The organism is Bacillus cereus group sp. BceL062 (genome assembly GCF_051780025.1).
Taxonomy (GTDB): domain Bacteria; phylum Bacillota; class Bacilli; order Bacillales; family Bacillaceae_G; genus Bacillus_A; species Bacillus_A toyonensis.
Genome location: NZ_JBPWGY010000002.1, coordinates 230685 through 346027, shown reverse-complemented (window position 1 = coordinate 346027; position 115343 = coordinate 230685). Strand labels below are relative to the sequence as shown.

The window sequence follows — 115343 nt, the reverse complement described above, 5'->3', positions numbered from 1 at the left end:
TACTAATTGTTACACTTGCTTCATCATAATACTTTTCATTCGGACGCGCTTCATAATGCGTTCCTAAATGAGCTAATGCCGGAGAATGAAAACGCGGTTGTTCCATAAGTGGAATTGTTTTTTCAATTTCTATTTTCTCTTCACGCGCTACTTGTTTTATTTTTTCATATGTTAACGTCGTTTCATAAAATAAATCCAGTTCATTCACTGGCTGCGCTAATGTTTTTTCATCTATCGTTAACGTAATTGTGACTCTCGCTCCACAAATCATGAGCTGTCTTACAATTTCAAGTTCTTGCGGAGAAAATGAATGAAACCCATCTATATAAATTTCAGCACCATTTATATACTCAGACTGCGGAAGCTTTTCCACTAGCAATTGTAAATAGTCTTCTGAATCTAAATATTTCCCGATTAAAGCACGTTCAAAATCATCATATAATAGCTGTAAATCATATACTTTATTCGCTAATAACTTTTGCTCAGCACTGCTACTATGCGCATCTAATTGTTGCCACATTTCATATACGTTAGATGGCGTCACATTGTAACGTTTAAACTCCGCAATCATACTGCCAAGATGCTCAAAGAAACCGTTTTGCTCCGCTGCTTTTTGGAACACCGATAATCCATCTTTACGAGATTCTACAATTTTACGAAGTAACATATGCACACCCGCTTCATCAATATGAAGACGACTCACTCCGCCAACTTCTTGCAACACCTTCCAAGCTAATCGTGAAAAACTAAAAACTTGTGCCCGAATAGAACCTCTTACATCCTCACTTTCAATTAACGCCTGCTGCGTCTGGAATGTCATCTGTTCTGGCACAAGATATAATATTGTTTTGCCTCTCGGGCGCTGTTTTAACTCTTCTTGCACTTCTCGTAAACAAAGTGTACTCTTTCCACTTCCCGCTCTACCAATCACCAATCGAAGTGACATGTAACCCCACCTTTCACTTACACAACGAACGTTAGTTTGCTACTATAATTGTATTATAGTACACGAAAAAAGACAAACGGAGTTGTTTGTCTTTTCTATACTTCTACTTCATTATATCAACCTTTTGAAAAATTCGTTTGCACCTCTTGAATTGGCCAATATCGTAAATCGACTTTACCGACAACTGTATCAGCCTTCACAAAGCCGAAGTGTCTACTATCCCAGCTCCCAAGGCGGTTATCGCCTATTACAAAAATATGACCAGCTGGCACCACCTTTTCTTTCGTTAACTCTTCTAATGTAAAATCACCTGTTAGTTGCCTTCCATTTATCTCTTTCTTGTACTTCTCTAAATAAGGCTCATCAATAAATTGACCGTTTATATACAACTTATCATGCTTATATTCAATATGGTCTCCAGGTAAACCGATAATTCGCTTTACATAGTCTTCTTTTTTATTCGCATGAAAAACGACGACATCGAACCTGTTCAAGTCCCCCACTTGATAACTCACCTTATTTACAACGAGCATATTGCCATCTTGCAATGTCGGCATCATTGACTTCCCCTCTACAACGTACGTTGAAAAGAAAAACGTTCGAAAAAATACAGCTAATAGTACACCAATTAAAATTGTTCGTATCCACTCTAGGCCTTCTTTTTTCAAAGTTTTCTTCATCCGCTTCTCCCCTTACCCTTTAATAATGAATCTTGCATTTATAAAGTGAAACTTAATCGGTGGGGGTTTTGTTCATCCCGCACCGATCGGGCAGTTTGATCCCCACCTAACTTCTCTGCTTCAGTCGAATTTTTTGGAGGGAGTTTCACTGCCCTCGAATAGTGGGACAAAGAAGACTATTCTTAATGTAGTTCTAACTTTACTTCAATTCTTTTACCGACATACCATAAAATAAAAATAACAATCGCTACAATAACTGATTTCACCGGCTTATGAATAAACGACATTAAATCATGACCGATGTACGTTAAAATAAAAATCATCACAAGCTTTCCGAATGCGAGCGCAAGTCCGAACTGTTTTACGCTAATGCGAGATAAACCAGCTACAACGTTTATAAGCGCAGACGGTGTAAACGGAAAACAAAATATAACAAACACTGGCGCGAATCCTTTCCTTTCAATCCACCCCATTGCCTTGCGCACTTTCTCATGCTTATTTACAAAAGAAAAGAAACGGCTTCGTCCAAAATGGCGGATAATGAAAAAAACAAGCATAGCACCGATTACTGATCCAAGCCATGAATAAAGGAAACCCAGCCAAAATCCAAATGCAACAGCATTCGCTAGCACAAACACAATAAGTGGTAATGCTGGAATAAGCGCCTCTATCATCGGCAAACCGATGCCAAGAAGCGGTCCGAACGCCTTATAACTTTCAACAATATGATCCATATTTTCTGGTGAAAAATACTCTTTGATTGACTGAAAATCCATTCTACACTTTACCCCTTTACTCTAATTACTACCTCTACTGTATCATTGCTTTTCTGAAAGAGGAAATGGTAGATACGACATATGGAGATGTAATTATTAAGTTTCCATGTCCTTCATTAGAATTCCTTCATTATTTAGCTATGATAATCTTTCAATATTCGACAGGATATGAAGATAATTTAGACACTATACACAAATTGTAACTTAACGGTTACGTTTGATGAAAAAGCAGAAACTACAGAAAGGAATAATTCGTCTTTTTCAAAAAAATACCCTTACTGCACGTAAGGGTATTTCTACCTATATAGAAAGAAGTATCATGTATGCCACAAATATAAAATGATATATATTCACACTACATTAAATATATATAAGGAAATTACCATTATATTGTTCCATTAAAGAACAATATATTTGTACATCTCACTCGGTTTATTTATGAATCTTACAGCGTAAACTGTATATATAATGAAATAAAAAAAGGATGAGTCTCCTCATCCTTTTCCTCTCACACATCTTCTTCCCTAACAAAATACACTTTCTCATAAGCTGGTCTTAATGTTGATTCATCTCTTTTATCAATTTCTTTAAAACAAGGATTTCCTTGTTTCTTCTTTCGATCTTCATATTCTGTACGCAGTTTCGCTGTACGATTTTGTTGATTTTCAAAACTACTTTTTGATATTTCTAATTTCACAGCAAGGCCATTTATAAATCGAATCATAAGATTTCCATCTTTTAATTCTCGATTACTTTCGATATAAAAATGCGACAGCCACGCGCACTCTTTTCTAGAATAAGAATAAGTAGGGAAAAAATAAAGTTGATCTGTCGGACTGATTGCAATCGGTGCTTTATGTGTAATGTGTGTTAACTCTTTCGTTCCTTCTTTTCTGCCCAAAAAACTAGATCCATGCTTACGACAACTTCTCTCTATAATATCTAGAGGCTTTTGAAATACGAAAAAAGAATCTTCCATTTCAACAACTCGCGTAACAATTTTCTTTTCACTTAGAATAACAGGAAGTAAGGCCATTGTATTTTTAGTTACAACATAATTTTCGACATAGCGTTCTACTTTACTTTCCATATCCTATTATCTCCTTTTTTCATTTTCTATTTATATTAGCAGCTGCATATATAATTTTAGCACCTATGAAAAGGAAATAGGTAACAGGTTCCGCTTTTTTACAATTTTTTATCATTTATCAAACATTTGTCAAACAATAAAATCACAATATATAAATTAAATAGTTTTATAACCATAAAAACAGCATTTATACTACCTATAAATATTTATTATCCCTTCCTCTTTTTACATCATTACAACAATTAACTTTGCTATAATTAAAATATAAATCCAATATATGGAGGGCCCTTATGGAAGAAAAAGAGATCCAACCATCGATTCAAATGAAAAATAGTAGCGTCATTATCGTGAAAAACTCAGCTAGTATTATATTCGGTTTATTTTTCATTCTGCTATTCTTCGCTAAACCATTTCGTAAATCGAAATGTCCTGAATGTAAAAAACGCGAGAAGAAAAAAGCAGGGAAAGAAGAGTAAAAGGCCTTCCTTTTTGGAAAGCCTTTTACTCTTCTTCATTGCCTCTATAAACGTCGAGTACAACTTCATTTACATATATCTCAACAACAAAAAAAGGATGGCATGAGCCATCCTTTTTTCCATCATCAACTATAAAATTATAGTTTGATTACGTTTTTAGCTTGAGGTCCACGGTTGCCTTCTTCGATTTCGAAGCTAACTTTTTGACCTTCTTCTAAAGATTTGAAACCTTCAGTTTCGATTGCAGAGAAATGTACGAATACATCGTTTTCGCCTGGAACTTCGATGAAACCGAAGCCTTTTTCGTTGTTAAACCATTTTACTTGTCCTGTTACTGCCATGATTATTTCCTCCTAAGAAAATACAAATTATTTTAGTCTTCCTGTATAAAAAAAGAATCCACACATTATCAAACACGAAACATAAACTAGTTCTCACATACTTTTTCTCGTTCGTTTTCGGCACTTGATAATATATGGATTGCTTAATTTAACTATTCAACTGACATCATCATAGCATACTTAAAATAAAATGTACAATCTTTTTTGAAAATAGAATTTCTAATTTTTAGTATTTCTTATAAAATAAAATTATCTCTATTCTATATAAGGAGGAATTCATGACAACCAAAATTCCTAAAAAAACATTAAAAAGAATTGAAGAGGATATTGAAAATAATAATCTCGGAAAGGCAAGAGAAAGATTACACGGTCTCATCTTTACATACCCAAATGAATTACATCTTCGAAAACAACTCGGAGACATTTATTATAAATTACAATATCCAGAAATGGCTGGACGTTATTGGTATCTAGAGGAGCATAAAACAGATATTATGCATGAATCATGTTTATTATTTGAAAAATCAATGGGAAATGATCCTTATCATATTGCGCGTGCTTTAAAATTCAAGGGCGATTCTAGCAAGATAAAGAAATTGTATAAAGAGCAGCCTTTATCTCCAGTACAAAAAAAAGTAGCAGAGGAATTAGTATATGAATATAAAGAAACATGGGAAGATAAGTTACTCTCTCTTGGGTGTCTAGTATTCCTTGCTTTCCTTCTTTTCTCTGCTATTGTCGGTATATTCACTATTTGGAATTGGATTTTTTAATTATAGGGGGAATTTTCACATGTCAAACTACGAACAAGAAGAAAAGCTAACAGGGGGAAACGTCTCAAACGTATATCGTTCTGAAAATACTGTTCGGCGGGAATTAAAGCCAGACAGTACAAAAATTCATAAGCTATTACGTCATCTAGAAAACAAAGGATTTCATTATGCCCCAAAGTTTTTGGGCATAGATGAAAAAGATAGAGAGATTTTATCATTTATAGAAGGCGACGCAGGCAATTATCCTTTAAAAGAATTCATGTGGTCTAATGATGTGCTGAAAGAAATCGCAAAGATGCTCCGTCTGTACCATGATGCTGTAAGTGACTTTCCGTTATTAGCTGATTGGAAACCGATGGATCATACCCCACATAACATTGAGGTTTTATGCCACAATGATTTTGCTATATATAACATTATTTTCAATAATGAAAAGCCAGTCGGTATTATTGATTTTGACGTCGCTGCTCCTGGTCCAAGAATGTGGGATATCGCTTATACGCTTTATACTTGTGTACCTTTAAGTCGAGTGTTTTATACGGAATCAGGTGAGGCAATTCATTACGACTCATCGCAACATGCAGGTCGTATTAAAGAAAGAGTAAAGTTGTTTGCTCAGTCCTACGATAAAGATATGGACGAAAATTACTTCGAAATGGTGTTACTACGTTTAGAAGGGTTATGTACATATGTGAAAAGAAAAGCACAAGAAGGAGACGGAAATTTCCAAAGAATGATTGATGAAGGACATCTAGATCATTATGAAAAAGATATGACGTTTATTCGTAAGCATGGGAAAGAGTGGATCTAATATTATTTCTATTTTTGTTAGTAAATATATTTTAAGTTATGTTACATATATCCGAATAATCGTTCATATCGTTTCTTTTCCTACCGGAACTATCAAGCTAAAATCTCGAGATACCCCCTAACGAAATTTTAGCTTTCTATAGTTATGTAAGAGAATTCAGCCCATTTTTTCGTTTCACAAAAATTTTATAATAATTAAAATCACATTATAAAAATATTATATTATAATGCAACTAGTTAAAGGGAAACTTTAATCAGTGGGATTTTGTGCATCTCCCACGTAACTTCTTTGCTCCAGCCAACTTTTGAGGCGGGAGTCTTACTGCCGCAAATAGCGGGATAAAATTACAAGGCCGTTTGCCATGGGGGATTTACATACATGAAAAAGATTTTATTTTTGTTATTGGCTACTATTATTACGTTAACATACCTTCTAGTTTTTAATAAGACTATTGATTCTGAAATTAAAGGATTCCCTATACCTTATGAAGCTAAATTAATTCATACTACTGAGGAGATAGGTGAGTATGTATATAAAGGCGATTGTTTTGAATCAGGTTTATCTATATGGTATCAAATACATATAAAATTAAAGGGATGGGATAAAACTTTTGCAGAGGGTGGAATGAAAGTTTATGAGAAGGATAATAAAAAAGTAACCGTAATATATTTAACGGGAGAAGATGTTATCCGTTTATATAAAGAGTAATAAAAAAGGTGATCACTTAATTGTGATCACCTTCCTTTTATTTCGTAAACTGAGCTTCTTCTGTAGAACCTTTTAACGCTGTCGTTGATGAAGTACCGCCTGTAATGACTTGTGCTACTTCATCAAAATAACCTGTTCCTACTTCGCGTTGATGACGAGTTGCAGAGTAACCGTGTTTCTCTGCTGCGAATTCCGCTTGTTGTAATTCAGAATATGCTGCCATACCACGGTCTTTATAGCCACGCGCTAATTCAAACATGCCGTAGTTTAATGAGTGGAATCCAGCAAGTGTTACGAACTGGAACTTGTAACCGTAAGATGCGATTTCTTTTTGGAAGCTCGCAATCGTTTTTTCATCTAATTTTTGTTTCCAGTTAAATGACGGTGAACAGTTATAAGCGAGTAATTTCCCTGGATATTTTTTATGGATTGCGTCTGCAAATCGTTTTGCATCTTCTAAATTTGGTTCAGACGTTTCACACCAAACGAGGTCTGCATACGGTGCATACGCTAAACCACGTGCAATTGCTTGATCCAGTCCTGCTTTCGTACGATAAAATCCTTCTGGTGTTCTTTCTCCTGTAATAAACGCTTTATCAACCGGATCGATATCACTCGTAATTAAATCGGCTGCATCTGCATCTGTTCTTGCAACGATAATTGTCGGTACTCCCATTACGTCCGCAGCAAGGCGTGCGGAAATTAAATTACGTACCGCTGTTTGTGTCGGCAGTAATACTTTTCCACCTAAATGTCCGCATTTTTTCTCTGAAGATAATTGATCTTCAAAGTGTACACCTGATGCACCCGCTTCAATCATACCTTTCATAAGCTCGAATACGTTTAATTGTCCGCCAAATCCAGCCTCTGCATCTGCTACAATCGGTACGAGATAATCTGTATCATCGCTTCCTTCCATATGCTGAATTTGATCCGCACGTTGAAGTGTTTGGTTAATTCGTTTTACTACAGCTGGTACGCTGTTCGCTGGATATAAGCTTTGGTCTGGATACATATGTCCAGAAAGGTTTGCATCAGCCGCTACTTGCCAACCACTTAAGTAAATTGCTTTCAATCCCGCTTTCACTTGTTGCATCGCTTGGTTTCCTGTTAATGCACCAAGTGCGTTAATATAATCTTCCGTATGAAGCGATGTCCAAAGCTTCTCAGCACCGCGGCGTGCTATTGTATGTTCAATATCAATCGAACCACGCAAACGAATTACATCTTCAGCTGAATACGGACGTGTTATTCCTTTCCATCTCGTATCTAATTCCCAGTTCTCTTGTAATTTATCGATTCTTTCGTTTTTCATTTATTCCATCCCCTTTTCACTTTATAAAATTTCATAACCCGGTAATGTTAAAAATGGTACGAACTCATCATTCCGAACGAGGTTTGTAAACAATGTTGTCGCCTCTTGGAATCTCCCTTTCTTAAAGGCTTCTTTACCAATCTCTCTTTCTATCTTTACTAATTCTTCTTCTTTCCATTCTTCCATTAATTCGAGCGTAATATTGCGGCCATCATTTAGCTTTCCGCCTTCATGACGAATCCATTGCCATATTTGTGCTCTGGAGATTTCCGCAGTTGCTGCATCTTCCATTAAGTTATAAATTGGCGCTGCTCCCCGTCCACTTAACCAAGATGCAATATATTGAATACCTACACTAATATTCGTGCGAAGACCTTCTTCTGTAATCGTTCCCACTGGTACTTCTAATAAATCTTTTTCTGTAACACGTATTTCTTCACGTTTCCTAAAAATTTGATTCGGCGTTTTCATAATGTGATTAAATACTTCCATTGCAACCGGTACAAGTCCCGGGTGGGCAACCCAAGTCCCATCATGACCGTCTAAAGCTTCACGCTCCTTATCAGCACGCACCTTTTCGAAAGCCGCTTCATTCGCTTCTGGATTATTTTTAATCGGAATTTGTGCTGCCATTCCTCCGATTGCCGGTGCATTACGGCGATGACATGTTTGAATTACTTTTAAAGAATACGCGCGCATAAACGGCGCCGTCATCGTGACTTGCGCTCTATCTGGCAGTAAAAATTCATTATGATTACGGAAACCCTTTAAGAAGCTGAAAATGTAATCCCATCTTCCGCAGTTTAAGCCAGCAGAATGATCTTTTAGCTCATACAAAATTTCATCCATTTCAAACGAAGCATGAATCGTTTCCAATAGCACAGTCGCTTTAATTGTTCCGTTTGGAATACCGATGTATTTTTGAGCAAATACGAATACATCGTTCCATAATCTCGCTTCTAAATAACTTTCCATTTTCGGTAAGTAAAAGTACGGGCCACTTCCTTTTTCTAAAAGCGCCTTCGCATTATGGAAAAAATACAGACCAAAATCCACTAAGCTGCCGGACATATTTTTCCCATCAACTTGCATATGCTTTTCCTCTAAATGCCATCCTCTTGGACGCACAATGAGTACAGCTGTTTTATCATTTAATCTATATTCTTTTCCTTTATCATTTTTGTGTGAGATCGTTCCCTTTACTGCATCTCGTAAGTTAATTTGGCCTTCAATCGCATTTTCCCAAGTTGGTGAATTCGAATCTTCAAAATCCGCCATAAAAAGATGAGCTCCTGAATTTAAAGCGTTAATGACCATCTTTCTATCTACCGGTCCAGTAATCTCTACGCGGCGATCCTCTAAATCTTTCGGAAGATTGGCGATTGTCCAATCCGCTTCACGTATGTGCTTTGTTTCTTCTAAAAACTTCGGAAACTCCCCTGCATCAATTCTTTTTTGTTTCTCTACACGTTTTTGTAATAGTTCTGTGCGGCGCTCATTGAAATTTTCATGTAGTTCCTTTAAAAAACTAAGCACCTCAGGTGTCAATATTTCGTTGTACGCTGGTAACATTTCTCCGGGCAATGTAACCCGTGAAGTTCGCGTCGACATATTAGCATCCCCTTCTTAAACTGTTTTATAACAGATTTGATTTTATGTTTTATATTATATAACAAATCTTCAGAAAAGGAAGTTTTTTTTGAAAATTCATTTCATTTTTTTTTGAAAACGCCGTTCTTTCGTGCTCTATTCCATACAAAAAAGGCCACTGTTATACAACAACGGCCTTTTCGTAACATCTTCCAAAATTAAAAATGAAATTATATCAAATACAACTTTACATTTCAGAGGTAGCACTTCCCTTCACCGATAGCTCCTTTTCTCTTCCTTTACGAAAAGTGAGTGCCATTCCTACAAAAATAAGGACAATCCCTGCAACTTGCATACTAGTCGGTCTAAATCCGGTAAAGACCGTATCTAACAAAATTGCAACAGCAGGATCTAAAAACACTAATACAGAAATAAGTCTCGTCGATAAATCTCTTAAACTGTCAAAAAACAAGTAATATACAAACCCAGTATGTATAAGTCCTGTTGCCGTTATCATCATCCAGTTCGTCTCTGTTAAACCTTGAAACTGTCCGAAATCCACAAATGGTAACAATAAAAATATACCTAAAAACGTTTGTACAAATGTCATCGCATATGCACTCGTATGCTTGATTCCTTTTCCTAATAAAGTCGTAAAAGCATAAAATAACGCTGCAAGTAGTGCCCATACCATTCCAGATGACATGAGTTTCTCGAGCGACACACTTCCATCTACTCCAGCTACTAAAACCGTGCCGAGGAAACAAATGACAATGGACATAACGGCAAACGCTGTTAGCCTCTCTTTAAATACGATACTCCCAATCATTAATACGATAATTGGAGCGAGATGATAGACAGAAATTGCAATTGTAATTGACATAACTTCAAACGCTTTAAATAGAAATACCCAGTTAAAAACGAGAAATACGCCGCACGCTAATATTTGCACAATCTCTTTTTTATTCCACTTTTCATTTTTATATTGTCCTGTCACTAACCAACATAACGCTAAAAATATAGTTGCACAAATACAACGAACAAATACTAATTCAAAAGACGGTAAACCTGTTTGGACAGAAAAAAATCCAATTGATCCGAAAATAGACATCGAAAGGATCATTTTTATAGCCGGCATTGATTTTTTATTGTACACCCTTTCTCTCCTCCTACAATCACTCTCTTATAAAACTAAAAATTCTAAAAACATTACTTATTATTATATATTACAATCAAAAAATTGTAAAAAACTAGAATATAACGAGTGACATCCACATAAAATTTTCATAATAAAAAATCATCCTTTTGTATTCCACAGGATGATTTTTTATATGTATTGAGAGGTCTATATATTTATAAAGACTTACATATACTCTGCTATTTTTGAAGAGTAAATTGGGAAACTATCTGTTTTAGTCCTCCTGCTACGTTGTGCAGATGTTCAATTGAAGTCGAAATCTCTTGAACAGATTTTTCTTGCTGTTGAATAGACTCTTTTACCCTATCAGTTCGATCAGATGATCTTTGAGAAATTTGCGCCATATCTTCTGTAGAAGCAGAAATCTCCTCACTACTCGCTGCAATTTCATCTGTAGACATAGATACCGTTTGAATTTGCTCAGATACTTGCTGCACTTTTTCTGTAATAGTTCCAAATACTTTTTCTGTATGCATTACTACTTGTGTACCTGCCTGTACCTCATTATCTACTTTCCCCATCATATGTACCGTATGATTCGTTGTTCCCATAACTTGAGTAATAAGCTTCTCAATTTGTTTAGCAGAGTCACTAGATTGTTCTGCTAATTTTCGTACTTCATCTGCCACAATTGCAAATCCTCTACCACTTTCTCCAGCACGTGCAGCCTCAATTGCGGCGTTTAATGCTAATAAGTTAATCTGAGAGGTAATACCTTGCATAACATCAATGATTTTAACAATTTCTTCTGATTGTTCTTTCATAGTCTCTACTTGTTTCACACCGCTATGTACTGAATTTTGGATTGTATCCATCTGTTGAATCATTTGTTTCATTAATTTGTTACCACTCTCTGCATCTAGTGCTGATTGAGCAGACAATTCATTTACAGAGGATGATGTATTCACTATACTCTGCATTCCTTGTGTCAACTCTTCCATCGCACCCGCAGTTTGTTCCATTGCTTGCATTTGGCTCTCTGCGCCATTGGCAACTTCTTCAATATCCATAGTAATTTTCTTTGCTGCACCGCTAGATACTTCTGATGCAGATACTACTCCGTCTGCATATTGGAATAAAAGCTGAATATTATTCTCTACTTCTTGCATATTTGTTCTTAGCCCTGCAATCATCTCGTTAAAATCACTTACTAATATACCTAATTCATCTTTAGCATTATAATCACCATGTACAGTTAAATCTCCCTCTTTCGCTCTTTCCATCATACGACTAACCGTTTGTAAAGGAGCAACTATAAGCTTGCTAATAATATAACTTACTATACATATAATGATTGTAGTGACTACTGCAAGAATGATAAAGGTAATAACAGAGCGATCTATCATTTTTTGAGAATCTTTAAATACTTGGTCAGCTAAATTTGAAACATACGCTTCTAAATCTACAGCGTAACCAGCTAACTCTACTCCCTTCGGTTTTAAATCCTTTTGAAATTCGTTTACCATTTGAGATTCATTTGTTCCCTTCGCTTTGTCAAACAACTTCTTATATGTCTCCATATAACTTGGCAAAGATTTCTTCATCTTCTGAAACAGCTCATCCTCTTGCTTACTTAAATTAACGCCATCATCATATTCTTTTAATAAAGAATCATATTTTTTAAGATCCTTTTCAACACTACTAATAATCCCCTCTTTATTTATCCCCTCATTTTGTGACGTTGTAATTAATTCTAGTAAGTTATATTCTAGTGAATTTTGTGTACGAAGCATTCCTTCTAATATAACTGCAGAATTTTGATAATCATCTACTACAATCTCTGTATCGTGCTTAATCTTGTTAATAGAATTAATTGCTACACAGCTCATAATTGCCATGCCCAAAACTGCTAATGAGATAAGTAAGAATAATTTATGTTTCACTTTTAAATTTTGTAAAAAATACATATTTCCACCTTTATTCCTTTATATATAGATTTTTAGAATTTTATAGCTTATTATTTACAAAATCACAATAAAAAGCAATGATAAATATTCCCAATACCAAACTTATATTTCTATAAAAAAGAAGTAGCATAATCGCTACTTCTTGTTTTTTTGTTTCTCATATTGTTCAAACGTATGAATTCTTTCAAAAATCGGTGGATGTGTGTATAAGAAAAATTTTACTAACGCTGGTGGATTCACTTGACTTAAACTTGTTTTTGATAAATATTGAAAAGTTTTCACACCTGATTTCCCATCTTTCGTCATATTTAAAGCGTATTGATCTGCTGCGCGTTCTTCTATTCGTGAAACGTAGTTTGTTGCTGGTTGTGATGCAAAAGATAATAAAGAGGAAATTAAGAAAAACAAAGGTAAAATTGAAAAACATGCCATTTTGGAAATTTGCAGCGTATCTCCCCATTTTCGAATACACATATTTAAAATACGACTAATTACATACATACCTATAAACGATATGAAAATATAACTCGCAACGCCCCAATATATATGTTTCATTACGTAATGTCCCATTTCATGGGCCATAATAAATAAAATCTCTTTATCTTTTAATTGCTGAAGTGTTGTATCCCACATTACAATACGAAGGTTTTTTCCAATTCCTGTTACATATGCATTTAACGAATTCGTTTTTTCCGACATATTTACTTCATATACATGTTCAGATGGAATATCAGCTTTATCTGCCATCGCTAAAATTTTCGTTTCTAATTCCTTATTTTTCAGCGTTGAAAAATCATTATAAAGTGGATCAATTACAACAGGTTGCACGAACGTTAAGAAAATTGTAAACGGTACAGAGAGTGCCCATCCTGCTAGCCACCATCTCTTCGGAAATTTACGGATGAGCCATAAAAGAACTGTAACAATGAGTAACATCGTCGCATAATTAACCCAAAAATCGATAACGTGATCTTTTATCCAACTTTGTGTACTTTGCGTGGAAATACCGTAATCAACCGACACTTTACGCCCAAACCATTGCATCGGTAATGCCAGTACCGTTGTGAGTAATGATAAATAAAAGAAATAAATCGCAACTTGTAAGACACTTATTTTAGTCGTTTCCTTTGACCATTTCTCAAACTTTTTTGAAATACCGAGCACGAGTACAAATAATAAAATAATCCATTCAAGAGGCGTCGCTAAAAAGAACAGTAAATTTTTCACGCGCGAATAATCTTGGCTTAGCGTAAGCTCCCTTGCATTCATAAACGTTTCTGGATCCGCACTCGTACCTTTATACATGTCCGGAATGAGTTCATGATTCCATCCAAATAAATACCAATATATAAGCAACGCAAATCCAACGTACAAAAAAAGCGACCACCCAATAACTTTCCTCACGCTATTCCCTCCTCTATGCTGCCTGTCTATTATTATTGTAAGTTCGTACATGCTAAATTAGAACAAGCTAATTACGAGAATTGCTCGAGAGCCTTCTATTTACATAAAGTGAAACTTTAATCAGTGGGGGTTTTCTTCATCCCCCATTGATTATTAGCCTTCACCAATCGGGCTTTTACGGGCAGTTGATCCCCCGCCTAATTTCTTTGCTGTCACTGAATTTTGAGGTGGGGGTCTTACTGCCCGTTAATGCGGGATAAAAAAAACTCTTCTACATAAGAAGAGTTTCACCTATTTTTAGACACTTTCCCCGGTTCATAATTCGGAATAAGAAAAGCACTTACAAACCAGCACATTAAACCAGCGTCTTTTACATATTTTACATATTCATAGTCTTGAAAAAATAGCGTCGTTATAATAATCGTAAAAAAACCTACTAAAACAAATATATACCCTATTTGTTTCTTCGATAACATAAGTACTTATCCCCCTTAAGGCAGTACATCTATTAACAAACTGAAATCTTGTACAGAAAAAGAACTATATTTCATAATACCTTGTACAGCTAAAAGTAAAACAAGACCGATCACACACATATAGTTAACACTTTCGCCACCCTTTTTTTCAGTAACCATGCCACCACTTATACATAAGACCCCTAATAAATGGAGCGCTAAATATATGAAAAAGTAGGCTTCCTCCCAGCGGAGAATAACATTTACTGTCGTTATTAGCACTATGCTAAGTAAAATCAAATAAAAAAACTTATTTGATGATATTGTTTCATTCATATAATTTTATACATTCCTTTCAAATTTAGAATTAATGATGTCTCAAAGCTATAAAGTAAATGATTGTTTTCATACCATAAAACAAAAGGAAAGCTCCCATTACTTTCGCGAATACTTTATGAACCCGCACATACTTCTCTTCATTTTTTCTGAAGATACGCTTCATCATTGCTTCTAACATTAGACCGAATATTATTAAAATCCCTAATACAATAAGAAGAGAAATAATATTTTCTTTTAAATGAGTACTAGAAAATAAGTAATACTCCGGAAACACAATTGTATCTACTACAAGTTAAAAAGCCAATGACAAAAGCCTTTATCACACATATCTGTAATACACGTAGCATCTATAGTGTCTTTCAATATTTTTTCAATCGTTTTCTTCGTCTCATTTATCACCCACTACATCTGCAAAACTCTTTACCTGCTCTGCGTATATAACTGGCACTTCTTTACTCCAGTATTTGCGGTTAACAAATAAAAAGATGAGTACTAAATTTAATCCTGTTATAAAAATAATCAGTCCTGGAAAGAACGTCGTATAGTTTGAGAAATCTGCAAAACTCATGATCTTTTCTCTACTTACTAGGAACGATGCACAAAGTACAAATGTATTATTTAACATATGTATCGCAATTGGCATGAGTAAGCTTTTCGTACGAATATATACGATTGATAATACGATACTAAATACGGCAGCACCGAGAAAATCGACATGTAATATCGCAAATAAAAGTGCCACTGCAATCATCGCTATACTCGTTCCCCATTTCGCAGCAAAGCGCTGAAGTAAAAATCCACGAAAAACAAATTCCCCAATAATAGGTGCGATAAATACAACCATAATAAATTGATATATATATCCCCCGGCACTATCTATAATCGGTTCGTGTAAAGCATTCATAATAAAATCTGGTGTAATCCATGCAAAGCTGTACATGTACAAAATCAAATACCCGTAACTGAACATGCACAACATAATCGTAATGTATATAACTTGCACCAAGTTAAATGTTTCATTTTTATTAAGAAATAATGAAAATGAAACACGGTGCTTTCTATACTCATAAAAAATCCATGCAATCGGAAGGATATAAAATATAAGTATATTTATAAAAGATGAATTTTGTATATAAAATGTACTTTCTAGCAATTTTTCACTACTTCTCGCTACTAAAATTAATAGTGCAAATACAATTAAAAAATATCTAGCTCGCATCATTTGAAACGGATTCACACTCATCTCCTCCCCTATGTTACTTTTATCATATCATTTGATTCTTAATTTTTTATAAAAGAAAACCTTAAATTTTCCTTAAAAATTCCATATGTTACAAAAAGATGATATGATATTCGAGGAAATTAAGGGGGATTCTTATGTATCAAGCAAATATATTACTCGTCGATGATGAAACAGCAATTTTACAACTACTAACTACCATTCTTGAAAAAGAAGGTTTTTCTCATATTACAACTGCAACATCAGCTGAAATAGCTTTATCTCTCATCGAACAAAACAATTACGATTTAATTATTTTAGATGTCATGCTTCCTGGACAATCTGGTTTTGATATTTGTCCAATTATTCGCCAACAAACAGATTGTCCGATTTTCTTCCTATCAGCGAAGGCATCTGATCTAGATAAAATATCTGGATTTTCATACGGTGCAGATGATTATATTACGAAGCCATTTAATCCATTAGAAGTCGTAGCTCGTATGAAAGCACAACTTCGAAGACATATGAAACAAACCGTACCACACGAACAAAAAGCACACTCCATTTCATTTGGGAGATTTGAAATTGATCAACATTCCGCAGAACTTACAGTAAATGGACACGTTGTCGAATGTTCCGCTCAACTGTTTCAACTACTACTCTTCTTTTGTGAGAATCCGAACTACGTATTTTCGAAAGAAGAAATATACGAAAAAGTTTGGGGAGCACCCGCCTATAATGGCGATGACAATACTGTTATGGTCCACATTCGAAAGCTACGCGAAAAAATTGAACAAGACCCAAGTAAACCAGAATACATAAAAACTGTTCGCGGACTTGGCTATAAGTTCGTTACAAAGTAGGGTGACGATATGAATCTTAATAAACGGCTTATCATCCAATTTATACTGCAACACGTTTTTGTTTTAGTTACATTACTTATTGCTGTAGTCGCTGCTTTCACTTATTTAATTTTTCTTGTTACTAGTATTTCATACGAACCTAACATTCCGGATTCTGATAGTTTTACAATTTCAAGATATATCTCTTCAGAAGATGGCGATATTACGTTAAAAACGGAAGTAAAAGATTTAATTAAAGAGAAAAATGATTGGATTCAGATTGTAGAGGAAAACGGGAAAGTCCTCTATCAATTTAATACACCAAGTGATGTCCCAACTTCTTATACAAAAACATCTTTACTCGCACATATACAGAATCATATAGAAAGCCCTTATACATTTACATATTGGGAAATTGAAGTAGAAGAAAAAAACGTACTTGTTATTTATGGCGGTATGTTAAAAAGTAATGCATTACTAAAAACAATTCAGAAAGAACACCCTTCTGTATCTACAGATTCGTTCACATTAACGGAACAAGAAAAACAGTTACTCTCTAAAGAAAAAGCAACAATGCAAATATTTAATCATAATGGCGAAGAGGTTTTTTCCTATCCGACTGGAAAGAAAAAAACACTTTCAACAATACAGACTGCTCTTAACGAAAAAGAACCGTGGAATCATAAAGAAAACACGTCTAGCTTTTACGATGCAAATAGCGGTCAGCTTCTCGTCGTTACAGCAAAAAATGAACGATACTACCCAGATGACGAAATTGAGGATGTATTTACTAAGAAGTTTCTAATCGGATGCGGATTAATCCTTCTTATCGTCTTTGTTTATTTAGTCATTCTATCTATTTGGTACGGAAATAAGTTTGGGAAACCGTTACTACACGCAATGCGTTGGCTTAAAAATATCGCTGGTGGAAAATATGAAGAGCCTGTTAGTAAAAAAGGAAAACCAGTTCGATTCAGGCGATCTGGTAAAGAAAAATGGTCATTTCGCTTATTTAGAGATGTTACTAGCTCACTAGAGCACCTTTCAATTACACTCAAAAAAAATGATGCGATGAGGCAAGTACTGCAGCAAACACGTGAAGAATGGATTACCGGTCTAACGCACGATTTAAAAACACCACTTAGCTCTATATATGGCTACGCATTATTACTAGAATCAAAGCAGTATAACTGGACTGATCGTGACATTCAGCAATTCGGCAGCGTTATGAAAGAGAAATCTCAATATATGACTACACTAATTGACGATTTAAGCTTAACGTATCAATTAAAAAATAACAGCCTTCCTGCCCAGCACGTAAACATTGAAATGAATCAATTCGTCCAAAAAGTATTATTACAATTTATTAATAATCCGACACTGCAAAATCAAAATATTGAATTCGTACCGAGCTCAAATAAAATTCAATATTTCATTGAAGAAAAATGGTTCCAGCGTATTATCGAAAACTTACTAGCAAACGCTGTGAAACATAATAATGAAACGACAAATGTAATCGTAAAGCTTTCGCAGGATGTAAATTCATTTACACTATCTATTTCAGATAACGGAAAAGGAATGGACGATAAAACGAAAGAACTTTTATTCGAGCGATATTACAGAGGGACTAATACAGAAGAAAGCAACATCGGAACTGGACTTGGTCTCGCCATTACGAAACAGCTCGTTCATGCCCATAACGGGACAATTTCTATTGATAGTGAACTCGGGAAAGGAACGACGATTGTTCTTGTATTTCCGTTTCGTTCATAAAAAAGGTGCTTTACAAAAGCACCTTTTCTTTAATACTCTTCTATGATAACAATTAATAACTTCCGGATTTGTTCATATATGCTTAGTTGGCGATTCAATTCCACATATTGTTCCATATACCTATAAATATTCTGGATACGCTTGTAAAAAGCTTTTATACAACAACTCTCTTTGTAATTCCAGAATTTTTTAGAAAAAAGAACATAACTCAAATTCCCATCTATTAATGACGTATAACTGTAAAAATCATCCACAAAAGAACCTGTCTTATATTCCTCTTCAATTCTTTCTATATCTTCCGATGGGTATGGTATTTCTAACTCTTCTTTTAAATATTCAAGCTTTTGACGAAGTCCATGTTAATTTTTACTATGTCTTCTCTCCTATTTCCCTACTAACACAAACACATTCTCATCAGGCGCTTCCATTACCGCAACATGTCCTGATTCTGTTGGAAATGGTTCACGAATCCATTTTACATCTTTATTATCTTTTAAACTTTCATACGTTTGTTGTACATCTTCTACTAATACTTCGACTTCCATAAAATTAATATCCGGATGATTACTTATTACTAACTCCGAACTTTTTTCATCTAGAAACTTCAATCCTATTAACGTCCAAATAACCCCTTCTTCTAGTTCTCTTTCTATAATCCAGTTTTGCTTCATTCCCATTTCTTTATAAAAAGAAACCGACTTCTCTATATCCTTCGTATGTATAGATACACATTCTAGTTTTTTGAACATCTTCCCATTTCCCCCTTTATTAAAAAGCGAACCATCTCCCAATGATTCGCTTTTACCCTATTATTATTTTTTCTTCACCGGTATCCAAAGCTCTACTTGAGCGAACTCACTCTTATCTTCGTGGCAACGCTCATCATATAGTTCAAACTCTGTAACGCCGCAATGTTCATATCCTGAATGCGGGAACCATTCTGAAAATACTGCATTCCACGTTTGATGAATAGACGACACCATTTCTGCATGAGGAACTTTCGGTGTTGTAAATACGGCATATGTTGCTGCCGGGAAAGTACGCTTTGCAACCTCATTTGGTACATTTTCAAAGTCTGTAACTTCCATTCCGATAATATAAGTGAAGTCCCCTGTTTCTAAATTAAAATCTGTACATAATCCAAGTTCTACCCATTGGCTCGTATCTTTACGATTCGGAATCGTTGTTCCAAGATCTTTTTGTAAATATTCTTGCCAAAATGCTGGAATGTCTTGGTGGTTTTTCCCTTCTTTACTTGTCGTCTTCAGTTCATAACCTGCCATTAAAAATTCTGGTTTATTTACAATACGATATTCCATTTGTATGCCCCCTAAATACGGATTTAATTTTCTTTGTTTTACATTCACACTGTAATACATCGGTGTTTCAATTTCTTGTTTTCGATATTCACTCGGTGTCATTTGAAATAATTTTTTAAAGGCTCTCGTGAACGTTTCATGAGATTGAAAGCCATGCTCAAACGCGATATCAATAACTTTTTCATCCGTATGAGAAAGTTGATAAGCTGCCCGGGCTAACCTCCTCTTTCGAACATACTCCATTACTGTATCACCTACTAACGCCTGAAATACACGATGAAAATGCGACTCAGAAAAACCTGCAATGCGAGCTAAATTACGCAGCGTCTGTTTTTCCATTACATCTTCCTCAATATAATCAATGGACCTTTGAATTTGTGTTTCATAGCTTTCCATCTCTGTTCACCCGCCTTATATGTATTATGATAAAAGAGAATCCTATCCAATTCTTGACGTTTTTTACTATAATTTTAAAAACAAATGTAACTTTTTTATATGTATTTCGTTGTTATGTATGAAGGGAGGGAAATTAGTGAAACGCAAACAATCATTAGAAGACATTTATTCAGATCATATGCATGATTTATTTCGCTATCTTCTCTCCCTAACCGGAGATTCCCACTACGCGGAAGATCTTATGCAAGAAACATTTTACCGAATGCTCGTCCATATTGACTATTACAAAAGAGAAGAAATTAGACCTTGGTTATTTACAATTGCCTACAACGCCTTTATCGATTGGTATCGAAAAGAAAAGAAATATAAAACAACTGAAATTGCAGAATTCCATTTACCAAACGTGCCAAGTACAGAACAGGCATATTTCGTAAAACATGAGGTTACTAGTTGGTTAGACCGTTTATCCTCACTTCCGCTCGAAAGACGAAACGTGCTACTACTACGAGATTACTACGGATTCTCTTATAAGGAAATAGCAGAAATGACCGGTCTCTCATTAGCGAAAGTGAAAATTGAATTACACCGCGGACGAAAAGAAGCAAAAAGCATAAAGGAGTGATACAGATGGGTTGTGCAGAGTTTAAAAAACTATGGGAAAAGTACGAAAACGGAACGCTCACGCATGATGAACAAGAGCAGTTAGAAAGTCATATTGAGACATGTGAAGAGTGTGAAGCTTACTTAGATGAGCTGTTAGTAAAAACAGAGCCACTTAAGAAAAAGTTACCGCCAAAGGATATGAAAATTCCTTTTTGGAGAATTAAATGGAAAAATCGATTACAAATGTTTGGTTTCATCCTATCTATTTGTATCGTCATATATGTGATTGGTGGGATATTATCAGCCTTTTATTTTCAAACTAATAATGATAAAAGACTAGAAGAAATAAGAAGTGTTCCTTCTCTTGCAATTGAAGCAACTCTTCCCAATAGTCATGTTACGGGCGGTGGAACAAGTGTAGAAGCTTTCTTTCGTACAAATAGCCACTTTAATTTAGTGAAAACAGTCGGCAAAAAAGAAATTTCACTGGGTACATTAGAAACAAGTAGCTTCTTATCATCTGTAAATGTCTTAAATAAATCTTGGATGAATACATTCTATCAGCCAAAACTCTTCTTCGTTCACCCAAAAACAGAACCGGGTGATTATTTAAAAGAATCTTCAAAAAAAGTGTGGGATACACTTACAAAAGTACATGAAGGAACCGTTGCAGAAGTAGCAATTTCTTTTGACAAACTTTACACTTTAAAAGAATTAGAACCGCTTCTATATAGCGTATTTGGTGCACAAGAAATGCCGCCAACTCCTTTATGGTACGCTTTAGACACAGGACAAGAAAGAATAAATGAAGAAAATTTCATCCTATCTGGGAGCGACTTTATTGGATTTCCAGAACACATAAGATTCCTTGATGATGAAACAGAAAATCAGAAAACGCAAGAGGGTAAAGTAATTGAAATGATGCGTATTCTTTCGACACATAAAAAAACTGTAAGTAAAGTTGCTATGCTTCCTGAAAGCGAACTAAACTTAGATAAACGTTATAAATATGTAAAAGATAACGGCGTAAAAGTATATGGCATTGTCATTACCGGCCCGTCGAAAGAATTATTAAAATTACAAAACTCCCCGCACGTACGTTATGCGACTCTTGGAGATATTGAAATGTGGAATTGGTTTGATAATTAACAGGAAAGAAGTAGAGCATCCAAAAGTGATGCTCTACTTCTTTTTAATTAGAAATCACTTTCACATACATCCCTCTCACCGATTTTTCATAAGCGATATCGCTCATCTCTCTTATTTTTTCTGATACGACAGATGACTGAACGATTTTCCCTTCACGAAGTAATGGCGGATCAATAAGACGGACTTTATTTTTCTGATGTAAATCATACTCACTTCTATCTTCTCTTACTTTTACATTTGGATGGACTTTTCTTAATAAAGCATGTACTTCTGAATCGTTACATAGCTGCAATTTTACTATAAGCTCATGATCTTCAAGAAGAAAATCATCTGCATGAATAACTTGTTTATGAAGAGCTAACTTTAACGTCTTAGCTAACATATCATTTCCGTAAATATTAGTTGGTTGCATAAAGAAATCGATTACTTCTTTGTAATACGTTTCTGTAAACCATTCTGCCATTTTGATATTTTGAAGAACCATTTTCCCATCTACTTCGATGACATCCGATAAAAAATTGTGAACTTCTTCTAAAGAAACATATCCGTATGTATACATATCTCGTAATGTGTAATCCACCCGGTCTGCACATAATTCCGGCGCGGATCTTTCCAGTAACGTCCACTTCGAATCATCTAACAAAATATCTTCATAGTTATAACCATACTTTGAAAGAATTGCTGGAATTTCTGAGTTTTTCACAACAGAACTAAATATCTCTTCATGATAACTTTCATTCATATTATCAAAAACGTAATCTATTACATGAGAAAAAGTAGTATGTGATACGTCATGCAGTAAACCAGCAATCTGTTCTTCTACCGAACCACCTAGTTTTTTTATTAACAACATAACACCAACTGAATGATTAAATCGCGTTACATTCCATTTCTCATTCATTAAGTAACTTGCTCCGGTTTGATGAATCCCCTTCAACCTTTGCACTGGTTTACTTAAAATTAATTCTTCTAACACTTGATCTACTTCAAATTCTCCGTATAGTACATCTGATATGATCACTTACAGTCCCCCTTTTCAAGCAGATTCTTTTTATAGTATCTCTTTTTTAAAGAAGAGTAAATATACTATTCTATCATTCCAATATGAACGTTCTGTTTTCAAAAAAGCGGTCCTCTATTCTCATCAAGTTAAATCATAGAAATTAAAATATTTCCACAGTTCTTCTTTTTTGTTTTAATAGATTTATAAATGCATATTCATTTCAAAACAGAAATAATTGAAAATCGATTCACCATTATAGTATGAAAGGTCGGATAACTATGGGTAGTTATTTTCCAAAAGCGGGGAAGCTCATTGGTGGAATCATTATACTTCTTATTTTGCTTTCATCTCTTTGGCTTATATGGATCGGAGAAACAAACATTCGTTACAGTGGGGATCATACGGGCACACTGCCTTTTTGGAACAAGTGGATCCCTGTTATTGTCGGTATACTCCTTGTTCGTTTCTTACCATCTCATCATAAAAACTATAATCCCCTTCAACAATTTGAACTAAGGCGCATCATAATTCAAACTGTTATTTTATTCTCGAGTGGTTTCCTCTTCACGATTTGTCTCCTCACCACGAACTTTGAAGGAATGACATTACAATTGTGGTTTATGATATTTAAAATTATTTTATTATTATTCACTCCATTAATGCTTCTTTTATTTTATAAAAGTAACCCCGAAAAAGAACGACAAAAGCCTGTAAAATCAACGGGAGGTAATAGATGGTATCGGTCTACACCACTTATTGTCATTATAGTCTGGGGTTACTTCAACTTCTTTTCTACATTCTCTACACCATTTGTTTCAGCGAGAATGGAACCCACGATTTTAATCTTAATTTTACTTGTAGGATTTCTTATAAATGGTGTACTGGAAGAGCTTTTTTATAGAGTTTGGTTGCAAACACGTTTGGAACTATTACTAGGTACTTGGCCGGCTATACTTCTTACATCATTGTTATGGGCGAGCTGGCATATTGCATTACACGGCTCTGGTCATTGGGATATTGATACAGCTACGGTTATTGTGAACCATGGTATCGTAGGTCTATTCCTTGGATATTTGTGGGCGCGTTATCGTAAGGTATGGGTAATTATTATTGTTCATGGATTAATTAATGCACATCCACAACAACTAATTGAGATTATATTCAAGTAAAGGTCGCGATTACGAAATAAAAAATAAAAGGGATTATACATATTAATCATGTATAATCCCTTTTATTTAACCTTATTCAAACGTAACTTCTACCTGCACAATCTCCGACCTACTACCAAGTCTAAGCGGCGGTCCCCAAAATCCGAATCCAGAAGAAACAATTGCGTGGAATGCGCCTTTTTGTGCGTATCCCCAGTCTAGCTCGTACATTCTTCTCGTTACAATATGATTTGGTGCCATTTGTCCGCGGTGCGTGTGACCGGATAATAATAAGTCTACACCTGCCGCTGCTGCTTGTTTTAACTCAAATGGCTGGTGATCCATTGCTATAACAGGCATCGATTTATCCACTGTACTCATAAGTTGTTCAAAGCTTTGGCGATCTCGCTCTGTTTTATCTCTTCTTCCAACGAGATAAAAGTCATCTTCAATTGTGATCCCTTCATCTAAAAGAATACGAATATCAATCTTATCCATCTCTTGTAAAAACTCCGGAACCGCTCTGCCGTAGTATTCATGGTTTCCTAAAACGCCATATACGCCTAATGGAGCTTTCATTTGTTGCATAATATAACCCATGTTTTTTTGAATAAATACCCCAGGATGATCATCGATAATATCCCCTGGCAGTAAAATAATATCAGGCTCCATTTCATTTACGTGACGGACAAGTCTTTTTAAATGCGAAACACCAGACAGTTTACCGAAATGCATATCAGAAGCCATCGCAATACGTAAACTTTTGCGGCCCTTCACCTTTTTCGGTATGTGCACTTCATATTTTCTTACTACCGGACTATACGCATTAAATACTCCATATGCAAAGATAAAGATAAACGCAGCTAACACAGCCGCCCCTGTCCAAATAATTGCTGTTTCTTTCTCAACCGAAAACTGTAAAACAAAGACTGTTATATCAGCTAACGGCAATAACATAAGGGCGTATTGTATGACTGCAAACCAAATTGAGCCAATCGTTCGAAGGAATGGGAGAAACTTAAACACTTGCACGAGAATATACGCATAAGAAATAAATCCGACTACGAAAGCATAATACCCCCAGGACTCCCAGCCAAATACTGCATGAAGCCAAACCCATCCGTTCCAGCCGATGTAAAACATAAGTAGCGTGTATATAATTAACATAGTAAATATATTGAAATAACGAAGATTCTTCACAGCTAGCCTCCTTATTGATTTCTTCTATTATAACTTGTTATGCACGTTTAACGTAAATATTAAGCACAGCAATCTTCACAATAAAAACATTGATAAGCACATCGTTTTAAAATTTTTAGGAACTGCTGTAATGGGCATTTTAGAATCTTACGTGTTAGGCGAAATTGATAATGATATTGAATATGTTGCGATGCAGGTTGGGTTGGAAACAACGTAAAAGATGTTGATCAAAAAACATTTAATAAATCATTTACACTAGATTGGAAGAATAAAAAATTGGTAGAGAAAAAATAAAGAAAACCGAACCGCCACTTAGATGACGGTTCGGTTTTTATAGTTCGTTACCTTACTTTCAACAATTGAGCTAGCTCTTTAAGACTCCCTCTCAAAGAAAGTTCGTTATTTATGTTAAAATATTGCGAGTAAGTTTCTGTCCTTAACGATTTTATCACGTATTAAACAAAATCATTTAAAAACGAAGAAAGGATGGTACTAACATGGAAAACGTATCAGATTTACATAAAGAGGAATCAATAAAATCCTTACAGTCAACAATCCGTAAACTCGAAAGTGCCTTGTCACAAATGACTCAGAAAGGCTCAAATACTACGTTAGTAAAGAAACGCCTCCAGGCAGCTTGTATCGGCTTAGCAATGCTAGATAGTGTTTGGAATCAAAAACCTCATCATTACAACCAGGAAGATTTAGCAGAAGCTCGCAATGTTCTTATCGGTTTGCTCCCATCAATTGAAAAAATTTACGTTAAGTCAAAGGTTGGTAGTCCTCAAAGAACTCTTTTAGAAAGAAGGATTAAATCTTTGGAACTTGCTATTCAAGCGATTAATAACACTTCTAATGAGTAACTTTTCCAACTAAAAAGTGGCAGGTGCTTTCATTCATTAAGAACAAAACAACTGTAAAGAGCCTTACTACAAACGTGTAGCAAGGCTTTTATTTCGAGCTTTATTATTTATAAGTACAATTATAAGCAGATTAATTTATCGTCTTAAACCCATTGTACTCATCCTTTTATTGATAATAATTATCAATAAATATCAAAAATAATAAACACCCCATCAAATGATGAATGTTTATTTATTACACAAATATGCTTTACGATCATTTTTAAATAATAAATAGTGCGCTGTATGAACTTTCCTCTCCAAATAATCAATTGAATACGTACCAGATGGATCTACTAAATCACCAATTGCTCCTGAAAGCTGGTCAATTACTTTCTGCAGTGTTTCTAAGTTTTTCTTCTCATTTTCAGCGTTCATTTCATCCATAATATCACAAATAAGATATTGCACTCGCCGCAAACGTAATTCCTTCTGCTCCATGTATATCTCCTCCCTACTAGTCATATTACGGTTTAAATATATGGCGTCATAGCTTAACCAATGCAAAAAAATAGAGGCAACCAACTTCATAAAGCTGGTTGCCCCATTCTTACACTTGCATCGCTTTTTCTCTCAAAGCTCTTCTTAACAACTTACCCGTCGTATTCTTCGGCAATTCTGTTAAAAACTCTATGCTCATTGGCACTTTATATTTTGCTAAATGTAACGTGCAATAATGCATCAGCTCTTCTTCTGTTATGTTCGTTTGTTTCAGAACGACGAAAGCACGCACTGCTTCTCCTAAGTTTTCGTCTGGTACACCAATTACGACAACTTCAGCTACTGATTCATGCGTATATAGTACCTCCTCTACTTCACGAGGGTAGACGTTATAACCACCAACTAGGACGATATCTTTTTTACGATCAACGATATAGAAGTAACCTTCTTCATCCATTTTCGCTAAGTCTCCTGTATATAGCCAGCCATCTTTTAATGTCGCAGCTGTATCTTCTGGTGCATTATAGTAACCCTTCATAACGTTAGGTCCACGAACAATTAATTCACCGACTGCGCCGACTGGTACGTCTTCCCCAAGTTCATTCACAATTTTATTTTCTACATGCCAAATATTTGTGCCGATTGACCCTGGTTTACGCGGGCGATCTAACGGATTGAAACAAGTAACTGGTGATGCTTCTGATAAACCGTATCCTTCTGAAACAATTACGTCAAAACGTTTTTCAAAGTTTTGCAGAAGAGCAACAGGCATTGACGCACCACCTGAAATACAAAGACGAAGTGTCTTCACGTCTTCTGCGCTTGCTTCTTCAAATAAATATAAGTAATTGTACATCGTCGGTACACCAGCAAAAATCGTTGGTTCATACGTACGACAAATACGGAACACTTCTTTCGGACTAAACTTCGGTAACATTAAAATCGTTGCCCCGTTCACAATCGGTGCATTTACCGCAACTGTTAAACAGAATACATGGAACATCGGCAGTGCCGCAACGACGCGATCATCGGCCGTATATTGTAAATACGACGCCACATCGCTTGCGTTACTATATAAATTTTTATGTGTTAACATAGCACCTTTTGGTTTTCCAGTTGTGCCTGAAGTGTAGAGGATAACCGCTACATCTTCTTCATCTAGTTCCGGACCTTCGTAAGTCGCATCTCCAGTTCCTATAAAACTAGTAAACGTTTTCATTTTTTCGGTTTCTATATGATTAAAATCTGATGAGGTTTCGCATATGATGATGTTCTCTAGTGAAGGAAGTCTTGTTGTAAGAGATTGTATAACAGGTAGAAGGACGTCGAGTACGATGATTGTTTTTACATCTCCATTTTGTAAAATATAATGCATTTCATCTGCTGTATAAATTGGATTAACTGGTATAACAGTTGCCCCGGCTTTCATTGTTCCGTATAAACCGACTAAAAAATGTGGTGAATTCCCAACAACTAATGCGACATTGTCCCCTTTTCCAATGCCCATTTCTGCTAAATTGCTAGAAAACCTTGTGACCATTTTGTTTAATTGGTCATATGAGACCGACTGATCCATAAAAACATAAGCCGGTTTATCCCCCTTCTTTTTTGCCGTTTCAGCCAAAGATTGAACGAGATTCACACAAACCCCACCTTTATAAAATTTAGAATATTTAAAAATTCTAAATTAATTATATTAAAAGAAAATTAAAGTGGCAAGTAATATCCTATTAACTGCATATACACGGCGTACTTCCTATTGAATAACTTTGGAAAAATATAGTGATTTCACTTACCAGCAAATTATTAAACGAGGACAGAAATCATTTTAGGATAATATGCACCTATCTTTTCTCTAAGCTTTTCAAGTTCTTCTTTATTTAAACTTGTATGCTCTCCATACAAGTTTATCGCGTCCGCTCCATTTTCATGAAAGTACACTGTAACATATACTGTCGGTAACCCTGTATCGTTTTCATCTATAGACAAGACAACATCTGGTATTTTACCAACAGTACTAAACATTTCATTTCTTTTCCATTTCTTACTTTGAAACATAGTTTGTATATCATCTATCTTTCGTTTGTTATCCGTATGCGTATAATATATAACATTATCCTTCGCTGGTTTTCCAATAGATAAAGTTGTACGACTTGAGGAGGTTTCATCGTTACACGCTGTCATCCCGATGAGGAAGCTGAGCAATAATACAACGCACATTATTCTTTTCATTTTGATCCACCTCCTTTTATTATGTATATTCCTTTATAAGGGGCAGATGACTTGTGAGTGGTGTTTTGAGGAAGATATTTGTGATAAGTGAAATTATATTAGCCGTAACTCAAAACCAAAAGTGACAATCCACACAAAAAGAAAGAGGCTGCCTTTTATGACAGCCTCCCCCATTTTTAGAAGAATAAATGTAAGAAATCTTCTGTTGTAATATTACCGAAGTAGCGTGCGATATCTACGCCTTCTAAAGCTGCAGTGAATGCATCTTTATCAAACTGTACGCCTGTTAAGCGTTCTTCAATGTCATTAACATCTAGTGATCCGAAGAAGTCACCGTAAATTTTACATTCTGTTACTGTTCCTTTTTTCACTTCAAGACGAACGTCAACTTGTCCAACTGGGAAGCGGTGTGAATGTTGTAAGTTGAACTTCGGAGATTTTCCGTAGTTCCAATCCCAATTTTGGTAGCGCTCTTCAGAAAGTTTATGTATTTCATTCCAATCCGCTTCTGTTAATTCGTACGTTGGAATTTCTGTTTCACCTTCGAAAATGGTTTCTAGAAGAAGTTGTCTAAACTCTTCTGTCGTCATTTTTTCGTTTAAGAACTCTGTAATATTCGCAACGCGGCTACGGATTGATTTAATTCCTTTTGATTGAATCTTATCCATTTTTACTTTTAATGCCGATACGACGTGATCGATTTCAGAGTCAAATAGTAACGTACCGTGACTGAACATACGACCTTTCGTAGAGAACTGCGCGTTACCTGAAATTTTTCTACCTTCAGCTAAAATGTCGTTACGACCACTTAGTTCTGCATTTACGCCTAATTTACCAAGCGCTTTCGTTACAGGCTCTGTGAATTTTTTGAAGTTGCTGAAACTGTCTCCACCATCCTTCGTAATAAAGCTGAAGTTTAAGTTTCCTAAATCATGATATACTGCACCTCCGCCTGATAGACGACGAACGACATGAATACCTTTTTCTTTTACGTAATCTGCATTAATTTCTTCTACTGTGTTTTGGTTTTTACCAATGATAATGGAAGGTTCGTTAATGTAGAACAGTAAATATGTTTCGTTAATATCTAAATTCTTCACACAATATTCTTCAATCGCTAAGTTTATTCTAGGATCTGTAATCCCTTTATTATCAATAAATAACATCGTATCACCTCATGAATTCCATACGTAGCCACTATGAGCTAACGTAATATGGCCACTGAAAATTTGTTTTGCTTCTGTTACTAAATCAGATGGGTTTCCTATATGCGGTAAGTGCGTTAATAAAAGTTCTTTTACATTCGCATCTTTCGCAATACTTGCCACTTCTGTACTATTCATATGCCCTGCTTTTGCAGCCTCTTGATGTGCATACATATTACACTCACAAATGAAAAGATCCGCATCTTTTGTGAATGGAATAAATTCAGGAATATAACTGGAATCTGCGCTATATACTACAGCGTTACTACCAGCTGTAATACGCATCGCAAAGCATGTAACAGGATGAACAGTTTTTAAGAATGAAATAGAAAACGGTCCAACTTGAAGTGTTTCTTCTGGGTTGTACGCGATTCCTTTCGTATGCGGTGCATGCGTTAAAGAATGGAATCCATTCTCGTCAAACGTATGACCGTATATTGGCAATTCCGGTAGTTGTCCCTTTGTCGCACTTGTAATTAATCTCGCATATTGCAATACCCCAATGTCTGCAACATGATCGTGGTGGTAATGCGAAAGCACAACTGCATCTATATCAGATGGTGTTATATATTTTTGAAGCTGTGCTAGTACACCACTACCACAGTCTACAAGTAAACGAAAACCATCGTGTTCAAACAAATACCCCGACGTTGCTTCTCCCGCTTCTGGAAAGCCGCCCCAAAAGCCGACAACAGTCATTTTCATATGTATCCATCCTTTCTAAAACCGAGTAGGAATGCAGTTTTTCTCCGTACTTGAGAAAGTTTTTTACTTACATCCTACATTGTTAACTATAATCCATTTCCTAAACTTTTTCATTAATTTTCAATTTGTTATAAAACAGTTGTTGACTTTTATTTTTTGTACTAATACAATGATAGTAAGAAATGGAAATGGAGGGATTGACATGATCGATCAACCAATGGAGTTTTTCAGAAATTTACCGACGAAAACTTGTGCGCACTGCGGGAAAGAAATTGATGAGCAGCACGAAGCATACCATAACAAATGTGATGACTGCGTTCACGAAGAGTAGTAGTTTGTGAACAGAAAAAAAACCTAGCAGACATAGTCTACTAGGCTAATAACATCGTATCCTTCATCGTTGAACCTTTCACCAAGAGCTCCAGTTCAAACTCATACAATTCTTTTTTACGATAATTTTTCGTATGGATTTTATCCATCATCAGGTCGACAACTTTTCGAGCCATTTCATCAATTGGCTGTTCAATTGTCGTAATACCTGGCTCAGTAATCTGCGATAAAATTTGATTATCAAAACCGATAACAGCGAGATCCTCTGGAATACTCCAGTTATGGCGCTTCGCCTCTGAGATAATTCCAGCTGCAACCTCGTCGCCTCCTGCCAAAATCGCGGTAGGATTTTTTTTGTCCTTTAATACTTCATGGAATATTCGCTTCCCATCATCCCAAGAGAAAGCGTTTTCAAGAAAATCAATCGCTTCTACTTGGCGGCTCTTCTCAGTTATTGCACGTAAAAAGCCCATTTTCCGCTGTTGGCTAACAACTTTGGTTTCGTTACCACGGCAAAAAATAAGATTACGATATCCTTGTTCTAATACATGATTGGCAGCTATGTATGCTCCTTGTGCATGATCAAATTTCACTGTTGGAACATTTGCTTCCTCAATATATTCATTACATAACACGATTGGACCGTGCTGTAAGTACGGCTCTACATCTTCCCACGGATTTTCTAGTGAACATAGAATAATCCCATCTACTTGTTTCGTAGATAATAATTGTAAATACTCCATCTCTTTTTCTGGTAAATATCTTGTTTGACAAATAATCAGTTTATATTTATGCTCAGAAGCAGCAATCTCGATTGCTTCAATAAATCTACTAAAAAAAGGATTTGTAATCCTTGGAACAAGCACCGCAATTGTTTCTGTTTTTTGTTTACGAAGCCTTCTCGCCGCAGAATTAGGAACGAAGCCTAAATGCTTCATTGCTAATTGAACCCTTTTTTTCTTCTCATCTGAAACATATGGATGATTATTGATCACCCTAGAAACCGTTGTCCTTGATAACCCCGCTAATTTCGCCACGTCCTCGATAGTCGACACGAAATTCTCCCCCTTTGCATGAAAACGTTTTCTTATAATGATTATATAGTATATTATTGGAAACTGCAATATAGGTTGTTATGATTTTACTATATTAATATTATACATAGGGAAAAGTCTGTTAATAGTAGGGGAAAATGTATTACTTTTAGAAATTTACAGTGATCATATTTATAAAAATAAAGGATGATATTTCATGAATCGAACGGATCGTTTATTAGCGATATTAATTGAATTACAAAGAAAACAAACTGTTACAGCACAGAGTTTAGCTGGAAAATTTGAGACAAGTATAAGAACTATTTATCGAGATATGGATGCACTTAGTGAATCTGGTGTCCCAATTTTTGCAATGCCCGGCCACGGCTACTCATTAATGGATGGATATTTCTTACCACCCATTCAGCTTACCCCTGAAGAGGCTGTTACCCTTTTATTAGGCGGTGATTATATCGAGAAAACTTTCACTTCTTCTTTTTCTGCACATGCACAATCGGCAAAAGAGAAACTTGAGGTTATCCTCCCTACTGATCAAAAAAAGAAAGTTGAGGGGTTACGAGGTACTTTCCGTTTCCTTTCTCCTATATTTTCAAACCAGCCAGCCGAGCAAGAAAAACTAGAGAACCAACTTTTCTTGCTACAAGAAGCAATTCAAAACGAGCAAGCTATCTCTTTTTCTTATCGTAAGCCAAGAGAAACCACAAAAATAGAGCGGACTGTTCATCCTTACGGTTTAGTCAATATTTCAGGAATTTGGTACATCGTTGCTCATTGCTTACTTCGGAAACAAATACGTAATTTTCGTTTAGACCGTATGGATACATTACAGCAAAAACAAGAATTTTTTACAAAACCGAAAGACTTTTCTTTACAAGACTATCAACCTGAAAACAATCGTATTGTTACGATTCATTTATTGTTTCCATCTCATATTGCACATAAAATTATTGAATCCCGATACTTTTTTATAGATTCATACGAGCATAAAGATAATGGTTTCCATGTCTTTTTGAAATCAAGAAACATAGACGAAGTATTTCAGTGGGTATTAAGCTTTGGGAGCCAAGTGCAAGTACTTGAGCCAAAAATTCTTTCTGAGAAAATCCGTGATGAAGCAAAAAAAATGTTAAAACTTTAATTTTTATATTTCACTACTGACATAATGTTGTCAGCATTACTTCTTTATAGTAGGTAGTAACAAATACATTTTCATAAAAAGGAGTTAGTGATATGAAGAATTTTGAAGAGTTAGCAACGTACTACATAGGGGAATTAGAAAAGTACTCTATAGAACAATTTAGGATGAAGCCTTCTAGTGAGGAATGGTCTCTCGGTCAAATGTATAATCATCTAATTGCTTCCACATACATGCAATTAGATGCAATCACAAAATGTAAAGGCGAAACACCATCAGTAACTAACAAAAAAACGGATATGGGTGAAAAAGTATATAAACTTGGTGCTTTCCCAGACATACAAATCAAAGTACCAAATCATCCTGGATATACGCCAGAAAATCCAATTAACAAAGAAGAAGTACAAGAGCGTTTTCTGAAATTAATTACTGTTGTTAAAGACATTGAACCAACAATTACTTCTATTCGAAGTGCTTGTAAAGTCGAACACCCTGGGCTTGGTTACTTAAATGCGGCAGAATGGTTTCAGCTCATTTCTATGCATTTTGCACATCATCTTCGTCAGAAAGAAAGATTGGAAACAAAAGTTTTATAATTCTACTTCCCACATATCCTTACAGTTTAGATATTTCCTGCATAAATCCAGCCATGCTCGCTAATAAACTAGTGAAAACGAAAAGTGCAAGAATAAGAGGAATAAGTAATAACTAACTGTAAAGATGAAAAAAACACCTTCACAGGTGTTTTTTTCATCATAGAAATATCTTAAAATAGATATCTATTGTCATTTATTCAATTAAAAATCTTTGTTACATCATAACGCCATCATTTTTGAATGAATACCATTTTCCATTAATGAAATGTTTGCCCACTGCCATTGCACCATTGGATTGTAAATAGTACCATTTTCCATCTTTTTGTAACCAATTTGTTTTCATCGTTCCATCTTCATTCAAGTAGTACCATGTGCCATTCACTTGTACCCAACCAGTTGTCATTGGGCCATCATAAAAGTAATACCACTTGCCATTGTAGTTTAACCAACCTTCATGATTCGCTCCACTTTTCTCATCAAAGTAATACCAGTCACCATCCACTATTTTCCATCCAGTCACCATAGATCCATCTGGATTAAAATACCATGAAGTGCCGCCTTCAGCTAGTTTCCCTGTACGCATAGCACCACTGTCATCGAAAAAGTAGCGCTTTCCTCCTTCATCTAACCAACAGTCTTTCCATCCATTTTCTGAACTTTTCATCGTGCCATTTGAGTTCAGATAATACCATTTTCCATTATCTTTTACCCAGCCTATTTTCATTGTGCCGTCTGTATTCATGTAGTACCATTTTCCATTATCTTGTACCCAACCTGTTTGCATCTTAGCACCCGCTAAATAATACCAACTTCCTTGGTAGTTTAGCCAACCATTATAAGCAGCTCCATCACCAAAGTAATGCCACTGATTATTAATTAAATTCCACCCTGTTGCCATCGACCCATCTGCAAGGAAATAGTTTCCATTAGGATATCCACCTATCCAATTGTTTTTCCACATTTTCCCGTCATCTGGGATCAAATGATAGGTTTTACCGTTATCTTTAAGAGTACCATAATGTAGACTTCCACCTTGTTGAACGTAATACCAATCTCCTTCGTACTGAACCCAACCTTTATTTGAATACATGGCACCATCTGTTCCTAATAAATAGCCTGTACCTTCATCTCGAATATATCCTTTTTTCATTTTTCCATTACCATCAAAATAATACCATTTTCCACCATCTTGTAACCAGCCTGTTTTCTTCATACCTTTTTGGTCATAGAAATACCATGTATCCCCTACTTTTACCCAACCACTTTGCTGAATTGTCTGCTCTGCTTTTGCAGTAGTCTGTTTCACATTATCTTGTTTTTCAGCATGTGATACTGCCGGAACTATAACCATAGCAGACATTAAAACTGGTAAAATAACTTTCTTCATTTTCCATATCCCCCAAATAATGAATAATTTTTGTTTTTATTTCCACAAACAGTATTATATTACGCTATTTAGATATAATCAATAGTTTTTGTAATATAATCGTAATATTTTTAAATGAAACGAAACAAAAGTATAGTTAAAGTCATTAAATTCACTTATACGTTACAATATAGGTAATATTACACATCTATCAACTTAAAATATTACTTTTTCTAAAACGAAAAGGATGAGCCGAATTTTCAGTACTAACTGTAAAAACGTGAATTTTTCATTATGGAGTGATCTATTTTCTTAGGTTGATGAGTATTTGGCAAGCCCCCATAAATAAATGTTTTTGTGGGATTACGTCTTCATAAAGAAAAGACACTCTTATAAGAGTGTCTTTTCCATAGTTTTTTAGCAAAAGCAAGCAGCTCCAACGATGATTAATAAAATAAACAATATAACTAATAAAGCAAATTCACCGCAACTACTACCAAAGCCCATAATAGTTCCTTCTTTAGATAAGAGAGGCAAACTAGGAATTACTCATTACATTTATAACTCCTCCCACTTCGTCCAAACTTCTCTCCCATTTATATGGTACATATTATCCTCTCGATCCATAAACCCATGCACGATAAATTCTCTTCTAATCGTACAAAAATCATCATGATATTGTTTTATGAACACATTTATTTCTTTCTCTGTATATTGATTTTCAACGTTTAACTTGCTAATCAAATGTTCTAATAACACTAACTTTTTCGATAAAGAGAATCGATTTTAAACGATTCTCTTTATCGAAAAAGTTACGAATGTTCGTATCCCTAAATTTCATTTCGCTTTCGTTCATTTTGTTATCCTCCATCAGCTTTTAAATAGTGAAACTTTACTGTTTTTCTTTACCGTTTTTCTTTATTCTTTCACTTAAAAAATCAATAAAGTAATATCCACTAATTAAAATGTAATACGTTACAATCATTCCCAATATATCCTTCATGCTCGTATGTTCTTTTTTGTGAAATAAAATCGGATATAGTGTATAAACCAAGAAGGTGATTAGTGGATATATTATAAAATAGAAGCGAGATTTTTGTTTCATCATATCAACTCCCCTATTCTAGTTTTCTCTGTAAATTGCTGTAAGTCCTTTTCTTTCGTTTAGACTGCAATTAGAAGTTAAAGATTATCCTTGTTCCAAAGAAAATACGGATGAACTGCAACTACAGCAAGATGTACAAGCCATTGAAGAATTGAAAAACCTTCTTAAAAAACCTGAATTAACGGAAGAAAAAAGAGCTCAATATTTATTTTCAATTATCACTTTAACTCCTTATGCACAATTGCATGAAATACTTCCCCTCTTGGACGAATCGGATATGTGGATACAAGAGAGAGCGGCTGAAATTATAGGTTTCCATAGATACGTGCCAGCTAGCGAAAAACTAAATTGGGTTAAAGAGCACGGACAACATAACGGGAAAATGGCAGCTGAATTAGCATTAAAAAGAAAAAGAATAAAAATGGAATGAAAGAACGAAAAGAAAAATGCTCTAGTAACAACAATCTTTATGAACAGATCCAATAAAAAGAGCCTGTATCGATAATCACTGAGTAATTATTGATACAGGCTTTTCATTCCAATGTTTCGTTATTATAAATATTTACCTACAAGGTGCTTTTTTTAAACTTCAATCGATTGATTTTCAACAACATTTCTAAATTGTCGTTTGTGCATCCAAGTTAAGGAAGCGATTGTTCCAAGTGATAATACGACGATAAAGATCATGAGTATTCCTATGTTTTGCCACATGAAGTTAAAGTCTCCGCTTGATACGACTGCTTTCAATCCTGATACAGAGTATGTCATCGGTAACCACGTATTAAATGGTTGTAAAAACTTCGGAATCAATTCTAGTGGGAATGTTCCAGCACTTGTTGTAAGCTGAATAATTAATGTGATGATGGCAATAAATCGCCCTGCATCACCGAATGCTGTTACTAAACATTGAATTAATGCGATAAATGCTAAACTTGTAACGATGCTAAAGAGTATGAAGTATGGAATGCTTTGCACTTCTACACCTAATCCGAACAGTAATATAACATCTGCTACTATCGCTTGAATAATACCGACTGATAGTAGTACGCCGAACTTACTAATAAACCAGCTAAATCCTGATTTTGGAACTCCTACTGTATCGCGTAATGGGTATACGATAGATAATAGTAATGCCCCAACGAATAAACCGAGTGATAAGAAATACGGTGTAAATCCAGTTCCGTAGTTTGGAACTTCCGCTAGTTTCTCTGTCTTTACTTTTACAGGGTTTGCAAACATATCAAATGTTTTATTCGTCCCTTTCACTTCACCAGTTTTCTCTGCCCCTTCGCCAAGCTTTTCAGCAAGTTCACCTGAACCGTCGTTTACTTTTACGAGGCCATCTGTTACTTTTCCTGAGCCATCTGCTAGTTTATTTACGCCGTCGATTAGTTGGGTTGAGCCGGTTGACAATGTACTTAATCCTGTTGTCACTTGGTCAGAGCCATTTGCTAATTGATTTACTCCACCTGCCATTTGGTTTGCTCCTGCAGATAATGTATCTAAACCGCCTGTTACTTGGCTTGAGCCGTCTGCTAATTTCGTTACGCCTACAGATAATGTACCTAAACCGCCTGTTACTTGGCTTGAGCCATCTGCTAATTGATTTACTCCACCTGCCATTTGATTTGCTCCTGCAGATAATTGACCTAATCCAGCTGTCACTTTTCCTGATCCGCTTTGTAATTGCGTTACTCCATCAATTAATTGAACCGATCCATCTTTTAATTTATCAGCACCTATTTTTGCTTTATCTAATCCCTCACCAAATCCATGAAACTTACTAACAAATTCATTTTGTGCGTTCGTTAGTTTCTCAACACCACCTGCCAGAGTTTTCACCCCTGCTGGATTTGGTAATTTGTTTTGCAATCCATTTGTTGTTTGATGTATTTCGCCTGTTAATTGTTTTACTTCTTCATTTAATTTATTTGTTCCACCTGCTACTCCGGCAGCTTTTTGCTGAACTGTCACTGTACTTTTTACAGCAGTTGTTATGAATGGTTGTAACTGCTCTTGATACTCTTTCGGTAAACTTTCAATTTGCTTTTGTAAATTCGCTACCTCTTGCGCTGCATTTTTGGCATCTCCTGCTGTCGATTGTGTAAGTTCATTTAACTGATTTACATTCGCCCCAGCTCCATCTATTTTCTCATTTACTGTATTCAATATAGAAGGAACTTTCGACTGCATTTCCTCTAAGCCTGCAGCAGACTTTTGTACGTTACTATTTAAATCTTGCAATCCCTTTTGAATTTCTTGAGACCCTTTTTCTAATTGACTTTGCCCTTCAGCAAGTTTTCCCATACCATTTGATAGATCTGTTGTTCCTGTTTTTAATTCACCGGATTTACTTACTAATTTGTTCAAGCCACCGGTCACTTTCTCAGATCCATCATGCAATTCATCAATTCCTTTTTGCATTTCACCTGTTTTGCTATTTAACGTAATTAAACCGTCTGTTACTTTTCCAGATCCATCTACTAATTTTCCGATACCTGCATTGCTATTTAATACATGTAAACCATCTGTTACTTTTCCGGATCCATCTACTAATTTCCCGATACCTATTTGCATCTCACCTGTTTTGCCGTTTAACGTATTTAAACCTGCTGTTACTTTCCCAGATCCATCAAATAGTTTCCCTACTCCATCCTTCATCTCCCCAGACTTCCCTTGAAGTGTATGAAGGCCATCCGTCACTTTACTTGAACCATCATGCAGCTCACTTGATCCGTCGTGTAGTTTACTTGCACCTTCCGCTCCATCTGCTAATCCTTTTGAGACGTCCTGAATAGAATCAAACATTTTCTCTGCATATGTTTTCGTTAACGTACTTGCTACTTCACCTTTAATTTTTTCAATGGCTGTTCCACCAATTTGTGAAGATAAGAAGTTTAAGCTTTCGTTTGGAATGTATTCTAAGTTTAATGGTTTCGGATCATCTTTTAATAACGTTGTAGCGTTACTTGAGAAGTCATCAGGAATGCGTACTAACATGTAATATTTTCTGCCTTCCATTCCTTTTTCCGCTTCTTTTTCACTTACAAATTCCCATTTAAAACTTGTATTATCTTTTAAGTTATCTACGAGCCCTTTTCCGACCTCAATTGGTTTTCCATCAAATACTGCACCTTTATCTAAATTGACTACCGCAACTGGTAAATCATCTAACTGTTCATACGGATCCCAAAAGGCCCATAAAAACATACCCGCATATAATATCGGCACAAATAGAACCGCGATAATTGGAATTAATATTTTTTTGCTTTTCATAATTTCAGTAAACTCTTTACGAAGTAACTGATTCCATTTCATCATTTCTCCCCCTTTATCAAAATGACTAAAATGTTCATTTAGTCATTTTCACCCAAACAAAAAGGCTATACTTATTCATACATATGCCTTATCCCCGAATTTATACTATGCAACTGTTCCTTACTATGAAGTGAATATTTATATTATCCCTCCTAAAATAAATATATGACTATTTTGTTCAATTGGTCATTTTTTATAATAATAAAAGGATTATCTTAGTTTGACAATCCTTTTAATAAATAAAGTTCAAATAATTCTGCAATTTTTTCTTTTTCTAGCGGTTCATGATTTTTTTCCCAATCAAAAATGAGCGATACGTATAGGCGAAGCATAATAAATGCTGTAATTTCTGGGTCACATTTGCTAATTTCACCTTTTTCAATCGCAATCTTTAAATACGATTGAATGACAGAAACGATTTCCACATCTACTTGTTGCATCACTTCTTGTACTTCTTTCGTTCCCATATCGCGCTCTTCTTGAATTAACTTAATCATGAGCTGATGTTCTTTTCTAAATTCTAAGATGCTATATAATGCTTTATGTACATTTTCAAAAAATGAAACATCTGAACGAATTGCGTTTTCTGCAACTTGCTTCATTTCTGTAATTAAATTAGAAATAATTTCGCCAAATAGCTCTTCTTTATTTTTGAAAAAAGTATAAATCGTTCCTTTTCCTACATTCGCTAATTTCGCTACTTGATCCATCGTTGTTGCTTTATAACCGAACGCTGAAAAAGACTTTGTTGCAGCTTCAATAATAGAACGTTTTCGATCTATCGCCACATCGTCACCTCCAAAAATGACCAATTGGATAATATAGTCAATCAGTACATATTTGATATTACCACACGCTCACATTCTATACAAGTTCTCTTTTTTAATTATTCCCATCACAAAAAATTCCAGTCAAGTTATATCATACTGTCCATAGTGTATCAAAAAGTATACTTGTATGGAAAGCTAGAATATATTCATAATAATTGCTGGCTAAATCACACTAGAAATCTAATTAAATAGACAGTGTTCTTAAAACCAAAAGTTTAAGAACACTGTCTATTATTTTGACATAGAAAGTAATATTTTCTCCATTTCTTTCTTAGTTAACTCATCGTCGATTATCTCTTCGTATATTTTTTTATCTCTTGTAAAAATATCATTCACTATGACAATTTGATACTCACTATTCTTTCCTTGTGCTGGTACAAACATTTTAAGGCCTCTTAACTTCCCCTCTCCATGAGAAGATTTATTATATACCATTCCTTTCCCATCTAAACTATAACTTTCTAGATTCTCTTCTCCGGGCATCATGTAGTGTAGTGGATCCTTATTACCACCTGCATACATTCTTGACTGATAAATTGTAAAACCATATTTTCCTTTTGTATATTCTGATTTAATAACTAATTCTACATCTCTTCCAAAATATGAGTCAGCCCATTCTCTCTTTAATTCATAACCTTCAGGTATATAAGTCGGCTGCTTAATTTGAAATGGTACATGATCTTTCGCTTCTTCTATAGTATATGTTAAAGATTTCTCCAGCTTATCTCCAAGCGGTTTTAATGTCTTCTCAATAGTAGCTAGTCTGTCTTGATCAGCTTTCTTCAAGCGTTCAGGTTTATATTCCTTTGTATCTCCATCATAATTCTCAGGCACATTTTTCTTAACCATTGCTTTTTTATGAATTTCTTGCGCTTCCTTAAATAATTGAACATACTGCTCAAATTCTTCTTTTGTAAAATTCTTTTCTGCCAAATACAAAAAATCTGTATTCTTTTTATATGACGTTATTGACATCCCCCATTCTCTACTTGCATTCTCCGGTGTACCTAATACTGTTTCTATCGCTTTTTCAAAAGCCGCTTTAGATTGCTTTTTTTCTACAACTTTTTCTTTCTGTCTTTCATCCCCCTCAGTTATCCTTGCATTTAATAAGAATCCGCCTGCTATAGCTGCTATAGCAATAACTCCAAGTAAAGAAAGACGATACGATTTCTTTTGGAACTTTTTAATCATAACGATTCTCCTTTTTAGTGTTCGTTTATTTCTACTTAAATTTGCTAGGCTTGGTGCTTGATAGGAATAGTGTTCTAGAAGGGTAATAATTGTATGACCGTATGCAATTTGCTCCTCTTTATCTATAAAAGTAAGCGCATATGCATCACAGGCTAATTCTTGATCTTCTCGCATACAGAAATAGGCGTACCAAAGAATTGGATTGAACCAATTTAATAGGAGTAGGCTATACATAATCCAATTTACAGCTACATCGTTTCTCTTAATATGAGCTAACTCATGATAAAAGACATATTGTAATTGTTGCTCATTTAATACTTTCATATGTTTTTTTGATAGTAATACTTTCGGACGAAAGAAACTAAAAACAGTTGGACTCGCAATCTTTCCTGCTAAACGTAATGAAACTGCCTTCTTCATTTTCATAGACTGCTTACAGCGATTAAACACTGTAACGACCTGTTCCTCCGTAATATCCGGTTGTTTCTTTATGTACGAATATAACCGCCTATTTGTAATAAACGTTATGACTGCTAATATGATTACCCCAGCTAACCAAACATACAAAACAATTTTGTATAAAGAAAATGTAGTCTGTTGCTCCGTACTCGTACTTACTTTCTGTTCGCTATTTTTTATCACCGTTTCAGCATTTGATTCTAATTCCACTGCATGATCACTTTCTATGTTCATCATACTCTCATTAGACGACGGCATATTTTTTGGAATAACTTCCGATACGCTAGAACTATAAGAAAGTAATGAATAAATGCTATAAGAGCTATCTGGCGACCATGGTAAAAGGAGTCTTATCATTAATACGATCCACAGCATATATTGCCACCGGGGCGTTAATTTATTTCTAAATAGAACTTTTATACATAAAATAAATCCAACTAATATGCTGGCCATAAGTGACGTTTCTATAAGCCAATCAAAAAAATGAGGAAGGTATACATTTATAAGCGTGTCTATCATTTTTATCAATCCTTCCTCTTATTCTCCTCTGTCTTCTCGTCTAAAATGCGTTTTAGTTCATTAATATCTTCTGAAGACAATTTTTCCTCTTTTAAGAAATTAACAAGTAATGGCTTAAACGCAGAGCCGCAAAAACGCTTTAGCAAAGATTTCGTTTCAACTTGCAAATAATTATCTTGTGATACTAACGGATAATAAGCATACATACGCCCTTTATCTTGATGGTACGAAACGGCTTCCTTTTGTACTAACCGATTAATTAATGTACGGATTGTTTTCGGTTTCCATTCCATTGCATCTTCTAATTCTTCTATAATTTCATTCGCTGTTTGTGGAGAATTAGACCAAAGTACTTTCATAATTTCTAATTCAGCTTCAGATATTTTAGGTAATTGATTTGTCATAGATATTTCACTCCTTCGTATTACATTTGTAATCTACAATTAAGATTACAAATGTAATACTTAATTGTCAACCATATTTTAGAAAATATACTTTCAGATAAACCTTACTTAACAACAACAAAATTCCTCTTTTTCAAATAATCAAATAAAAAAACAAGAAAATCTTTACAATTAATAGTAATATAGAAAATAGACAAGTTTATCAAAATAGTGGAGGCTTTTTCAGTCATGATGCGTGCGCTTCGTTTAAGTATAAAGCAAGCTTTTTGTAATCGTGTTTCTTTAATTATTATGTTTAGTGGATTAGCTCTTATCTCTATCTATCATTATTATTATGTAATTCGTTATATTGGAGACGGAACGGATGCGTTTGTAACAACGGCTTTTAAATGGATTGGATTTCGCGACAATGAAATGGATGTTTATTTATTATTAATGCCAGTTATTGCAAGTCTCCCCTTTAGTACAAGTTACAACTCAGATAAATCAGATGGTTTTAAGACATTTATAAGTAAAGAAATTTCGTTACTTCCTTATTCAGTAACGAAATATATTATTACATTTTTTTGCGGAGGACTTCTTTATACGTTTCCATTTATCTTATCATTATTATTTTGCAAATTAACCATTCCAAACGGAGCACCCGCAGCGGGTTCAGGTATTATAAATGACAACGGGATGTTCGCAAACTTATATTACGGCTCCCCCATCACTTATATTATTGTATATATCGGAATTAATTTTTTATTTGCAGGGTTAATGGCTCTTTTAGGACTTGCTGCATCTGCATGGTCACAAAAGGACTATATGGCGATTCTGTTTCCATTTGCAGTTACCTCCATTCCTTACGTCCTGCTCAATACGATATTCCCTACAATAGGCGGAGCACCTATTCATTTATATGATCCAAAGCAACCGTTACAGGGCATGTCATCGTATATATTAACGATACAATGTGCCTTCTTCTTCTTCTTCAGCCTATGCATGTATATAAAAGGCGTACAGCGTGATAGAAAAAGGTACAAAAGAAGATTGCAAAGAAGGGATCGGTGTAGAAAAGCCTTTCAAGCATAAAAACCTAATTTCCTCATGTCTTCTTGGAAATTAGGTTTTTTATTTACTATTCATTTAGGGCGTACCAGCCAATCCCCATAAAATAACAATAGCTACAAAATAAATCGCTTTAATAGCTACTACTAAACATAATAAAACAATTGCATATTTACTCAATTCTCTTCTTGCACCTATTAAAGTAAAAATCACTGCCAAGCTAAATGTTATATATGACGTTGTTGTATTTATTAAGTTATACGTAATATCTAAATTTTGCGTAAATCCTGTTACCTCAGCTATAAACTGAAGCATGGCGATACTACTAAAAAAGATTGCGATTTGATTCATTAATTTTCCATTTAGTTGTACCTGCATCGTTGCCCCCTCTTTTATAAACCTGAATATTCAATTAATTTTACCATGAATTTTACAAAAAAGAGTTTCTATATATAATCTTTTGCAATTAGTTACACTCTATTTTCCAAATAAAATGACCACCGCTACGGTTTGCTTAAGAAACCCTAAAATTCCCCACAGAAATCAAGCTCTAAATAGCTAGATGCCCACCTCAAAATTCAGTGAATACGAGGAGTCAGGTGGGAAATCAACTGCTCGTAAAAGCCCGATTGGTGAAGACTAATAATCGGAATAAAAGTGCACCTCCAATTGTTAGACCGTGTCTAACAATTGGAGGTGCACTTCATAATAATAGGTTTTTCTATAAAAAAACGAACAATACTTTACGGTATCCCTGCCAACATCCATAAAACTACAATAACAACTATATAAATTATTTGTATTCCTATCGCCGAACATAAAGAAATAATTGCATATTTACTTAATTCCTTTTTCATACCCAATATAGTAAAAATCACAGCTAAACCAAATGCTGTATAAGTAATGCTCTGTCTTATTGTACCTAAATAATGAATACCTAGTGATTGCGTAAGACCTGTTACATCAGCTACAAACTGAATCAATATAAAAACACTCAAAAAAATCGCTAGTTGATTCATTAATTTCCCATTTAGTTGGGCTACCATATATCTACACCTCCCTTTCTACAAAACAGAATATTCTATTAATTATATCGTCAGATTACAAAAAAAGGAATCTCCTCTTTGTAATTAAATGACGATGCAAAAACAAAAAAAGAACGCTTAGTTACCTAAGCGTTCTCTCACTTTAAGAAGCTTTCTTCAAATCAATTTGAGCAAGTACTGGGTCGTGGTCGCTTACACGTCCATGCTCTTTCATAATGTTTGAGTTTAAGTGTACTGGGTCTACAACTGTGTGCGGTGCGATGTTGTTCGTTACTAAAATATGATCTAACACTTGTGCATTCCCTTCATGAATGTACGTGTAACGATTCTCTTTCGGCACAGTGTTTAGCATATCTTTTAAGATTGTTCCCTCTAATGCTTTTAGTGGTTTCGAGAACTCAAAATCGTTCATATCACCTAATACAACAACAGGTGCATTTGCATTCTTTTTCTGAATACCTTGTACGAAATAATTTACTTCTTGCGCTAATTGAATTCGTTTTTCTTCACTCTTTAATACGAGCGGCTGCACTTTTCCAAATGGCGTTGCATCTCCTAGTTTTGAGTTTAAGTGATTTGCAACGACAACAACGTTTTGTCCTTGGAATGTAAATTCTGCTGCTAACGGTTTTCGTGTACTATCAAATAATGCATTTTCGTCTCCAATACGAACTACATTTTTATCAAGTAACTTCGGTACTGTTGCTAATTTCACACGTGATGGGTTATAGAAGAAACCGACGCGAATGTTAGCTCCAGGCGCTCCCCCGTCTTGATTGTTGCTTGGCGCAATTTCTACATACTCATACTTCGGTCCGCGAATTTCTAGAACTGCATCAATGATACGTTTTGCGCTTAATGAAGCATCTGTTGTCCCATCATTAATTGATCCATTATTATCTTGCATTTCCTCTACACCGATAATATCTGGCATTTTTAAATTGTATTTAATAGAATACGCTAACTCTTTTACTTTTTCGTCCGTCGTTTCTTTTTTATTTGCTGAGAAGTTTTCAATGTTATATGTAGCAACTGTTAATTTATCAAGACGTGGCTGAATATTTGCCCCTACTCGCTTAAACCCACCGTCCACTACAGATGGTAATTCCGTCACTGGCGAAATACGGAACGAACCGTAATCATATCCTACTACCCCTGTTATATCTCCTGTGAAAGTATCTCCTACTTTTGCTACATAATCACGAGGTACTTTTACAGAAAGACGCTCTGGGTTTAATTGATTTTCATCTAAAAGAGGTGTACCATATTTCGTTACTACTTTATCCCCGCTATTTTTTACTGTTACATATAAATTTCCGTTTTTCTGAGGTGCAATAATTTTTGGTGTTGGCATCGTAACGCGCATACCTTCTATACTTTCATAAAAGTCGATTGCATCTTCATTTGGATCAAATAAACCGAATGCATCATTATCGATAATTTGATCAGGAATTTTCACACCGTTTTCTCCGAGTACAATGGGTGCTGGTAAAGGTTGATCTTTTGCGATTACAGCAACGCGACTCGCCTTAATTTCCGTCGTTGTTAAGTCTGTTTCAAACCTTTCTGCATATCCAGGCCCAACATATTCTTCTACTTCTCCATCAACTTGAATAAGGTCTCCAACTGCTACATTTGCATCTTTTTTGTATACGTACATACCTTCTGAAGTAGCTGGATCATTATCCGGCTGATTGTCTTCTATATAAAAACCATTTTTATCAAGCGCTGTTACAACGCCTTCCACATTGTATACGTTCTTCCCTTTGTAAGGAGAAATATGTGATTTCCCTTGAATATCATGAATACGAACTGGTTCATTATTTACGATAATAAATGAAAATGTAGAAATCGCCGAAGAAGTAAGTCCTTCTTTCTCTGCGATTGCTTTCACTACACTATTTTCATTCACTACAATTCGTCCGTTATAGCGAACACTTTTATTTGTAGGATTAGAACCATCTAACGTATAGTAAATTGTTGCTCCTTCTGTATTCGTTGTTAATGTTACCGCTGTTCCTTTCGCAACTTCCCCGCCCCCAGGTGAAGCCACTACATCGCTAACACGGTTTTGTTCTTCCCCTTGAAACTTATGAGCTGTTACTGATTTTAAACCCGGACTACTAAAATATAATTCAAGCGTCCCTGTTAAGCTAACTTTCTTCCCAATATTTTCAGGATGATCTTTCACATTCACTGCCGATCTCACATCGCCTTTTGGCAACTGAACAGGCATGATTTTATCTGGATTTGTTTCGTTTGGTGAATCGGCAATTGCCACATTTGTGTCGTCAAACTTAGCCGGATCCTTCGTGTACTTAGAAGGACTTTGCGTATATCCGACAATATATCCTTCCACTATCCCCTTCGTTTTCCCTTGCTGCTTGAATACTTGAATTGCTTTTTCTACCGACATAGAAGTAGTTTCTTCTGCTTGTGCTAAAGTTCCAGTAAATGATAGTAATAGTAATAATGATAAAAAGACACTTAACAATTTCTTCACAGCTATTTTCCTCTCCCTATTTCATATTTTCTCAGCATATCTATCATAACAAATGATTCGTTATATAGAACTATATTTCGACAAGTTTTACAAAAAATTAATCTCAGCTATACGTTTAAAACAAAAATTACTTATGCTAAAAACAGATGGAATATGTAAGGTACAAACTTCTATTTTCCAATAAAAAACTACCACTTCATTAGGAAGTGGTAGTTTTTTATACATTCAAAGCATCTCGTTCACATTCTACTATTTTTTCAATATGTGATAACACACGTTGCGCTACCAACTCACCTTGCCCAATACAGTCCGGCAGACCAGAACCAGCGTAAGAACTTCCAGCTAAGTACACACCTGGCAATTCTTTCTCCATAAATGTTGTAAGCTTTTTCATTCGCTCGTTATGACCTACTGTATATTGAGGCATCGCTTCTTTCCAGCGGCTTACGATTGCAAACTCCGGGTCCTCTATAATATCCATCGTCTTTCGTAAGTCTTCTAGTACGAGCTGAACGAGTTCCTCTTCGGTTTGTTCTACAATCGCTTCATCACCAGGGCGTCCAACGTAACAGCGAAGAAGTACCTTACCTTCTGGCGTTGTATGCGGCCATTTTTTATGTGTCCACGTACATGCTGTAATGGAGAAGTCACTATTTCGTGATACGACAAATCCCGTTCCATCAATATCGCGCTGAATGGCTGATTTCGGAAAAGCAAGTGCTACATTCGCAACTGATGTGGACGGAATGTTGCGAAAGAAACGAAATTGTTTATACTGCGCAAACATAGAAGGCAATACTTTATGTGAGCTTGCCACTACGATGGCGTCCGCTTCTATTTCTTTTCCGTTACTAAGAGTAATCGTGTAACCATCCCCCAGTTTTGCAACTTTTTCAATGCGAGTTCCCTTTATTATCGTACCTTCATGCATCTTCACTTCGAGAGATTCTACTATAGATTCTAAACCTGTTTTCACCGTTTGGAAGATTCCCTTTTTCGGTTCAGCTTTCTCTTCTTTCGGAGCGAGCGTACGCATACCGAGTGAAATACTACGATGTTTCTGCTCAATTTGATACATTTGCGGGAAGGTCGACATTAAGCTCATTTCATCAATATCCCCTGCATAAATACCCGATAGTAATGGTTCTATTAAGTTTTCAACCACTTCGTTTCCGAGGCGATGTCTGAAAAACTGCCCGAGTGATTGGTCAGATACTGGTTTTGATCTAGGCATTAACAGATCAAAACCAGCTCTTAATTTACCAATTGGGGAGAACAACCCGGAAAATAGAAACGGCGTAATTTGCGTTGGAATTCCCATCATTGATCCACTCGGCATTTTATGTAACCGATTGTTTACGAGAATAAATGATTGACCGGCCTTATTATTTACAAGTTCATCGCCAAGACCTAATTCTCTCACCAATCTAGACGCACTTTCTTTTCGTGCTAAAAAAGAATCCGGTCCGCGTTCAATTGTAAATCCATCTTTTCGAACGGTTTGAATTTTCCCGCCAAGTTTACCCGACGCTTCTACAAGTAATGTATCTATCGGCAAGTCCTTCTCACGAATGTCTTTTTGTAAGTGATACATAGCTGTTAATCCTGTGATACCACCGCCGATGATCACAACTTTTTTCCTCAAGCAGGCTCCCCCTTTCTTCTTACAATACAGATTCTTTTTTCTTTAATACAACATCCGTTAAGCAATCAATGAATGCATCCGATGCGTTTGGCATTTCTGGACGATAATATTTCGCGCCAATTTCATCAGTCACCACTTTACACTCAAAGTCATTATCATATAAAACTTCTAAATGTTCCGCAACAAATCCAACTGGTGCATAAACAAATGAAGTATAACCGTACTTTTCATTTAATTCTCTCGTTAAATCTTGTACATCCGGACCGATCCAAGGATCTGGCGTGTTTCCTGCACTTTGCCATCCTACTGCATAGTTTGCTACTTCAGCGCCCCTTGCAATATAATCAGCTGTTTCATTTAATTGATCTGGATATGGATCGCCGAGTGCGATAATTTTCTCTGGTAAGCTGTGAGCAGATACGATTAATACTGCTTTTTCACGTTCTGCTTCTGACATACCGTTATATATACCTTTCACTGCATCGACCCAATACTGGATAAACTTCGGTTCTTTATACCAGCTATCAATGCCATGAATTGTTAAGTTTCCAAGTTTCTCAGCTTCTTCCTGCGCTCGTCCAACATATGATTTCACGCTAAATGTAGAATAGTGAGGCGCAAGAACAAGTGCGATTGCATCCTCTATTCCATCGGTATGCATAGCTTGTACCGCATCTTCAATAAACGGTTCAATATGTTTTAAACCAAGATACATGTGGTACTCTACTTCATCTTGTATTTCATTTAAACGCATTTCTAAATTTTTAGCTTGCTCTAATGTAATAGTAGCTAAAGGAGAAATACCACCAATTGCACGGTAACGCTCTGTTAAATCTTCTAGCATTTCAGGACTTGGCTTTCTTCCTCTGCGAATATGTGTATAGTAACGTTCAATATCTTCTTCTTTATATGGCGTTCCGTATGCCATTACAAGCAAACCAATTTTCTTTTTCATACAGCCAATCTCCTTTACTTCGCTAACTGTTCTTTAGAGTACTCATGAATAAATGTAGTTAAACGTTTTAATGTATCTGGATTTACTTCTGGGAATACACCGTGACCTAAGTTAAAGATATAACCCGGCTGCTTCATCCCTTGATCTAAAATACCTTTTACATGTTCTTCAATAACAGACCATGGTGCAAGTAAGAACGAAGGATCCATATTACCTTGTACCGCCTTATGAACGCCGCGTGCACGCGCTTCTTCAATCGGTAAACGCCAGTCTAAACCGACTACATCAAGAGGCAGATCATGCCATTCGTTCACTAAATGTGCAGCTCCTACGCCGTGCATAATCATCGGTACACCCATCGTACGAACTTCTGCAAAAATACGTTCCATTGCTGGTTTAATAAATACGCGATAATCTGCTACATTTACTGTTCCAACCCATGAATCGAAAATTTGAACTGCTTTTGCTCCTGCGTTAATTTGCGCTTTTAAATATGTAATAACCATATCAGCAAGCTTATCCATTAAAGTGAACCAAGCTTTCGGCTCTGCATACATAAACGCTTTCGTATTATGGTAGTTACGAGATGGACCGCCTTCAATCATATAGCTCGCTAATGTAAATGGAGCTCCTGAAAAACCGATTAACGGTACGTCTAACATTTCTATCGTTAATAAACGAATTGTATCTAATATGTACGGTACGTCATCTTCTGGATTGATTTCCCCTAGTTTTTCTACGTCTTGTAAAGAACGGATTGGATTATCAATTACTGGTCCAATACCAGATTTAATTTCTACATCCACACCAATTGCAGGTAGTGGTGACATAATATCTTTATAAAGAATTGCTGCGTCTACGTTATATTGATCAACTGGTAACTTTGTAACGTAAGCACATAACTCTGGATTGTGTGTAATTTCAAATAAAGAATATTTTTCTTTTATCTTTCTATATTCCGGCTGCGAACGACCTGCTTGACGCATATACCATACTGGTACATACTCTGTACGTTCCCCCCTACATGCTTTTAAAAATGTCTCATTTATAGTTCTTACCAAGACCCTTGCTCCCTTCCCTACCAATGCTTTTGCTTTAAATACGTTCTATTCCGATATTTATCTTTTTTTACTATACAGCTTGTAAAAACAAAATGCATAACATTATGTACGTTGTTCATGAAATTGACACAAACATTCGTAAAACCGCTTACTATTTTCACAACATTCTTATTATAACACAGAGAAAATCTACGGTTTAGCTACTTTTGACTTTTCTCCTTCTCGGTTCGTTTGTGTATTAAATGGCACAACGTAAAAACTCGGTTTTGAGAATATGTTTATAAACTTTTCCTCATATTCTCCGACACCTGTTACAGTACTCACATGCGTATGAATTCCGTTTTCCACTCTATAAATTCGATACATAATTCTTTCATCTGGAAGTGGTGTCCAGCTTAATTTTGCTTTAAATAAACCGAAAGGACTAAATGATAGTTTCATCTTTACATCTTCAATCTTGCGTAAACGAATTGGGGCACCAATCGTTTCTACACCTTCTGGCTGCATAAACTTTTCTTTCTGTTCTACATTTGCCTTCGTTAAAATTTTCTTAAATAACTTCGTTGCAGCTGCACTTTCGCCTTGCAATTTGTGCTCTTTATTCGTGTGATCATAGCCGACCCAAACTGCTCCCACTAAATTCGGCGTATATCCAACAAACCACATATCCCTTGCTCCATTATCATCATTAGGAATTGAAGTGGTACCCGTTTTTCCAGCCAACGCACCGTTATAGACACCTACTTTGGCTGTCCCTTCCTTTACAACTCCTTCTAACATTTTCGTCATATACCATGCTGTTTGTTTCGAGAAGACTTTCGTCTCTACTTTTGGCGATTCTCCAATGACTGCGCCGTGTCTATTTAACACTTTATCAATAACATGTGGCTCAATAATATTGCCGTTTGCTAAAAATGCACGATACATTTTTACAAGATCAAATGGTGAAACACCGTTTTTCAGCCCACCAAGCGCTGTACTTAACCCAGTATCTGCAATATGAACATTTCCTTTCTCTAAATATTGCTTTCCTTCTTCGACCCCTAACTCATTTAATAAAGAAACTGCCGGTACGTTTGCTGAATCTAAAATCGCATCATACATCGTCATTTCTTTCGTATATTGACGATTGTAATTTCGAGGTTCATAACCTTCAAAAGAAGCTTTGTCATTTGTTAATAACGAATACGGATTATACTTTTTCGTTTCTAATGCTGGTGCATAGACGATAAGTGGTTTCAGAACAGAGCCCGGTTGCCTTTTTGCAAAAATACGATTAAATCCTCTCGGGACATACTTTCTTCCGCCAATCGCAGCTTTAATCCCGCCCGTACGATTATCCATTAATAAAAATGCACCTTGCGCCCCATTTTCTTTACCAGGGAAATTTCGCGCATCTTGAAACTGGTTATACGCCACCTTTTGAATCTTTTCATCCATCGATACGACAAACGTATATCCTCCGCGAAGTACTTCTTGATGAGACAATCCGTATAAACGAGCCGCTTCATCTATGACCATATCAATATACGGCATATATGCGAGTTCATTCTCATCTAAGTTTTTATATAGAGCAATTGTCTTTCCTTGATAGCGAACGCTTTCTTCAGCAGTCAAATAACCTTGTCTATGCATAAGTGACAATACGAGATCACGGCGCTCCTTACTCTTCTCTGGAGAGAAATACGGTGAATATCCGTTTGGTGACTTCGGAAGACCTGCAAGCATTGCCCCTTCTTCTACTGTTAAATCCTCGACATTTTTATTAAAATACAACTTTGCTGCCGCTTGAATACCGTAAGCCCCGTGGCCAAAATAAATATGATTCATATACATTTCAAGAATTTGCTGTTTCGTATATTTTTGCTCTAATTGAAGAGAAATTGCGACTTCTTTCAATTTGCGTGTAAATGTTTTTTCACGAGTTAAAAAGACATTTTTAGCAAGTTGCTGCGTAATCGTACTACCGCCCTCTACCTTTTCTCCAGCTAACGTATCTTTATAGAGAGCCCGAAATATAGATGGATAATCAATTCCTTGATGCTCATAAAAGCGAGAATCTTCCACCGCCACAAACGCCTGCTGCACATACTTTGGGATCTGCTCAATCGGTACAAGCTCTCTATTTTCTACGTATAATTTTGTAATTTCTTTCCCTTTCTGGTCAACGATACGTGATGAAGAGTGGAAAACGAGCTGCTTTTCATCCATCATATAGCTACCAGCTAACACAATAAGTTTATAAAGTACAATTGCTACTAAAAACGTTGCAACGCCGCCTAATAAAGTCCACTTTACTTTCTTCATACATCGGCCTTCTTTCCAAATGATGGTACATTTATTATTTGAAAAAGAAGTATCTTTATGTATATAATCTTCGAAGTTTTTTACGAGAGTTGATATAATAGAAACAAACGATTAAGGGGGCATTAAAATGAAGGCTATTATTTCATACGAAACACCTCTAGAACAAGCAAATTTCACTGCAAAAAATAATGAAAAAGATATGTTTTATAAAGAAAATACAGAAGAATCTGTAGAATCCGCACTTCAGTATGACGTGTTAGACGCTGTTGGCGAATTTAAAGGACAACCTGGCTATATCGTTTGTAACAACATTTCTGTAACAGACGAAGGTCGCCCAGTATTTGAAAACCGTTTTAAAAACCGTGCAGGCCTTATTGAAAACGAACCAGGATTTCAAGCGATCCGCGTTCTACGCCCATTAAGTAACGATACATACGTCATCTTAACGATGTGGGAAACAGAGCAAAACTTTAAAGACTGGACAGAATCACGTTCATTCGAAAACGCTCATAAAAAACGTCCTGCACAAGCAGAAGGACAATCACAGGCTCAGGCGCATCCACATGCAGAACAGCAAAAGAGTATTTTCTCTCGTCCTTCTTTTGTGACTACTTTTGATGTGTTAGTTTAATTAAAAAGTAATACAACACTAGCAGTACGTGAAATTATATTAACGATTTTCCGAATATATCTATCACATCTTTGAATATATCAACGATTCGACTAAAGATATCCATTTAATAACAAAAAGGAAACACCACTACACATCGGTGTTTCCTTTTTCTTTGTACCAATTATATATACGAAGTGTGTCCTCTTTTCGCATGTGCTTCACTTTATAACGATGCCCTGCTACCGATACGGCAGCTGTACATAACTCGTCTTTCTTTTGAAAATATGATTGATTGTACCCCACCGCTTGAATATGCCTTCTACGCATGATTCCTGTATATTTCGCAAGACCTCTGTACACCATCGTTAATTGATTTTCTCTCATCATATAACCGCCGCTAGTATAACGAGCGTATGCGAGTATTGTAAATCCGATACATAGCGGGATAAGAGTGAATAACGCGATATATTGTTTGAAATATATACTCGCACTAACGATCGGCACAGCGAGCACAGCAGTTGTAATCCAGCCCATGATGATGTAACCGCGCAATGCCGCTTTCGGTAAATGAACGATTTCCTCTTCCATTTCATACGGCAACTGTAAATATGCGAGTAACTGCTGCACATCTTTTTTCTTCATAAAAGGATGTAGCATCACTTCATTCCCAGCGGATTCTATACTTTGAATGACTTCTACTTCCACAGAACAATAACCGAAAGGCTGACGGAGAATGCCTTCTTTCACAGTAATTGCTTGAATACGGTGCAATTTTAACACAAACTCTTTCTTATCAAATAACCCTTGTACGATGCGAATTTCATTTCCGTTTCGCTCAATTTTAAAGTTTGCATATTTTAACGCATAGCCTGCTGTTGAAATAACCCAAGAAATTGCCATTAAAATTGCTGCCATAACGATTAATTCATATACACCGTTATCCATCACATACGCTTCCACTTTATTGATGAGCCATTCTGGTAGAAATTGATTAAACTCTGTGTAAAGGATTACTAACATAGAAAACACTAATCCAAATCTACCAGATGTAATAGATGCGAATAAAATTTCTTTCGCTTTTAACTGATAAACTGTCTTACTACCTTCTTCCGCAGGCACCTCTTCAGCCACAACGCTTCTTTCTTTATGCAATAAAGCAATTAGTTCCTTCGCTTCATCTTCTTTAATACCAGCTAACATCACTTCTGGCTCACTACCGCCGCCTGCAACTTCTATATTTAATTTTGTAAGTCCAAGTATTTGATAAATGATGTTAGAAGATGTACTAACATTTTGCACACGTTCTTTATTTAAGTAGCTTTCTTTCTTTACAAACACACCATGCTTTATATGTAAAATATTATTCTCAATCCAGTACACTTTGAAATACCATTTCACAGCGGAGAAAATAGCCATCACGAATAAAAGAAACAACAAAACAAAATAAAATAAATACCAAGGCTCATTTTCATCAGAGCGAAATATTACAAGAAGGATAAAAGGAAATAAACCCGAAATTCGAATACTCAATAATATCGTGATCGGATGCTGCCTCTTATACATCCTTATCACTCACTTTCGCAAGTTCTCCAATTTGTCTTTTCAGCTGTTCTGCTTCTTCTTTCGTTAAACCTGGAATACTATGAGAAGTTGCTGCTGTTGAAATGTGTAATTCTGCTAAATTATACTTTCTCATAATCGGCCCTTGCTCAATCGTTACGTGCTGCACACGGATCATCGGAATAAGTACACGTTTTACAACGAACATTCCCTTTTGAATCTCAATCTCTTCTTCATTTAATCTGTAACTATAATAGCGTTGACGTAAATTTGGAAATACAAAATAATCAAGCGGGATAAATGTAATAGCGCCTGTTACTAACAATCCGAACAGCCAACCCCACCAGTTAAAGTTAATCATAAAAAAGAAATACGCAATTACGACTGCTAGTATAACTGCCGCCCCAATTAAAGCGTGAATTCGCCACACTTTCAGCATATTAGAATGAATCTCCCTTTCTAACGGCTGCATCTCATCACTCCAATTATATGAATGTATTACTTATATATTAGTTGGTATATACATTTTTGTAAAATTATAGTTTTTTACATCGTATCAAGCATTTCTTTAAAATTCCCTTCATTAATCGAATACACTTGAAACTGGATGTAATCTATCTCATTCGTATCTGGTTTAGCAAATGGCAAAATGTTAAATCTCGCCGCCGATCTTCCTAGCATATCTACAATCATAAGAGAAACGTCAATATATTTGAAGTCTATACGGAATACTACTGCTTCTTTTGTAAACTCATAATCTTTAATCGCATCATAAGACTTATTCGCACTTATGAGCGTCACTTTTAATAATTGATTTAAATTTTCTGGTTTAAAATTAATCATATATACAGCTCCTTTTTTTAACAAAAAACTACGAAAATAGTGTAATCTTTTCCTTTCACGGCTTCACACATCAATTATATAAAAAATAAAGCTAGTTTTTTATAAATTTTTTGATATAATTACATACGGGAAAAGGGAAGAATTTTGTCTTCCCTTGTGTTTTTTATTTGCATCTAGTACTTTTGCTAGATGCCTTTTTTTATACTAAAAAAGCATCCTCAAAGTATGTGAGGATACCTTTTCAACAATTGTACTTACATAATCCAGCTTCATTTTCTAGTTTATATTATTTCTGAGTATACTCTAAAGTTCGTTTTCATTCATTCTCTATAAGCAATTGCATTTGGCAACTGTAAGAATCCGTACTAAAAAACTCATCTAATAATTCCACTTCAATGCAATTTTTAATTGTTACATTATTTTTCTCTATATAATCTTTTAATTTCTCCATACTTTCTTCTTTATTATTCTTTTTATAGGCCAGCGTTAAATAGTTACCTTCTGGTAAGATATCTATATTTTGCTCTTTCTGTGTGTAATCATATTTACATAACACAGAAAAAGCATACTTTGGTTCAAATCTATATTTTGAATGAACCGTATATGCTATACCAATCTCCATCGTTGTTTCTAAATTTCTCTCCTGAATAATTTTATCTACCTCTGAATAATAAAGGAATTCTTTAAAATTACCCACTTCTTTGCATGGAGCAGTGACGATATAACGTTTCTCAAAATACTGTATTGTTATTTGATTATGTACTAGTACCTTTTTAGCGACTTGTACACTATTATCTAGTTTATCAATCGTATGAATGACTGCTTGCATCTCTTTTATCTTTTGCTCAGTTTCTTCTCTTTTTAATGCTAAAAATTTTAATAATTCATCCATATTCTTTTCCGTGAAAATTTTTTGCAGTTCTTTCGTACTCGTTCCTAAAGCTCTACAAACTTTAATTATATCAATATAAACAAATTGATCTACCGAATAGTATCTATAACCCGTTTTTGCATCAATATATACTGGGATAAGAATGCCTGTTTGATGATAATATCTTAAAGCTTTTATTGTAATGCCTTTCATATTAGCAACTTCACCAATAGAAAATAAATTTTCCAATTTATATTGCCCCCTTATTCTTGACTCTCCTCTAAAGGGAGACGTTATTATTTTATCGTTAAAGTTAGTGGAAGGATAATAAAAAATGGGTCGTGTAAAATATGGAAACCTTAAAAGAAAAGATTATAAATAAGTGAGTTTAAAAATCAACTTAGCAGTCTTAGAAAAGTTACTAGGTGCCATTACAATCATCGAATTTATTTAAAAAAGAGGTTAAAATAGATGATACATTTTTTCTAGCTAACTAATTCAATGAAAGAAGGATATAATATGAAAATTGATAGACCAAAAATTTCGCCAGAGTTATCTTTAAAGAATTTTCACGATATTTTTTATGAAGAAGATTCAACATTAGAAATGTGTGAAATCATCGATTCCACTTTTGAAAATGAATCTGTAGATAGAGTGCGTTTATATAATGCAGTGATAAAAAATTGTAAGTTTACCAATACAGACTTTAGCAATATTGATATTACAGATGTTTGTTTTGAGAACTGCGATTTATCAAATGTTAATTTAAGCAACTCTTCTGTTCACAGAGTCGAATTTAAAAACAGTAAATTAATTGGCGTTAATTTTACGGAATCTAGCTTAGGAAATGTTACATTTGAAAATTCAATTTTGAATTTAGCTTCACTTGGAAATTCTAAACTAGAAAAGATCATATTTAATGAAACTTCATTAAATAATGCAGATTTTTTTGACTGTAAACTAAAAAAAGTTGAATTCAATTCATGTAGCCTTGACGAAGCAAATTTTGATCAAACATCACTGAAGGGAATAGATATTAGTTCTTCTAATTTTGATACACTTACCGTTTCAGTGAACAATCTAAGAGGATGTAAAGTATCATCATATCAAGCTATTCAGTTTGCAACATTACTCGGATTAATAATTAAAGATTAGTCATAAAGAACGATTTAAAATGTAAAAAGGTATCCTCGTACTTGAAGGATACCTTTTTATTATCTCTATTTTTGACAGATTACTGTTTTGTATCATATTCTTTTCATCAATCTAGTGCACTTCAACAATTGTACCATCTTCGAATACTTTGAATACACCAGTAAATCCTGATCCAGCTGCACCTTCTATTTTATATGTCGTACGCACTCTTATTTGATAATATTTCTTTCCATTTTCTACTTGCGTATTCTCTAGCGTGTAATCATATTCTTCTTTATATTCATTTTTAATATATTCTTTAGCTTTCTCAAAAGTAAATGCATCTTGATTCTTTCCTGTCTCTACCTTTTGATTCTTCTCTGTCTCTGTTTTTTGGTTCTTTTCTGTTGCTACCTTTTGATTCTTTTCAGGCTCCACTTTTTGACTCGTTCCTGCATCTGTTTTTTGTGCCTTCGCTGCTGCTGTTTCACTCTTTGCAGTTTTTTCCTCTTCACCAATTTTAGTAACTAATCCTACAGCTTTTTTATTATATTCTTCAAAGTTCTTGTTACCTTTCGTTTCGGAAACTAGCTTATCTAATATCTCTTTCGCTTCTGCATAATTTTTCTTACTTATGAAATCTTCACTTTTCGTCAGTTGCTCGCTATATTTCTTTTTTTGTTCTAAAATGGCTAGTAATGCTGTCCGTTCTTCCTTCGCTTGTTTTATCAGCGTATTACTTCCATTCTTCACGCTCTCTACTTTTTCAAATGACTTGACTGACTCTTCTACCTTTGTTTCCTCTTTTAACTTCACTGCTTCAATCATTGCCTTCGTTTGTTCTACAAGTACTTTTACATCTGAATCATCTTTTTTCTCATCTAGCGCTCGTTCAAATGACGATAAGGCTGTTTTATATTCTTTATTCGTTAGTGCAGTCTTTCCCTCATCCATTGCTTTTTCAAAGTTCCCATTACTACATCCAGCCAACATTAAAAATGTAAGTCCAATTACCGTTAATAACTTTCTCATTTTCTCTCCCCCTATATACTCCTAAAACAATAACATCATATGTATAAAAGTCTGTGTAGTACTTAGACTAACAGTAAAATATGTACTACATTGTGTGCGGGAAAGGAAGTACATTTCATTTACTATCATTACTTAAAACTCCTAAATAGTTGGTAGTCTTCTTCTTTTAAGACCGAAAGGAATTTTAATAATGCGGATAAAGCTCCCACTCAAAATCTTTACTACACACTCTCATACACATAGAAAAACCATTTTTAGTTTATAGTTTGTTATTTCTTCAACTTTAAATATTCTCAGTTGATTGGAAATACGAACTACAACTCGTAATCTATCGAAAACATAAGAAAACAAAACGTAACAAAAGTTACGTTTTGTAACTTATCTGTAACACAAATGTAACATAACGTTTTTAAACATACAATAGTTTTTTTTACATTATTTTCCCCACCTACCGTTGGACTATCCCCCTTCAAACATGTAAGGAAAGAAACTTCTTTCCTTACGCGTTAAAATTAATTACATAGATAGCCCTTTTTTCAACAAAACACTATGAAAACGTGAGGACATTTATCTTCCCTTGTATTTTTATTTGCATCTAGTACTTTTGCTAGATGCTTTTTTTATGCCAAATAAAATAAAAAAGGTATCCTCAAATACTTGAAGGATACCTTTTCACTTTTATTATCTCTGCTGTTTTCTACCTAATACGAGTAATCCAAAACTCATCATTACAAGAAATGCTCCCATATATGGTTCCACAGGCATTTTCTGTCCTGTCTTCGGTAATTCTTTTTCAGGTTTTTCTGGATTTGGTGTTCCAGGCTTCTCTGGATCTGTTGTTTCCGGTTTTTCTGGGTCTGTTGTTTCCGGTTTTTCTGGATCCGTTGTTTCCGGTTTTTCTGGATCTGTTGTTTCCGGTTTTTCTGGATCTGTTGTTTCAGGCTTTTCTGGACCTGGTGGTGCTAAATGACTCAATTTGTTTAACACTTCTAATTGAACCGAACTTATCATTCCTTTTGTAATTTCAAATGGAATTGGATTAGTTAATTTTTCATATCCTTTTGGTGCTTCTACTTCTACAAGTGTGTAGTTACCTACAGATAGATCTGAGATTTTTGCTTTTCCAGCTTTATCTGTCGTTACTTTCGCTACTACTTTGCCCTTTTCATCATGAACTTCAAACACAGCTCCTGCTAATACTTCCTTGCTTTCAGCAGCCATTTTTGTAATGTCCACTGAACCTTTGTCTAACTGCTCATTCTCTACTTTCAATGATAAGACTTTCGTCATACCTTTTTGGATTTCAAACGATACTGGTTCTGTTAATTGTTTGTAACCTGGTAAGCTTGCTTTTTCTACTAATTTATACTTTCCTACTGATAAATCTGAAATTATTGCTTTTCCAGCTTTATCTGTCGTTACTTCGGTTACTACTTTGCCTTGCTCATCTTGTACTTCGAAGACTACGCCTTCTAATACTTTTTGGCTATCTTTATCTACTTTTGTAATTTCTACGTTACCCTTGTCTAACATTTCATTTTCTACTGTTAAAGCAAGAGATTTCGTCATACCTTTTTCAATTTGGAAAGTAATCGGATCTACCAATTGCTTATATCCTTTTGGTGCTTTTACTTCTACTAGCTTGTATGTGCCAACTGATAAATTAGTAACTTGTGCTTGTCCTTTTTTATCTGTCGTTATTTTAGCGACTACTTGTCCTGCTGCATCTTGAATCTCAAATACTGCATCAGCTAAAGCATCTTTCGTTTCTTTGTCTACTTTTGTAATTTCTACATTCCCTACATCCACTAATTCATTTTCGACAGTCAATTGTAATGCTGTAACTCTACCTTTTTCAATTTCGAATGAAATTGGTTTTTCAAGTGGCTTGTATCCTACTGGTGTTTCTACTTCTACTAACTCATACTTTCCAATAGATAAATCTGAAATGTTTGCTTTTCCTTCTTTATCCGTTTTTACTTTCGCAACTACTTTTCCTTTTGAATCACGTACTTCAAATACAACATTTTCTAATGGTACTTTACTGTCTTTATCTATTTTTGTGATTTCTACATTCCCCGTATCTACCATTTCATTTTCTACAGTGAACGCTAAAGATTTTGTCATACCTTTTTTAATTTCAAATGGTACAGGCTTTTCTAATTTTTTGTAGCCTGGTAAACTTTCTACTTCTACTAGCTTGTACTTTCCTACTGATAAATCTGCAACTGTTGCTTTTCCAGCTTTATCTGTCGTTACTTTCGTTACTACTTTTCCTTTTTCGTCTTGAACTTCAAAGACTACACCTGCTAACGGCGCCTTATTATCTTTATCTATTTTTGTGATTTCTACATTTCCCGTATCTACCATTTCATTTTCTATTTTTAATGATAGAACTTCTGTCATACCTTTTTTGATTTCAAACGATACTGGTTCTGTTAATTGTTTGTAACCTGGTAAGCCTGCTTTTTCTACTAATTTGTACTTTCCTACAGATAAGTCTGAGATTTTTGCTTTTCCTTCTTTATCTGTCGTTATTTCGGTTACTACTTTACCTTGCTCATCTTGTACTTCGAAGACTACGCCTGCTAGTGCTTTTTGACTGTCTTTATCTACTTTTGTAATTTCTACTGAGCCTTTGTCTAACTGCTCATTCTCTACTTTTAATGATAAGGCTGTCGTCATACCTTTTGTAATTTCGAATGATACTGGCTCTGTTAGTTTTTTGTAGCCTGGTAAATTCTCTACTTCTACTAGTTTGTAACTTCCTACAGATAGATCTGAAATTTTCGCTTTTCCTTCTTTATCTGTTTTTACTTTCGTTACTACTTTTCCTGCTTCATCTTGGATTTCAAAGACTACGCCTGCTAATGCATTCTGGCTATCTTTGTCCACTTTTATAATTTCTACTGAACCTTTATCTACTAATTCGTTCTCTACTTTTAGTGATAAAACTTCTGTCATACCTTTTTTAATTTCAAACGATACTGGTTTTGCTAGTTTTTTATATCCTGGTAAGCTTTCTACCTCTACTAGCTTATATTTCCCTACTGATAAATCTGAAACGTTTGCTTTTCCTTCTTTATCTGTCGTTACTTTTGTTACTACTTTATCTTTTTCGTCTTGCACTTCGAATGTTACGCCCGCTAATACTGCGCCACTTTCTTTGTCCACTTTTGTAATCTCTACTGAACCTTTATCTAACAGTTCGTTCTCTACTTTCAATGATAAAACTTTCGTCATACCTTTTTTGATTTCAAACGATACTGGTTCTGTTAATTGTTTGTAACCTGGTAAGCTTTCTTTCTCTACTAATTTGTATTTTCCTACAGATAAGTCTGAGATTTTTGCTTTACCATTTTTATCTGTTTTTACTCCTGTTACTACTTTGCCTTGCTCATCTTGTACTTCGAAGACTACACCTGCTAGTACTTTTTGACTGTCTTTATCTACTTTTGTAATTTCTACGTTACCCTTGTCTAACATTTCATTTTCTACTGTTAAAACAAGAGATTTCGTCATACCTTTTTCAATTTGGAAAGTAATCGGATCTATTAATTGTTTATATCCCTTTGGTGCTTTTACTTCTACTAATTTGTATGTGCCAACTGATAAATTAGTAACTTGTGCTTGTCCTTTTTTATCTGTCGTTATTTTAGCGACTACTTGTCCTGCTTCATCTTGAATCTCAAATACTGCATCAGCTAAAACATCTTTATTTTCTTTGTCTACTTTTGTAATTTCTACATTTCCTGTATCCACTAATTCATTTTCGACAGTTAATTGTAGTGCTGTTATTCTACCCTTTTCAATTTCGAATGAAATTGGTTTTTCAAGTGGTTTGTATCCCGCTGGTGTCTCTACTTCCACCAACTCATACTTCCCAATGGATAAATCTGAAACATTTGCTTTTCCTTCTTTATCCGTTTTTACTTTTGCAACTACTTTTCCTTTTGAATCACGTACTTCAAATACAACATTTTCTAATGGTGCTTTACTATCTTTATCTATTTTTGTTATCTCGACATTCCCTGTATCCACCATTTCATTTTCTACTTTTAATGATAGGACTTCGGTCATGCCTTTTTTAATTTCAAATGATATTGGTTTTTCTAGCTTTTTATAACCAGGTAAACTTTCTACCTCTACTAAGTCATACTTTCCTACAGGTAAATCTGAAACATTTGCTTTTCCAGCTTTATCTGTTGTTACTTTTTTAACTTCATTACCCTTTTCATCTTGGACGATGAATATTACTCCCGCTAATGGTGCTTTATTATCTTTATCAACCTTTGTTATCTCGACATTTCCCGTATCTACCATTTCATTTTCTATTTTTAATGATAGAACTTCTGTCATACCTTTTTTGATTTCAAACGATACTGGTTCTGTTAATTGTTTGTAACCTGGTAAGCTTTCTTTCTCTACTAATTTGTACTTTCCTACTGATAAATCAGAGATTTTTGCTTTACCATTTTTATCTGTTTTTACTTCCTTTACTACTGTTCCAGCTTCATCTTGCACTTCAAAGATTACGCCTTTTAATGCTTTTTGACTGTCTTTATCTACTTTTGTAATTTCTACTGAGCCTTTGTCTAACTGCTCATTCTCTACTTTTAATGATAAGGCTGTCGTCATACCTTTTGTAATTTCGAATGATACTGGCTCTGTTAGTTTTTTGTAACCTGGTAAGCTTTTCGTCTCTACTAATTTGTATTTTCCTATTGATAAATCAGAGATTTTTGCTTTACCATCTTTGTCTGTTTTTACTTCTGTTACTACTTTACCGTTTTCATCTTGCACTTCGAAGACTACGCCTTCTAATACTTTTTGACTATCTTTATCTACTTTTGTAATTTCTACTGAACCTTTATCTAACAGTTCGTTCTCTACTTTCAATGATAAAACTTTTGTCATACCTTTTTTGATTTCGAACGATACTGGTTCTGTTAGCTTTTTGTAACCTGGTAAGCTTTTCGTCTCTACTAATTTGTACTTTCCTACTGATAGATCTGAAACGTTTGCTTTTCCATCTTTATCTGTTGTTACTTTTCTTACTACTTCACTTTTCTCATTTTGGACTTCAAATTCGACTCCCGCTAATACTGCGCCGCTTTCTTTGTCCACTTTTGTAATTTCTACATTACCTTTGTCTACCATTGCATTTTCTACTGTTATTGGGAATATGCCGTCCCCTGTTACATTTACTTCGAACTCTTTTTCTTTTAATTGGTATCCTTCTGGTGCTTTCGTTTCTTTTAAAATATATTTCCCTGGTACTAACGGTTTAGAAATTGCCTTACCATCTTTATCTGTAACAATATGTTCGACTACTACACCGTCTTTTACTATGTCAAACTCTGCATTTGCTAATGGCTTTTCACCATTTTCCGAATCAATTTTCTTTAATTCAATTTGACCCTTTTGTATAGTATTTTTAATTTCAATTGTTTTTGTTTCTCCAGCTTGAAGTGTAACCTCTACTGGATCTTTTAATTTTTGATATCCTTCTGGTGCTACTATTTCATAAACTTTATACGTCCCAGGAGCTAAAGTTTGAGGTACTGAAAAACCTTTTTCGTCCGTTTTCAGTTTTGCAACAACTTCATTTGCACTATTTCGAACTTCAAATTCGGCACCTTTTAACCCTTTATTCGAATCCTCAGCATCTATTTTATGAATTGATACTGTACCGTCTTTTGGAGTTTCAGGCGGCGTAACAGTTACTTCTTTCGATGTTAATTTCTTATCATCAAAATGTAATTCTGCCTTATTAGGAATCTTCTTATCTACGTAAGAAGATAAGTCTGCATTAGCTTTAATTTTCGCCTTAATATTCAAGTTAATTATCTGGTCTTCATATGATTTATAGTCAAAGTTCTCACCGAACGTAAATGTCACTTCACTTTTTTGTTTATCTATCTTTAATGTTCCTTTAGAAGTAATATCTTGACCATTTTGATCATACACTTTCGCCTCTAATACTTCTAATACATCTTCTAAATCATCACTAATTACCATAGATGTGTACTTAGGCGGATCTTTCGGTATATGTGTACCAACTTGATATTGAATAGGTTGATCCATTTGCGTTAACTGCTGATGTTCTACAGGCTTACCAATCTCATCAACTATATTTTTTTCAATGCTAGGTGGATTATCGTCACCTGAACCGGATCCTCCCCCACCACTTACGAATACTTGTCCTACTTTTTCTTCAGTTTTAATATTTTTGCCTTCTAATTTCACTGTATTTTTATGAGGCTTTGCAGCAGGATTTGTAACCTTTGTTTTATATCTTAAAATATAGCCTTTGGAACTGTCTGGAAATTCAATTGTAAATCCAGCCTTCGTTGCATTTATTTTAATGTTAGATAAATCTGCTGGCTTAATATTTGTTGGTGCATAACCATCTTCAAATACAGCCTCTTCTAATACTACGCTGTCTGTAATTAACTCATGCCCAGGTCCTAATGTATCTGTTAATTTAAGATCTTGCATTTCTGTTCCAGTTGCATTTACATATACAAGCCAATCAGCAATGGACGGATCTTCTTGATTATAAGAACCCCATTTCAATAGATTATCTGTATTGGGCTGTGGCTTCGGTCTCTCTGTCGTATTACTTACATTTACTTCTTTATTTACGATTTGACCATCAACGTTAAATTCTAATGGAATTTCTTGAACACCATCATATGCTTCTAGACCAAAGTAGAATTCTACGAATAAAGAACCTTTAATGTTATTCTTTCCTTCTACGTAATCACCCATAGTACATGTTAATAGGCCCTTTTTCATCTCACATGTACCAACTGTTTTTCCTTCAGCATCTTTTAAAGGAAAACTCATATTCATAAGGTCTTTTCGAAACTCTTTTGGCATATCAATTGTGAATTGATCTCCACTTTTTATTTTTTCTTTAGCTGACCACTTCACTTCTACTTTCATACCATCTGAGGCTTGATACGGTTCAGATGTCGTGCCATCAGTACGGGAAATATTAATTTCGTCCACTGGACTTTTCATCACAGCAGCTTGAATAACTGGAGCCCACACATTCAGCACTGAAAATAATACTAGAAAAACTAATGAAACCATTGAAATATGCCTTTTAGTACTTTTCATTTGCATAGTTCCCTCCTATTTTTTATATTTATATAACAAAAAAAGACCGTCCGGTTGCATCAAAAATGTGCAACCAGACGATCTTAGTAACCAATATGTGTTACCGTAGACTCTAAGCTTTGCGGCCTATCCTTTCGAATAGTGTGCTAAAAATATCTTTTATTCTTTTTTTGTTTCATTTTCCTCTTAAACCAAATATTACTATACCGTCTGGACGGTTATAATTCAACACCCTACAAAATTGTTCTATTATTCTAACAAAAAAAATAATTCACCGCTGGATTAAATAACCAACGGTGAATTATCATATATTATATAGTTAGTATATTCTACTTATATGAATTATTAATAAGAGCTTGAATCACTTTTTCTCTTAACTCGGGGCTTAGTCTTCCAATCCCTAAACATTCCGAATACCATAATCCATCTGCTGCTAATCTAATAATTGTGGCACAAACTGAATCTATTTCATCATTTTCTATATTATTCTGAAACTGGTGAAATGCTTGTTGTAACGGCTCAAGTAATTCAGGTTTTAGCATTAATGCTGCCATCATACTACTAGACAGCGCTTCTGATCTTCTCTCATTACTTAATCTTTCCTCTACAAAAGAGCGAACCCATCTTCCTTTCCTTTCTGAGTCTTCCTCTACTTTATTATAAATAGCGTCTTGATACTCCTCCGTTCCTTTGAGTATCATACCTTCTATTAAAGCTTCTTTATTTGAAAAGTGATACAACAATCCACCTTTACTTACACCCGCCTCTTTTGCCACTGCTTCTAAGGTTAATTTAGCAACCCCTTTATATTGCACAATGTGAGAAGCAGCCGATAAAATTTTTTGCCGTGTTATGCTTGTACTCATTCCTTTTTAAAACCCCATTTCTACTAAAATTATATAAATACGTATCTTATTTTTAATATTGTTGAGTACTACTAAGTATTTTCTTTATACAGCAAAGGCTCCATTACCTTTGAAATGTTAGTTGCTTCTACTATTAAAAATTTCCATATCATTCAATATGATAACATCAAATACACAACGCTGACTATACATCTATACTTTCATGTTCATTTCTACTATATCTATAAATAAGATTTACTAGTTTAGCTTTTCCTATTATTTTATCATCTTTATTAGTTTACCTTATTAGACAACTGTAATTCTTTCAGTACTAAATAAAAAATGTTATTCCTCCCGTTGAATGGAGGAATAACATTTTTTATTTATTAACTACTTAACAAATTTGCTTCCAACTAGCATCCTTCACATCTTCACTAGTCGGTTTTCTAACTGATTTCACAAAACATTCCTCGCAAGCACCGAACGTAATGAAATTTTTCTGTGCTTGTCTTAACGAAGGTTCATTTGCCCCGCCTTCAAAGTCAGGATCGTTAAACTGAACCTCATCATCTTCCCAATAACATATACTGCAAATTTCATATGTACCTGGTGGTTCTTCTTCTATTGTTTTATACCCACAACACGGACAAGTGTATTTCATGTTCCCACTCCATTACTAACTTGTTTTTTCTCCCATATATCCCGACCCACAAAGAATGTAACAGCACAAATCATAGTTATCCCCATGAAAAAAATATTGGAATCTTCATATGTATTTGGAATCCCTACCGTTATGAAAACAATACTAAAAGCTAAGAGTAAATATAATAATACAGATATAATATAGCTCAATTTAAATCGTAAAATGATACCTCTAAACAATATCTCACCAAGAAGACATCCACCTAAAATAATAGGTACTCCGAAATACAATGTAAGGACTCCCATTTGCGAAATAGATTGAATTATCTTTCCAAGTATGTTCGGCGAAATCATCTCATTATTTTTTCCCATCCTATCATATAAATCAAGTGCCGTTGCTGAAATAAAGAAACTTAATATAGAAAATGAATACGGAATTAAAAATTTGCTCACTCTCATTCACCTCACTTTTTTCCTTTCATATATATTATTCACTATTTTCTATCATTTTCACATAAAAAAATAACCCTCTATGATAAATCATAGAGGGAAGAATTTCTATATAAAAACCTATACCTTATCCTGAAGTGAATCCCAAAACAGAACACATATCAAAACATCTAAACCATCTGCTCCCTATATTCAGTTTAGATGTTTTATCCCGCTATTTGCGGGCAGTAAGACCCCCACCTCAAAATTTAGCGAAAGCAAAGAAGTTAGGTGAGGAATCAACTGCCCGTAAACGCCCGATTAGTTCAACTAATAATCAGTGGGGATGAAGACCCCCCCCACTGATTAAAGTTTCACTTTATTAGAAAGTAGTACCTTCTTTTTTGTAATATTCTTTTGAAATCTCTTTATAAAACGCTGCCGATGTCGAATAGAAGTAAGGTGCTAACCATAAGAAACCGATTCCGATAGTAAGAATACTTAAAATGAACCAGCCAAGGAAACTTAAGCATAGTAAAAAGTAATCCATTTTATGTCCGTTCATCATACGGCGACTTTCAGTAATTGCTTGATTCGCTGTATATTCTGGATGATCATTCAAAATAAAATACGTCATAGAATAAGAAAATGATTTAATAATACCCGGAATAATAAGAAGTAATGTCCATAGAATTACGTATACATACATTAGTAAATATGTTAAAAATGCTTTCATAAACTTACTTCCATCGCTAAACCATCTAAATACATGACCAATACTAGCATTAGTTCCACGAATTACATTTAAAACTAGGTAATAAGCACCCGTTGTTAACGGACCGATAATAAGCATTGCAATAATAGTTACTGTAAGCGAATCACTTGCTTCTTCCCAACCCCAAAACATTGAGAAAATACCTGTGGTTAGAAATTCCACAGCTCCAATAAGAATTCCAATTAATAAGGTTGCTCCTACTGCTAATCCCCATTTTCCTTTTAATGCATCAAGTGCTTCTCTTTTCAACTGACTTATCATACATAGCCTCCTAATATTATTTCTACATTAGTATACCATTTATATCAAATATTTCACGAATTTCCCTGAAATAGAAGTATACTTCCTTTTTCCTGATACATATTCATTTATGTGCGCTGTAGTCCTCATATATGGATTGGACTAAAGAAAACTTAGTTCAATTGCAAACTACTCATTTCTCTATAAAAAAAGCCTGCCTATCATACTAGGCAAGCCTTTTTAAACTAATCCTCACTTATTCTCTTCTTATACCAATCCTGCATTCTCTCTGCATCTTCTACTCTCGTATGCTCTAATTTATAATTCGATGATGCACTAGAAAACTTATACGTACATAAGTCTACGCGGCGCTGGAAATATGATTGTGTCTTCTCCATTGATTGGACGTGTCTTCTTCTGACAAGTCCTGTATATTTTCCAATACTACGATACACAATTGTAATTTGTTCTCCGTTTACACCGTAACCATTTGTTTTAAATGTTGCGTATCCAAGTGTAAAGATGAGGATCGCGAGCGGTAATAATGCCCACATGATGTAATACTTTTCAAAGTATATGCTGATTCCCGTCAGCGGGATTGCTAGCATGGCGAAGAAGATGAAACTATCAATGAGATAGCGACGCAATGCTGCTTTTGGTAATGAAATAATGTTTGTATTCAGTTCGTATGGTAATTGTAAATGGGTGAGTAACTGTTGCACGCGATCTTTTCGAATGATAGGATGTAGCGTAACTTTTTCTTCTTTTCCTTCACTTTGAATGACTTCTACTTGCACAGCACAATAACCGAATGGTTGGCGTAATATACCTTCTTTTATCGTAATACCTTGAATGCGGTGTAACTTTAATACGAGTTCTTTTTTCTCAAGTAATCCTTGCGAAATACGGACTTCATCATTTTTTCGATTGACTGTGAAATCCCCATGTTTTAACGCATATCCAATTGTAGATATAATCCAAGAAACGACAAGTAAAATAGCTACCATGTAAATCCAGCCATATATATCATGATCCATAACATAAGACTCTACGCTATTTTTGATCCATCTCGGAATGTACTCGTCCACTTGGTTATAAACGAAAAATATTAAAGAGAATAATAATCCAAATTGACCAGATGTAATAGACGCTATTAAAATCTCTTTCCACGTTAACTTGTACTCTGTCGTTTGTTTTTCCTCTGTAATAATTTCTTTTCGTACTACTTCTTCTGATGTTTCTTCTACTTTTACTACCGAGGTTGGCTCATTTAACATTGTAATAAGCTTTGTTGCCTCTTCTACCGTAATACCAGCTAAACTAACTTCCGGCTCATTTCCTCCGCCAGCTGTTTCAATTTTAATTTTCTTTAGTCCTAACACTTGGTACAGCATGCCTGAACTTGTATTAATTGTTTGAACACGTTCTTTATTTAAGTAGCTCTCCTTCTTCACAAAGAGCCCTTCTTTAATATGTAATACGTTATTTTCGACCCAATATACTTTGTAGTACCAGCCTACGATAGCTGAAACAATCGTGATTACCGCAAAACCGATAGGAACTAAATACCAAAATGGAAACTTTCCTTTTAAACTAAAAAGAAAAATAATAAATGGTATAAAATCTGTTATTTTTAATTCTAATAACATCGTGATTGGATGCTGCCTCTTATACATCCTCATCACTCACTTTCGCTAATTCTGCGATTTTCGTTTTCAACATTTCTGCCTCATACATCGTTAAGCCTGGGATACTATGAGAAGTCGCCGCTGTTGAAATGTGTAATTCTGCTAATCCGTATTTCCTCATAATTGGCCCTTGTTCAATCGTAACGTGCTGCACACGAATCATCGGTACTAATACACGTTTTACGACGAAAAGACCGTGCTGAATTTCAAGTTCTTCTTCATTTAGTTGGTAGCTATAGTAACGTTGACGCAATTTCGGGAATGTAAAGTAATCAAACGGCGTATATACAATTGTTAATCCGATGAGCACATAAAAAATCCAAGCCCACCAATTAAACTTAATCATAAAGAAAAGATATGCCAAAATGACGATAATACTAATTCCTAACTCAATTAAGGAACGCGTTTTCCACACCTTGACCATGTCAGGGTGAATTTCATTTTTCAATGGATCCATGTAACCACTCCAAATCTAGTAATCTAATATATGAATACTCTCAATCTATATTTTACATAACTTTACAGAAAATTGAAATTTAATTATCTTTCTTCTCTGGAATAAAATATCCGAACCAAAGTAACCAAATGAAACCGATTAACTTCAGCCAACTTCCATCCGCCTGAAAAGCCTCTATCATACCTGGAATTTTATACACTCCAATGAATCCAAGAAAACCGAGCCACCAGTTTTTTTGCATTTTCACTTTTATTCCTCCTTTATGACGTTTTTCACATTTCGAATCCAAATTTCTTTATACTTTAACTGGAATCCCATGAGCATGTAGTTGCTCATATTATCGATAACGAGCGCTAACGTATGAGCATTCTCTTCTGTTGCATGTTGTGACACCATACCAAGTTCTACACCTTGCTTTAATAAATCATGAAATCCATTTAAAAACTCTTTTTGTATTTCAAATAAACGTTTCTGATACTTCTCATTTCGCGCCGCAGTTACGATAAATTCATTTATGACGCGTAATATACCTTCTTGTCCTTCATACTCAGACAACATATGTAAACCATCTGCAATTAACTTTTTTGCAAAATTTTCTTTCGTATATTGATCTTTATCGAAGTAAGAAGAGAAATGATACCCAGAAAAAATTTCTTCAAATAAAAAATCTACTAACGCTTCTTTAGAAGAAAAATGATAGTAAATGGCCGGTTTTGAAATACCTACCTCTTTCGCAATCATGGAAAGGCTCATTTTCTCAATACCGTGCTCTGCCATAAGTTTAAATGACGCCTCTACAATGTTCTGCGATGTTTGTAAATTCTTTGTCATACTGTACCTCACTTGTTTTTACTTACCGGTCGGTAAGTAAATTATAAAATGAAACGAAATGATTTTCAAGTTAGTTAGCGCTTTAGAAGGGGGTTATTGGTAAATGTAGAAAAACATAAAGTAAAAGCAATATATAACAATAAGGAGGATGTTCATATGGGACTTGGTGGTAGAGGCGGTAGCGGCGGAACTGGCGGCGGTGAAGCTGGACAAGCTGGTAAAAGCGGATTTTCATTCATCATTGTACTCTTTATCGTATTAATTATAGTTGGAGCTAGCTATAGTGGACTTGGCTTCTAAGAAAAGGCGTCCTACATTACACATGTAGGACGCCTTCTTTTTAATCCCTATTCAACAATCGCATACGATAACAATTCATCGTCACTTCTCCAAGTCTTTGCAGTAATTGATAGTTCGCATATGCGCCGACCGGGGCACCGATTATCGGTACGAGCTGAAGCATTTTTGCTAAATCGATATAGTCTCGGTACTCTGTTTGGAACTTTTCCCAGTCCATATGATTTTCTTCTTCTGTATCCCACGTTTCGATGGCTTTCCATATTTCTTTTCTATGATCATCACTTGAAAAGGCGAGTTGGAAAACGTGAAGGATAAAAAGGCGCTCTTCTTTGTTACTCGTATCAAATCCGTACAACGTTGCTGCATCGAATAAAAATTTAATTTTAATGCCGAGTAAAAGCGGAAAGTCAGCAAGGCCAAGGAGAATACCACCAGCTCCAGTCCCTGCTCCTTCCGCCGCCGCTATTTTTTTGTACTCATCCATTTTTTTGCGTACTTCATCGTCACGTCTTTGCAGTGACCATGTCGTCTCTTTTAATTTCGGCTTTATAAAGTTTGATCCGGCGCTGATCGTTTGCACCATCATACGAATCGTCTCTGTTAACACCTTTTGTACTTTCGCCGGAATGAGCTGTTGTACTTTCGTCTGCACTTTTTTGGAGAACCGTGTCATCATAGAAGAATCTTTCATGAATGTAGCTTTCCACTGCTCCAATTCTTTTATAACCTTCTCTTCATATGTAATCATAGGTTCATTCCTTTCAATTTAAACGCTCAATGCGCTTCGCCCCGTATTGGTAAACGAAACCGATACTAAATAATATGCTTACGATAAGTAAAATTCCTGTCATCATGAAATCTTTCGTTGCTAGTGCAAATATAACTGTAAAGATTACGCTCCCGATGATTAGAATCGCGTTTAATAAAGTAAGAAAATCTTTCTTCTTTTCATCTACCTTTACTGGATACAAATCAAGCCAAATTTTCATGCGGTGATGTTTCCATAAAGTTAATAGCTGATAGCCGATTAAGTATAGGAAGATAAAACTCACGATGAATCGTCCATATAAAAATGGAATGAAGTAAAGAATAACTCCTCCAAGAGCGAGCAAACGCACATATAATCCAAAATAGTTACCTGATCTTAAAAATGTTCTCGTATATAAGTATAAATATGTACGCTTTTCGCCGATTATCGAAAGAATGAAATCAAGCCATTTCTTGCGGGATACTCTCTCTTTTAATGCTGGTACATCAACGAACATATTCGCAATGCGGTACAGTAACATCATCTTTTTACCTTCTTCAGAAATTAAATACTCCCAGTTCAGCGGCTTCCCTTTCACCATTTGATGCATGATAGCAAGGTATAACACCATGAATAGAACAATTCCGCCAATAAAAAGAACTGAAGTACGTTCTACAAGGAAATATACAAATAAACCGTTTAAGATAAAACGTATGAACCAATCCGCCTTTTGTACATTTTGATCTGTTAAAAAGGACTTTTCCCACGCTATAAATAAATTCCAAGCTTTCACAATGACAAACGCGATTACAATCCATATGTAAGCCGCTCCTGTTTGCTTCATTTGCTGGAAGTATAACGGGGCAAGCGCAGCTGCTACGATTGCGATTATGTATAACTGAATCATAAACGTAAAGAGAAAGGCCTTTGTGAAGTAAGGCTTTAGCTTCTCTTCAACTGGCAGTAAGTAAACAAGGTCTGCTTCTTTTAATAACGTTTGCATTGATCCAGCTGTTAAAACTAGTCCAATTAACACTGCCATCACGAGCGCAGTTGGAAACGAAGGTGTTAACGTTTGTAACCATTGTTGGTAATAATACGCTCCCGCACCGATGATAAACACGAAAATAAATTTCAAATGATCGTTAAATACGTATTTACTATATGTACGAACTTCTTTTAGAAAGTGACGAAATCGTTCTTTCCATAATGCTGTACTATTCATAATCTTCTTCCTTTGTTAAGGCAATATAAATATCATCTAACGTTGCACCTGGCATATTAAACTGTGATTGCAGTTCAGATAATGTTCCCATCGCTCTTACTTCGCCTTGATGTAAAATAATGAACGAATCACAATAACGCTCTGCCGTCGCTAAAATATGTGTACTCATTAAAATACCTGCGCCGCTCTTTTTCATTTGATCCATCATTTGAAGTAGAGATTGAATTGCTAACGGATCCAGTCCAACGAAAGGTTCGTCTACTATGTAAAGAGATGGCTCCACTAAAAATGCACTCATAATCATTACCTTTTGTTTCATCCCTTTTGAGAAATGAGATGGAAACCATTTTAAACGATTTTTCATACGAAATTCTTGTAATAGTTGTCCTACACGTTCTTCGTACTGTTTTTCATCGACACCGTACGCCATCGCTGTTAATTTCAAATGCTCTTCTAGCGTTAGCTCATCATATAATACCGGTGTTTCTGGAATGAATGAAAAGCTAGAACGGTACGCTGTCATATCATCACGAATTGTTTTCCCATTAATTGTGACAGTTCCTTTTTTCGGTTCCATTAAACCGATAATATGTTTAATCGTCGTACTTTTACCAGCCCCATTTAAACCGATTAAGCCGACAAGTTCGCCTTTATTAACAGAGAACGAAACGTCTTTTAATACAGGTCGTTTCGTATATCCTCCTGTAACATTTTCTACACGCAATAACTCGCTCATATGACACCACTTTCTTCATTAGTATTCATTCTATATTCATCTTACCAAAAATTGCTCTGTACTACATAGTATCGATGTGTTCAAAAAAAATTTAAATTTGTTAGCATATATTTTTCCGAAAGCGGACATCATAATTAGTGAAGAAGGAACACATTGAAAAAGCAACCACCAATTGATGAGTATAACAACATAGTGAAGTCATCATGAAATGGGGTGTCCATGTTGGACAATGAAATTTACACATAACCAGATCATTTGTTTCATTTTCGAAACGGGGTGTCTCCGAAAGAGCATATACTGTTTTAAAAAATAAACAATTTCATTTTAAAAAGATTGCAATTCATTTCACTTGAAAATGGGGTGTCTACGGCAGAAACTTTAGCCGATTTACCATGCATTTCTTAAATAAATGGGGTGTCTGCGAAACGTAAATTACGATAATGCTTTTTCAATCCCTCTTCAGAAAACAGGAAGCTGACTCAGCTTCCTGTTTTTCGTGTTTGTTCTCTTATGTAATTATGGTAAAATACGGCTAAGGATATTTGAAAGGATGAGATCAATGAATCATACAGCAGACAATTGTATTTTTTGTAAAATCATTGACGGGCAAATCCCTTGCTCAAAAGTATACGAAGATGAACATGTGCTTGCATTTTTAGATATTAGTCAAGTAACAAAAGGACATACTCTTGTTATTCCGAAAGTTCACAAACAAGACATTTTTGCGTTAACGCCAGAAATCGCATCACACATTTTTTCTGTCGTTCCAAAAATCGCAAATGCGATTAAAGCAGAGTTTAATCCAGTTGGCTTTAACCTACTTAACAATAACGGTGAAAAAGCTGGACAAACTGTGTTCCACTTCCACCTTCATTTAATTCCACGCTACGGTGAAAACGATGGTTTTGGTGCCGTTTGGAAATCACACCAAAATGAATATACAATGGAAAATTTACAAAACATCGCAAGCACAATTGCAAATAGTGTGAAATAGTGACACTATAAGAAGACGTAATACATAACAAGCCGATTCCCCGAAGTGATTACATATTGCAAGGCTTGTTTCTTCACTCCATATACCGGGGTATACTTTTCTGTGCATAGCGCACTTACAAGAAGGAAAAGTTCTCTTTTCTTTCTCTTGTTTTAAAGATATGCATACTATTTCACATCATGAATACGAACGAAAAATAAGGAGGTCTCTTTTTATGTCAAAAGCTAAATCCTTTATTACAGGTGTCCTTTGCGGCGGAGCAGTTGCTGGATTAGCAGTTCTTTTCTCTACTCCTTCTTCTGGCAAAGCCATGCGCGGCAAGTTAAAAGAAAAAGGAAATGATATTAAAAAGACTTTAGCTGATATTACAGCTGATACAAAGTTATTAAAGCGTCAAATCGTTGAAACTGCTTCAGAAGGTAAAGAAGTGTTTCAAGAATTAAAAGACGACATGCAAGACACGCTTTCTAACTGGAAACAAGATATTTCTCAAAACAAGCGCCATATTGAAAAAGAAATTTTGGACATTCAAAAGTCAATTGAGAAACTACAAGAAGCTGTTCCAGAAAAAGCGTAAACAAATTCCTGCTTAGTTTTTGCATATAACAAATATTTTTTATATAAATTGACCTTAACACGGCATATCACATAGATATGCCGTGTTTTTATGCATTTACAATATATGTTAGCCATTAACATGTAAGGACAACACATGTACTCACGACTCATAAACCGCTTCCATAGTTATGCATGATTTGTATAGAATGTCATTTTTTTAAAAAATTTTCACAATTCTCACAAAAAGACTTTATTAATTTTTATTTTACTGGCATAATAGATAGTAATGAAAAAGAATGTTAAAGTGGGTGAGTAAATGAAAAGTGGAGAAAAAGATTACTCGGTAAAAGAAGCGATGATTTTCAGCCAACGCATTGCTCAATTATCGAAAGCGTTATGGAAATGTGTAGAGAAAGATTGGCAAATGTGGATTAAGCCTTACGATTTAAATATTAATGAGCATCATATTTTAACAATCGCTTATCATTTAAAAGGGGCTTCTATTTCTGAGATTGCTAAGTTTGGAGTTATGCACGTATCAACGGCGTTTAACTTCTCGAAAAAGCTTGAGGAACGCGGCTATCTTGTATTCTCGAAAAAAGAAGATGATAAACGAAATACGTACATTGAAATTACAGATAAAGGGGAAGAATTACTACTTCGCTTAATGGAGGAGTATGACCCTGAAAGTAATTCAGTGTTTAATGGGGCTCTTGCACTTCGTAATTTTTATGGGAAGTTCCCAGAAAATATCGAGCTGATTGCTATCTTACGCAATATTTACGGACAAGACTTCATCGATATTTTTGAGAAATCATTAGAAGATATTGAGGAGAATTTTACGGAATCCGATCAGAAGTTAGTTAAGAAATAATCTATTTATTTTTTCGCACTCATGCGTAAGAATTCATTCATAAGTGGGTTAAATAAACCTTGTTTTGCTAGCGCTTCCGCAGTTTCGTTTACTTCGAGCTGATGTGGAAGCGCTTTTTCAAATTGATCTAACAGCGCATCGAACAATAAAAGGCCTTCTGCTTTCTCCGCTACATATTGTTCGTTCAATGTTTCACAAAGTTTCAGTATACGTTCAATATCTTTTTTACGAGCTTTTTTCTTTATGATTAAAGAATAAAATGGACACTTTTCTTCATCAATCATTTTAAATAATAGGTCTACGTAGTATTCAGCTTGTTCTAATCTTCTAACAACGTCCATTTTCTCCCTCACTTTCTAACACAAAGTCTTCTATTTCTGAATTTTATAACACGAACAAAATATCGTATGATACAATATATAAAGTATATGTATTTTAGCCAAAAGGAGGTCTCGCCTCATGACACTTATAACAGTTGTTTTTGTCGCATTCGCACTTCTTGTTATATTTTACACGAATTTCATGACACATACACTGTGTGAACGAAAACAAATAGCTGCGAGCCGCCAGCCCGGTGTCTTTCGGGTTATTAATGTATGTATAACAATTTTATTAATTTCTAGTTATATAGAAATTATATTTCATGGAAAGTGAGGAAGGAAAGCCCCTTCCTCACTTTTTTCCTCTATAAGCAAATTATACCTACTATAACCAATAAAATAAACAGTACAAGTAATAAAATAAGTTGAGAATTCATCCCCATCCCCTCCTCTATTCTGTATATGCGGCATCCGCCCAATATGGTACACTTTCAAAATCTGACACGATATGGTTAATTTTTCTTTATCAATATGAAAACGAGTCGAAATATGATATATTAAATTTTGTACATATTGCTTATACTATAGAACAAATAACATTCATCAAAACTTTATCCTCAGCCTCGGTAAGCCCTGTTAAGCGCGCTTTACCAATATAAAAAGCAAAAGTATCAGTGAGACTTAATCGGGCTCTTATGAACTTAAGTTCATTGGTGTAGGATAAATTAAAAATACATAATAGTAGGAGTGTTTATTGAATGAAGAAAGCTATGCTTGCCTTAGCCGCAACAAGTGTAATCGCATTATCAGCATGTGGAACATCATCATCAGACAAAGTTGTTACTTCTAAAGCTGGTGATATTACGAAAGAAGATTTCTACAATGAAATGAAGCAAAAAGCTGGTAGCCAAGTCTTACAAGGTATGGTTATGGAAAAAGTACTTATCAAAAACTACAAGGTAGACGACAAAGAAGTAGATAAAAAGCTCGATGAAACGAAAAAACAAGTTGGTGATCAATTCGATACACTGTTAAAACAACAAGGTATGAAAGAAGAAACATTTAAAAATATGTTACGTGCTCAATTAGCTCAAGAAAAAGCAATTGAAAAAACAATCACTGATAAAGAACTAAAAGAAAACTACAAACCTGAAATTAAAGCAAGCCACATTCTTGTAAAAGATGAAGCTACTGCGAAGAAAGTTAAAGAAGAACTTGGACAAGGTAAATCTTTCGAAGAGTTAGCGAAACAATACTCTGAAGATACTGGTTCAAAAGAAAAAGGCGGAGACTTAGGATTCTTCGAACATGGTAAAATGGTTAAAGAATTCGAAGATGCTGCTTATAAACTGAAAAAAGATGAAGTAAGCGAACCTGTAAAAACACAATTCGGTTACCACATCATTAAAGTTACAGACATTAAAGAGCCAGAAAAATCATTCGAACAATCTAAAGCTGACATCAAAAAAGAACTAATTGCGAAGAAAATGCAAGATGGCGCATTCATGAATGATCTTATGATGAAAGAAATCAAAAAAGCTGACGTAAAAGTTGACGATAAAGATTTGAAAGATCTTTTCGAAGAGAAAAAAGCTGACGAGAAAAAAGAAGAAAAGAAATAATAAAAAGCTTGGGCTTAGCCCGAGCTTTTTTGTATGTTCTCTCTTCGCGGTACATTACGTCCAGATTCGGTAAACAAAATTATATGATTGCTTCTCCGATTCTACAGATAGGACAACGTTTTTTTCGTTTTATCGATAGTGCAAAATCTTAGTTACTTTTACATAATCTTCATTAACGAAAGTTTATTTTGTCATTCGTTTAACTAAAACCATCTTTTATGCATTTCACTTAAAAATATTTCTGTAATTTTAAATCCAGAACTTTCTCCTATAATAGAGTCAATCCCGCAATGCGGACAAACTGCTGTGTTATCATCATCCCACCACTCTGTAATTTTTTCTGGATTAAAAATTTCTAAACAATAAAAACAACCACATATAACATCCTTTTCTAAGCTCTTTCTATTAAGAGAACAAAAACGATGTGCTTCCTCGAAATATTTTTCCATCAGTCTCCCCCTATTCCTGATTTTCTTTACTTAGATCCACCTCGGCAAAATTGCAATTCTTTCTTAAAGAAAAGCAAAAAACCCTCGATTCACGAAGCATGGAACCGAGGGTTTATCTCATCATTATTGATTAAATTCAAAAACTATGTTAAATTAGTACAGAAACGCATTCTTCAAAAACAAAAGAATGTATTTATCCGTATCTTAATTGTACAACAAAATCTATTTTCAGTCAACCTCTATTTTTCACTTTTAAAGGAGTGCTACCGTATGAACAAAAAACTTGATCTAGAGCAAAAACGATTGGATACCGTAATCGAAACGATTACGCAGCAAATTGATAAACTGGAAAACGAAACTGGCAGACGCCGGGCAGAAGTAATCCATATTCGTAAACATTTCTGGGATGACGTGAAAGTGAATACTGATACTTTTGATGATTATCTTGAAACAGTTATCAACTTAAGACAACAAGCTCAGTCACTAGCTGTCACACAAATTACCCATAAGCACACCTTTAATCGACTTGCCGCATTAAGACGTATGCATAAAGCACCTTATTTCGGACGAATTGATTTCAAAGAAGAAGGAGAATCTGCTGCAGAGGAAATTTATATCGGCGTCGCCACGCTTACTGATGCTAGCGGAGAAAACTTCCTCATATACGACTGGCGTGCACCTATTTCGAGCGTTTATTACGACTATCCACCAGGACCAGCTGAATACAAAACACCAGAAGGCGTAGTTCGCGGTAATGTGGAGAAAAAATTACAGTACATTATTCAAAATGGCGAGATTGATTCTATGTTCGATACGAGCCTTACAATTGGCGATGAAATTCTGCAACAGGCGCTTGGAAAAGGTACGAATAAACATATGCAAAGTATCGTCGCTACGATTCAGCGCGAGCAAAATGAAATTATCCGTCACGATGAAGGGCGACTACTTATCGTGCAAGGAGCTGCTGGTAGTGGTAAAACGTCAGCTGCCCTGCAACGTATTGCCTATTTACTATATAAATATCGCGAATGGCTAAAAGCGGACCAAATTATTCTCTTCTCCCCTAACTCTATGTTCAACAGTTACGTATCTAACGTACTGCCAGAACTCGGCGAAGAAAATATGCAGCAAGTCACATTCCAAGAATATTTAAACCATAGACTAAGTAAATCGTTTGATGTTGAAGATCCTTATGAACAACTAGAATATATGCTAACTGAAACGAATAGCCCTGCTTATAAAACGAGAAATGCGAGCATTCGATTTAAAGCATCTACTCAATTTTTCGAGATGATTAGAGCGTACAGACAATCTCTTGAATCTTCAGGCATGCTATTTAGAGGAATGAAATTTAGAGGGAAATTGATTGCCTCTGCTAAAGAAATTACAGAGCAATTTTATAATACGGATTCCTCCCTCCGCTTCCATAATAGAATCGAGAAGTTAACGGATTGGCTAAACAAACAAATAGACGCAATCGAAAAAACAGAACTGAAAAAGCCATGGGTAGAAGAAGAAATTGAATTACTTAGTAAAGATGAATATCAAAAAGCTTATAAATACTTACAGAAAAAAGGCGAGTTTGAAGATAACTCCTTTAATGATTATGAGAAAGAAACGAAAGTACTTGGACGTATGATTGTCCGTAAAAAATTGAAGCCGTTACGTAAAGGTGTTCAAACATTACGTTTCATCAATTTTACAGGCATATATAAACAACTCTTCACAGATGCATCATGGGTTACTGGAGAAAAGCCGAAAGAATGGGACGACATTTGCTCATTAACTGTGAACATGCTTGATGAAGGAAAATTATATTACGAGGATGCGACTCCATTTTTACTTTTAAAAGAACTAATTGAAGGCTTCCAAACGAATAGATCGATTAAACACGTACTCGTAGACGAAGCGCAAGACTATTCTCCGTTTCAGTTCGAGTTTTTAAAACGTCTCTTCCCTGCCGCAAAAATGACAGTGCTCGGAGACTTTAACCAAGCGATATTTGCCCATGCGAGTGAAACAGTGAACTTCAATACACTTACTAGCTTATACGGACCCGATGAAACGAACGGCATCAACTTAACTCGTAGCTATCGTTCCACAAAACCGATTATTGAATTTACACGCGCTCTCGTACCGGAAGGAAAAAACATTAACGCATTTGAACGTGACGGTGAGAAGCCTACAGTAACGAAAGTAGCGAATGATAGCGAACTGCACGACTGTATTTCTTCCAAAGTTGCTGAACTTCAAAAACAACAGCATAATACAATCGCAATTATATGCAACTCCGCAGCTGAAAGTGCCGCTGCCTACGAAGCACTTAATCATATCGAGAATATTAAACTCGTGAAAAGTAACTCCGCCGAGTATGAGCAAGGTATTGTCGTGATCCCGGCTTACTTAGCGAAGGGTATAGAATTTGACGCTGTTATTATTTATAATGCTTCTAAAGATGTGTACAGTGATGAGAGCGTTCGTAGATTGTTTTACACTGCTTGTACGCGAGCTATGCATGAATTACAACTTTATAGCGTTGGCGAGGTTAGTCCTTTTATACTCGGGGCTGCTTCAGAGAGCTTTGAACTTATTACAACACCTTGATACGAATCAAGGTGTTTCTTTTTATGCAGGATTTACAACTTTAAAATAGAATATATCATTTTAGAAAAAAATAAGGAGTGGGAAAATGAATCATTATTTCATTGCTATTTATGACGGTGAGTTTCCTACCGAAAAATTACATACCATTTTACAGTCTAATCCCATTTTTAACGACCTGAACATCCGTACCATTTCAATCTCATCACCAAGCCCCTTCACATTAGTAACTGGAGAAGAAAACCATGCACTCACAACTGGACTTACAGATAAATACCACTTATTAACGAAGGAATTACAAGCACTTGAGCAGCAAGAAAAGTACTACTACGTATACGATTATAAAATTAGAAAGACCATCGAGAATCCTACCGAAAAATGCTTTCCATTAGCAAAAATCAATATAAGCGTTACGAATTTCCATCCGATGATTCAAAAAGTAAAAGATTTAAAACGCCCTGTATTTGCAGGGTATAAAATCATTTCTCATGATTCGGATATACTGACAATTGATGTACTTCTTTCTTCTCATTTATTAGATCCTAACACTTCTGAAAAAGATGCGGAAGAGTACGCCTATTTACAACAACTAGTTGAATCAATCTCTCGTTTTGAATTATGTACTTTTATTGAAGCAAGTTCACTTATTTAAACAAAACAAGAGGGATATTTATCATAACCCTCTTTTGCTATCTATTTACGTTTGTACTTAATCAAAATAGTGAATTCTTTTTACATATAACAAACACACCTTGATTATCATCAAGGTGTTCTCTTCATTCTAAATGACATACCCTTACGGCGATATACACTTAGTACGATTCCCATTAAAAGCGCATAAAATACAGTTGGTGTTAATCCATAACTAATAAAAGGTAAGGATATAGCAGTAATCGGTAATAAACCTAAAATCATACCAACGTTATAAAGGAATTGCACTACGAAAAGAGTCATGCCTCCAATGAGAAGCAATTTACCATACCGGTCATTTATTTTATAAGATATGACCACTAACCTTATTACAAAAAGAGAAAGAATCAAGAAAAGAATCAGTGCTAGCACATATCCATAATAATAAGTCAAACTTGCAAATACAAAATCAGTATGGGCAGCAGGGATTGGCTTTATATTTTCAGATGCGCCAAACCAACCTGTTGAAGACATTACCTCTTTTAAACGTATATACATAAATCCTTCGCCACCTGCATCATGCCCAGGATTTAAATACCCTAAAATTCTATCTACTTGATATTCTTTTACTGAGAATAAACCAACGAGAGTAAATAAACAAATTGTTACAACAGTAATAACCAATGCCTTTTTCTTCCCTAATTTACTCCACCAAAGCATAACGAATACCATCGTGATATAGATAAAAATTGGCGAAAGCATCGATATGGTTAAAAATAAATATAAAGAAAATAAATATAAAATTAGAAGATGCCTAATCTTTAACCTACCGTTATTGAAAAAAGAAGCCCCGGCTAATAGAAAGAATGGTACTGCCATTAAGCATCCAGTGGCAACGGGATCAATTTTTATTAACGCTTCTCCATTCATTAAATCATTTGAAAAATACCTTGGCAGTACCAAAGTGAGTACCCCAATTGTATAAAACAACCATCCAAATCTCTCTAACTTCCGATAATCAATCAGCATCATCCCTACAGCTGTTGCAACACCGAGAATAACAAAAATCACCTTATTCATTAGTAAATCATTTGTATGTCCAAAAGCTAAAACAGGCAAGAACCCTAATCCCATCGCAATTACTAATAAATTTATAAGGAACCAATCAACCTTTGGCTTATGTAGTTTGTTAAGCTCCTGCCCTAATTTAATCGGACTTCCCATTTGCTCAACAGCCTTATCTTCAGCAACTTCCTCACTTAATCCTTTCTCTACCCACATATTCTTCGCCTGTTTTAAGTGAAAATCTAGTTCCGCTGCTACTAAGTCCTTCGCTTCTTTTGATTTAATATGGTTCGTAACTTCCCTTAAAAAATGCTCCCCTTTTTTATTCAATTTTTTCTCACTCCTGTACTAATCCTTTTAATATAAATCGTGCCTTCGTAGCATTCTTCTCAGCCTTTCGCAGCATCTTGTTTCCTTTATCATTTAATTGATAATATTTAGCTCCTTCGTAATCCCAGCTAGATTGGATAAAGCAATTCTGTTCTAGACGATGTAATAAAGTGTATAGAGATCCTTCATCACCTTCGAATTTTTGAATTCCTCTCCCACGTAGTAACTGCATCAATTCATAACCTGTTTTTTCATTCATAAGAAGTTGCAACACTGCTAAAAGGATATCTTCTTCCTTTTCGGACGATTGATTGATTTTTTCGCGCACCCGCTTTCGATGCTGATCAGAAAAACTCAAATGTTTAAAAGTTGTATTCTCCATTGATTTTCGCAAGCCTTTTAATCGATCTTCCATTTGATTATTCCTCCAATCCTTCCTTCAATAGTTCCTTCGCTTTTTTCAGTCTTGTTTTTATCGTGTTTTCCTTCACTTCTATTACCTTAGCAATCTCTTTAATTGATAATTCTTCATAATAAAATAGATAAATTACTTCTCGATATTTTATCGGTAAATTCATTACTGCAGAAGCAAGCCTACTATCCTCTGCATTTTGAATAACAGTTTGTTCCACACTTTCTTTTTGACTCTCCATATACGTAAAGTCATCCTCTGTAACGATAACTCTTTTGTTATACCAACTTTTTAAATAGTCCTTACAATGATTAATCGCAATTCTCCATAACCATGTTTTCACATTCGAATTTCCTTTATATGTATGAAGAGATTTATAGCATTTCACAAATATATCTTGCGTTAAATCCTCCGCAACCTCTTTATTATTCACATATGAATACACAAGCTGTAGGACTTCTTGTCCATACTTGTTCATTATTTCGTCGATAAGGTCCTCCTTATCTTCTATTTCAAACGCTTCTATCGTTAATTCATCCACATCATTTCCTCCTTCCCATATATTAGACGACGCACTGTATGGAAAAGTTTTATAAATTCATAAAAAAATACGGCTGGCAATGTCCATACCGTTTTTTATGAATTTTTATTTGCTTATTGTCCCCACGCACTAATGCTCTGCTTAAAGACAGGAATTTTCATCCATATATCTTGTTCCCTATTTTAAAACATAATACAATTAAAATGTAACTTAATAAGCTATAACTAGTAGGTGTGGTAATCATCTCTTCCATTTTGAAAAAAGGGGGGAGGTGATAAAATGATCGCGATGTTTGTAATCAAATTAGTGTATGGTATCCTAACCGGAGCTGGCGTTGTCATCGGTAGAAGATACGTCGGTCCGTGGCTAATTTCTGTATACAAAAAAGCGAGAACCACCCTGCTTCGTGGAAAAGGTAAGGGCGGTTCTCGGCTAAAACGTTAATGTAATTGTCTTATAACCGCACCTACTACCACCACAATAGCAAGTTAGGTTACAAGGGCAGAAGTTTCTCAGGCTTCTGTCTTCTTTATTTTATGCAAAATTCATACTATATACTCTATCATCATTGTAACACATTTTATTTATTTTTAGTCAAGAGAAAAAACCACCTAAAGGGCTCCCCTTCAGGTGGTTCTCTATTTTACGCTAACGCAGCTGCCTGTTCTTGTTGATCTACAGGAATTACAGCGTCTGTTAATGCTTTTTCTAGTTCAGCTGTATATTTCATTTGTTCTTCTTTGCTCCAGCCTAGTTTCGCAGCCATGTAGTTGATTACTGCTTCTTTCCACTCATATACCCAGTGGATGTTGAAGAATACAGCACCTCTGCGGCGTACGAAGAAGTCTACTGGTTTTGCTGTCATTTCGTAATCCATTGCGTATACAAGTGGGATTAGAACGTCAAGCGGCATGTTATATTCTTTCGCTTCGTCTTTATGTTTTTTCGCTAAGTCGAATAGTACGTCAACGTTAGAGCCGTAGAATTTCGCGAACTCTTCTGCTTGCGCTTTCGTTAAACCAGATTTCGTACCTTCGTCTGCTTTTTTCGCAACGAATGCTGGGAATCCGTGTGAACCATCTACATGTCCACCAGAGATTGGCATATGTTTCGTGTCACTCTTCGGATATGCACTATGACCTTCTTTTTGTAGTAAGTTTGTTACATAGTCTACTACCATTTCAGCCATTTTGCGGTATCCTGTTAATTTACCACCAGCGATTGTAATTAAACCAGATTCAGAAGTCCAAATTTCATCTTTACGAGAAATTTCAGATGCATTTTTACCTTCTTCATAAATTAATGGACGTACACCAGCCCAGCTTGATTCAACATCTTTTTCCGTAATTTTCACGCTTGGGAACATGTAGTTAATCGCATTAATAATGTATGTGCGATCTTCTGTTGTCATGTGTGGTACAGCTGCATCTTTATCATAGAACGTATCTGTTGTACCTACGTATGTTTTTCCGCCGCGAGGAATCGCGAACACCATACGTTTATCTGGTGTATCGAAGTAAATTGCTTGACCTAATGGGAAACGTTTTTGATCAATTACTAAGTGAACACCTTTTGATAACTGAAGTACTTTTCCTTTTTTCGAGTTATCTTTTTCACGAAGTGTATCTACCCAAGGACCAGCTGCGTTTACAATTTTCTTACCGTAAACTTCGTACACTTCTCCGTCTAGTAAATCGATTACACGTACACCGCATACTTTTCCATCTTTATATAAAAAACTGTCTACTTTTGCGTAGTTAACAGCTTTCGCACCATGCTCAATTGCTTCTTTCATTACTTCAATTGTAAGACGCGCATCGTCTGTACGATATTCTACGTAGTAACCGCCGCCTTTTAATCCTTCTTTTTTCACAAGAGGCTCTTTGTTTAATGTTTCTTCACGGTTAAACATTTTTCTGCGCTCGCTTCGTTTTACACCTGCTAAGAAGTCGTATACACGAAGACCAATTGATGTACTGAATGATCCGAACGTACCGCCTGTATGGAACGGAAGTAACATCCACTCTGGTGTTGTTACATGGGGACCGTTCTCATATACGATCGCACGCTCTTTCCCCACCTCTGCTACCATTTTCACTTCAAGTTGTTTTAAATAACGTAGACCACCGTGTACAAGTTTCGTAGAACGACTTGATGTACCTGCTGCAAAGTCCTGCATTTCAAACACAATTGTTGATAACCCGCGTGTTGCCCCATCTAATGCAATACCAGAACCAGTAATACCTCCACCAATTACGATCACATCTAACTCTTGTTTATTTACTCCGTTTAATACGTCTTTACGTTGTTTACTTGAAAATTTCATGGTAATTCCTCCCTTTGATAACGAAAAAAGAGACCACGAACTCCGCTATAGATTTCGCCTCTATAGCGTGTTGTGGTCTCTCCAAATCTCCTACCGAATTATTAACTTGTCATCATTATAACACTGTTTATGATTATTTGAAAGCTTTTGTTGCTTCAATTGCTTTTTTCCATCCAGCATATAGCTCTTCGCTTGTTTCCGCTTCCATCGTTGGTTCAAAGCGTTTGTCCATATGCCACTGCGCTTTAATTTCATCTTGGTTTTTCCAATATCCAACCGCAAGACCTGCTAAGTATGCTGCACCTAAAGCTGTCGTTTCATTGATCACTGGACGCTCTACAGGAACTTCTAAAATATCACTTTGGAACTTCATTAAGAAGTTATTCTTAACTGCTCCGCCATCAACGCGTAATGTATTTAGTTCGATACCTGAATCTGCTTCCATTGCACAAAGTACATCTTTCGTTTGGTATGCTAAAGATTCTAGCGTCGCACGAATGAAGTGCTCTTTCGTCGTACCGCGTGTTACGCCAAACATAGCGCCGCGTACTTCACTATCCCAGTAAGGTGTTCCGAGTCCTACGAATGCTGGTACAACGTATACACCATCAGTTGATTCAACGCGTGATGCGTACACTTCACTCTCACTTGCATCTTTAAACATGCGCATTCCGTCACGTAACCACTGAATTGCAGAACCTGCTACGAAAATACTTCCTTCTAATGCGTAGTTTACTTTACCATCTAAACCCCATGCAATTGTTGTTAATAGACCGTGCTCAGAAGCTACTGCTTTTTCACCTGTGTTCATTAACATGAAGCAACCAGTTCCGTAAGTATTTTTCGCCATACCTTCACTGAAACAAGCTTGTCCAAATAATGCTGCTTGCTGGTCACCAGCTACACCTGCAATCGGTATATTTTGACCGAAGAAGTGATAATCAATTGTTTCACCATATATTTCAGATGATGGACGTACTTCAGGAAGCATGCTCTTTGGTACTGTTAACATGTCTAGAAGCTCATCATCCCACTGTAAGTCGTGAATGTTAAACATTAATGTACGTGATGCATTTGAGTAGTCTGTTACGTGCGCTTTACCACCAGATAGTTTCCATACAAGCCACGTATCAATTGTTCCGAATAATAACTCGCCGTTTTCTGCTTTTTCTCTTGCACCTTCAACGTTATCTAAAATCCATTTTACTTTCGTACCAGAGAAGTATGCGTCAATTAAAAGACCTGTTTTTTCACGAACCATTTCGCTATAACCTTTTTCTTTTAACTCATCACAAATCTCCATTGTTTGACGAGATTGCCATACGATTGCGTTATAAATCGGTTTACCAGTCGTTTTATCCCATACTACCGCTGTTTCACGTTGGTTCGTAATACCGATACCTGCGATTTGCTCTGGTTTTACATCCGCTTCACTTAAGCAAGTTGCGATAACTGCTAAAATAGATCCCCAAATTTCTTGTGCATTATGTTCTACCCAGCCTGGCTTTGGAAAATGTTGTGTAAATTCTTTTTGAGCTGAATGAACGATTTCCCCTGCTTTATTGAAAAGAATTGCGCGTGAGCTAGTTGTTCCTTGGTCTAATGAAAGAATATATTTTTTCATATCGGTTTCCCCCTATGCTACTTTTCTATTATTTGTAGTGCTTCCACTTTTTTTACTTGTCATATATGAGATTGCTAGTACAACAACAGTTGCAATAATTACATAAATAAGTGCTGAATTTTGTTTTCCTTCAAATACAACTTGATGGAATAAACCTGCAAGTGATCCACCTAAAATCGGACCAACTACCGGAATCCATGCATACTTCCAGTTTGAACCGCCTTTTCCTGCAATCGGAAGGAAGAAGTGTGCAATACGCGGACCTAAATCACGAGCCGGGTTGATTGCGTATCCTGTTGTTCCACCTAATGATAAACCAATACTTACAATTAAGAAACCTACGATAAATGGATTTAATCCATCTGCAAATTTATTTGCTCCAATTGCTAATATACCAAATACTAAAACGAATGTTCCAATCATTTCACTTAAAAGGTTTGCAAATGTGTTCGGAATTGCTGGGCCTGTTGCAAATACGCCTAACTTTGTTCCTGGATCTTCTGTTTCTTTCCAATGTGGTAAGTAGTGTAAATATACGATAATTGCCCCGATAATTGCCCCAATCATTTGTGCTGCGATATAACCTGGTACGTCACTCCATGGGAACGCTCCCTTAAATGCTAGTCCTATCGTTAAAGCTGGATTCAAATGTGCCCCACTAATTGATCCAACCGCATACGCTGCGACCGCTACTGCTAAGCCCCAGCCCATTGTAATTACAATCCAACCAGAATCTTTCGCAAACGACTTCTTTAAACTTACACCAGCACAAACGCCGCCACCAAGTACGATTAACAACGCTGTCCCTATTAATTCCCCTAAAAATGCTGACATAAAATCCCTCCACAATCAATTTAAATGCTTTCAAATGTGATAGAGGTAAAATGAATGGCCATTCGTTTTTTTCAAAAGAAAAAGATCCACAGCTTACACGCTTCTATATAAAAGTATATAGAAACAATGAAATGTGGATCTCTTCTTTTCTCCGTCACGTTTATTAACTTGTCTATAATGTTAACCGTTAATGAAAGCGGTGTCAACAGAATCTTTTCACATTTTCGTCACTTTTTTTGGTAATGTTTCCATAATTCTTTTTTCGATGTCGTAATCGCTGTCGCACCAGCATGTAAAGCTCTTTCAACATCCTCCACAGTACGAATAAAACCACCCGCTAAAATCGGTACACCTGTACGCTCTTTCACTTCAGCGATCACATCCGTTAGCGCACCAGGAAGCACCTCTATATAATCCGGTTTCGTCTTTTCTAACAAATTACAGCTCTTTTCCATCGCACTAGAATCAATCAAAAAGATGCGTTGAATGGAGACGACACCCTTTTGCTTCGCCTTCATAATTACGCTCGCCTTTGTTGACAATAACCCGTACGGTTTATATTCTTGGCATAAAAACTCCGTCGCATGCCCATCACTTTGTAACCCATGGATCAAATCAACATGTAAAAACACCTTTTTACCGTGTTGCTTCGCGAGTGAAACAACACTCTTCAATTGACCAACATGAATATCTAAAATAACAATATATTCATACGAACTATGTAATAGCTTTTCCAAGTCTTTAATTTGCCTCACTGCTGGCAAAATCTTTTGTTCATGAAATTCCATTCTAAATGTCCCCTTCTTTATATCATCCTATCCTTTATAGTACACAATTTATATGAAAAGAACAGCTAGTGTAGGGAATTTCTTTCAAACCTTTCCTCTATTTATATATTTTCTTCAACTTATCAGAAACCGTGCCACCTATAATCATTAATATAAGAGGTAGAAAGTTCATCACATACGGTGCGTCTGCTACAATTGTAACGCTCGCTCCTGCAAACTTATTTAACATCCACACAATGATTTTTGTAACAAACAAAAATACGCCCATCATAAATAAACTATCAAAAAACACCTTCCATTTTGGATATGCCAATTGCTTACTATCTTCAATAACTTTCTGTGTCAACTCTTCATCACTCCTCAATAGCTCATCAATCGTAATACCGAACAAATCACTTAAATGAATAATAATTTCAATGCTCGGATAGTTCTTTCCCGTCTCCCATTTCGAAACAGATTGCCTACTTACATGAAGTTTTTCAGCCAAATCATTTTGGGACCAATTCCGTTTTTCTCGTTCTTCTTTTAAACGCTCACTAAAGATCATACTGTGTTTATCACCTCTCTACGCCTAGTATGGTCAAATAAATGATGAAGAGTAAAGCTAGTTATCGTTGCATTAACCTACGCAACTTATGCGTTACACCTTAACATAGAGCCATTGCGCACTTTATGTCATGCAAATTTTTTATACTTTTCTTCTATAATAATTTCCCGAACAATAAAAAGAAGAGAAACTAAACTCTTTTCTCTTCTTCAAAAGTTTCTATTAAAGTAATACCGAATCTTTATCACTATCCTGATTACGTTTCTCACGCTCTTCTTCTAAACGTTTCATATATACTTCGCCTTCTTTTTCGATAAACTCATTATCCATCTCTTGCTCTTTTTTTGAAGTATATAAAACCATGTAACCACTTAGTACAATCCCAACAATTACAAGATAAACCCACCATGGTAAAATTTCCAAATCACTTCATTCCTTTCCTTAGACAAGCCTTATTAGTTTCACTGTATGAGGAAAGAAGTGGATTTATGCTTAAAAACTTTTTATTGTGGATACTTTGAGAAAAATGCTTGTACATATTCCATAAATTCGATTGGCTCTTGGCGGAACGGAGCATGGTATCCTTTTTCAATAATATGAAATGTACTATTTGTAAATAACTGATGATACAGCTCACCGTTTTTCCAAGAAACGCTCTTATCATGTCGTCCCCATATAATTAAAGTCGGTACTTTAATTTTATCGGCCTCCATCGCAATGCGGCGCTCTCTCATTTTCGTAAGCTGATCGTAATGCTCTTTATCATCACGACTATTTTTCACTTCATTTTTATTATAATCCGTAATCTCTGTTACAGTTTGAAGATCCGTTGATAGGGGCGGCACTTCATAACTTTCTTTTTGCTGGAAAGACTCGATTCCTGTAGAATCCGCCAAAACGAGATGTGTCACTGCGTCCGGATATAAATACGCTAAATTAAGGGACATCTCTCCCCCCATCGAATGACCAAGTACCGCAAACTGATCGTATCCGAGCTTCTTCATTAACTTATAATATAAATTCACTTGCGCAGGAAACGAATACTGAAAATCAACCGGCTTAGAAGAACGCCCAAATCCTAAAATATCAACTGCAATAATCGTATGATCTCTCGCAAGTTCCGGATAAATATCACTAAACCCATCTGAAGAACCACCAAATCCATGAAGCATAAGTAAAGGCGGCTTCCCCTCACCAATTTGCTTAAAGTAAATCGTCTGCCCATCAATCTGTGCCATACTCTCTTTCGTATTCAGCTTCATCATAACAGTATCTTTCACTTCTCTAACCTTCGCAATCGGCTTATCGACGAAGTTACATACTACTAGCAAAACGAGCACAATACCGCTAATCATATAAAACTTAAACCGTTTCAAAATTTCCGTCTCCTTTCTCATGTTGCTATTTAAAGTTTTTACATTTTTTGGTTGTTTTATGATTGATTTTTTAATTGTAACTAAATCAGTTACAATTATATTAAAAAAATATAACTCATCTCTATTACTGATGGTTATTTTGTAACTATTATAGTTACATATGAAAAGTAAGTCAATTCTTTTTAATCGTAAATAGAAAAGGGACCTCGTTGTGAGGTCCCTTCACTTTATTATTTAAATTAAAAATGATCAGCGTGTGAGTCTAGCTTGCTAATACCGCCACCGTCACCTTTATTGAAGTTGGCTGGTGCTCCTCCCGTGTCCCCTATATTAACGTAGTCCGGTCTTGCTGGTGCTCCTCCCGTGTCTCCAATGTTAACGTAGTCTGGTCTTGCTGGCGCCCCTCCTGTGTCTCCTATATTAACGTAGTCTGGTCTTGCTGGTGCTCCTCCCGTGTCCCCTATATTTACAGCTTGATTTGTAAAAGAACTATTGAATCCAATTGATAATACCCCTACTAATGCAGCCCCAACAATAGCTAAACGAAATTTCTTCATTATTTTAACGCTCCCTTTTCCAATATATTTTTTTGAGCCTTATTATTCATATAAAAATATTTACTTGCCTTAACATGATCATCAACTTCATAAAATTTCATTGCTAAAATTTCAGTGTATTCTTGAATACAATCCCATAATCTTTCTCTCTCAAAATAAGAAAGGCCTTTTAAAATTACATCTTCAATAATTGATATAGAAGAATTTCCATTGAGTTCTTTCAAAATTTTAAACCGATGTTGAAATTCTTTTTCGCCTAAATCAATACAAATATTTAAACCTTTTTCAACAATTGGATTCGCTAAATTATATTCTCCTAATTTGTAATGTTCACGTGCTTCTACAAACAAGGCTTTAAAATGTTCTGGGTAATTTTTTGTCACCTCAGATATATGGCGAATCGCTAATTCTGAAAGGTTTTGACTGGCATAAAGCCAAGCTAAATTATGTCGAACCATTAGCATATATTTTTTTTGATTTGCTTTTTGCAATACTTCCATAGCAGCATTAAAGTTCTCTTCCGCTAATTCATAGTGATCTATGTCTACGCAACATAGCCCAAAAGCATTTTCACATAATCCTACTTTTATTTCATAGCCTGGATATTTCAAAAATGCCGCTTTGGCTCTATTCAAGTAATCTATTGCATGAACTTGGTCATATTTTTGGTAATAGAAATTCCCCATTCGATAATTAAACTCCGCATGCTCTATCGGATCTGCAATATATTTCAATAACTTCTCAGCTTGTTCATACTGTTCTTTCGCTTCGTTATAATTTGAAATTAATGTACAATGAAATCCTTTAAAGAAGTGATAGTAATACGCTAGAAAGCCTTCTGTCGGAATTTCGAAAGATTCCACTTTATCAAAACTATCTTCTCTAATTGAAATCCAATCAACTAATGCATCGTATCTAAAGTTCAATAACGCATGATAAAGTAATACATCTTGATCCACTTCCAAACTACTAATCTTACTATCAATCTCCTCTTTCATTTCCGTAACTTGCTCTATTTGTTGCTGCAACATTACACGATACCAATCATCTAAAGAATGTTTCATTTGCTCCTTCGTTACTATATTCGTTCCCATACCTTCGCCTCTCCCTTGCCAAATTATAAATTTGGGATATTTATACAATTATCCAAATTGTATATTATCACCTCTTTTCTATGTATTGAAAAATAATTATCAGAAAATTTATAATTTAAAATCATTATACTAAATATTTCTATTTCGAAAATTTGAGAAACATTTGTCAGAAAACTTTATAGACCAAATAAAAAGCAAGCAGTTCCAGCACTCCGCTAAAACTACTTGCTCTTCTACTTACTATCTCTGTTTTTACTCTTTAATAAATTCCTTCGTACTTCTCACTGTATCAATTGGACGAACTAATTTTTCAATTTCTTCACGTTTTGGTTCTAGGAATGGAGGTAAAGATAATTTTTCTCCAAGTGTTTCGTAGGGCTCATCTCCCATAAAACCAGGACCGTCTGTTGCGAATTCAAATAAAATTTGCGGTGCAACTCTTGCGTATAATGACTCGAAGAAGTGACGGTTTACATAACCAGATGAAGGGAGACCAACGCTACCTATTCTTTCAATCCATTCTTCTAATACAGCGCGATCTTCTACGCGGAATGCCGCATGGTGAACTGTACCAAAACCTTGTTGTGCTTCAGGAAGAACTGTATTATGTTCTACAATGACTGATGCACCGTTTCCACCTTCATTCACTTCAAATAAATAGAATTCTCCTTCTTGAGCAATCTCTTTAAATAATAGAACTTTTTCTAACACTTCTTTAAAGAAACTAAAGTTTGCGATACGAATAAATACAGGTCCTAAACCAGTAATTGCATATTCTAATGGAACTGGACCGTTTTGCCACGGTGTACCTGATTCTATCCCTTTATCAAGTTCATCCGAGATTAATTGATAGTGTTGATCATCAAAATCAACGAAAGAAAGAGTTTTCTTACCAAATTGCTCTTTAATTCCTGTATGTTCCACTTCAAGACGGTCAAAGCGTTTCACCCAATACTCTAATGCTGCATCAGTTGGAACGCGGAATGAAGTTTTTGAAATTTCATTTGTACCGTGTACTCCTTTTGGAACACCTGGGAAGTCAAAGAATGTCATATCTGTTCCGGCACTACCTTTATCATCTGCAAAAAATAAATGGTACGTTTGAATATCATCTTGGTTTACCGTTTTTTTAACTAAACGCATTCCTAAAACATGAGTGAAAAACTCATAGTTCTTTTCTGCACTACTTGTAATCGCTGTAACGTGATGAATTCCTTTTAATTGGTTCATTTTATATTCCTCCAATGGTTTTCATTTATATATTAAATTTGTATTTTTTCTTCTATTACTTCTCTTCAATCGGAGCTAAATTTGCTTCAATTTCTGCTCGCTGATCTTCTAAGAACGGTGGTAAATCAAGTTTTTCTCCTAAATGCTCCACATCTCCATCAACTGTAAATCCTGGTCCATCTGTCGCAATTTCAAATAGAATTCCGTTTGATTCACGGAAATATAAGCTTTTAAAATAGAAGCGGTCAATGATTCCTGAAGAATGGAAACCTCTTTGTTTCACCTGTTCTTCCCAATAAGCAAGCTCTGCATCGTTTTTCACACGAATCGCTAAATGGTGAATGCTACCGCGGCCCGGCTTTTCAGAAGGACCGTCCAAATATTTCACAACGATTTCCCCAAAGGCCTCTCCTTTAATAGACTGAAAAATTGCTTCTTCGTCATTTCGGCTAACCTCTGTATAACCAAACATCTCTGTAAGTGTACTCGCCATTTTATCAAGTCTACGCACTGTCATTTCCACAGCACCCATTCCTTGAATTTGATACTTTGCAGGAACTTCTGATTTCTCCCACGTCTCCCAATGCTCCACTTTTTCTCCGTTTGAAACGAGTAGTACTAAGCGAAGACCTTCAGCATCCTCAAATTGCAAAGCAGGACGATTTGCATATATTGTCATTTCACTATGTTTCACATCAAATTTCTCAAATCGTTCTTTCCAGTAATGTAAGCTTTCCTCGGAAGGGACGAGTAATCCAATTCGAGTAATTGCATTCGTACCACGATATGTTTTTCCTACTAAAGGAATTTCAAAAAATGATAGCTCCGTACCTGGGCTTCCTGTTTTATCTCCATAAAATAAGTGATACATTGACGGATCGTCTTGATTTACCGTCATTTTCACACGACGTAAACCAAGCACGTTTTTATAAAAGTGATTATTTTCATTTGCGTTTTTCGTAACCATTGAAATGTGATGATGCCCTTTAATTTCATACATCGGTCATTCCTCCGTTTCATTTTACTAGTCAAGTGACAACAAAAAAATAATATGCTTCTTAGCTTTTCAATTTATTCTCATTATGTTTTTATAACTTAGTCGTAGTGTTTACTAAATAAGCTGCATTGAATTCATTCATAAATTACTTTGTCTTGTAAACCGAAAGTAACTGAGTATATGTTTTTCAGGTGACTCATTTGCTTTCGTTACTATCACTTTACAACTCAAGTGATTAAAAAGCAAGTAAAAAATCTCGAATTTGAGATATTTTTTTAGTTAAATAACATTTAGGGTGTAAAATCATTAATTTCTATGTGGGATAGCGTCACATCACTATCAAGCTAAAGACTCCAGGCTCCCCATGCCCCAAAACAAAAATTTTATCTCACCACAGTTGGTTGTTTATGAGAATTCAGTGTACTTTTGTCGTTTTGGAGAATAATGAAATTCTTAATCTAATGGCGATGAGGAGTTATATTATTTTTCTTCCTACCACAAATGAGAGATACTAACTCAGAGAAGATCTTCTGGTGCATAGCCTACTCGTTTTAAAATCACTTTCTTTCATATCAAAGTATTCTAATCCTACTACATCACCCGGCAACGTATCCGATGTAAATTGAACACGCTAAAAAGCCCCATCAATACTTTTCGCAAGAGTTTTGGCTAATGTTGTTTTCCCTGTTCCTGGTACGTCTTCTAATAAAACATTTCCATTTGCAACTAATGCAATCATCGCTAAATCAATTACTCCTTCCTTTCCTACAATAACCTTTGAAACGTTTTCTTTAATTTTTTCTAATATGTTCATATTCCTTATCTCCTTTATATTATTTGATTTTTCTGATATTTTATCCCGATAAACATTTCCCATAAACTAGAAAATATAGATTTTGTTAGTGCTATCCCTTATTTTGAAGGGCTGTTCTTTTAAGATCTAATAACTAACGTTCTTGGACTAAAAACACGCGAGGTTCTTGGTTTGAGGACATTATAAAATCCATAAGTTGATGGATGTAGGATATCGCCAGCATTTTTGAAAAAACACGCTAAGAGTATGCAAGTACAGTTTTTCAGCTAATTCAGCAACAAACGAGGACTCTAAAGCCGCTCCAGGATAGGAATGTATTAAAAAATGCATAGATCCATAAAACAAAAAAAAAGGAAGTTCCCTTGTGAGAATAGGGGTTCCTCCTTGTCCTTGCTACCGATAATAAGACGTTATGTTAACTTTACATGAATATCATATACAACCAAAATTATACAACATATCACTTCCTCTAAATGGTACAATTAGGAAAAAGGGGAGGGAAGTATGAAAAATAAAATACCTCTAATAACATTCATTTTAGCTGCTTTATTTGTAGCTGGAGGTTTTGCGTTCTTCTACTGGATCAAAATATTCCCATTCAACTAAAGAGACCTAACTACCGATAACACTGATTATATGAACGAAAAGCCCCTTGAGAAAATCTGAAGGGGCTTTTCTAGGTTTCTAGATAGATTGACTCCTCATAATGAGACGTTATGTTAACCCCATATGTATAGAATATACAGTTAACTAAAAATGAAAAGTTTACATTTTTTATTGTTTCTTATAAGTGGATTATTTGCATTCCTGTTTATATAATTTAAACGAATAAATAGCTCCAATAAAGAATACAAAAGCTTCAAATAATATGAAGATTTGACGGAAATTCTCAATATCTTTACCAACTAAAGAAATAAATATAGCATTCATTAGAATCTGAATAGTAAACATACGAGAAGTAATTTTTAAATAAATAGCATTTGTTCTTTCATATGGTTTACCAATTTTTTTGTAAATAATAATAAGTGCAATTACTGAACCCAAAAATAGAAGTGCTGTAAGTCCTACAACGATATTGAAATTGCCTGTACTTTCTAACATCCATTTATTTAATAGATCAATCATTATTATCTTCCTTTCCTACATAAGAGAATATTTCGTTCTTCTTTTTCACTATAATAAAAAAAGAAAAAGGAAAACATCGAACTTTCTTACAAACATTCGTTTATTCTTACAGTTTTGTCATTTTGTAAATGTATTCAGCGCCTTGCCTTTCGCTAACTGGCGGTTCAGCTTGGCGAAAGCTAAAAACCCGCCGAAAATAAGAGCCAGCAAATGAAATTTATATTACCTAATGCTTAAAACTACTTCCTATATCGAGAATTATGTAAATAAGCTGCCCATATGGACAGCTTATTGTATTTTTTGCTTAGCATATTTTTTCTGAAATGCTGGCGGTACTCCGATCTAGTCGAGGAAAGGCACCTTAGGGTGTCTTTTTTTATATAGGGATCCCTCCCACCTTTTAACAAAAATATATGCTAAACAAATTTCAACTCTTATTTTTAGGCCTATTGTACAGGCTGAAGCGATTCTAAGTATCTGCCATATTAAAGTTAATATGCTCCCATTCTAGTGGTGAGATATGTTTTAATCGTTCTTCGTTAACCCCATGCGTACTTCTTAACTATTTCATTTAATTTTTAATACAAAAACAGCCTCACTAAGCTTTTAACTCTTAATGAGGCCATTCTATTTACAATCTTAATTATGGAACGTCGGTTTATAGAACGAACGATTATCAAGTGCGAAGACACGCTCTGTGTATTCGCCTGGTTTTGTACGTCCTAATGCGCGGTCCATCATGTTCATTTTTGCATCTAAGTTGTCAATGTAGTGCAGAATTTCTGCTTCTTTTACTAATGGTGGTTTTGGGCTACCCCATTCTGCTTTTCCGTGGTGAGAAAGGACGATGTGCTGCAAGATTAATACTTCTTCTGCATCGATTTGTAGCTCGTCTGCTGCTTTCCCAATTTCGTTCACCATGATAGAAATGTGGCCTAGTAAATTTCCTTCTAACGTATACGTTGTAGAAATTGGACCAGATAGCTCAATTACTTTACCAAGATCATGTAAAATAACACCTGCATATAGTAAGTCTTTATCTAACGATGGGTATAGAGCTGAGATAGCTTTCGCTAAATCTAGCATCGATACGACGTGATAAGCTAGTCCAGATACGAACTCGTGATGATTTTTCGTCGCTGCTGGATATTCTAAAAACTCATTTTGATGCTTATTTAATAAATGTCTTGTTAGACGCTGAATGTTCGGGTTTCTCATTTCAAATATGTATTGCGTAATTTTCTCAACCATATCTTCTTTTTTCACTGGTGCTTTTTCTACGAAGTCCGAGATATCTGTTACTTCATTTTCATTCGCAACTCGAATTTGTTTCACACGTAATTGAATACGTCCTTTATAGTTTAAAATATCTCCAGCTACTTTAACGATTGTTTCTGCTACATATTGTTTCTCAACTTCTGGTGATACATCCCATAGCTTCGCTTCAATATCTCCACTTGGGTCTTGTAAAATTACTGTTAAAAACGGCTTTCCATTACTTGCGAGACCTTTTGTCGCTGTTTTAATTAACAAGAAAACATCGACTTGTTCACCAACTTCATATTCTGCAATTTTCTTTTTCATTCGAATTCCTCCACCAAATCAGTTACTTTTAGTATAGCACACTACAACTCATTTTCTTTACGCTTATGCGTTAATTTTATAATCTGTTCTTCTGTGAAATACGTTAACAAATGCGCATGACATGTAAAGAAGCTGACTTGTCTATCTTTCGCAATTTCCTTTATTAGTTCAATCGTTCGATTCGTCCTTACCACATCAAAATGCACGAAACTATCGTCAATAATAAATGGATAATCATGCTCAAATGTTTTCGCTAATGCAAATCGTAACGATAAATACAATTGCTCCGCTGTCGCTTGGCTTAGTTCATGACTGTAAAAACGTATACCGTCGTTACGTTCAACAATGAACGGCTCCGCCTCTGACGGTGAAAAGATTTTACTATAGCGCCCGCCCGTTAAATAGACGAAATATTCTTCTGATTTTTGTAAAATACGAGGCAAATGTACCTCATGATAGTATTGCTTCGTTTTCGTTAACACCGTCTTTGCTGCCGCATAAGCAGCCCACTTTTTCACTTGTTCGCGCACTTGCGCTTTTTTCATTTCCCATTCATGCATTAAATCACCGTACGTACTGCCTTCTTCTAAATTCTCAATTTCCATACGATGTTTCGCAATGCGCTCTGTCAGTTCTTTCTCTTTTGCAAGACAGTTTCGCACGACTGTCATTTCTCGCTTTAATTTTTCCTCATAACCTTCAGCTTCATAATGTTCAGCTAATGACAAACTCGTTAAACGCTGCTCTAAAAGCTCAATTTGCGGTAATAAACGCCCCACTTGTTTCTCTGCATCTTCACATTTCTCTGCCAGTTTACCTGCTTCTAAAAACATCTCTTCATCTGTAGCCTCTGCAATATGCCACAAACTATCTCGTTCTACTAGTAGCTGTTTCAATTGCTCTTGCATGAACTCATATTCTTCTTGCCATTCCGTCAGCTTCTCTTTTAGTTGCTTACAAGTTTGGCGCTTTTCTTTCTCATTTTGCATACGACTTTGTGCCTCGTGCAGCTTATTATACTCCGCGCTACCGATAACAGTTTCTAGTTTATGTTCAAAGTGCGAAATCATTTCATATAATGAAGATTTCCGCGTGCTTTGTTTCTCTACTTCACGATACAGTTGCTGCATTTTTTCAATCCGCTCAAATGCCGGCAATATGTGTGCATACGTATAAAATTCAGGGAACATATAGCGCGTTTTATACGCATCGACTTGTTCTCCTGCGCGGAACGTTTCTCTCTCCCATTCCTCATACGATGAAACGACTTTATCATAAGCTCGTTCCATTTGCTGTAACTTATATGACTCGCGCTCAAATAGCTTACGGATCTCTTCATCTTTTTCTAATTGATAGCGAACGGACATCGCTTCTTCACTTTGTCTTCCGCCAGCACTTTGCTGAAGAGTAAAAAGTTCTTCTTGTAATCCACTTGACGGATCTTTATATAAAACAAGGGCGAGAACAATCCCTACAAAAACAATGACACTAATAAATAAAAGCTGGCGGTTATCTATAAATAAGCTCGTGAATAAAACACCTGTGTTAATAAGAAGTAACAGAAGACAAACTCTTTGCCACTGCTTTTTCTTTTGCGTAGCCGCTCCTACTTTTTCCTCATACTTACGCTTCATTCTATCCGCACCCATACCGATAAACGCCGCGTCTTGGAACGATTTTTCTTTCTCAGCTAATGTAGCACGCTCTTCATCAGCTAACATTTGTTTCTTGATCTGCCTTATATTTTCTTCTTGTTCTTCTAACTGCTCTTGCGCTACTTTGAAGCGATCATCGAGCTGTGCTTTTTGCGTTTCTAATTCGCGCGCTTTTTGCACTGTTTGTGTAATTAGCTCTTTCGTTGCCAAACTCATATCAAACGAAAGAACTGTTTCTTTTTCAAAAGTAGCACCAATTTGTTGCTCTAATTCTGCCATTTCTTCTTTTATATTCGCAATATTCCCCGTCATATCTCGCATTTCTTGGCGTGCATTTTCATACGACATATGCTGCATGCGAAGTTCTTCTACGTAACTTTCTTTTTGTAAAAATTCTTCATCTATTTGAATCGAATCAATTTCCGATTGCACCGTCTCTATTTTTTTATGGAGCGAATCAACTTGTAATTGAAGCGGCTCCATCTTCGCCTTTATCGCTTCATAGCGCGCCGTTCCGTTTACAGGAAATTGCCTTTTTTCATATTCTAACACTTTCTCATGCGCATGCTTTTCAATAACGAGAGGCTCAAGCGCTGCTAATATTTCATAATCTTGCTTTCGCTTTTCCGCGTTCTCCTTCTCCGCACGAACAGAGGCAAGCTTCTCTTCATCCTCTTTTAACTGCTCGACCTGTTTTTCATACGTGCCAATTTTCCCTTGCCACTCTTTCATCTTCTCTTCAAGCTTCTTCATCTCTTGCAGTGACATATTAATCTCTGGCTTACGACCACTCGGCTTAAAGCGCTGATCCATTTCTTTCTCTAGCTTTTTATCGAGCTGTAATAACGCATCGCTTCCAACTGCGCTTGCCGAAAATAAATAATTTCCGATATCCGCTTCACCAAGCTGATGAATATTTTGCAACCCATGCATATCAAAAGAAAAAACAGATTCAAATAAACTTTCATTCATCCCGCTTAATATATCGTGTAAAATTTCCTCGCCGCCCGTTTTTCCATCTTCAAAATAAATGGTCACCTCTCCAGCTGCCGTCTTTGGTAATCGTTCAATTTTCAAACGGCCGTACTTCTCTGTTTGTACAGTAACTGCACCACCATACTTCCCGCCTTCTTTCGGCTCATAACGGCGCTGTCCTCTCGTCGGAAAACCGAACAGAATACTTTTCATAAATGAGCGAATTGTCGATTTCCCCGCTTCATTTTCACCGTACAACACCGTCAGCATCGACAGATCCATTTCCACATTTTCTAATTTTCCGTATCCATAAATATGGAGTTTTTCCATTCTCATTTCTTATCCCTCTCTTGCTGGAATAATTGTTCTAAAATAATATTTTCCGCTTCCTTTTGAATCTCTTTCTTCTCTTCTTCTGTAAAAGATTCAATACTATTACGCGCTACAGGAGATGTCCAAATGGTGCGCAACACGCCGTCCATATTTGTGAAAGCTTCTAACTCTTTCAGTACACTACCGACAAAATGATTTTCTTCTTTCAAACGCTCTATTTCTGCAAAAGAAACCGTCTCATTTTTCCACTTCATCGCATATACGAAATCTTTTCGCTCTTCTCCAGATGCTAAAATATGAAAAATCTCTTCCACGCGCTTTTCGTCACGCAAATAAGGAGAAAGCGGCCCTTGTCCTGTAAATACGACAGTTAGTAGCGTCCCTCCCTCTTCTCTTCGGCACTCATTCATCGCAGTAGATATGCTCGTCATAATTTCATCAACAGTTTCAAGTCCATCAATATTCACTTCTATTTCATCCCATACAACATCTGCCGTATGGAAAAATGAGCAATGCGTTCCTTGTTTCGTAAGTTCAATAAGGTACGCACCCTTTTCCCCTGTCTCTTTACGATGACGCCCTTGTATGTTACCTGAATAAATAATGTACGGCTCTTCTGATAAAATTTCACGTTTATGTATATGGCCAAGAGCCCAATAGTCAAACTGCTTTTCTTTCAGCTCACGAATTTGAAACGGTGCGTAGCGATTATGCTCTGCATCTCCTTCCACACTTCCGTGAAGCATGCCAATATGAAAAGGCGCATCACTCATTTTCGTAAACTGCGCTGTCATATTATCCGTTACTGCTTGCTGCAAATAACTAAATCCGTAAATAGAAGCTAACAGTTCACCATTGTTATAAAATGATTTCTCTTCTACATAAGGCTCCGTAAACACATGAACATTTTCCGGAAACTCAATCGCTGCCCAACTTCCTCCTAAATGATCATGGTTACCGTGAATAATAAAAACAGGGATATCGTACTGCGAAAGTCTCTTCATTTGCTCACGCACAAACACTTGCGCCCGCAAACTTCGCGTCTCCGCATCATACAAATCCCCGGCTAGTAATACGAAATCAACGCGCTCTTGAATCGCTTTATCAATAATACGTTCGAACGATTCAAACGTACTTTGCTTCATTCTCTCCCAAATAGACTGCGGTACATTCATTTCCATCCCTTTAAACGGACTATCCAAATGCAAATCAGCCGCATGTATAAACTTCACTTGTTTCACAAATAACGATCCTTTCTATATTTCAAAAGTTTCATTTTATCCCGTACTAACGGGCAATAGGCAAAGAAGGCAATCTGAAAGTTAACTGCCCTTAAATACCCGATTGGTTCCACTAATAATAAGCAGGGGATGAAAAACTCCCCTGCTTATTAAAGTGTCACTTTATTGTAACATGCAATGTCATATATTTCTTTGCATATTCTAGTGATTTATGCCAAAATAGTTATAAGATTCTGATTTTAATTTTTGGAGGGAATTTTTATGGGAGTATACGTTCTAACAGTCTTTGAAAAAGATGGTTCAAAAGCATTGGACGAATCATTTGAGGCGGCAACTGAAAAAGAAGCGAAAGCAAAAGGTGAATCTATTTTACAAGAAAAAGGATTGCACGAAAAAACACATCGCTGCACATCTTCTGCAGGTAAGCTCGTTTTATTCCAGCGCTAAAAAAAGAAGCGTCATCCGCTTCTTTTTCACTCTACTATATCTTCGTCGCACCACGTAAACTCCACATCTAGAATGCGATTACCGATACGTACGCGTTTATTCCATTTACCTGTTTGGATCTGATGTTGCAATTCTGCCTTCATCTTTTCCGTCCAGTTATGAATCGTTTCACTACCGTCGTACGGATATATGCCCGGAAACTCTTCCTGCAGAAGGTGTAAGCTCTCTGCATCAAAATGAAAATGGAAGAAGTAGTTTGCTGTAAGCGATGGTTCTTGTAAACGTAAAAAATGATCATCAATTTGCTTTCTATTTCTATAGAAAGTAAAGATATTCACTTTACCGCTCGTAATTTGGTCAATTTGAATTTCGTGCTTCTCTATAATCACGTCTTGCCCACCTCGTTATATACTACCTTTAGTATATATGTCTTTTGCAACAAAGTTAACCATTTTCGCACGAAATTCATTTCCTTCATTATATTACCTGTACCTCCAAGTACAATCAGAACAAATAAAACAAAGTTGAAGGGGAGCGATCACATGTATTTCGGAAGCAAAGGTTGGTATGTAAAAGAACTTAAAAAATTAGGTATCCGTACTTATGAAGGTAAAAAACTAGAATCTTATCGTACGCATATTTTATCTAGTTTACTTGAGAGAATGAAGAAGGCTTCGGCTTAATAGACAAATAGAAGAAGCTACTTTAAAAGTAGCTTCTTCTATTTGAAAAATCGCTTATCCTTTGTACCAATCATAGCCTAAACGAACAACATTAGCCTCCATATAAGACAATGAATTTTCTCTAAGAAACGTCTCGTAGTTCACAAAATTATTCATCCCAAACCTATCCTTATGTAACCACGTTGCGTCACATTCATCACAAACATATACAACTTTATCAATGTCTTTTATTTCAACTTTACAAACGAGACCATTCCCATCACATCTTGGACAAACAACTTTACCTTTAAATAGCTCCATCTATAATTCCCCCATTACAAACTTTTAAAGCCCTCATTATATAATAGAATTTAAAATTGTTCTTTTTAGGCCATATATTTTATTTTGCGATTATTTTTTGTTTTTTTCTTGAATCTTCTCTACTTCATTTTTTATATCCTCTGATATAGCCACATCAATATTCCCTTTATATTTCTTGTATTCTTGGAATAGCATGTTTGCATTTTGATTAAACGTTATCAGAGTTCCACTAGGAGATTCTGTTTGTTCCTTTAAAGATGTAATAATTCCATACATCTTCTTGTATTCATCATAAAGTTCTTTGTACTTATTTGGATTTTCTTTCGCAGCTTCAGATACCGTTTTTAATTGCCCTTCCATATCACTATATATTACAGAAGATTGAGCCACCATTGAATTTAGAGATTTTTTCTTAGCATTTAAAGCTATGTTAAAATTTCGGCGTTCATCAATAGCTTTAGACCAGGACTCTGAATATTGCGGTAAAACAAAATCAGCAACAAATCCCATTAATTCAATATTATTATAAAATTCCGCTGCGGCTTGAACATAGCTAGCTTCACGTTTCTTCTTTTCCTCTGCTTCTTTGGCATTTTTTTGTAATACATTCATACTCACAAGGGCTATCATGATCACAACAATCCCTAAAATTCCCCAGATTATCTTTTTATTCATGCTGACTCCCCCATTTATGTATAATCTTTAAATTATATTGGTAAAAACAAAATAAAAGCACTCGTTCGGGTGCCTTTAACTTTAGTTTTTATTGGGCTAATTCTTCATGTTTACTCCCTCTTTAAAATTTCTATTCCCTTTTATATATGTAACGAAATAAGTAGCCAAGCTAAAAATGCTATAATACATTTGACTACATTAAGGAGGAACCATTATTTTGCGCGGAACATGCATTCAATTTCATAAGTTTGGTAACCCAAACGATGTATTACAAGTTGAATATAAAAATATAGAACCATTAAAAGATAATGAAGTGCTAGTTCGTATGTTAGTTAGACCGATTAATCCATCTGACTTAATTCCTGTAACTGGAGCGTATGCACATAGAATCCCTTTACCTAACATACCTGGTTATGAAGGTGTTGGTATTGTTGAAGGTGTTGGTGCGAGTGTTTCTAGAGACCTTATCGGTAAACGCGTGCTACCTTTACGCGGGGAAGGTACTTGGCAAGAATATGTGAAGACATCAGCTGATTTTGTAATCCTTATTCCCGATTCAATTGATGATTTTACAGCTGCACAAATGTACATCAACCCATTAACAGCTTGGGTTACGTGTACAGAAACGCTAAACTTAAAACGAGATAACGTTTTATTAGTAAACGCTTGTGGATCCGCTATAGGTCATCTTTTTGCACAGTTATCACAAATTTTAAACTTTCGACTCATTGCAGTGACTAGAAATAGTAAACATACAGAGAAATTACTTCAGCTCGGTGCTGAATATGTAATAGATACTTCTACTGTTCCACTTTATGAAACCGTTTTGGAGTTAACGAACGGGATAGGCGCAGATGCTGCGATTGATTCTATTGGAGGATCCGATGGAAATGAATTAGCATTTTGTGTACGTCCAAATGGACACTTTTTAACTATCGGTCTTCTATCAGGCGTACAAGTAAACTGGGCCGAAATTGTTACGAAAGCAAAGGTGCATGCTAACATATTTCATTTACGACATTGGAATACAGACGTGTCACCGTATAAATGGCAAGAAACGTTTCGTCACTTAATTCGTTTAGTTGAGGATAAAAAATTACGTTTTATGACAGTACATTCTACGTATGACTTAGCGGATGTGAAAACTGCGGTTGCTGTTGTGCATTCTGCTGAAAAAACAAAGGGAAAAGTGTTTTTAACGAGTTATAAAAAAAATCCCCTCAAAGCATAAGCTTCGAGGGGGAGCCTGTTTTTTATTTACTTATATACGTACAGCTGTACCACTTACAGCAACCATTAACATTCCATCACGTACAACTTCGTAATCTACGTCAATACCAACGATAGCGTTCGCACCTTTTTGTTTTGCAAGTTCTTTCATTTCATCCATTGCGATATCACGAGCTTCTTTTAGCTTGCTTTCATAAGAACCAGCACGACCACCGACAACATCACGAACTGAAGCAAATAAATCGCGGACAATATTTGCACCCATAATAGCTTCACCATTTACAATATCGATATACTCAATAATTTCTTTACCTTGAATTCCAGAAGTTGTTGTTACAATCATGACTGACACTCTCCTAATAAGTTGTAGTTTTAATAAGCTTTCTTATGTCTTTATTATGACATGGAAAAAGTATCTAATCCATTGAATTACCTTACAGGAATGTGACAGTTTTGTAATAATAAAGCGCGCATTATGTTTAATTTTAATAAAGCGCTTTAATATTCGGATACATAAACGATTCTCTATTTTCTTTCCAATCCTTTTCTACTTCTTTAAAAGTTGGTCGCCCTAATTCTTTGTTATTTTCATGTTTACTAAACCATTTTTTCACATACTGGTCTCCATTTTTATTTTGAACTGTACAAAGGAAACTATTACTGCTATCCTTTAATATTTTTACAATCACGAATAGACACCTCTTCCCTTTTAAATAACATGATAGAACTTGATCTTTTACTATAAGCCCTTCCTCTCTTATAGTCATACGACTCCTCGGCCGCGCCAAAGTTGTAAGATCAAAAAACGATATTCACTTTGTTTACATTTTATTTAAAGAAATCAGAGTTATAGGCATTATGCTTATCAAATATTTTATAGATCTCTAACTTATCATCTAATTTTGCATCTACTAAAATTAATATATTGCCATCGTAAATATATTCTTCATACTTTTTAGCATGTTCTTCTGGAATTCCTAATCCGATAAATGCTCCTATTAAACTTCCAGCTCCTCCGCCAATACCGGCTCCTCCAATAGCTGCTGCGATCGGTCCTGCTGCTACGATTGGACCCATTCCAGAAACGGCAAGTATACCAAGACCTGTTAATAAACCACCGAGTCCGCCCGCTACACCTCCTGCTACAAGCCCTGTCGCTGAAAAGATATCCGCTTTATGTGCAGTTTCATGATTTACTTTTTCACCCGATTTTTCTTCAAGGTGTTCAATTTCCTTTTGATCTTTTGCAATAGCTGAAATGTTATCTGCTGAGTATCCTTTATCATTTAATTCATTAATAACGAGTGCCGCATCATCAATTGTTCTAAAAACACCTACTATTTTTCTATCTACATTCATAACTATTAACCTCCTAAAGTTTTATATAATGTATCTTTATTTTTCTTCATTTCTGTATACACTAATCTTCTTATTAACATAACCATTTACGAAAAAAGCGAATAGTAAAAGCATTACAAGTGAACTACTTAACAAGTAAATTAAATCAAATGTAATATCAATCATCATTTCATTCATGTATACCAGGCTCCTTTTTATTTAAAGTAAAAGTATATTTTGATAGACTAATCTACTAAACATAGACATCTTACAATTCATCTTCAGTCAATCTCTTTGTAGTATATGTATACCCTTCCTAACCTTTTCTAAACGTAAAAAACTATACTTATATTTTTTCTTATTTATATGTTTAACATTTTTTAAAACGGGTATGTTTATATTGTTATGCTTACTATATGGAAAGGAATATTACGATGAACGCCATTCACTCTACTACTATTTCTTATAATGAAACACCTACAATAACTCAGATTCATCATTTTTATGCTTTAATGACAACATTTCAAGCTAATTTGTTTATAAGTAAACATGGAACAATGACATCAATTAAAAATTTAAGCACTCTAGTATCCTTTTTCCTTACTGTAAAGAAGAGAGATCTTGTATTATTTATTTTTGAAGGAATAGATGCAAAAAGAGCTTTAAGAACACTCTTCCCTTCTTAGAATGTTTGTTATCCTCTATTCCCTCGTTTACTACCTTTCCTATATGTTTTTATATTTCAAAATGATTTCTTCTATTAAAAACGAACCCCCTAATACAATAGGGGGATTTCTAGTTTGGCCTTATGAAAACTGATATAATATATATTACGTTTTTCATTCTTTAAAATAGAAAAGTTTTAATAACCTTGAAGGTAGGAATTTTTAATGAACTCGAAAGCAAAATTTAGTATTCGCTACAAAATTATGGCTGGTTATTTAGTTATCATTTTGTTCTTACTTGTTTCTTTCATTATGTTAAACAATGAGATTTCCAACTTACAAAAATCTCGTAATTTTATTATTGATCATGATTTTAAAGTTCTCAATTTAACGAATCAAGTGGAGAAAGAGTTACTAACAATCGAAAATAAAGCGAAAGGGTTTATCATTTCTAATAACCCTAATTACGTGCAATCCCTTAACTCTGCGGAAAAGGATTACGAAAAACATTATCAAGATCTTTTTTCTTTATTAGAGGATAACCCCTCTCAGCAAGAAAAATTAAAACAGATTAACGAAAACATTACTAGTTGGATTAATAAAGAGATTCACCCACTCATTACAAATAATAATAGTAATAATGTACAAACAATTGACACGACTCAAATTCAGTCATTACAGTCGCAGCTAACTAACTTCCGGAGCACTGAGGAGCAACTAACGAAAAAAAGAGCTGCACAATTAGATATTGAAAATAATAAATTAGAGATTTGGTTATACAGTTTATTGTTCTTACTTTCTTTTATTTCCATTATCGTTTCACTCTATATTTCGAATTCCATTACAAAAACGATTAAAAATGTAATTCAAGCTATTAAATCAATTTCTTCTAAAGAAAAAATTACGGAAAGAATTCATGTAAATACACATGATGAAATAAAAGATCTTGCTCATACAACGAACCACCTACTAGATGAAATATCGAAAAGAGAGTGGTTACAAACTGAGCTTGCAGAATTAATTTTAATGTATCAAGGTGTATCTTCTATTGAGATGTTAGGTAAAAAAATTCTTAGTGGAATTATACAAAAAACGCAAACTTCTTGCGGTGCATTTTATGTACGTGAAGAATATGAAGAAACTGTCTACTATGTGAAAAAAGCTTCTTTCGCCGATCAAAGTGCTGATATTGGAAAACAATCTATTAAAATGGGTGAAGGTTTCATTGGACAGTCTGCCTTAGAAAAGAAAAGTTTTATTCTCAGTGACATACCCGAAGAGTTTCGTTATGTCACTAGCGGAGTATTAGAAATACGTCCTAAAAATCTACTAGTCATCCCTATCTTATTTGAGGATGAAGTGATTGCAGTAATGGAGTTAGTAAGTGTAACTGACATTTCAGATTTACATCAAGATTTAATTCAACAAACCATTGATAATCTAGGTTTAACAATCCATAGCATTATGGGACGTATGCGAATTCAAACTCTTTTACATGAATCACAAACAATGACAGAAGAGTTACAAGTTCAATCAGAAGAATTGCAAACGCAAGCGGAAGAACTACAAATGCAAGCAGAAGAATTACGAACAACGAATGAACAATTAGAGTCTAGAACTGAAGAAGCTGAACAAAAGACAGCTGACTTACAAATTACCAAATCAGAATTAGAAGAAAAAGCAAGCGAGTTGTTACGCAGCTCAAAATACAAATCTGAGTTCTTAGCAAATATGTCACATGAATTACGCACACCGTTAAATAGTATTTTACTATTATCTGAAATGTTAAGAGAAAATCATGATAATCATTTATCGGATGATGAAATTGAACTAGCAACTGTCATTCATTCATCAGGGAAAGACTTACTTACTTTAATTAATGACATACTAGATTTATCTAAAGTAGAAGCAGGCAAACTAGACATCATTTTTGAAGCAACGAACATAAGTGACATGGCAGCCAATATGCATCAAAACTTTTTACATATAGCTGCACAAAAAAATGTCGAATTTACTATTGAAGACAGTGATACAATTCCTGATCTGTTTTATACAGATGCAAAACGGATTGAGCAAATTATTAAAAACTTATTATCCAATGCATTTAAATTCACGGAAAAAGGATTCGTTTCTTTACATTTCGATTCAATAGAAACAACCAATTTAAGTCATGATATGCAGTCTATAAGTAAAGATTGGATTACAATTTCAGTAAAAGATACTGGTATTGGTATCGCTAAAGAACAGCATCAACTTATTTTCGAAGCCTTTCAACAGGCAGATGGAGCAACGATTCGAAAGTATGGTGGTACAGGATTAGGTTTATCTATTTGTAAAGAGTTTGCTAGATTATTAGGTGGTTGGATTACGTTAGAGAGTCATGTAGGAGAAGGTAGTACTTTTACCGTATATATCCCTAACCTTCCAAATGGATTAACTGATATACAAGTATCCAATTTAGAAGTTGCAGCAACGATAGAAGATGTTATTCCTGCTGAAGTTGTTGAGGAAACTATCGTTACTACCGAAACAAATAACGTCTTCCAAGAGAAAAACATTTTAATTGTCGATGATGATCATCGAAATATATTTGCGTTACAAAATGCATTAAAAAAACAAAATGCCAACATTATTACTGCCCAAAACGGCTTAGAGTGTTTAGAAATACTAAAAAGCAATACAAATATTGACCTTATTTTAATGGATATTATGATGCCTAATATGGACGGTTATGAAACGATGGAAAATATCCGAATGAACTTAGGGTTACATGAAATACCTATTATCGCATTAACTGCTAAAGCAATGCCAAATGATAAGGAAAAATGTTTATCTGCTGGCGCTTCAGATTATATAAGTAAACCATTAAATCTACATCAACTCTATTCGGTAATGAGTGTATGGTTAATAAAATAAGTGAGGTTTAGTTGGAGTGGAAAATAAGTATTATAATTTTGATCCATCAGTAGATACGGATGAGCGCACGAACTTAGAAATTGAATTACTATTGGAAGCGGTATTTAAACTATCAGGATTTGATTTTCGTCAATATGCTCGCACATCTATTTATAGAAGGATTTGTAATCGAATGCAGCTCTCTAATATCCCAACCATTTCAAAATTAATTGAAAAAGTAATTCACGAGGAAGGGGTTTTAGAACAGTTATTAAATGATTTCTCGATTAATGTAACTGAGATGTTCCGTAACCCTGCCTTTTTTAAAGCGCTTAGAGAGCATGTTATTCCTGAATTAAAAAAGCATCCTGAAATTAGAATTTGGCATGCTGGATGCGCAACTGGTGAAGAAGTATTATCAATGTCTATCTTACTTCGCGAAGAAGGATTAAGTGAAAAGTCGGTTATTTACGCAACAGATATGAATACAAATGTGTTAGAAAAAGCAAAACAAGGCATCCTCCCGTTAAATAAAATGCAAACTTACACGAAAAACTATTTACAAGCTGGCGGTACACAAGCATTTTCTAACTATTATTCAACAGATAATCGTTTTGCTTATTTTAATCCATCACTTTTACAAAACATTATTTTTGCACAGCATAATTTAGTAACCGATCAATCGTTTAACGAGTTTCATATTATACTTTGTCGTAACGTTTTAATTTACTTTACAAGTAAACTTCAAAACCAAGTTCAGCAACTATTTTATGAAAGTTTAAGTCACAATGGATTTCTATGTTTGGGGAATAAAGAAACTCTTCGTTTTTCAAATATAATGCCGCATTATACCCAATTTAATCCTAGCGAACAAATTTATCAAAAAATACAATAAAGTGAAACTTTAATCAGTGGGGGGTATCCCCCACTGATTATTAGTTGAACCAATCGGGCGTTTACGGGCAGTTGATCTCCCACCTACCTTCTTTGCTTCAGACTAAATTTTTTGGTGGGAGTCTTACTGCCCGTTAATGCGGGATAAAAAGCGTATGAAATCCTCTGTTTGGATTTCATACGCTTTTTATTTCGCATTCGTTTTTATCATAATGAGACACATATCATCTGATTGTGTTTTCTTCTGTTCTTCCTTATAAAACCCTTCTATCTCTTCTTCTAAATCTCCCCATTTTCTTTCTGTAAAATCACGTAATTTCTCTTCAGACTCAAATTCATCATTTGCAATTGCTTCAAGAACACCATCTGTAAATAATACTATTTGAGCGTTCTTCTCAAAAGGTATAACTGTCTTTTCAACTTTTATTTCATCAAAAAATCCTACCGCACAACTCCCGCGATTTAGTTCCACTACATTCGCTTCATCAACTAGCACGTATCCAGGAGGATGTCCTGCATTTACATATTCAATTGTTCTCTTTTCTGTATCAACTACTAAGTATATCGCTGTAAAATAATAGGGAATATTATCATTGTCATTATGTAAAAGGGTCATATATTTATTTAATTCTTTAATGACGAGTTCTGGATCAATTAAACATTTAATTGTTTCGCGTAATACAGAAGAAATAAACATACAAACTAACGAAGCAGATATACCATGTCCCATAACATCTAATAATATAATACCGTAACGATTTTCATCGATTTTGTACCAATAATACATATCTCCAGCTAG

The 115343-nt window shown here is 35.2% G+C and carries 114 protein-coding genes, 6 pseudogenes and 1 riboswitch (2 of these 121 cut by a window edge); of the genes and pseudogenes, 33 read left to right on the top strand and 87 right to left on the bottom strand.

All coding sequences use genetic code 11. The annotated features are described in order from the left end of the window. From addB to ACS2MN_RS06975, 4 genes are all read right to left on the bottom strand, one after another. Positions 1-946, bottom strand: partial view of a helicase-exonuclease AddAB subunit AddB gene (gene addB / locus ACS2MN_RS06990; RefSeq protein WP_346994090.1) — the beginning only. Its footprint begins 2570 nt before the window's first position; 946 of the gene's 3516 nt are visible here — the first part of the coding sequence; it begins with the start codon at positions 944-946; its stop codon lies beyond the left edge, outside the window. Between the two features lie 116 nt (positions 947-1062). Further along, positions 1063-1626, bottom strand: a complete 564-nt coding sequence (gene lepB, locus ACS2MN_RS06985) for a signal peptidase I (protein WP_000751914.1) — start codon at positions 1624-1626, stop codon at positions 1063-1065. A 182-nt stretch (positions 1627-1808) separates the two neighbouring features. Further along, a complete protein-coding gene (locus tag ACS2MN_RS06980) occupies positions 1809-2402 on the bottom strand; it encodes a TVP38/TMEM64 family protein (RefSeq protein WP_000347508.1) in 594 nt (197 codons plus the stop codon). Between the two features lie 508 nt (positions 2403-2910). Beyond that, on the bottom strand, positions 2911-3492 hold the full coding sequence (locus ACS2MN_RS06975; protein ID WP_000444438.1) for a competence protein ComK: 582 nt from the start codon (positions 3490-3492) through the stop codon (positions 2911-2913). A gap of 290 nt (positions 3493-3782) precedes the next feature. Between ACS2MN_RS06975 and ACS2MN_RS06970 the strand changes: the two genes are divergently transcribed. After that, the gene (locus tag ACS2MN_RS06970) at positions 3783-3968 is read left to right on the top strand and encodes a hypothetical protein (RefSeq protein WP_000391370.1); all 186 of its coding nucleotides are present in this window, start codon (positions 3783-3785) and stop codon (positions 3966-3968) included. A 137-nt stretch (positions 3969-4105) separates the two neighbouring features. Here the strand turns inward: ACS2MN_RS06970 and cspA are convergent, their stop codons facing one another. After that, positions 4106-4309 (bottom strand): RNA chaperone/antiterminator CspA, encoded by a 204-nt coding sequence (gene cspA / locus ACS2MN_RS06965; RefSeq protein ID WP_000301522.1) that lies wholly within the window; start codon positions 4307-4309, stop codon positions 4106-4108. A 278-nt stretch (positions 4310-4587) separates the two neighbouring features. On the opposite strand from cspA, the gene ACS2MN_RS06960 reads away from it, so the two are divergent. The 3 genes from ACS2MN_RS06960 (at position 4588) to ACS2MN_RS06950 (ending at position 6601) form a co-directional block, all read left to right on the top strand. After that, positions 4588-5082 (top strand): DUF6584 family protein, encoded by a 495-nt coding sequence (locus ACS2MN_RS06960; RefSeq protein WP_000208489.1) that lies wholly within the window; start codon positions 4588-4590, stop codon positions 5080-5082. A gap of 19 nt (positions 5083-5101) precedes the next feature. Further along, positions 5102-5893 carry a phosphotransferase gene (locus ACS2MN_RS06955; protein WP_088055487.1) on the top strand — a complete coding sequence of 264 codons (792 nt, stop codon included), beginning with the start codon at positions 5102-5104 and terminating at the stop codon, positions 5891-5893. A 378-nt stretch (positions 5894-6271) separates the two neighbouring features. Beyond that, the gene (locus ACS2MN_RS06950) at positions 6272-6601 is read left to right on the top strand and encodes a hypothetical protein (protein WP_000721807.1); all 330 of its coding nucleotides are present in this window, start codon (positions 6272-6274) and stop codon (positions 6599-6601) included. Positions 6602-6638: 37 nt separating this feature from the next. On the opposite strand, the gene aceA is transcribed toward ACS2MN_RS06950, so the two are convergent. The 9 genes and pseudogenes from aceA to ACS2MN_RS06905 all read right to left on the bottom strand — a co-directional run bounded on the left by aceA (position 6639) and on the right by ACS2MN_RS06905 (position 16046). After that, positions 6639-7916: an isocitrate lyase gene (gene aceA / locus ACS2MN_RS06945; protein WP_346994089.1), complete on the bottom strand. Its 1278-nt coding sequence runs from the start codon at positions 7914-7916 to the stop codon at positions 6639-6641. 21 nt (positions 7917-7937) lie between these two features. Then, on the bottom strand, positions 7938-9527 hold the full coding sequence (gene aceB, locus ACS2MN_RS06940) for a malate synthase A (protein WP_000107648.1): 1590 nt from the start codon (positions 9525-9527) through the stop codon (positions 7938-7940). Positions 9528-9753: 226 nt separating this feature from the next. Continuing rightward, entirely contained in the window at positions 9754-10662 is a 909-nt protein-coding gene (locus ACS2MN_RS06935; protein ID WP_000282397.1) for a DMT family transporter, read from the bottom strand. A gap of 221 nt (positions 10663-10883) precedes the next feature. Then, on the bottom strand, positions 10884-12611 hold the full coding sequence (locus ACS2MN_RS06930; RefSeq protein WP_346994088.1) for a methyl-accepting chemotaxis protein: 1728 nt from the start codon (positions 12609-12611) through the stop codon (positions 10884-10886). 135 nt (positions 12612-12746) lie between these two features. Continuing rightward, the gene (locus ACS2MN_RS06925; protein WP_001233309.1) at positions 12747-14015 is read right to left on the bottom strand and encodes a M48 family metallopeptidase; all 1269 of its coding nucleotides are present in this window, start codon (positions 14013-14015) and stop codon (positions 12747-12749) included. Positions 14016-14302: 287 nt separating this feature from the next. Continuing rightward, the gene (locus ACS2MN_RS06920) at positions 14303-14491 is read right to left on the bottom strand and encodes a hypothetical protein (RefSeq protein WP_098709691.1); all 189 of its coding nucleotides are present in this window, start codon (positions 14489-14491) and stop codon (positions 14303-14305) included. Positions 14492-14506: 15 nt separating this feature from the next. Continuing rightward, entirely contained in the window at positions 14507-14806 is a 300-nt protein-coding gene (locus ACS2MN_RS06915) for a hypothetical protein (protein WP_097953198.1), read from the bottom strand. Between the two features lie 31 nt (positions 14807-14837). Further along, a pseudogene (locus ACS2MN_RS06910) lies at positions 14838-15136 on the bottom strand (malate synthase). 61 nt (positions 15137-15197) lie between these two features. Further along, the gene (locus ACS2MN_RS06905) at positions 15198-16046 is read right to left on the bottom strand and encodes a CPBP family intramembrane glutamic endopeptidase (protein ID WP_346994087.1); all 849 of its coding nucleotides are present in this window, start codon (positions 16044-16046) and stop codon (positions 15198-15200) included. 140 nt (positions 16047-16186) lie between these two features. Between ACS2MN_RS06905 and ACS2MN_RS06900 the strand changes: the two genes are divergently transcribed. Both ACS2MN_RS06900 and ACS2MN_RS06895 read left to right on the top strand, forming a co-directional pair. Beyond that, a complete protein-coding gene (locus tag ACS2MN_RS06900) occupies positions 16187-16891 on the top strand; it encodes a response regulator transcription factor (RefSeq protein WP_000283854.1) in 705 nt (234 codons plus the stop codon). Between the two features lie 9 nt (positions 16892-16900). After that, complete coding sequence (locus ACS2MN_RS06895; RefSeq protein ID WP_001052535.1) at positions 16901-18643, top strand: ATP-binding response regulator; 1743 nt, start codon at positions 16901-16903, stop codon at positions 18641-18643. A gap of 29 nt (positions 18644-18672) precedes the next feature. Here ACS2MN_RS06895 and ACS2MN_RS06890 read toward each other — a convergent pair. The 3 genes and pseudogenes from ACS2MN_RS06890 to ACS2MN_RS06880 all read right to left on the bottom strand — a co-directional run. Further along, positions 18673-18966: pseudogene (locus tag ACS2MN_RS06890) on the bottom strand (YxiJ family protein); the annotation flags it as partial. Between the two features lie 60 nt (positions 18967-19026). Beyond that, the gene (locus ACS2MN_RS06885; RefSeq protein ID WP_000473635.1) at positions 19027-19392 is read right to left on the bottom strand and encodes a VOC family protein; all 366 of its coding nucleotides are present in this window, start codon (positions 19390-19392) and stop codon (positions 19027-19029) included. Between the two features lie 63 nt (positions 19393-19455). Then, positions 19456-20358 carry an AraC family transcriptional regulator gene (locus tag ACS2MN_RS06880; RefSeq protein ID WP_000446845.1) on the bottom strand — a complete coding sequence of 301 codons (903 nt, stop codon included), beginning with the start codon at positions 20356-20358 and terminating at the stop codon, positions 19456-19458. Between the two features lie 136 nt (positions 20359-20494). Between ACS2MN_RS06880 and ACS2MN_RS06875 the strand changes: the two genes are divergently transcribed. Next, positions 20495-20980 carry an RNA polymerase sigma factor gene (locus tag ACS2MN_RS06875; RefSeq protein WP_346994086.1) on the top strand — a complete coding sequence of 162 codons (486 nt, stop codon included), beginning with the start codon at positions 20495-20497 and terminating at the stop codon, positions 20978-20980. A 5-nt stretch (positions 20981-20985) separates the two neighbouring features. Then, positions 20986-22110: an anti-sigma factor gene (locus ACS2MN_RS06870; RefSeq protein WP_087949039.1), complete on the top strand. Its 1125-nt coding sequence runs from the start codon at positions 20986-20988 to the stop codon at positions 22108-22110. Positions 22111-22153: 43 nt separating this feature from the next. On the opposite strand, the gene ACS2MN_RS06865 is transcribed toward ACS2MN_RS06870, so the two are convergent. Further along, positions 22154-23131 carry an HD domain-containing protein gene (locus tag ACS2MN_RS06865; protein WP_000587051.1) on the bottom strand — a complete coding sequence of 326 codons (978 nt, stop codon included), beginning with the start codon at positions 23129-23131 and terminating at the stop codon, positions 22154-22156. A 260-nt stretch (positions 23132-23391) separates the two neighbouring features. Here ACS2MN_RS06865 and ACS2MN_RS06860 point away from each other — a divergent pair, with 260 nt between their 5' ends. Then, positions 23392-24282: a CPBP family glutamic-type intramembrane protease gene (locus tag ACS2MN_RS06860; RefSeq protein ID WP_000536088.1), complete on the top strand. Its 891-nt coding sequence runs from the start codon at positions 23392-23394 to the stop codon at positions 24280-24282. A 72-nt stretch (positions 24283-24354) separates the two neighbouring features. On the opposite strand, the gene ACS2MN_RS06855 is transcribed toward ACS2MN_RS06860, so the two are convergent. After that, on the bottom strand, positions 24355-25461 hold the full coding sequence (locus tag ACS2MN_RS06855) for a metallophosphoesterase (RefSeq protein ID WP_000793640.1): 1107 nt from the start codon (positions 25459-25461) through the stop codon (positions 24355-24357). 34 nt (positions 25462-25495) lie between these two features. On the opposite strand from ACS2MN_RS06855, the gene ACS2MN_RS06850 reads away from it, so the two are divergent. Further along, positions 25496-25678, top strand: coding sequence for a hypothetical protein (locus ACS2MN_RS06850; RefSeq protein WP_002042824.1), 183 nt, complete (start codon positions 25496-25498; stop codon positions 25676-25678). Between the two features lie 280 nt (positions 25679-25958). Beyond that, positions 25959-26324 (top strand): hypothetical protein, encoded by a 366-nt coding sequence (locus ACS2MN_RS06845; RefSeq protein ID WP_000432649.1) that lies wholly within the window; start codon positions 25959-25961, stop codon positions 26322-26324. Positions 26325-26552: 228 nt separating this feature from the next. Here ACS2MN_RS06845 and ACS2MN_RS06840 read toward each other — a convergent pair whose 3' ends face one another. The 5 genes from ACS2MN_RS06840 to ACS2MN_RS06820 form a co-directional block, all read right to left on the bottom strand. Continuing rightward, the gene (locus tag ACS2MN_RS06840) at positions 26553-26804 is read right to left on the bottom strand and encodes a hypothetical protein (RefSeq protein ID WP_000435466.1); all 252 of its coding nucleotides are present in this window, start codon (positions 26802-26804) and stop codon (positions 26553-26555) included. Positions 26805-26913: 109 nt separating this feature from the next. Beyond that, complete coding sequence (locus tag ACS2MN_RS06835) at positions 26914-28446, bottom strand: fatty acid--CoA ligase family protein (RefSeq protein ID WP_001055191.1); 1533 nt, start codon at positions 28444-28446, stop codon at positions 26914-26916. A gap of 164 nt (positions 28447-28610) precedes the next feature. Beyond that, positions 28611-29036 carry a hypothetical protein gene (locus ACS2MN_RS06830; protein ID WP_000822232.1) on the bottom strand — a complete coding sequence of 142 codons (426 nt, stop codon included), beginning with the start codon at positions 29034-29036 and terminating at the stop codon, positions 28611-28613. A 176-nt stretch (positions 29037-29212) separates the two neighbouring features. Continuing rightward, a complete protein-coding gene (locus ACS2MN_RS06825; RefSeq protein WP_346994085.1) occupies positions 29213-30202 on the bottom strand; it encodes a lipoate--protein ligase in 990 nt (329 codons plus the stop codon). Between the two features lie 9 nt (positions 30203-30211). Beyond that, positions 30212-30946: an MBL fold metallo-hydrolase gene (locus ACS2MN_RS06820; RefSeq protein WP_000784652.1), complete on the bottom strand. Its 735-nt coding sequence runs from the start codon at positions 30944-30946 to the stop codon at positions 30212-30214. Between the two features lie 202 nt (positions 30947-31148). Here ACS2MN_RS06820 and yhfH point away from each other — a divergent pair, with 202 nt between their 5' ends. Then, positions 31149-31277 carry a protein YhfH gene (yhfH, locus tag ACS2MN_RS06815; protein ID WP_000567010.1) on the top strand — a complete coding sequence of 43 codons (129 nt, stop codon included), beginning with the start codon at positions 31149-31151 and terminating at the stop codon, positions 31275-31277. A gap of 40 nt (positions 31278-31317) precedes the next feature. Here the strand turns inward: yhfH and ACS2MN_RS06810 are convergent, their stop codons facing one another. Further along, positions 31318-32331: a LacI family DNA-binding transcriptional regulator gene (locus ACS2MN_RS06810; protein WP_000103728.1), complete on the bottom strand. Its 1014-nt coding sequence runs from the start codon at positions 32329-32331 to the stop codon at positions 31318-31320. 196 nt (positions 32332-32527) lie between these two features. On the opposite strand from ACS2MN_RS06810, the gene ACS2MN_RS06805 reads away from it, so the two are divergent. Further along, a complete protein-coding gene (locus ACS2MN_RS06805) occupies positions 32528-33469 on the top strand; it encodes a helix-turn-helix transcriptional regulator (RefSeq protein ID WP_438894673.1) in 942 nt (313 codons plus the stop codon). Positions 33470-33561: 92 nt separating this feature from the next. After that, positions 33562-34062, top strand: a complete 501-nt coding sequence (locus tag ACS2MN_RS06800) for a DinB family protein (protein WP_000787586.1) — start codon at positions 33562-33564, stop codon at positions 34060-34062. Positions 34063-34081: 19 nt separating this feature from the next. On the opposite strand, the pseudogene ACS2MN_RS06795 reads toward ACS2MN_RS06800, so the two are convergent. The 5 genes and pseudogenes from ACS2MN_RS06795 to ACS2MN_RS06775 form a co-directional block, all read right to left on the bottom strand. Next, positions 34082-34168 (bottom strand): annotated as a pseudogene (locus ACS2MN_RS06795) (YIP1 family protein); the annotation flags it as partial. A gap of 108 nt (positions 34169-34276) precedes the next feature. Continuing rightward, the gene (locus ACS2MN_RS06790; RefSeq protein ID WP_346994084.1) at positions 34277-35449 is read right to left on the bottom strand and encodes a glucan-binding protein; all 1173 of its coding nucleotides are present in this window, start codon (positions 35447-35449) and stop codon (positions 34277-34279) included. A gap of 396 nt (positions 35450-35845) precedes the next feature. Further along, positions 35846-35932: pseudogene (locus ACS2MN_RS06785) on the bottom strand (YjcZ family sporulation protein); the annotation flags it as partial. A 54-nt stretch (positions 35933-35986) separates the two neighbouring features. Then, positions 35987-36284: pseudogene (locus ACS2MN_RS06780) on the bottom strand (DUF2087 domain-containing protein). 36 nt (positions 36285-36320) lie between these two features. After that, complete coding sequence (locus tag ACS2MN_RS06775; protein ID WP_000977616.1) at positions 36321-36536, bottom strand: hypothetical protein; 216 nt, start codon at positions 36534-36536, stop codon at positions 36321-36323. Between the two features lie 274 nt (positions 36537-36810). Between ACS2MN_RS06775 and ACS2MN_RS06770 the strand changes: the two genes are divergently transcribed. Further along, positions 36811-36963 (top strand): LacI family transcriptional regulator, encoded by a 153-nt coding sequence (locus tag ACS2MN_RS06770; protein ID WP_346994083.1) that lies wholly within the window; start codon positions 36811-36813, stop codon positions 36961-36963. Positions 36964-37115: 152 nt separating this feature from the next. Here the strand turns inward: ACS2MN_RS06770 and ACS2MN_RS06765 are convergent, their stop codons facing one another. The 4 genes from ACS2MN_RS06765 to ACS2MN_RS06750 all read right to left on the bottom strand — a co-directional run bounded on the left by ACS2MN_RS06765 (position 37116) and on the right by ACS2MN_RS06750 (position 43257). Beyond that, a complete protein-coding gene (locus ACS2MN_RS06765; protein WP_346994082.1) occupies positions 37116-39851 on the bottom strand; it encodes a YhgE/Pip domain-containing protein in 2736 nt (911 codons plus the stop codon). 215 nt (positions 39852-40066) lie between these two features. Further along, positions 40067-40639 (bottom strand): TetR/AcrR family transcriptional regulator, encoded by a 573-nt coding sequence (locus ACS2MN_RS06760; RefSeq protein WP_000963370.1) that lies wholly within the window; start codon positions 40637-40639, stop codon positions 40067-40069. A 273-nt stretch (positions 40640-40912) separates the two neighbouring features. Continuing rightward, entirely contained in the window at positions 40913-42853 is a 1941-nt protein-coding gene (locus ACS2MN_RS06755; RefSeq protein WP_043321490.1) for a M56 family metallopeptidase, read from the bottom strand. A gap of 5 nt (positions 42854-42858) precedes the next feature. Next, entirely contained in the window at positions 42859-43257 is a 399-nt protein-coding gene (locus ACS2MN_RS06750) for a BlaI/MecI/CopY family transcriptional regulator (protein ID WP_346994081.1), read from the bottom strand. Positions 43258-43485: 228 nt separating this feature from the next. On the opposite strand from ACS2MN_RS06750, the gene ACS2MN_RS06745 reads away from it, so the two are divergent. Next, positions 43486-44331, top strand: coding sequence for a hypothetical protein (locus ACS2MN_RS06745; protein ID WP_000984180.1), 846 nt, complete (start codon positions 43486-43488; stop codon positions 44329-44331). A 54-nt stretch (positions 44332-44385) separates the two neighbouring features. Here ACS2MN_RS06745 and ACS2MN_RS06740 read toward each other — a convergent pair whose 3' ends face one another. From ACS2MN_RS06740 to ACS2MN_RS06710, 7 genes are all read right to left on the bottom strand, one after another. Further along, positions 44386-44685 (bottom strand): hypothetical protein, encoded by a 300-nt coding sequence (locus ACS2MN_RS06740; RefSeq protein WP_001198068.1) that lies wholly within the window; start codon positions 44683-44685, stop codon positions 44386-44388. Positions 44686-45050: 365 nt separating this feature from the next. Then, complete coding sequence (locus ACS2MN_RS06735) at positions 45051-45353, bottom strand: hypothetical protein (protein WP_000226525.1); 303 nt, start codon at positions 45351-45353, stop codon at positions 45051-45053. A gap of 142 nt (positions 45354-45495) precedes the next feature. Beyond that, positions 45496-47862 carry a DUF6359 domain-containing protein gene (locus ACS2MN_RS06730; protein WP_346994147.1) on the bottom strand — a complete coding sequence of 789 codons (2367 nt, stop codon included), beginning with the start codon at positions 47860-47862 and terminating at the stop codon, positions 45496-45498. 211 nt (positions 47863-48073) lie between these two features. Further along, positions 48074-49501: a protoporphyrinogen oxidase gene (gene hemY / locus ACS2MN_RS06725; protein ID WP_001228059.1), complete on the bottom strand. Its 1428-nt coding sequence runs from the start codon at positions 49499-49501 to the stop codon at positions 48074-48076. Positions 49502-49520: 19 nt separating this feature from the next. Continuing rightward, complete coding sequence (gene hemH, locus ACS2MN_RS06720) at positions 49521-50456, bottom strand: ferrochelatase (protein ID WP_087949049.1); 936 nt, start codon at positions 50454-50456, stop codon at positions 49521-49523. A 14-nt stretch (positions 50457-50470) separates the two neighbouring features. Further along, entirely contained in the window at positions 50471-51517 is a 1047-nt protein-coding gene (gene hemE, locus ACS2MN_RS06715) for a uroporphyrinogen decarboxylase (protein ID WP_438894672.1), read from the bottom strand. 189 nt (positions 51518-51706) lie between these two features. After that, on the bottom strand, positions 51707-53824 hold the full coding sequence (locus ACS2MN_RS06710) for a transglycosylase domain-containing protein (protein ID WP_000756280.1): 2118 nt from the start codon (positions 53822-53824) through the stop codon (positions 51707-51709). Positions 53825-53951: 127 nt separating this feature from the next. Here ACS2MN_RS06710 and hmoB point away from each other — a divergent pair, with 127 nt between their 5' ends. Next, a complete protein-coding gene (gene hmoB / locus ACS2MN_RS06705) occupies positions 53952-54455 on the top strand; it encodes a heme-degrading monooxygenase HmoB (RefSeq protein ID WP_000644090.1) in 504 nt (167 codons plus the stop codon). A gap of 129 nt (positions 54456-54584) precedes the next feature. Here the strand turns inward: hmoB and ACS2MN_RS06700 are convergent, their stop codons facing one another. The 4 genes from ACS2MN_RS06700 to ACS2MN_RS06685 form a co-directional block, all read right to left on the bottom strand. Beyond that, positions 54585-56000 (bottom strand): PH domain-containing protein, encoded by a 1416-nt coding sequence (locus ACS2MN_RS06700; protein WP_346994079.1) that lies wholly within the window; start codon positions 55998-56000, stop codon positions 54585-54587. Then, positions 55993-56469 carry a PH domain-containing protein gene (locus tag ACS2MN_RS06695; RefSeq protein WP_001182713.1) on the bottom strand — a complete coding sequence of 159 codons (477 nt, stop codon included), beginning with the start codon at positions 56467-56469 and terminating at the stop codon, positions 55993-55995. Before ACS2MN_RS06695 ends, ACS2MN_RS06700 begins: the two co-directional genes overlap by 8 nt. 74 nt (positions 56470-56543) lie before the next feature. Continuing rightward, a complete protein-coding gene (locus ACS2MN_RS06690; protein ID WP_000606831.1) occupies positions 56544-56840 on the bottom strand; it encodes a hypothetical protein in 297 nt (98 codons plus the stop codon). Between the two features lie 316 nt (positions 56841-57156). After that, a complete protein-coding gene (locus ACS2MN_RS06685; protein ID WP_000429187.1) occupies positions 57157-57960 on the bottom strand; it encodes a MerR family transcriptional regulator in 804 nt (267 codons plus the stop codon). A gap of 270 nt (positions 57961-58230) precedes the next feature. Between ACS2MN_RS06685 and ACS2MN_RS06680 the strand changes: the two genes are divergently transcribed. Beyond that, positions 58231-58866 carry a pentapeptide repeat-containing protein gene (locus ACS2MN_RS06680; protein ID WP_000687251.1) on the top strand — a complete coding sequence of 212 codons (636 nt, stop codon included), beginning with the start codon at positions 58231-58233 and terminating at the stop codon, positions 58864-58866. Between the two features lie 111 nt (positions 58867-58977). On the opposite strand, the gene ACS2MN_RS06675 is transcribed toward ACS2MN_RS06680, so the two are convergent. The 10 genes from ACS2MN_RS06675 to ACS2MN_RS06630 all read right to left on the bottom strand — a co-directional run bounded on the left by ACS2MN_RS06675 (position 58978) and on the right by ACS2MN_RS06630 (position 72912). Further along, the gene (locus ACS2MN_RS06675) at positions 58978-59877 is read right to left on the bottom strand and encodes a hypothetical protein (protein WP_346994078.1); all 900 of its coding nucleotides are present in this window, start codon (positions 59875-59877) and stop codon (positions 58978-58980) included. Positions 59878-60558: 681 nt separating this feature from the next. Then, on the bottom strand, positions 60559-67011 hold the full coding sequence (locus ACS2MN_RS06670) for a SpaA isopeptide-forming pilin-related protein (RefSeq protein WP_346994077.1): 6453 nt from the start codon (positions 67009-67011) through the stop codon (positions 60559-60561). Positions 67012-67070: 59 nt separating this feature from the next. Then, positions 67071-67163, bottom strand: a riboswitch (cyclic di-GMP riboswitch). A 171-nt stretch (positions 67164-67334) separates the two neighbouring features. Next, positions 67335-67871, bottom strand: a complete 537-nt coding sequence (locus ACS2MN_RS06665; RefSeq protein ID WP_000107852.1) for a TetR/AcrR family transcriptional regulator — start codon at positions 67869-67871, stop codon at positions 67335-67337. A 373-nt stretch (positions 67872-68244) separates the two neighbouring features. Beyond that, positions 68245-68511 carry a CPCC family cysteine-rich protein gene (locus tag ACS2MN_RS06660; RefSeq protein ID WP_000877823.1) on the bottom strand — a complete coding sequence of 89 codons (267 nt, stop codon included), beginning with the start codon at positions 68509-68511 and terminating at the stop codon, positions 68245-68247. Next, positions 68508-68951 carry a hypothetical protein gene (locus ACS2MN_RS06655; RefSeq protein ID WP_002038107.1) on the bottom strand — a complete coding sequence of 148 codons (444 nt, stop codon included), beginning with the start codon at positions 68949-68951 and terminating at the stop codon, positions 68508-68510. The genes ACS2MN_RS06660 and ACS2MN_RS06655 overlap by 4 nt, the downstream gene beginning before the upstream one ends. Before the next feature lie 352 nt (positions 68952-69303). Beyond that, on the bottom strand, positions 69304-69957 hold the full coding sequence (locus ACS2MN_RS06650; protein ID WP_346994076.1) for a DUF975 family protein: 654 nt from the start codon (positions 69955-69957) through the stop codon (positions 69304-69306). A 224-nt stretch (positions 69958-70181) separates the two neighbouring features. Next, positions 70182-71612, bottom strand: coding sequence for a PH domain-containing protein (locus ACS2MN_RS06645; RefSeq protein WP_000278185.1), 1431 nt, complete (start codon positions 71610-71612; stop codon positions 70182-70184). Next, a complete protein-coding gene (locus ACS2MN_RS06640) occupies positions 71605-72081 on the bottom strand; it encodes a PH domain-containing protein (protein ID WP_000371349.1) in 477 nt (158 codons plus the stop codon). Before ACS2MN_RS06640 ends, ACS2MN_RS06645 begins: the two co-directional genes overlap by 8 nt. Positions 72082-72160: 79 nt before the next feature. Continuing rightward, positions 72161-72328 (bottom strand): hypothetical protein, encoded by a 168-nt coding sequence (locus tag ACS2MN_RS06635; protein ID WP_000783814.1) that lies wholly within the window; start codon positions 72326-72328, stop codon positions 72161-72163. 2 nt (positions 72329-72330) lie between these two features. Further along, positions 72331-72912 carry a TetR/AcrR family transcriptional regulator gene (locus ACS2MN_RS06630; protein ID WP_000164843.1) on the bottom strand — a complete coding sequence of 194 codons (582 nt, stop codon included), beginning with the start codon at positions 72910-72912 and terminating at the stop codon, positions 72331-72333. 156 nt (positions 72913-73068) lie between these two features. Here ACS2MN_RS06630 and ACS2MN_RS06625 point away from each other — a divergent pair, with 156 nt between their 5' ends. After that, positions 73069-73212, top strand: a complete 144-nt coding sequence (locus ACS2MN_RS06625) for a YjcZ family sporulation protein (RefSeq protein ID WP_080595660.1) — start codon at positions 73069-73071, stop codon at positions 73210-73212. Between the two features lie 40 nt (positions 73213-73252). Here ACS2MN_RS06625 and ecsC read toward each other — a convergent pair whose 3' ends face one another. From ecsC to ecsA, 3 genes are read right to left on the bottom strand one after another with little or no spacing between them, the layout of a single operon-like run. Next, positions 73253-73960, bottom strand: a complete 708-nt coding sequence (gene ecsC, locus ACS2MN_RS06620; RefSeq protein ID WP_000634139.1) for an ecs operon protein EcsC — start codon at positions 73958-73960, stop codon at positions 73253-73255. Between the two features lie 13 nt (positions 73961-73973). Continuing rightward, positions 73974-75185 (bottom strand): ABC transporter permease EcsB, encoded by a 1212-nt coding sequence (gene ecsB / locus ACS2MN_RS06615; RefSeq protein ID WP_001089113.1) that lies wholly within the window; start codon positions 75183-75185, stop codon positions 73974-73976. Next, entirely contained in the window at positions 75178-75921 is a 744-nt protein-coding gene (gene ecsA / locus ACS2MN_RS06610; RefSeq protein ID WP_001292604.1) for an ABC transporter ATP-binding protein EcsA, read from the bottom strand. Before ecsA ends, ecsB begins: the two co-directional genes overlap by 8 nt. 559 nt (positions 75922-76480) lie before the next feature. Between ecsA and ACS2MN_RS06605 the strand changes: the two genes are divergently transcribed. The 3 genes from ACS2MN_RS06605 (at position 76481) to ACS2MN_RS06595 (ending at position 78347) form a co-directional block, all read left to right on the top strand. Then, on the top strand, positions 76481-76915 hold the full coding sequence (locus ACS2MN_RS06605; RefSeq protein ID WP_001016840.1) for an HIT family protein: 435 nt from the start codon (positions 76481-76483) through the stop codon (positions 76913-76915). Positions 76916-77129: 214 nt separating this feature from the next. Next, the gene (locus ACS2MN_RS06600; protein WP_000030306.1) at positions 77130-77492 is read left to right on the top strand and encodes a YtxH domain-containing protein; all 363 of its coding nucleotides are present in this window, start codon (positions 77130-77132) and stop codon (positions 77490-77492) included. Between the two features lie 297 nt (positions 77493-77789). Next, a complete protein-coding gene (locus ACS2MN_RS06595; protein WP_000834919.1) occupies positions 77790-78347 on the top strand; it encodes an HTH-type transcriptional regulator Hpr in 558 nt (185 codons plus the stop codon). A 5-nt stretch (positions 78348-78352) separates the two neighbouring features. On the opposite strand, the gene ACS2MN_RS06590 is transcribed toward ACS2MN_RS06595, so the two are convergent. After that, positions 78353-78688: a DUF1878 family protein gene (locus tag ACS2MN_RS06590; protein ID WP_000383648.1), complete on the bottom strand. Its 336-nt coding sequence runs from the start codon at positions 78686-78688 to the stop codon at positions 78353-78355. Between the two features lie 118 nt (positions 78689-78806). Here ACS2MN_RS06590 and ACS2MN_RS06585 point away from each other — a divergent pair, with 118 nt between their 5' ends. Further along, complete coding sequence (locus tag ACS2MN_RS06585; RefSeq protein ID WP_000172690.1) at positions 78807-79001, top strand: hypothetical protein; 195 nt, start codon at positions 78807-78809, stop codon at positions 78999-79001. A 424-nt stretch (positions 79002-79425) separates the two neighbouring features. Further along, positions 79426-80289, top strand: coding sequence for a peptidylprolyl isomerase PrsA (gene prsA / locus ACS2MN_RS06580; RefSeq protein WP_000710079.1), 864 nt, complete (start codon positions 79426-79428; stop codon positions 80287-80289). 203 nt (positions 80290-80492) lie between these two features. Here prsA and ACS2MN_RS06575 read toward each other — a convergent pair whose 3' ends face one another. Then, the gene (locus tag ACS2MN_RS06575; RefSeq protein ID WP_000417113.1) at positions 80493-80738 is read right to left on the bottom strand and encodes a hypothetical protein; all 246 of its coding nucleotides are present in this window, start codon (positions 80736-80738) and stop codon (positions 80493-80495) included. 270 nt (positions 80739-81008) lie between these two features. Here ACS2MN_RS06575 and helD point away from each other — a divergent pair, with 270 nt between their 5' ends. Further along, positions 81009-83342 (top strand): RNA polymerase recycling motor HelD, encoded by a 2334-nt coding sequence (helD, locus tag ACS2MN_RS06570; protein WP_087949061.1) that lies wholly within the window; start codon positions 81009-81011, stop codon positions 83340-83342. 85 nt (positions 83343-83427) lie between these two features. Then, positions 83428-83991: a hypothetical protein gene (locus ACS2MN_RS06565; RefSeq protein ID WP_346994075.1), complete on the top strand. Its 564-nt coding sequence runs from the start codon at positions 83428-83430 to the stop codon at positions 83989-83991. Positions 83992-84101: 110 nt separating this feature from the next. Here the strand turns inward: ACS2MN_RS06565 and ACS2MN_RS06560 are convergent, their stop codons facing one another. From ACS2MN_RS06560 to ACS2MN_RS06550, 3 genes are read right to left on the bottom strand one after another with little or no spacing between them, the layout of a single operon-like run. Then, positions 84102-85364, bottom strand: coding sequence for an FtsW/RodA/SpoVE family cell cycle protein (locus tag ACS2MN_RS06560; RefSeq protein WP_346994074.1), 1263 nt, complete (start codon positions 85362-85364; stop codon positions 84102-84104). A 7-nt stretch (positions 85365-85371) separates the two neighbouring features. Next, positions 85372-85779, bottom strand: a complete 408-nt coding sequence (locus tag ACS2MN_RS06555; protein ID WP_000390175.1) for a PadR family transcriptional regulator — start codon at positions 85777-85779, stop codon at positions 85372-85374. Between the two features lie 4 nt (positions 85780-85783). Then, entirely contained in the window at positions 85784-86317 is a 534-nt protein-coding gene (locus ACS2MN_RS06550) for a sigma-70 family RNA polymerase sigma factor (protein WP_087949063.1), read from the bottom strand. 279 nt (positions 86318-86596) lie between these two features. Between ACS2MN_RS06550 and ACS2MN_RS06545 the strand changes: the two genes are divergently transcribed. Continuing rightward, positions 86597-86761: a hypothetical protein gene (locus tag ACS2MN_RS06545; protein WP_000561154.1), complete on the top strand. Its 165-nt coding sequence runs from the start codon at positions 86597-86599 to the stop codon at positions 86759-86761. 199 nt (positions 86762-86960) lie between these two features. Here ACS2MN_RS06545 and glpD read toward each other — a convergent pair whose 3' ends face one another. The 16 genes and pseudogenes from glpD to ACS2MN_RS06465 all read right to left on the bottom strand — a co-directional run bounded on the left by glpD (position 86961) and on the right by ACS2MN_RS06465 (position 105417). Then, on the bottom strand, positions 86961-88643 hold the full coding sequence (gene glpD / locus ACS2MN_RS06540) for an aerobic glycerol-3-phosphate dehydrogenase (RefSeq protein ID WP_000672820.1): 1683 nt from the start codon (positions 88641-88643) through the stop codon (positions 86961-86963). 133 nt (positions 88644-88776) lie between these two features. Beyond that, entirely contained in the window at positions 88777-90267 is a 1491-nt protein-coding gene (gene glpK, locus ACS2MN_RS06535; protein ID WP_346994073.1) for a glycerol kinase GlpK, read from the bottom strand. A 12-nt stretch (positions 90268-90279) separates the two neighbouring features. Continuing rightward, entirely contained in the window at positions 90280-91101 is an 822-nt protein-coding gene (glpF, locus tag ACS2MN_RS06530; protein ID WP_001272191.1) for a glycerol uptake facilitator protein GlpF, read from the bottom strand. A 227-nt stretch (positions 91102-91328) separates the two neighbouring features. After that, complete coding sequence (gene glpP / locus ACS2MN_RS06525) at positions 91329-91889, bottom strand: glycerol uptake operon antiterminator GlpP (protein WP_000394289.1); 561 nt, start codon at positions 91887-91889, stop codon at positions 91329-91331. Between the two features lie 97 nt (positions 91890-91986). Beyond that, positions 91987-92436 (bottom strand): helix-turn-helix domain-containing protein, encoded by a 450-nt coding sequence (locus ACS2MN_RS06520; RefSeq protein ID WP_000577659.1) that lies wholly within the window; start codon positions 92434-92436, stop codon positions 91987-91989. Between the two features lie 222 nt (positions 92437-92658). Then, positions 92659-92859, bottom strand: a complete 201-nt coding sequence (locus ACS2MN_RS06515) for a sporulation YhaL family protein (protein WP_000404439.1) — start codon at positions 92857-92859, stop codon at positions 92659-92661. A gap of 80 nt (positions 92860-92939) precedes the next feature. After that, the gene (locus tag ACS2MN_RS06510; RefSeq protein ID WP_000819490.1) at positions 92940-93812 is read right to left on the bottom strand and encodes an alpha/beta fold hydrolase; all 873 of its coding nucleotides are present in this window, start codon (positions 93810-93812) and stop codon (positions 92940-92942) included. A 239-nt stretch (positions 93813-94051) separates the two neighbouring features. Next, the gene (locus ACS2MN_RS06505) at positions 94052-94369 is read right to left on the bottom strand and encodes a Phr family secreted Rap phosphatase inhibitor (protein WP_098054317.1); all 318 of its coding nucleotides are present in this window, start codon (positions 94367-94369) and stop codon (positions 94052-94054) included. Beyond that, positions 94369-95463, bottom strand: a complete 1095-nt coding sequence (locus tag ACS2MN_RS06500) for a hypothetical protein (RefSeq protein ID WP_000537075.1) — start codon at positions 95461-95463, stop codon at positions 94369-94371. Before ACS2MN_RS06500 ends, ACS2MN_RS06505 begins: the two co-directional genes overlap by 1 nt. A gap of 252 nt (positions 95464-95715) precedes the next feature. Beyond that, complete coding sequence (locus ACS2MN_RS06495; RefSeq protein WP_088056153.1) at positions 95716-96693, bottom strand: ring-cleaving dioxygenase; 978 nt, start codon at positions 96691-96693, stop codon at positions 95716-95718. Positions 96694-96748: 55 nt separating this feature from the next. Next, complete coding sequence (locus ACS2MN_RS06490; protein WP_000272971.1) at positions 96749-97693, bottom strand: ring-cleaving dioxygenase; 945 nt, start codon at positions 97691-97693, stop codon at positions 96749-96751. 544 nt (positions 97694-98237) lie between these two features. Next, positions 98238-98504 (bottom strand): annotated as a pseudogene (locus tag ACS2MN_RS06485) (AAA family ATPase); the annotation flags it as partial. 795 nt (positions 98505-99299) lie between these two features. Next, the gene (locus ACS2MN_RS06480; protein WP_000566287.1) at positions 99300-99629 is read right to left on the bottom strand and encodes a hypothetical protein; all 330 of its coding nucleotides are present in this window, start codon (positions 99627-99629) and stop codon (positions 99300-99302) included. 639 nt (positions 99630-100268) lie between these two features. Beyond that, complete coding sequence (gene yhaM / locus ACS2MN_RS06475) at positions 100269-101213, bottom strand: 3'-5' exoribonuclease YhaM (RefSeq protein ID WP_000726648.1); 945 nt, start codon at positions 101211-101213, stop codon at positions 100269-100271. Positions 101214-101254: 41 nt separating this feature from the next. Next, on the bottom strand, positions 101255-104179 hold the full coding sequence (locus ACS2MN_RS06470; protein ID WP_346994072.1) for an ATP-binding protein: 2925 nt from the start codon (positions 104177-104179) through the stop codon (positions 101255-101257). Next, on the bottom strand, positions 104176-105417 hold the full coding sequence (locus tag ACS2MN_RS06465) for a metallophosphoesterase family protein (RefSeq protein WP_000815713.1): 1242 nt from the start codon (positions 105415-105417) through the stop codon (positions 104176-104178). The genes ACS2MN_RS06470 and ACS2MN_RS06465 overlap by 4 nt, the downstream gene beginning before the upstream one ends. A 261-nt stretch (positions 105418-105678) precedes the next feature. Between ACS2MN_RS06465 and ACS2MN_RS06460 the strand changes: the two genes are divergently transcribed. After that, complete coding sequence (locus tag ACS2MN_RS06460; RefSeq protein ID WP_000539550.1) at positions 105679-105864, top strand: YhzD family protein; 186 nt, start codon at positions 105679-105681, stop codon at positions 105862-105864. A gap of 26 nt (positions 105865-105890) precedes the next feature. On the opposite strand, the gene ACS2MN_RS06455 is transcribed toward ACS2MN_RS06460, so the two are convergent. Next, positions 105891-106253 carry a hypothetical protein gene (locus ACS2MN_RS06455; RefSeq protein ID WP_000582774.1) on the bottom strand — a complete coding sequence of 121 codons (363 nt, stop codon included), beginning with the start codon at positions 106251-106253 and terminating at the stop codon, positions 105891-105893. 153 nt (positions 106254-106406) lie between these two features. Here ACS2MN_RS06455 and ACS2MN_RS06450 point away from each other — a divergent pair, with 153 nt between their 5' ends. After that, entirely contained in the window at positions 106407-106547 is a 141-nt protein-coding gene (locus ACS2MN_RS06450) for a YflJ family protein (RefSeq protein WP_000273535.1), read from the top strand. Between the two features lie 54 nt (positions 106548-106601). Here the strand turns inward: ACS2MN_RS06450 and ACS2MN_RS06445 are convergent, their stop codons facing one another. Together ACS2MN_RS06445 and ACS2MN_RS06440 are read right to left on the bottom strand one after the other, a co-directional pair. Beyond that, positions 106602-106847: a hypothetical protein gene (locus ACS2MN_RS06445; RefSeq protein WP_000418550.1), complete on the bottom strand. Its 246-nt coding sequence runs from the start codon at positions 106845-106847 to the stop codon at positions 106602-106604. Positions 106848-106937: 90 nt separating this feature from the next. Next, positions 106938-107522: a hypothetical protein gene (locus tag ACS2MN_RS06440; RefSeq protein ID WP_001034988.1), complete on the bottom strand. Its 585-nt coding sequence runs from the start codon at positions 107520-107522 to the stop codon at positions 106938-106940. A gap of 214 nt (positions 107523-107736) precedes the next feature. Here ACS2MN_RS06440 and ACS2MN_RS06435 point away from each other — a divergent pair, with 214 nt between their 5' ends. Beyond that, a complete protein-coding gene (locus tag ACS2MN_RS06435) occupies positions 107737-108753 on the top strand; it encodes a zinc-dependent alcohol dehydrogenase family protein (protein WP_438894680.1) in 1017 nt (338 codons plus the stop codon). A gap of 30 nt (positions 108754-108783) precedes the next feature. On the opposite strand, the gene ACS2MN_RS06430 is transcribed toward ACS2MN_RS06435, so the two are convergent. The 4 genes from ACS2MN_RS06430 to ACS2MN_RS06415 form a co-directional block, all read right to left on the bottom strand. Beyond that, the gene (locus ACS2MN_RS06430; RefSeq protein ID WP_000637510.1) at positions 108784-109095 is read right to left on the bottom strand and encodes a YbjQ family protein; all 312 of its coding nucleotides are present in this window, start codon (positions 109093-109095) and stop codon (positions 108784-108786) included. 142 nt (positions 109096-109237) lie between these two features. Then, entirely contained in the window at positions 109238-109441 is a 204-nt protein-coding gene (locus tag ACS2MN_RS06425) for a DUF4028 family protein (protein ID WP_000635853.1), read from the bottom strand. Positions 109442-109580: 139 nt separating this feature from the next. After that, the gene (locus ACS2MN_RS06420) at positions 109581-110111 is read right to left on the bottom strand and encodes a general stress protein (RefSeq protein WP_001100088.1); all 531 of its coding nucleotides are present in this window, start codon (positions 110109-110111) and stop codon (positions 109581-109583) included. 36 nt (positions 110112-110147) lie between these two features. Then, positions 110148-110288: a hypothetical protein gene (locus tag ACS2MN_RS06415; RefSeq protein WP_001004566.1), complete on the bottom strand. Its 141-nt coding sequence runs from the start codon at positions 110286-110288 to the stop codon at positions 110148-110150. Between the two features lie 236 nt (positions 110289-110524). Between ACS2MN_RS06415 and ACS2MN_RS06410 the strand changes: the two genes are divergently transcribed. From ACS2MN_RS06410 to ACS2MN_RS06400, 3 genes are all read left to right on the top strand, one after another. Next, on the top strand, positions 110525-110776 hold the full coding sequence (locus tag ACS2MN_RS06410) for a hypothetical protein (RefSeq protein ID WP_000991352.1): 252 nt from the start codon (positions 110525-110527) through the stop codon (positions 110774-110776). 204 nt (positions 110777-110980) lie between these two features. Beyond that, on the top strand, positions 110981-113671 hold the full coding sequence (locus ACS2MN_RS06405; RefSeq protein ID WP_098709034.1) for a response regulator: 2691 nt from the start codon (positions 110981-110983) through the stop codon (positions 113669-113671). 16 nt (positions 113672-113687) lie between these two features. Further along, positions 113688-114545 (top strand): CheR family methyltransferase, encoded by an 858-nt coding sequence (locus ACS2MN_RS06400; RefSeq protein WP_097958782.1) that lies wholly within the window; start codon positions 113688-113690, stop codon positions 114543-114545. Positions 114546-114731: 186 nt separating this feature from the next. On the opposite strand, the gene ACS2MN_RS06395 is transcribed toward ACS2MN_RS06400, so the two are convergent. After that, positions 114732-115343, bottom strand: the 3' portion of a protein-coding gene (locus tag ACS2MN_RS06395; protein ID WP_346994070.1) for a fused response regulator/phosphatase. It continues 531 nt past the right edge of the window; the window shows 612 of its 1143 coding nt (coding positions 532-1143); its start codon lies off the right edge, out of view; it ends in the stop codon at positions 114732-114734.

What these genes read in the sequence shown, in the direction of transcription:
- ACS2MN_RS06895 (WP_001052535.1), top strand. Translation starts at nt 16,901, where the DNA reads ATGAATCTTAATAAACGGCTTATCATCCAATTTATACTGCAACACGTT.
- lepB (WP_000751914.1), bottom strand. Translation starts at nt 1,626, where the DNA reads ATGAAGAAAACTTTGAAAAAAGAAGGCCTAGAGTGGATACGAACAATT.
- aceB (WP_000107648.1), bottom strand. Translation starts at nt 9,527, where the DNA reads ATGTCGACGCGAACTTCACGGGTTACATTGCCCGGAGAAATGTTACCA.
- glpK (WP_346994073.1), bottom strand. Translation starts at nt 90,267, where the DNA reads ATGAAAAAATATATTCTTTCATTAGACCAAGGAACAACTAGCTCACGC.
- ACS2MN_RS06930 (WP_346994088.1), bottom strand. Translation starts at nt 12,611, where the DNA reads ATGTATTTTTTACAAAATTTAAAAGTGAAACATAAATTATTCTTACTT.
- ACS2MN_RS06430 (WP_000637510.1), bottom strand. Translation starts at nt 109,095, where the DNA reads ATGATTGTAACAACAACTTCTGGAATTCAAGGTAAAGAAATTATTGAG.
- ACS2MN_RS06805 (WP_438894673.1), top strand. Translation starts at nt 32,528, where the DNA reads ATGAATCGAACGGATCGTTTATTAGCGATATTAATTGAATTACAAAGA.
- cspA (WP_000301522.1), bottom strand. Translation starts at nt 4,309, where the DNA reads ATGGCAGTAACAGGACAAGTAAAATGGTTTAACAACGAAAAAGGCTTC.
- ACS2MN_RS06825 (WP_346994085.1), bottom strand. Translation starts at nt 30,202, where the DNA reads ATGTTATTTATTGATAATAAAGGGATTACAGATCCTAGAATAAACTTA.
- ACS2MN_RS06840 (WP_000435466.1), bottom strand. Translation starts at nt 26,804, where the DNA reads ATGGAGCAGAAGGAATTACGTTTGCGGCGAGTGCAATATCTTATTTGT.
- ACS2MN_RS06480 (WP_000566287.1), bottom strand. Translation starts at nt 99,629, where the DNA reads ATGATTGATCTATTAAATAAATGGATGTTAGAAAGTACAGGCAATTTC.
- ACS2MN_RS06660 (WP_000877823.1), bottom strand. Translation starts at nt 68,511, where the DNA reads ATGAAATACACTTGTCCGTGTTGTGGGTATAAAACAATAGAAGAAGAA.
- ACS2MN_RS06740 (WP_001198068.1), bottom strand. Translation starts at nt 44,685, where the DNA reads ATGCAGGTACAACTAAATGGAAAATTAATGAATCAAATCGCAATCTTT.
- ACS2MN_RS06440 (WP_001034988.1), bottom strand. Translation starts at nt 107,522, where the DNA reads ATGAATAAAAAGATAATCTGGGGAATTTTAGGGATTGTTGTGATCATG.
- yhaM (WP_000726648.1), bottom strand. Translation starts at nt 101,213, where the DNA reads ATGAAAAAGAAAATTGCAGAATATGAAGTTGGTGAACAAGTCGATGTT.
- ACS2MN_RS06595 (WP_000834919.1), top strand. Translation starts at nt 77,790, where the DNA reads ATGAAAAGTGGAGAAAAAGATTACTCGGTAAAAGAAGCGATGATTTTC.
- ACS2MN_RS06585 (WP_000172690.1), top strand. Translation starts at nt 78,807, where the DNA reads ATGACACTTATAACAGTTGTTTTTGTCGCATTCGCACTTCTTGTTATA.
- ecsA (WP_001292604.1), bottom strand. Translation starts at nt 75,921, where the DNA reads ATGAGCGAGTTATTGCGTGTAGAAAATGTTACAGGAGGATATACGAAA.
- ACS2MN_RS06755 (WP_043321490.1), bottom strand. Translation starts at nt 42,853, where the DNA reads ATGATAGACACGCTTATAAATGTATACCTTCCTCATTTTTTTGATTGG.
- prsA (WP_000710079.1), top strand. Translation starts at nt 79,426, where the DNA reads ATGAAGAAAGCTATGCTTGCCTTAGCCGCAACAAGTGTAATCGCATTA.
- ACS2MN_RS06665 (WP_000107852.1), bottom strand. Translation starts at nt 67,871, where the DNA reads ATGAGTACAAGCATAACACGGCAAAAAATTTTATCGGCTGCTTCTCAC.
- yhfH (WP_000567010.1), top strand. Translation starts at nt 31,149, where the DNA reads ATGATCGATCAACCAATGGAGTTTTTCAGAAATTTACCGACGAAAACT.
- ACS2MN_RS06500 (WP_000537075.1), bottom strand. Translation starts at nt 95,463, where the DNA reads ATGGGAACGAATATAGTAACGAAGGAGCAAATGAAACATTCTTTAGAT.
- ACS2MN_RS06650 (WP_346994076.1), bottom strand. Translation starts at nt 69,957, where the DNA reads ATGATAAGTCAGTTGAAAAGAGAAGCACTTGATGCATTAAAAGGAAAA.
- ACS2MN_RS06490 (WP_000272971.1), bottom strand. Translation starts at nt 97,693, where the DNA reads ATGTATGAAATTAAAGGGCATCATCACATTTCAATGGTTACGAAAAAC.
- ACS2MN_RS06545 (WP_000561154.1), top strand. Translation starts at nt 86,597, where the DNA reads ATGATCGCGATGTTTGTAATCAAATTAGTGTATGGTATCCTAACCGGA.
- ACS2MN_RS06420 (WP_001100088.1), bottom strand. Translation starts at nt 110,111, where the DNA reads ATGAATGTAGATAGAAAAATAGTAGGTGTTTTTAGAACAATTGATGAT.
- ACS2MN_RS06975 (WP_000444438.1), bottom strand. Translation starts at nt 3,492, where the DNA reads ATGGAAAGTAAAGTAGAACGCTATGTCGAAAATTATGTTGTAACTAAA.
- ACS2MN_RS06505 (WP_098054317.1), bottom strand. Translation starts at nt 94,369, where the DNA reads ATGAAGAAATTTCGTTTAGCTATTGTTGGGGCTGCATTAGTAGGGGTA.
- glpP (WP_000394289.1), bottom strand. Translation starts at nt 91,889, where the DNA reads ATGGAATTTCATGAACAAAAGATTTTGCCAGCAGTGAGGCAAATTAAA.
- ACS2MN_RS06690 (WP_000606831.1), bottom strand. Translation starts at nt 56,840, where the DNA reads ATGATTAATTTTAAACCAGAAAATTTAAATCAATTATTAAAAGTGACG.
- ACS2MN_RS06745 (WP_000984180.1), top strand. Translation starts at nt 43,486, where the DNA reads ATGATGCGTGCGCTTCGTTTAAGTATAAAGCAAGCTTTTTGTAATCGT.
- ACS2MN_RS06820 (WP_000784652.1), bottom strand. Translation starts at nt 30,946, where the DNA reads ATGAAAATGACTGTTGTCGGCTTTTGGGGCGGCTTTCCAGAAGCGGGA.
- ACS2MN_RS06590 (WP_000383648.1), bottom strand. Translation starts at nt 78,688, where the DNA reads ATGGACGTTGTTAGAAGATTAGAACAAGCTGAATACTACGTAGACCTA.
- ACS2MN_RS06565 (WP_346994075.1), top strand. Translation starts at nt 83,428, where the DNA reads ATGAATCATTATTTCATTGCTATTTATGACGGTGAGTTTCCTACCGAA.
- ACS2MN_RS06405 (WP_098709034.1), top strand. Translation starts at nt 110,981, where the DNA reads ATGAACTCGAAAGCAAAATTTAGTATTCGCTACAAAATTATGGCTGGT.
- ecsC (WP_000634139.1), bottom strand. Translation starts at nt 73,960, where the DNA reads ATGATTACATATGAAGAGAAGGTTATAAAAGAATTGGAGCAGTGGAAA.
- ACS2MN_RS06450 (WP_000273535.1), top strand. Translation starts at nt 106,407, where the DNA reads ATGTATTTCGGAAGCAAAGGTTGGTATGTAAAAGAACTTAAAAAATTA.
- ACS2MN_RS06880 (WP_000446845.1), bottom strand. Translation starts at nt 20,358, where the DNA reads ATGGAAAGCTATGAAACACAAATTCAAAGGTCCATTGATTATATTGAG.
- helD (WP_087949061.1), top strand. Translation starts at nt 81,009, where the DNA reads ATGAACAAAAAACTTGATCTAGAGCAAAAACGATTGGATACCGTAATC.
- ACS2MN_RS06775 (WP_000977616.1), bottom strand. Translation starts at nt 36,536, where the DNA reads ATGATGAAACAAAAATCTCGCTTCTATTTTATAATATATCCACTAATC.
- ACS2MN_RS06695 (WP_001182713.1), bottom strand. Translation starts at nt 56,469, where the DNA reads ATGCAGCCGTTAGAAAGGGAGATTCATTCTAATATGCTGAAAGTGTGG.
- glpD (WP_000672820.1), bottom strand. Translation starts at nt 88,643, where the DNA reads ATGAAATTTTCAAGTAAACAACGTAAAGACGTATTAAACGGAGTAAAT.
- ACS2MN_RS06710 (WP_000756280.1), bottom strand. Translation starts at nt 53,824, where the DNA reads ATGAAGAAAGTAAAGTGGACTTTATTAGGCGGCGTTGCAACGTTTTTA.
- ACS2MN_RS06830 (WP_000822232.1), bottom strand. Translation starts at nt 29,036, where the DNA reads ATGAAAAGAATAATGTGCGTTGTATTATTGCTCAGCTTCCTCATCGGG.
- ACS2MN_RS06950 (WP_000721807.1), top strand. Translation starts at nt 6,272, where the DNA reads ATGAAAAAGATTTTATTTTTGTTATTGGCTACTATTATTACGTTAACA.
- ACS2MN_RS06460 (WP_000539550.1), top strand. Translation starts at nt 105,679, where the DNA reads ATGGGAGTATACGTTCTAACAGTCTTTGAAAAAGATGGTTCAAAAGCA.
- ACS2MN_RS06845 (WP_000432649.1), top strand. Translation starts at nt 25,959, where the DNA reads ATGGAAAACGTATCAGATTTACATAAAGAGGAATCAATAAAATCCTTA.
- ACS2MN_RS06870 (WP_087949039.1), top strand. Translation starts at nt 20,986, where the DNA reads ATGGGTTGTGCAGAGTTTAAAAAACTATGGGAAAAGTACGAAAACGGA.
- ACS2MN_RS06470 (WP_346994072.1), bottom strand. Translation starts at nt 104,179, where the DNA reads ATGAGAATGGAAAAACTCCATATTTATGGATACGGAAAATTAGAAAAT.
- ACS2MN_RS06885 (WP_000473635.1), bottom strand. Translation starts at nt 19,392, where the DNA reads ATGTTCAAAAAACTAGAATGTGTATCTATACATACGAAGGATATAGAG.
- ACS2MN_RS06770 (WP_346994083.1), top strand. Translation starts at nt 36,811, where the DNA reads ATGTGGATACAAGAGAGAGCGGCTGAAATTATAGGTTTCCATAGATAC.
- ACS2MN_RS06790 (WP_346994084.1), bottom strand. Translation starts at nt 35,449, where the DNA reads ATGAAGAAAGTTATTTTACCAGTTTTAATGTCTGCTATGGTTATAGTT.
- ACS2MN_RS06605 (WP_001016840.1), top strand. Translation starts at nt 76,481, where the DNA reads ATGAATCATACAGCAGACAATTGTATTTTTTGTAAAATCATTGACGGG.
- hmoB (WP_000644090.1), top strand. Translation starts at nt 53,952, where the DNA reads ATGAAGGCTATTATTTCATACGAAACACCTCTAGAACAAGCAAATTTC.
- hemH (WP_087949049.1), bottom strand. Translation starts at nt 50,456, where the DNA reads ATGAAAAAGAAAATTGGTTTGCTTGTAATGGCATACGGAACGCCATAT.
- ACS2MN_RS06495 (WP_088056153.1), bottom strand. Translation starts at nt 96,693, where the DNA reads ATGAACCAATTAAAAGGAATTCATCACGTTACAGCGATTACAAGTAGT.
- ACS2MN_RS06960 (WP_000208489.1), top strand. Translation starts at nt 4,588, where the DNA reads ATGACAACCAAAATTCCTAAAAAAACATTAAAAAGAATTGAAGAGGAT.
- ACS2MN_RS06410 (WP_000991352.1), top strand. Translation starts at nt 110,525, where the DNA reads ATGAACGCCATTCACTCTACTACTATTTCTTATAATGAAACACCTACA.
- ACS2MN_RS06600 (WP_000030306.1), top strand. Translation starts at nt 77,130, where the DNA reads ATGTCAAAAGCTAAATCCTTTATTACAGGTGTCCTTTGCGGCGGAGCA.
- ACS2MN_RS06555 (WP_000390175.1), bottom strand. Translation starts at nt 85,779, where the DNA reads ATGGAAGATCGATTAAAAGGCTTGCGAAAATCAATGGAGAATACAACT.
- ACS2MN_RS06645 (WP_000278185.1), bottom strand. Translation starts at nt 71,612, where the DNA reads ATGTATAAGAGGCAGCATCCAATCACGATGTTATTAGAATTAAAAATA.
- ecsB (WP_001089113.1), bottom strand. Translation starts at nt 75,185, where the DNA reads ATGAATAGTACAGCATTATGGAAAGAACGATTTCGTCACTTTCTAAAA.
- ACS2MN_RS06575 (WP_000417113.1), bottom strand. Translation starts at nt 80,738, where the DNA reads ATGGAAAAATATTTCGAGGAAGCACATCGTTTTTGTTCTCTTAATAGA.
- ACS2MN_RS06800 (WP_000787586.1), top strand. Translation starts at nt 33,562, where the DNA reads ATGAAGAATTTTGAAGAGTTAGCAACGTACTACATAGGGGAATTAGAA.
- ACS2MN_RS06735 (WP_000226525.1), bottom strand. Translation starts at nt 45,353, where the DNA reads ATGGTAGCCCAACTAAATGGGAAATTAATGAATCAACTAGCGATTTTT.
- ACS2MN_RS06860 (WP_000536088.1), top strand. Translation starts at nt 23,392, where the DNA reads ATGGGTAGTTATTTTCCAAAAGCGGGGAAGCTCATTGGTGGAATCATT.
- ACS2MN_RS06675 (WP_346994078.1), bottom strand. Translation starts at nt 59,877, where the DNA reads ATGAGAAAGTTATTAACGGTAATTGGACTTACATTTTTAATGTTGGCT.
- ACS2MN_RS06915 (WP_097953198.1), bottom strand. Translation starts at nt 14,806, where the DNA reads ATGAATGAAACAATATCATCAAATAAGTTTTTTTATTTGATTTTACTT.
- ACS2MN_RS06670 (WP_346994077.1), bottom strand. Translation starts at nt 67,011, where the DNA reads ATGCAAATGAAAAGTACTAAAAGGCATATTTCAATGGTTTCATTAGTT.
- ACS2MN_RS06900 (WP_000283854.1), top strand. Translation starts at nt 16,187, where the DNA reads ATGTATCAAGCAAATATATTACTCGTCGATGATGAAACAGCAATTTTA.
- ACS2MN_RS06640 (WP_000371349.1), bottom strand. Translation starts at nt 72,081, where the DNA reads ATGGATCCATTGAAAAATGAAATTCACCCTGACATGGTCAAGGTGTGG.
- ACS2MN_RS06700 (WP_346994079.1), bottom strand. Translation starts at nt 56,000, where the DNA reads ATGTATAAGAGGCAGCATCCGATCACGATATTATTGAGTATTCGAATT.
- ACS2MN_RS06625 (WP_080595660.1), top strand. Translation starts at nt 73,069, where the DNA reads ATGGGACTTGGTGGTAGAGGCGGTAGCGGCGGAACTGGCGGCGGTGAA.
- ACS2MN_RS06415 (WP_001004566.1), bottom strand. Translation starts at nt 110,288, where the DNA reads ATGAATGAAATGATGATTGATATTACATTTGATTTAATTTACTTGTTA.
- glpF (WP_001272191.1), bottom strand. Translation starts at nt 91,101, where the DNA reads ATGTCAGCATTTTTAGGGGAATTAATAGGGACAGCGTTGTTAATCGTA.
- aceA (WP_346994089.1), bottom strand. Translation starts at nt 7,916, where the DNA reads ATGAAAAACGAAAGAATCGATAAATTACAAGAGAACTGGGAATTAGAT.
- ACS2MN_RS06630 (WP_000164843.1), bottom strand. Translation starts at nt 72,912, where the DNA reads ATGACAAAGAATTTACAAACATCGCAGAACATTGTAGAGGCGTCATTT.
- ACS2MN_RS06955 (WP_088055487.1), top strand. Translation starts at nt 5,102, where the DNA reads ATGTCAAACTACGAACAAGAAGAAAAGCTAACAGGGGGAAACGTCTCA.
- ACS2MN_RS06680 (WP_000687251.1), top strand. Translation starts at nt 58,231, where the DNA reads ATGAAAATTGATAGACCAAAAATTTCGCCAGAGTTATCTTTAAAGAAT.
- ACS2MN_RS06920 (WP_098709691.1), bottom strand. Translation starts at nt 14,491, where the DNA reads ATGTTATCGAAGAAACAAATAGGGTATATATTTGTTTTAGTAGGTTTT.
- ACS2MN_RS06520 (WP_000577659.1), bottom strand. Translation starts at nt 92,436, where the DNA reads ATGATCTTTAGTGAGCGTTTAAAAGAAGAACGAGAAAAACGGAATTGG.
- ACS2MN_RS06970 (WP_000391370.1), top strand. Translation starts at nt 3,783, where the DNA reads ATGGAAGAAAAAGAGATCCAACCATCGATTCAAATGAAAAATAGTAGC.
- ACS2MN_RS06765 (WP_346994082.1), bottom strand. Translation starts at nt 39,851, where the DNA reads ATGAAATGGAATCAGTTACTTCGTAAAGAGTTTACTGAAATTATGAAA.
- ACS2MN_RS06655 (WP_002038107.1), bottom strand. Translation starts at nt 68,951, where the DNA reads ATGAGAGTGAGCAAATTTTTAATTCCGTATTCATTTTCTATATTAAGT.
- ACS2MN_RS06980 (WP_000347508.1), bottom strand. Translation starts at nt 2,402, where the DNA reads ATGGATTTTCAGTCAATCAAAGAGTATTTTTCACCAGAAAATATGGAT.
- ACS2MN_RS06445 (WP_000418550.1), bottom strand. Translation starts at nt 106,847, where the DNA reads ATGGAGCTATTTAAAGGTAAAGTTGTTTGTCCAAGATGTGATGGGAAT.
- ACS2MN_RS06750 (WP_346994081.1), bottom strand. Translation starts at nt 43,257, where the DNA reads ATGACAAATCAATTACCTAAAATATCTGAAGCTGAATTAGAAATTATG.